Origin of the sequence: Dactylosporangium sp. NPDC049742, from assembly GCF_040674675.1 — a bacterium.
In the GTDB taxonomy this organism is placed as follows: domain Bacteria; phylum Actinomycetota; class Actinomycetes; order Mycobacteriales; family Micromonosporaceae; genus Dactylosporangium; species Dactylosporangium maewongense.
Window position 1 is genome coordinate 1 of the sequence record NZ_JBFANF010000023.1, and the last position, 110,961, is coordinate 110,961.

Genomic DNA, 110,961 nt, shown 5'->3' on the forward strand with positions numbered 1-110,961 from the left:
CGCGGGGGGGTGGGCTTGCGCTCCGTCGGCTCCCGCCGCCCCCCTGTTGCCGTCCCCGACCTGTTTCGTCGTGCCCTGCGCCCCCCCACCCCCCCCCCCCCCGCTACTCGATCGTGAAGGCGGCGTCGTGACGCACAAGGTCAGGGGGCGTGGACGGAAGTCTGACGGGCGTCGTACATTGGAGGCATGCCGTACCGCTGGTGGCCGGCGACGCTGGCGGCGCTGGTCGGGATCACCGACGTCGAGGTGCTGCAGGCGCTGAACGCCGACCGGCGGCGGCCGCTGCCGGGCTTCGCGTTGGGGATTCCGGCGCTCAGCATCTGGGCGCGGACCGAGGCGGACCGGGCGCTGATCGTCGTGGTGAAGCAGGAAGGCCAGTTCAGCTGGGGGATTCTCGGAGCGCGGGACATGACCCCTGACGAGCTCGCCGAGTTCGAGAAGTGGGAGGCGAGCGCAGCATGAACACCGATCCGCTCAGCGAGCAGCAGATGGACGCCATGGTGGCGGCGGTCGCGGCAGGGGAGTTCACGTTCGACCGGGGGGCGCCGACGCCGGCGCTGCCACCGAAGCCGGACGCGGAGGTCATGGCCGTCTACTCGATGCGCCTGCCGTCGGACGTGGCGCAGCGCCTGGCCGCGGTGGCGAAGAGCAAGGGCGTGAAGCCGTCGACGTTGATGCGGCAGTACGTCGAATGGTGCCTGGCCACCGAGGTCAACGACCGGCCGATCTCGCTCACCGACGCACTGCGCGCCCTGACCCAGCTGCGCCCGGCCGCGTAAAGCGCCTGACCCAGCTGCGCCGGCCGCGTAAAGCGCCTGACCCAGCTGCGCCGGCCGCGTAAAGCGCCTGACCCAGCTGCGCCGGCCGCGTAAAGCGCCTGACCCAGCTGCGGCCGGCCGCGTAAACCCGCGGAACTCCGGCAGCCGCGGAGACCCCGCCGGCGGTACACCCGCCGGCAGCACACCCGGCAGCGATGGAGCCGGCCGCGGTACACCAGGCGGCGATGCACCCTGCGGCAGGAAACCCAGGCAGAGGGCCCGCGCCGGGAAACCCGGCAGCAGGCGAGCCGGCCGCCTGAAGACTGCAGAGACAGGCGGCCGGGACGCGGCGACGTCAGGTGCGGATCAGGGCCAGGAGCAGCACGATGCCCGCGCGCCCCAGGTAGATCGTGGACTTCATCGGCGAGGCGCTCGGGGTGCCCGCCATCCGGGGGCGCATCGCCACCGGGATCTGGGTGATCCGGTAGCCGGAGCGGGCGACCCGGACCAGGACCTCGATCGTGTCGCCCAGGTACTCCGCCGGGTACCAGTGGGCGAAGAACTCGATCAGCTTGCGGTTGCAGGCCCGGTGCCCCGACGTGGTATCGCTGAGCTTCGTGCGGGCCAGCCGGGACAGCACCGCCGAGAGCATCCGCATCGCCCACTTGCGCGGGCCGGTGACGCTGTAGCCGCCCTCGCCCGCGAACCGGGCGCCGATGACCAGGTCGTGCTCGTCGAGCGCGTCGACGAGCTTCGGGATGTACCGCGGGTCGTGCTGCCCGTCGGCGTCGACCTGGATGGCGACGTCGTAGCCGTGGTCGCGGGCATACCGGTAGCCGGTGCGCATCGCCCCGCCGACGCCCAGGTTGAACGGCAGCCGGGCCACGATCGCGCCGGCCGAGGCGGCCCGCACGGCGGTGTCGTCGGAGGAGCCGTCGTCGACGACGATGATGTCGACGCCGGGCAGCTCGCCGCGGACCTCGGCGACGACGTCGGCGATGGAGCCGGCCTCGTTCCAGGCCGGGACGATGATCAGGACCTTCTTACCGTTGATCATCAGAGGCCCCAGCGGGAAGGTCCGAGGACGGGGACAGGGGGGCCGGCACGGCGGACGAGTCGCGCGGGCGGCCGAGCTCGCTGCGCAGCAGGGCCAGGTCCTCGGCCAGGGTCCGGGTCTCCTCCTCCAGGCGGCTCACCTCCCAGCTGAGGTGCACCGTGACCATGAGCAGGAACACGATGCCGAGGAAGAGCACGAGGCTCACCCCGGACTTGATGCCGAGCGCCTCGGCCACGTTGTTGATGATCGGCGGGAAGAACGCCATCGGCAGGATCACGATGCTGACGGCCAGCCAGAGGATCGCGTACTTCTCCTGCAGCTGGCGCCGCCGCAGCAGCTCGACCATGAAGGCGAGGACCGCCAGGGCGGTCACGCCCGTGACGATGATGAGCTTCACGCCGCACCCCCACTGCCGGCGGCGCCCACGCCCGCCGCGAACGCGGGCTCGCGCAGCGCCTCGGCCAGCATGGTATGCCAGTCCCGCATCGGCGCCATCCCCGCGACGGCCCACCGGTCGTGGCCGAGGACGCTGTACGAGGGCCGCGCGGCCGGCGTCACGTAGGCCGCGCTGGTCGTCCGGCGGACCCGCGCGGGGTCGAGCCCGCACAGCTCGAACACCGCCTGCGCCAGCCCGTGCCACGTGGTCTGGCCCGACGCCGTGCCGTGGTAGATCCCGGCGGGGGCGGCGGAGTCGGCGAGCTCGACGAGCCGGACCGCCAGGTCCCGCGACCAGGTCGGCTGGCCGACCTGGTCGTCGACCACATCCAGGAAGTCGCGGGTGGCGGCGAGGCGCAGCATCGTCTTGACGAAGTTGCGGCCCTGCGCGCCGTAGAGCCAGGCGGTGCGGACCACGTACCCGGAGTCGGGCAGCGTGGTCAGCACGCTGGTCTCGCCGAAGAGCTTGCTGTGCCCGTAGGCGTTCAGCGGCTCGGTCGGCGCGTCCTCGGCGTACGGCGCCGTCCCGGCACCGTTGAACACGTAGTCGGTCGAGACGTGCACGAGCCGCGCACCGTAGGCGCGGCACGCCTGGGCGAGCACCGTCACGCCCGTGCCGTTGACGGCGAGCGCGGACTCGTAGGCGCTCTCCGCGCCGTCCACGTCGGTCCACGCCGCCGCGTTGAAGACCACGTCGTGGCCGTCGACCAGGGCGTGGACCGCGTGCGGGTCGGTGATGTCCAGGTCGGCGCGCTTCAACGCGGTCACCGCCCGGCCGTCCAGCGCCGCCAGGAGGTCCTGGCCGAGCATCCCGCCGGCGCCGGTGACCAGGTAACGGGTCACAGCGCCGCGCGCGTCTTCAGGGGCTCCCACCAGGAGCGGTTCTCCTTGTACCAGGCCACCGTCGCCGCGATGCCGTCCTCGAACGTGACGGCCGGCGTGTAGCCCAGCTCGTTGCTGATCTTCTCGTGGCTCAGCGAGTAGCGCCGGTCGTGGCCCTTGCGGTCCTCGACGGGACGCACCGCGGACCAGTCGCGGCCGGTCGCCTCGAGGAGCACCTCGGTCAGCTCCTTGTTGGTCAGTTCGCGGCCGCCGCCGATGTTGTACACCTCGCCGGCGCGGCCCTTCTCCAGCGCGAGCTGGATGCCGGCGCAGTGGTCGGAGACGTGCAGCCAGTCGCGGATGTTGCCGCCGTCACCGTACAGCGGGACCTGCCGGCCGTCGATGAGGTTGGTGACGAAAAGAGGGATGACCTTTTCGGGGAACTGGTAGTGGCCGTAGTTGTTGGAGCAGCGGGTGACCACGACCTCCATGCCATGGGTGCGGTGGTAGGCGAGCACCAGCAGGTCCGAGCCCGCCTTCGAGGCCGAGTACGGCGAGTTCGGCTGCAGCGGCCACTCCTCCGTCCACGAGCCCTCGTCGATCGACCCGTACACCTCGTCGGTCGAGACGTGCAGGAAGCGGCCGACACCCGCGCGGCGCGCCGCGTCGAGCAGGACCTGGGTGCCGATGACGTTGGTGGTCACGAACGGCCCGGCGCCGAGGATCGACCGGTCGACGTGCGACTCCGCGGCGAAGTGCACGACGGCGTCGTGGCCGGGCATGAGCTGCTCCACCAGGTCGGCGTCGCAGATGTCACCCTCGACAAAGTCGAACGAACCGGCCACGGATGCCAGATTGTCCCGATTGCCGGAATAGGTGAGCTTGTCGAGCACGGTCACGGCCGCGCCGGCATAGGCCGGGTAACCGCCTCCGAGGAGGGTGCGGACGTAGTGGGAGCCGATGAACCCGGCACCGCCGGTGACGAGGATTCTCACGGGATCGGGAGTCTAGTGCACCCACCTGGACGCTGAGTCGACCGAGGGTGTCGACTACCCGTAAGGTGGCCGGGTGCGTGGCATTATCCTCGCCGGTGGCACCGGCTCCCGCCTCTGGCCGCTGACAAAAGCGGTGTCGAAGCAGCTCATGCCAGTCTTCGACAAACCGATGATCTACTACCCGTTGACCACGTTGGTGATGGCCGGGGTCCGCGAGATCCTCGTCATCACCACCCCCGAAGACCAGGATCAGTTCCAGCGACTGCTCGGCGACGGCACCCAGTGGGGCCTCGAGATCAGTTACGCGGCGCAACCGCGCCCCGAGGGGCTCGCCCAGGCGTTCATCATCGGCGCCGACTTCATCGGCGACGACACCGTCGCGCTGGTGCTCGGCGACAACATCTTCCACGGCGCGCTGCTGGGCCAGCGCCTCGCCGACAACGCCGAGCTCAAGGGCGGGCGGGTGTTCGCCTACCCGGTGGCCAACCCGCAGGACTACGGCGTCGTGGAGTTCGACGCCGACGGCAAGGTGCTGTCGATCGAGGAGAAGCCAGCACGCCCGAAGTCGCGGTACGCGGTGCCTGGTCTGTACTTTTACGACAACCGGGTGGTGCAGATCGCCCGGGAGCTCAAGCCCAGTGACCGTGGCGAGCTGGAGATCACCGCGGTCAACGCCGCGTACCTCGAACGCGACGAATTGCACGTGGCAATCCTGGATCGCGGCACGGCGTGGCTGGATACGGGTACGTTCAACACGATGGTCCAGGCCGCCGAGTTCGTCCGGGTGATCGAGGAGCGGCAGGGCCTGAAAATCGGCTGCGTCGAAGAGGTCGTCTGGCGAGCGGGCTTCATCGACGACGCACAGCTGCGGGCATTGGCGGAGCCGTTGCGCAAGAGTGGCTACGGCGATTACCTGATCCATTTGCTGGATTGGGAAGCCTGACCGCCGCCCGCACAATGAGCCGACCGAGCCAGCCAACGACACTGCGACGGGTGGGGCCGCACACGTGAAGTTCCGTCAGCTTTCGATCGCCGGTGCCTGGGAGATCACCCCGGTGCTGCACGGCGATCCCCGCGGGTTGTTCCTGGAGTTCTACCGGTTCGAGCAGCTCAGTGCCGAGGTCGGCCACCCGTTGCGGCTGGCGCAGGGCAACGTGTCGGTCTCCGGGCGGGGGGTCGTGCGCGGTATCCACTTCGCCGACGTGCCGCCCGGGCAGGCCAAGTACGTCACCTGCACCAGGGGCGCCGTGCTGGACGTCGTCGTCGACATCCGGGTCGGATCCCCGACATTCGGCCGGTGGGAGGGCGTGCAGCTCGACGACGTCGACCGCCGCGCCCTCTACCTGAGCGAGGGTCTGGGGCACGGGTTCTGCGCGCTCACCGACGACGCGACGATCACCTACCTGTGCTCGGAGACCTACAACCCGACGGGGGAGCACGGCATCCACCCGCTCGACCCGGATCTCGGCATCGTCTGGCCCGTCGACGAGCCGCAGCTGTCCGCCAGGGACGCCGTGGCGCCGTCGTTCGCCGAGATGCGGGCCGAAGGACGGCTGCCGGACTTCGTCACCTGCGAGGCGTATACACAAAGTCTGCGGGTGCAATAGGGTCACAACGGCGTTCAGGCGGCTAGTGTTCCTACATGGACCGGCGAATTTTCGGCCTTGAGACCGAATACGGGGTCACGTGCACCTATCGGGGACAGCGCCGCCTGTCGCCTGACGAGGTCGCCCGCTATCTGTTCCGGCGTGTCGTGTCGTGGGGCCGTTCCAGCAACGTGTTCCTGCGCAACGGCGCGCGCCTCTACCTGGATGTCGGCTCCCACCCGGAATACGCGACGCCCGAGTGCGACTCGGTGCCCGACCTGGTCACCCACGACCGGGCCGGCGAGCGGATCCTCGAAGGCCTGCTGGTCGACGCCGAGCGCCGGCTGCACGACGAGGGGATCGCGGGCGAGATCTACCTGTTCAAGAACAACACCGACTCCGCCGGCAACTCGTATGGCTGCCACGAGAACTACCTGGTCAGCCGGCACGGCGAGTTCGGACGTCTCGCCGACATCCTGATCCCGTTCCTGGTCACCCGCCAGCTCATCTGCGGCGCCGGCAAGGTGCTGCAGACCCCGCGCGGCGCCGTGTACTGCCTGTCGCAGCGCGCCGAGCACATCTGGGAGGGCGTCTCCTCGGCGACCACCCGGTCCCGCCCGATCATCAACACCCGCGACGAGCCGCACGCCGACGCCGAGCGCTACCGGCGGCTGCACGTCATCGTCGGCGACTCGAACATGAACGAGGTCACCACGCTGCTCAAGGTCGGCACCGCCGACATCGTGCTGCGGATGATCGAGGCCGGCGTCGCCATGCGCGACCTCTCGCTGGAGAACCCGATCCGCGCCATCCGGGAGGTGTCCCACGACATCACCGGCCGCCGCCGGGTCCGCCTCGCCAGCGGCAAGGAGGTCAGCGCGCTGGAGATCCAGCAGGAGTACTTCGACAAGGCCACCGAGTTCCTCGACCGGCGCGGCGCCGACGCGCCGACCAAGCGGGTCATGGAGCTGTGGGGGCGGGTGCTCAACGCGGTCGAGACCGGCAACCTCAAGGGTGTCGAGCGCGAGATCGACTGGGTGACCAAGCTCGGCCTGATCGAGCGCTACCAGACCAAGCACGACCTGCCGCTGTCGCACCCGCGGGTCGCGCAGATGGACCTGGCGTACCACGACCTGCGTCGCGGACGGGGCCTCTACGGCCTGCTCGAGCGCCGCGGGAAGGTCGACCGCGTCTCCAGCGACCTGGACATCTTCGAGGCGAAGGAGACCCCGCCGCAGACCACGCGGGCCCGCCTGCGGGGTGAGTTCATCCGGCACGCGCAGGAGCGCCGCCGCGACTTCACCGTCGACTGGGTCCACCTGAAGCTCAACGACCAGGCGCAGCGCACCGTGCTGTGCAAGGACCCGTTCCGGGCCTACGACGAGCGCGTCGACCGACTGATCGCCAGTATGTGAACGTTGGGTTAGGCTGGCCGGCGCTATGGATGACAACCCCGCCGGTCAGCCCGCCCCTTCGGAGGACCCGAAGCCGAAGGCGAGCGACAACCCGGACAAGCCGCGGTCCAACCGTCACGGTCGCCGGCTGCAGCGCATCCGCGAGGAGATCGAGCGCAACCGGACCGACGGCCCGGCCATCCCGACCTGGGTCCTGGCGCTCATCCTGGTGCTCATCATCGCCGTCATGACCGCCCTGGTGGTGTATTCGTGAAGCGGCTGCTCGCGGCCGGGGCGATCTGCCTTCTGCTGGCCGGCTGCACGGACGACGGCGAGCGCCGCACGCCGCTGCCCGCCGTCCCGACCTCCGGCGGCGAGGCGTCCGCGCTGCCCCTGCCGTCGCCGTCGCTGCCGCCCGTGGTCGTCTCCGACGGCTGCCAGGGCCTGATCACCCCCGCCCAGGTGCAGAAGTCGACCGGGCTGTCCGTGCAGGCGAGCACCGGTGACGGCGCCGCCGCGGTCGCGCAGTACGGCCAGGCCGTGCAGAGCCTCGGCCTCAACGCCCAGGCCCGGATGTGCCCCTTCGGCAACGGCGGCGGCGACCAGGTCACGATCGTCGCGCTCACGTTCCCGGACGCGGCCCAGTCGCAGAAGCTCTGGACGACGATCAAGTCCCTCGAGGCCGTGGGCGGCGTCGGCGAGGCGGCGCTCAGCGACAAGTCCAAGACGCTGCTCGCCCGCCGCGGCAAGGCGATCGTCGCCGTCTACCTGGTGGTCGCCGCGGCCCCGGAGGGCAACCACCTGAGCCAGCTGCAGTCAGTCGCCAACGCCGCCCTCGCCAAGGCCTGACGGCAGGCTCTGGGCCGCCGCCCGTCCGGCCGCCGCCGCGGCGAGGAAGTAGGCGCGGTCCTCCTCGTACCGGCGACCCATCGTCGACAGCCGCACCGGCAGCGCCAGCAGGGCGGGCTCCAGGTCCTCGGCCACGGGCGTGACGATGCGGTGCGGCGGGCACAGCGGCCGCAGCTGCTCGTGTACGACCAGCGCGAGGTCGGCCTCCAGGTCCGCCGGCACGACGAGGTCGGCCGGCGCGAGCGCGACCCGCCCGAACGCGGTCAGGCTGTGGTGCGACACCCCGCGGTGCCGGGGCCGGGGGTCCGCGCCGGAGATGCGGGGCGCGGCGACCGGACGGCCGCCCAGCGCCGCGACCGCGTTGACGGCCTCGCCCGCGGCGACCCCGGAGAAGCCCCACGACGTGCCGGTGCCCAGGTTGCCGGGGCCCTGCGCGACGATGGCCAGGTCGGCGCCGAGCCCGTGGCGGGCGGCGAGCAGGCCGCTGTGCACGTTGGTCGACTCCAGGTCGCCGCCGAACGCCTGGCCGGTGGTGACCGTGCCGGCGAGCAGCGGGCGCAGGGCGTCGACGGTGCGGGAGAACCAGGCGGGCAGCGCGCCGCCGTCGGTCATCACGTACGCGACCTTCGCCTCGGGCCGGTCGGCGTGGACGCCGGCGAGGATGGCGGGGAGCGCGGAGTGCAGGTCCGCGACCACCACCGGCATTCCGGAGATGTCGGAACTGTTGACCAGTGCGCCGCGCAGCGGTGAGGCCTCCTCGTCGGCGGCCAGGACGACCGCCTGCAGCGGCGTGTAGCGCGCCTTGACCACGTGGCCGGGGGCGTCCACGTCGTCCGGCAGCCGGTCCGGGATCGCGACGATCAGGGCGTACCCGCCGGTGCCGAGGCCCAGGGCGAGCGCGTTGACGTTCAGCAGCACCCGGTCGCCGACCCGCGGCGTGCCCACCAGGGCCGGGTAGGCCAGCGCCCGGACCCGCTCCGGGTCGTCCGTCCGGCGCGCATCGAGGGCCACCTCCACCTCGACGCTGCCGTGCCACGATGTACGGGGCGCGACGACCGTCCCCCAGCGCCAGCGGATCATCGGCACAACCTACCGTGTCTGCGCGCCGTGACCGCGTCGTGACGTAACGAACCGTCACCGCGTGGGCGACGCCGCACGGGCGTTCGGGCTGGTAGGTTCGCTGGCGTGTCGCGGACCCGAACCGAGCGCCTGGTCAATCTGGTGATCTGCCTGCTCTCGACACGCCGCTTCCTGACCGCCGGTCAGATCGCCTCCATCGTGCCCGGTTACGAGCACGACCCGGAGGACGAGCGCGACCACGAGGCGTTCCAGCGCAAGTTCGAGCGGGACAAGGCCGAGCTGCGCGAGCTCGGCGTGCCCCTGGAGATCGGCACGCCCTCCGTGTGGGACAACGAGCCCGGCTACCGCATCGCCCGGCGCGAGTATGCGCTGCCCGACATCCCCCTGGCGCCCGACGAGGCGGCGGCCGTCGGCATCGCCGCGCGGCTGTGGCAGCAGACCGGCCTCGCCGCCGCCGCGTCGTCCGGCCTGGCGAAGCTGCGCGCCGGCGGCATCGACGTCGACCCGCACGCCACCCTCGGCGTCGAGGCGGTCGTCACCGTCGACCCGGCCTTCGAGCCGCTCACCGCAGCCGTTCGCGACCGGCAGGCGGTCACGTTCGACTACCACGTGCCCGAGCGCGACACCGCCCGCGCCCGCAAGCTGCAGCCGTGGGGCGTCGTTTGCTGGCGCGGCCGGTGGTATGTCGTCGGCCACGACCTGGAGCGCGGGGCGGAGCGGTGCTTCCGGCTGTCCCGGATCGTCTCCGGCGTCCGGAGGGTGGGCCGGCGCGGCGCGTACGAGCCGCCGAAGGTCGACCTGATCGCCTACGTCGCGAAGACGAGCGGCCCCGTCGAGCGCACCAGCCAGGCGACGGTCCTGGTGCGGCCCGGCCGCGCCGCGGGCGTGCGCCGCTGGGCGGAGGCGTGTGTGCCCTCGCCGGAGGGCGACCGGCTCACGCTGCGCTACGCCGACATCGACTTCTTCGCCGGCTGGCTGGTCGGGTATGGCGCCGACGTGGTCGTGCTCGACCCGCCGCCCCTGCGCGACGAGGTCGTGAAGCGCCTCAAGGAGATCGTCGCGGGCGCACCTTCCGAGGCCCGCGCGGAGGTTGCGGTATGACCACGTCCGTCGACCGGCTCGGCCGGCTGCTCAACCTGGTGCCCTACCTGCAGGCCCGGCCGGGGATCACCCTCGCCGAGGCGGCCGCCGACCACGACATCACCGAGCGCCAGCTGCGCGAGGACCTCGAGCTGCTGTGGCTGTGCGGCCTGCCGGGCTACGGTCCCGGTGACCTGATCGACATGGCGTTCATCGGCGACGGCGTCACCGTCATGTACGACGCCGGCATCGACCGCCCGCTGCGCCTGACGCCGGACGAGGCCCTCGCGCTCATCGTCGCGCTCCGCATGCTCGCCGAGACCCCCGGCGTCGGCGAGCGCGACGGCGTCCACCGGGCCCTGGCGAAGATCGAGCACGCGGCCGGCGACCTCGCCGACGCGGCCGTGGCGGTCCGGCTCCCCGGCAACGCCGACCGCCTCGAGGAGCTGCGCGGCGCCGTCGACCGCCGGCACGCGCTGCGGATCACGTACTACACCGCGACCCGCGACGAGACGACCGAGCGCGTCGTCGACCCGATGCGGGTCCTCGTCGTCGGCCGCTGGGCCTACCTGGAGGCGTGGTGCCGCCGCGCCCAGGCGGTGCGGCTCTTCCGGGTCGACCGGATCGACGCCTCCACCGAGCTGGACGAGCCCGCCCGCGTGCCGGTGCAGGCGCGGCCGACCGACACGCGCGCCGGCACCCTGTTCCGGCCCACGTCCGACCTGCCGCTCATCACGCTGCGGGTGGGCCGGGGCGCGCGGTGGATCACCGAGCAGTACCCGTGCGAGGAGGTCGTGCGGGGTCCGGGGGAGCACTGGACGGTCTCGCTGCGCGCCTCCGACCTGGACTGGGCCCGGCGGATGGTGCTCGGGCTGGGCGCCGAGGTGTCGGTCGTGTCGCCGCCGGAGCTGGTCGCGTCGGTGGCCGCCACCGCGCGCGCCGCGCTCGCGGCCTACGACGCGCCCATCCCGGCGCTGCCGTAGCTGGTGGTTTAAGGTCGGTGGGTGCTCTGGTGGATCTCGGGTGGCATCGTCCTGGTCGCGCTGATCGTCCTCATCGCCGTGGTGATGTCGACGGCGGGTCGCTTGCGTCAGTTCGGTAACACCGCGCAGTCCCTGCAGCGCAGGCTCCTCGACGGCGAGAAGCGACTCCAGCCCCACCTGGCCCGCCTGCAGCAGACCGCCGAGGCGATGCAGCCCCGCCTGGCCGCCATGCAGGAGCAGGCGTTGATCATCCAGGCGCGCCGCGGCGAGCTCGAAGACGCTGACCAGCGCCCCGCCGCTCGCTAACAGTTAAGAAACCTTGCGGATCAACTGGGCAAATAGCACCTTTGTCCGGACGGATGGTTGACGATCGGGCAGTTCAGCGTCAACACTCGTCAGGACTTCAGCGGCCGGACCCCTTCCCGCAACCCGGCCTCTGCCCGTCACCCGAAGTGACCAGTACGATGGGTCGGGCAGCATAAAGACAGTGAGGTGGCTTCACATGGGTGCACTCAAGCCGTGGCACATCATCGTGCTGGTGGTGGTGCTGATCCTTCTGTTCGGCGCCAAGCGTCTGCCTGACGCGGCACGGTCGCTGGGTCGTTCGCTCCGGATCATCAAGGCCGAGACCAAGGGTCTCGCCGAGGACAACGTCGACGCCAAGGCCGAGGCCCAGTCGGGTCGCGCGCCACTGCAGGGCACGATCGACGACAACCGGCCGTCGCCCGCGCCGACCGTCGACCCCGTCAACCGCGTCCCCGAGCGCTGAGGCACTCGAGCGTCGTGAGCATCCTCGCCAGGCGGCGCCAGGACCGGGCACCGTCGCAGTTCGAACGCGCCGCAGACGGCTCCATGACCCTCATGGAGCACCTGCGGGAGCTGCGCAACCGCCTGTTCAAAGCCTGTCTCGGCCTGGTCTTCGGGTTCGGCATCGGCTACTGGCTCTCCAAGCCCGCGATCACGCTGGTCAAGCAGCCCGTCTGTGACGTCATGGAACCGCGCTTCGGCGACTGCAAATTCGTCCAGCTCGGCGTCGCTGACGTCTTCCTGCTGCAGCTCAAGGTCGGGCTCTGGCTCGGCCTGCTGATCACCTCCCCCTGGTGGATGTATCAGCTGTGGGCGTTCATCGCGCCGGGCCTGCACCGGCACGAGCGCAAGTACGCTTACATCTTCATCTCGATCGCGGCGCCGCTGTTCGCGCTCGGCGCGTACCTCGCCTGGTTCGCACTCGGCCACGGTCTCGAGTACCTGCTGCCGGACAAGGACTTCATCGAGACCTCGCTGGACATCACCCGCTACGTCGACTTCATCACCACCGGCATGCTGGTGTTCGGCGTAGCGTTCGAGTTCCCGCTGATCGCGATGATGCTCAACTTCGCCGGCGTGCTCAGCGGGCGGAAGCTGCTCAGCTGGTGGCGGGCGGTCGTCTTCATCTTCTTCGCCTTCGCCGCGGTGGCCACGCCGACCCCCGACCCGTTCACCATGTCGGGCCTGGCCCTGGCCATGTCGCTGCTCTACTTCGGCGCCGTCGCAGTCGCCCTGATCAACGACAAGCGCAAGGGCCGCAACCAGTCCATCTACGCCGACGTCGACGACGACGAGATCTCCTCGATCGACGACCTCGCGCCGGAGCCGGTCGCCGCGGCCACCTCAGTCGGCGGCTACGACCCGATCGAGGCACCCACCCCGGTGGACGGCCCGACGCCGGTCGAGCGCCCGAGGTCCCTCGACAGCCGGTACGACGACATCACCTGACCCACCCGCTCAGCCACGACGCCCGCCGCGCATCAGCCGGCGGGCGTCGTGCTGTCGGTGCCCCGCCGGGCGGCGCAGCCCGGCGTGTTCCCGGTGGGCGGGGAAGGCCCTAGCATCCGTGCGATGGACATCGCGTTGCTCGCCAATCCGACCGCCGGTAAAGGGCGGCGGGCCGGACTGTTGCCTGAGGTCGTGGCGCGGCTCAAGGCCGGTGGGCACGCGGTCGACGTGGTCACCGCGACCAGCCGGGACGGCATGGTGGAGCAGGGCAAGGCGGCCGTCCTGAGCGGGCGGGCCGTGGTCGCCATGGGCGGGGACGGCACGGTGCACCTCGGGCTGCAGGCGGTGGCCGCGACGGGGGCGCCGTTCGGGATCGTGCCCGCCGGGACCGGCAACGACTTCGCCGTCCGGCTCGGGCTGCCGGGGGACACGCTGCGGGCGGCCGAGGCGATCGCGGCAAGCACGACCACGAGAAGCGTGGACCTCGCGCGGGTCGAGGGGGCCGACGGGACCACGGCGTGGTTCGGGGCGGTCATGGCGGCCGGGTTCGACGCGTTCGTCAACGAGCGGGCCAACCGCATGCGCTGGCCGCGTGGTCCCCAGCGGTACAACCTGGCGATCGTCGAGGAGTTGCTGGCGTTGCGCAGCAGGTCGTACACCATGCGCATCGACGACGAGGAGAGCGTCTTCGACTCGGTGCTGGTCGCGATCGGCAACACCGAGAGTTACGGCGGCGGCTTCCGGATCGTGCCCGGAGCCGACCCCGCCGACGGGCTGCTGGACGTGGTCGTTGCCGAGCCGCTCGGCAGGGCGACGCTGATGCGCCTGCGGCCCAAGGTGTTCAAGGGGACGCACGTGCACGACCCGCGGGTCAGGACGTTCCGGGCGCGCAGGATCGAGCTGGCCGCCGAGGGGGTCACGGCGTACGCCGACGGGGAGCGGATCTGCCCGCTCCCCGTCACGGTCGAGTGCGTGCCCGGTGCCTTGCGGCTGATCGGCTAGGCGGCGTTGTGGATGCGGACGGTGACGCCGTTCGCGGACGGGGTGGTGGAGACGTCCGACTCGGTCACGCCGTCGGGCAGCGAGAAGCTGCGGCTGAACGAGCTGGAGCTGGACGAGCTCGACGAGAACGTCGCGCCGCCCTCCTCGCGGTGCGACGAGGTGCTCGTGCCGCCGCCGCCCTTGATGGTGAGGCGGCCGCCGGAGACCTGGACGTCGACGTTGCTCGGGTCGACGCCGTCGACGGTGATGACGAGGTCGTCGCCCTCGGTCGTGGTGGAGACGGAGGCGGAGTGGGCGCGCGCGGCGGCGTGGTCGACCTCGGACTCGATGCGGGCAAGAGCTTCTGACGGGTTCCAACGGCCTAACGGCATGATGATCCTCCGGAAGGAAGGTAGTCGACGTATCCCTTGCACTGTCGCCGCCTGGCCGGGGGCCGACAAGCGCACAGGCGGTGTTGCGACAATGGTGCCCAACGGCCGCAAGGTTTAAAGCAGGCGCAGCACCGCGCCCAGGCCGTGAACTTTGCCCGGGTCACTCTCCGGGATGACGAGGACGCTGCAGCCCGCCGCGGCGGCGCCGGCGTCGGCGGGCGAGTCGCCCACCATCAGGGTCCGCTCCGGGTCGGCGCGCAGCGCCGCGCAGGCCTTCCAGAAGATGGCGGGATCCGGTTTGCAGCGGCCCACCTCGTACGAGAGGACGAACTCGTCGACCAGGTCGGCGAAGCCCAGCTGGCCGGCCAGGTCGCGCAGGTCGAAGCCGATGTTGGAGACGACCGCGACCGGCACGCCACGCGCCCGCAGCGCCTGGAGGGTCGGGACGGTGTCGGCGTACAGCTGCCAGCCGTCGGCGATGAGCAGCCGGTCGTACAGGGCCTGGGCGAGGTCGGCGTCGACGGTCGCGGCCAGCCCTTCGTATGCGGCCCGGTGCGCGGCGACGGACAGGTCCCGGTCGGCCCACACCTCGGCGAGGTGCGCCGGCACGCGGTGCGGCTTCGGTCCGCCGGCCCGCCCGGCCGTCATCAGCCGGTCGGCGAGGACCGTGGCCTTCCCGCGGTCCAGGGTGGTGCCGAGGCTCGAAGCCGCCGCCGTCACCCACCTGACGGGGTCCTCCACCTGCGCGATCGTCCCGTGGAAGTCCAGGAGCACGGCCTCGACGGGCCGCCATGTACTTGGTGGTTCAGCGCTTTCCGGCACGCCAGCACGATACCCATGAGCGGATCCGGGCATCTTTCGCCTAGCCTTGGGGTCATGAACACCCCCGCCGAGCGGTACGAAGCGGCGCAAAGGCGGGCTCAGCGTCCTGCCCTGAGCGAGTTCGTCGACGAGCTGGACTTCACCCTCGACGACTTCCAGGCCGAGGCCTGTGACGCGCTGGAGCGCGGCACGGGCGTGCTGGTGTGCGCGCCGACCGGTGCCGGCAAGACCGTCGTCGGGGAGTTCGCCGTCCACCTGGCGCTGCGGCAGGGGCGCAAGTGCTTCTACACGACGCCGATCAAGGCGCTGTCGAACCAGAAGTACAACGACCTCGTCCAGCGGTACGGTGCCGAGCGCGTCGGCCTGCTCACCGGCGACAACGCGATCAACGGTGACGCTCCGGTCGTCGTGATGACCACCGAGGTCCTGCGCAACATGCTGTACGCGGGCTCGGCGACCCTCGAGGGCCTCTCCTACGTCGTCATGGACGAGGTGCACTACCTCGCCGACCGGTTCCGCGGCGCCGTGTGGGAAGAGGTGATCATCCACCTGCCCGAATCGGTGACGCTCGTCTCGCTGTCGGCGACCGTGTCCAACGCGGAGGAGTTCGCCGACTGGCTCGTCACCGTGCGGGGCGAGACCACGGTCGTGGTGAGCGAGCACCGGCCCGTGCCGCTGTGGCAGCACATGCTCATCGAGCGGCGGATGTTCGACCTCTTCCACGACGCCGAGGCGGCGCAGAAGCACGACGTGCATCCGGAGCTGCTGCGGTACCACCGGGAGATGCTCCGGCGCGTCGAGATGGCCGGCCCGCGGGGCGGGCGGCGCAAGGGCCCCTACCGGCCCGAGATCGTCGAGCGCCTGGACCGTGAGGGCCTGCTGCCGGCGATCCTGTTCATCTTCAGCCGCGCCGGCTGCGACGCCGCCGTCCAGCAGTGCCTCGCCGCCGGGCTGCGGCTCACCGCGCCCGACGAGCGGGTCGAGATCCGGACCATCGTCGAGTCGCGCACCAAGCACATCCCGAGCGAGGACCTGCAGGTGCTCGGGTACTGGGAGTGGCTCGACGGCCTCGAGCGGGGCCTCGCCGCGCACCACGCCGGGATGCTGCCCGCGTTCAAGGAGGTCGTCGAGGAGCTGTTCGTCCGCGGCCTCGTCAAGGCCGTCTTCGCCACGGAGACCCTGGCGCTGGGCATCAACATGCCCGCCCGGTGCGTGGTCCTGGAGCGGCTGGTCAAGTACAACGGCGAGGCGCACGTCGACCTGACGCCAGGGGAGTACACGCAGCTGACCGGACGCGCCGGGCGCCGCGGGATCGATGTGGAGGGCCACGCCGTCGTCGTGTGGGCGCCGGAGCTCGACCCGCGGCACGTCGCGGGGCTCGCGTCCACCCGGACGTTTCCGCTGAAGTCCAGCTTCCGGCCGTCGTACAACATGGCCGTGAACCTCGTCGGCAGCGTCGGCATCACCGCCGCCCGCGAGCTGCTCGAGAGCTCGTTCGCCCAGTTCCAGGCGGACCGCTCGGTGGTCGGGCTGGCCCGGCAGGTGCAGCGCAACGTCGACTCGATCGCCACGTACGGCGCGGAGACCGCCTGCCACCTCGGTGACTTCGACGAGTACTTCGGCTACCGGGTCGCGATCGCCGACCGGGAGCGGGCGATCGCCCGCCAGGGCGCCCAGCAGCGCCGCGCCGCCGCGCTGGAGTCCCTGGAGCGGCTGCGCCCCGGCGACGTCGTCCGGGTGCCCACCGGCCGCCGCGCGGGCCTCGCGATCATCATCGACCCGGGCGTCGGCGGGCGCGGCTTCGGCGAGCCCCGGCCGCTCGTGCTCACCGAGGACCGCTGGGCCGGCCGGATCTCCGGCGCCGACTTCACCGCGGCCGTCGAGTCCCTCGGCCGGGTCAGGGTCCCGAAGCAGTTCAACTACCGCTCGGCCCAGGACCGCCGGGACCTCGCCGCACAGCTGCGCCGCCTGTCGCTGGAGCCGGCTCCCCGCGGGCGGCGGTCGCGCAACCCGTCCGCCGTCGACGACCACGAGCTCGACCAGCTGCGCGCCTCGATGCGCCGGCACCCGTGCCACCAGTGCCCGGAGCGGGAGGAGCACGCCCGCTGGGCCGAGCGGCGCTGGCGCCTGGAGCGCGACACCGAGGCGCTGCGCGGCAAGGTCGCCAACCGCACCGGCTCCCTCGCCCGCACGTTCGACCGCGTCTGTGGCCTGCTCACCGACCGCGGCTACCTCTCCGCCGCCGGCACCGTCACCGACGCCGGCCGGATGCTGGCCCGGATCTGGTCCGAGACCGACCTGCTCGTCGCCGAGTGTCTGCGCACCGGCGTCTGGGACCGGCTCGGCGCCGCCGACCTCGCCGCCGCCGTCAGCGTCCTGGTGTACGAGGCCCGCCGCGAGTCCGACGACCGCGCCTCCATCCCGCGCGGCGACGTCTCCGAGGCCATCGACGCCACCCTGAAGCTGTGGTCCGAGCTGCGCGAGGACGAGGACTCGCGGAGTCTTCAGCTCACCCGGGAGCTGGATCTCGGCTTCGTCTGGCCGGTGTACCGGTGGGCCCGCGGCGAGAGCCTCACGAAGGTGCTCGGCAGCGTGCACGGCCTGGAGGGCGACATGCCTGCGGGCGACTTCGTGCGCTGGTCCCGCCAGGTGCTCGACCTGCTCGGCCAGCTCGCCGACGCGCCGGGCGCCTCGGACGCCGTGCGGCGCACCGCCAGGCAGGCGATGGCCGCCATGACGCGAGGAGTTCTCGCGTACAGCGTCATCGCGTAGTCACCCACCGAGTTTTCATCGGAGCGGATTAGAAAAAATCGTTCGGATCCGCAATGATGCTTTTCGCCGGGGGGCCAGTCCCGGCGCGGAAGGAAGCATCGTGGGAGAGCTGCATCATTTCACGTACGGGCTGATCACCCCGATCTTCGCGTACGCGATGTCGTTCCTTGGTTCCCTCCTCGGCCTGGTGAGCACCGCCAGAGCCCGGGCGGCCACCGACACCCGCCGCCGGGCGTGGCTGCTGGTGCTCGCGGCCTGGGCCATCGGCGGCACCGGCATCTGGGTCATGCACTTCATGGCGATGATCGGCTTCAGCGTCAGCGGCTCCCCGCTGCGCTACGACGTGCCGATCACCGTCGCGAGCTTCTTCATCGCCGTCATCACCGTCGGCCTCGGGCTCTTCATCGTCGGCCTCGGCAAGCCCTCCATCTGGAAGGTGCTCATCGGCGGCCCGATCACCGGCGTGTCCGTCGCCTTCATGCACTACACCGGCATGGCCGCGATGCGGATCAACGGCTCGTTCGACTACAAGAGCAACCTGTACCTGGCGTCCTACGCGATCGCGGTCGTCGCCGCCACCGTCGCCCTCTGGTTCACGATCGTGGTCCGCGGCATCCCCGCGACGATCGCCGCGGCGGCCGTCATGGGCGTCGCCGTCTGCGGCATGCACTACACCGGCATGGCGGCCATGCACGTCAACCTCACCACCGACAACCTGACCACGGTCCCCGGCGTCGACGTCAACTGGTTCCTCGCCCCGATCGTCCTCTTCGTCCTGGTCGTGGTCATCGCCCTCGCCAGCGCCGTCATGGCCGTCCCCTCGGAGCGCGAGCAGGCCGAGGCCGCCGCCGTCCGCGACAAGATCGCCGCCGGCGACGCCCTCCGCACCGCCACGGCCGGCCCCGTCTTCGGCGGCGGCTCCGCCGCAGGCCCGACGAACCCCGGCACCGGCCAGGCCTTCTCCGCCCGCGCCGCCAACGGCATCGCCGACGCCCGCCGCCAACGCGGCCGCTGACCGCTCCGCTCCCTTCCACGCTTCTTTCCGCTGCCGCTCGACGGGCCGTTCCTCACCCCGCCCGAGCGGCAGCGTCGTTTCCGTCCTTCCAGCGAGGTGGCGCGACCGCCGCCCGGTCCGTGGTCGCGGTGATGGTTCCCGGCCGCTGTCGCCTGTTTGGTGATCGAAGTCGTGTGGTGGTCGTCTGGGCGGCCAGGGCTGTCCTTCGATCATGGTGGCGGTCGGCTGTCATGGTTGCGGTGGCGTTCTCCGGCCGCCGTCCTCGCATGGTCCAGCGCCGTCGAGGGCGTCATTCGGTGCTTCTAAACCGGCGTTGGCTCTCACAACCCACCCACATCACACCGGCCGCCGGCGCCGCGCTCACCGCTGTGGTTCACAGCCAGTGCTGCCCCACTCTGAACGCCGAACTCGAGGGGGCGGTCTTGGTCGCCTGCGGGCGGTCGTGGCCGTGGTCGCCGTGATCGAAGTCGTGTGGTGGTCGTCTGGGCGGCCAGGGCTGTCCTTCGATCACGGTGAGGTCCGTGTGTGCGGTGTGGTGGTTGCTGTCCGCGTGGGGGCTCGCCGATCCATCTGGGTCACAGGTCAGGCCAGCACGGGGGGTGGGGTTCTTCCCGTCCGGCTGGGGATCGGACGCCAGGTGGCGTGGTTGCGGTCCGTGCAACGCGGCTGGCCGTGGATTTGGCCTCTGCCGTCGCGGTTTCGCTGTGGGGTGGTCGGAGTTGTGGTTGGTGTGATCGAAGTCGCGTGGTGGCTGTCAGCGTGGCCAGGGTTGTCCTTCGATCAGGGTGGCGGGTGGCTCTTGTAGCGACCGTTCGCGGCGTGGCTGCGGAGATGTTCGTCCGACGCGTGGTTCAGCGCTGGCGAGGGTGACGTGTGTGCCTGGGGTGGCTTGAAGGGTTCCGGGTGAGGGGTGGGAGGGGACGGGGAGAAAAGTTGGGGAGACGGTGGGTCGGGGATGAGCGGCTGGCGGATACTTGGCGGGTGACCGAGGCGCGGCCCCGACCCAGGCGCACTGTTGGCGACTCGCTCGAGGAGTTCGAGCGGGACCTGATCTCCAACCTGTACTACCAGCGTGGGACCACGATCGAGTCGGCGAGCGGGCCTGATGGGTACCACACGCTGGCCGTGACCGTGCGGGACAGGCTGGTGGACAGGTATGCGAGGACGGCGGCGGCGCACTACGCGGCCAATCCGCGGTTCGTGTACTACCTGTCGGCGGAGTACCTGCTGGGGCGGCAGCTCAGGCAGAACCTGCTGTACACGGACACGGAGCGGTGGGTCAGGCCGATCGCCGAGGACCTCGGGGTGTCGCCGGACGCGCTCGAGGTGTACGACGTCGAGCCCGGACTCGGCAACGGCGGGCTGGGGCGGCTGGCGGCGTGCCTGATGGACTCCATGGCGACGCTGGACATCCCGGCGGTGGGGTACGGGATCCGGTACGAGTTCGGCATCTTCAAGCAGACGTTCCGCGACGGCAAGCAGGTCGAGCGGCCCGACGACTGGACGTTCTACGGCAACCCGTGGGAGTTCTCCGCGCCCGACGACCGGCAGCTGGTCGGGTTCTACGGCTCGACCGTGGCCGACCCGAAGGACCCGGCCAACCTGCGGCGGAAGTGGACGCCGGGGGAGACGGTCAGGGGCGAGCCGAGCCACATGCTCGTGCCCGGGTACGGGACGCAGACCGTCAACATCATCCGGCTGTGGCAGGCCAGGGCCAGCCGCGAGTCGTTCGACCTGGCGAGGTTCGGGTCCGGGCAGTACGTGGAGGCCGTCGACGACATCGTGCGGGCCGAGAACATCAGCAAGGTGCTGTACCCCGACGACAGCACGGAGCCCGGGCGGGAGCTGCGGCTCAAGCAGCAGTACTTCCTGGTGGCGTGCTCGCTGAGGGACATCATCCGGCGGTACCGGCTGCGCAACAGCGGATGGGAGGGGTTCGCCGACAAGGTCGTGATCCAGCTCAACGACACGCATCCGGTGATGGCGGTGACCGAGCTGATGCGGCTGCTGGTCGACGAGCACGGGCTCAGCTGGGACGAGGCGTGGGGGATCACCCGCCGGACGTTCAACTACACGTGCCACACGCTGCTGCCGGAGGCGCTCGAGACGTGGCCGGTCCCGCTGCTGGAGCGACTCCTGCCGCGGCACATGGAGATCGTCTACGCGATCAACCACTTCTTCCTGGAGGAGGTGCGGCAGGCGTACCCGGGGGACGAGGACGTCGTGCGCCGCATGTCCATCATCCAGGAGGGCGACGAGCGGCGGGTGCGGATGGCGCACCTCGCGGTCGTCGGCAGCACCGCCGTCAACGGGGTCGCCGAGCTGCACACGAAGCTGCTGGCCGGCACGACGCTGCACGACTTCGCGCAGCTGTGGCCGGAGCGGTTCCACAACGTGACGAACGGGGTCACGCCGCGGCGGTTCCTGCGCATGGCCAACCCGGCGTTGTCGGAGCTGATCACCGAGATGCTCGGCGACGAGGGGTGGCTGACGGACCTGGAGCGGCTGCACGGGCTCGGCCCGCATGCCGACGACCCCGCGTTCCGCGCCGCGTGGCGGGACGTGAAGCGGCACAACAAGGCCGGGCTCGCCGCCGCGGTCGAGCGGTCCACGGGCGTCCTCATCGACCCCGACGCGCTGTGCGACGTGATGATCAAGCGGTTCCACGAGTACAAGCGGCAGCAGCTGAAGCTCCTGCACGTGATCACGATGATGAACCGGATCCGGGCCGACCCGCAGGCGACGTACGTGCCGCGCACGGTGCTCTTCGGCGGGAAGGCGGCGCCGGGGTACCACGCGATGAAGCTGCTCATCGAGCTGGTCAACGCGGTCGCCGAGGTGGTGAACACCGACCCGGTCGTCAGCCGGCACCTGCGGGTGGTGTTCCCGGCGGACTACAACGTGACGAAGGCGCAGTTCATCATCCCGGCCGCCGACCTGTCCGAGCAGATCTCCCTGGCCGGCAAGGAGGCGTCCGGCACCGGCAACATGAAGCTCGCCCTGAACGGCGCGCTCACCATCGGCACCCTCGACGGCGCGAACATCGAGATCCGGGACCGGGTCGGCGCGGACAACTTCTTCCTGTTCGGCATGGACACCCCGGCGGCGACGGCGCTGCGCCGGTCCGGGTACTCGCCGCGGTCGTTCTACGAGGCGGACTTCGAGCTGCGGCTCGCCGTCGACACGATCGCCTCCGGCACGTTCGCCAAGGGCGACCGCGACGTGTTCGCGCCGGTCGTCGACGCGATGCTGGGGCGCGACGAGTACATGGCGCTCGCCGACTACCGGTCCTATGTGGACTGTCAGGACACGGTCGCGGAGGCGTGGACGGATCCGGACCGCTGGACGCGGATGTCGATCCTCAACACGGCCCGGTGCGGCTTCTTCTCCTCCGACCGGACCGTCCGGGAGTACTGCGAGCAGATCTGGAAGGTGGACCCGGTCCGCGTCGCGGAGTCCTGAGCGGCAGTTAGCTCGCCAGGGCGTCGACGATGCGCTTGGTGGCGCCGGCGAGGCCCCAGCGCTCGGCGAGGGCGAGCAGCGCGTCCGGGTCGGCGGGGGCGGACGGCAGCTTGGTCTCGACGTCGCCGAGCGGGATGGTGCGGGCGACCGCCACCACGTCCCGGGCGGCGGTGAGGTACTCGCGGCCGGCGACGATCTTCGTGCGCAGCCCCGGGGCGAAGCCGGACGCCGGGTCGTCGAGCGCGGCGAGGATGCCGTCGAGGTCACCGTACCGGTCGACGAGGCGCGCGGCCGTCTTCTCGCCGACGCCCGCGACGCCCGGCAGGCCGTCGGACGGGTCGCCGCGCAGGGCGGCGAAGTCGGCGTAGCCGGCGGCGGGCACCCCGTACTTGGCGTGCAGGGCGGCGTTGTCGAGGACCTCGAGCTTCGCGACGCCGCGGCCGCAGTACAGGACGGTCACCTCGCGGGTGTCGTCGATGAGCTGGAAGAGGTCGCGGTCGCCGGTGGCCACCTCGATCGGGCCGGGCTCGCGGGTGGCGAGGGTGCCGATGACGTCGTCGGCCTCGTAGTCGTGGGCGCCGACGGCGGTGATGCCGAGCGCCGCCAGGAACTCCAGGATGATCGGCACCTGCACCGACAGGGCGTCGGGGACCTCCTCGCCGCCGGCGGGGGTGAGCCGGTGCGCCTTGTAGGACGGCAGCAGCGCCACCCGCCACGCCGGCCGCCAACTCTCGTCGAGGGCGCAGACGAGCCGGTCCGGCTGCCGGCCGCGGACCAGGGTCGAGAGCATGTCCAGGAAGCCGCGGACGGCGTTGACCGGGGTGCCGTCGGGGGCGACGGCCGCCTTCTCGGGCACGCCGAAGAACGCGCGGAAGTAGAGGCTGGCGGAGTCGACGAGCAGCAGAGGTCGGGCCACGGGGCCAGCCTAGCGAAGCACGTGCACCCGGGTGGTGGTGCCGGTCTGGCTGGTGTGTCGCTGGACCAGGTCGACCAGGAAGTGGACCATGACGAGGCCGCGCCCGCCGCGGCCGCCGGTGGGGCGCAGCCGGCCGGCCATCACGTCGGTGAGGTGGCCGAAGTCGCGGACCTCGCAGACCACCCGCTCCTCGTCGCGCCAGGTGCGCAGGGTGCCGGAGCCGCCGGCGTGCATGATGCTGTTGGTGGCGAGCTCGTTGACCGCGCTCTGCAGGTCGCCGATGCGGTCCGGCGGCAGCTCCGCGTCCAGGCCGACCTCGGCGACGGCGCGGCGGACCTTGACCAGCCCGCCGACCTCGAAGCGCAGCGTCGTGGCGCCGAACGGGGGCTCCGACAGCGGCACGTTGTAGACCTCGGTGATGCCGTAGGGGTCGTACGCGTCGCTGGCGGACCTGCCGCCGTCCTCGATCATCGTCGGGTGCGTCGCGTAGGCGTCCTTGACCATGTGCGGGTCGAGGCGGCTGGTGTCGTAGGGGCAGAGGATCGACGCCTCGCGGCCCTGGAACGCCACGTTGATCATCGCCTCGTGCTGGACGCAGGCCGGGTACTCGTCCTCGGAGCGGCCGGGCCAGACCGGCTCGCCGATCACGCGGACCCGCTTGCCCGGGTGCTCGTCCATGAACTTCGACAGCACCCACGGGATGATCCGGCCCGGGTTGCGGCCCGCCTCCCGCATGTCGGTGAACGCGACGACCTCGGCGAACGCGCCGAGCCGCTCACGGATCAGCTGGATGTTGGCCGGCGGTGCGGCGACGGCGACCGGCTCGCCGAGGGAGACGCCCTCGTAGATGAAGTTCATCGTGCCGTCGAGGTACGTGGCGGCATCGCGGTACAGCAACGCATCATGGACGAACGGCTCGTTACGCCGGTCGCCAGCGATGGCGGCGTTGCGTGCGCTCATGCGATGCGCTGCTCGTCTCGATCGGGAAACAGTGCGATCTCAGACTTACTCAGGCTCCGATTGCAGACTACGCCATGGGTCCCCGGCCGACACCTATCCGTAGGTGTCGACTCCGGGTGGTCGCCCGAAAACCAAACGAACGTTAAGCTTGCACACGTGTCTCAGAAGGAACAGCGACTCCGTGCCGCGCAGGCCGCCGCCACCGCGGCCGGCCTCGACGCGCTCCTCATCCCACCAAGCGCTGACCTGCAGTATCTCACAGGTTACGACGCGCACGCGCTGGAGCGGCTCACCCTGCTCGTGCTGCCCGCCGACGGCGAGCCGACCCTGATCGTGCCCCGCCTGGAGCGCCCGGCCGCCGAGGCAGCCGACCCTCACGGTGTACGGATCGTCGACCACGTGGACGGTTCGGACCCATACGAACTGGTGAGCGCCGCCATCGGCAAGGCCGACGCGGTGGGGCTCGGCAACCGGATGTGGGCCGAGCAGGTCCTCGCCCTGCGCGCCGCGCTGCCGTCGGCCGAGCAGCGCCTTGCCGGCGCCGTCCTGGCCGCCCTGCGGGTGCGCAAGTCGCCCGGCGAGGTCGAGGCGCTGCGCCGGGCCGGGCAGGCGATCGACGCCGTCCACACCCAGATGGGGCAGTGGCTGCGGGCCGGCCGCACCGAGAACGAGGTCGCCGCCGACATCGCCGCCGCGATCCGCGCCGCCGGGCACGCGACCGTCGAGTTCACGATCGTCGCCGCCGGACCCAACGGCGCCAGCCCGCACCACGGCACCTCCGACCGGGTGATCGCCGCGGGTGAGCCCGTCGTCGTCGACATCGGCGGCCGCATGCCCGACGGCTACTGCTCCGACTCGACCCGCACGTACTGCATCGGCGAGCCGCCCGCCGAGTTCGCCGAGTACTACCAGGTGCTGTTCGAGGCGCAGCGCGCCGCGGTCGCCGCCGTGCGGCCCGGGGTCACCGCCGAGTCCGTGGACGCCGTCGCCCGCGACATCATCGCCGCCGCCGGCTACGGTGCGGCGTTTCTGCACCGCACCGGCCACGGCATCGGCCTGGACGGGCACGAGGAGCCCTACATCGTGGCCGGCAACGACACCCCGCTCGAAGAGGGCATGGCGTTCTCGATCGAGCCCGGGATCTACCTCTCCGGCCACCACGGCGCCCGCATCGAGGACATCGTCGTGTGTACGAGCAGCGGCGTCGACCGGCTCAACACGATCCCGACCGAGCTGGTGATCCTGTGAGCGGCCAGCGGAGCGGCTCGGGCCGCGAACCAGCAGCGCAGGTCGGGTCGCGGCGGCGCCGGAGCGAAGCGGAGGTGACGCTGTGACCGTCCGGGTGGAGCGTTTCCTGCCGACCGAGGAGGCCGAGGATCTGATCGGCCTCGTGCGGGAGATCGCCGACGGGGAGCTGGCGCCGCGCGTCGACGACTTCGAGGCCCGCGGCCAGTTCCCCCGCGAGCTGTTCCGCCTGCTCGGCCGGGCCGGGCTGCTCGGGCTGCCGTTCGACGCCGAGCACGGTGGCGGCGGCCAGCCCTACGAGGTGTACCTGCAGGTCCTCGAGGAGATCGCGGCCCGCTGGCTGGCGGTCGCCGAGGGCGTCTCCGTGCACAGCCTCGCCTGCTACCCGACCGCCGCGTACGGCACCGAGACGCAGCGCAAACGGCACCTGCCCGACATGCTCGGCGGTGAGCTGCTCGGCGCCTACTGCCTGTCGGAGCCGCAGAGCGGATCCGACGCGGCGTCGCTCACCACCAGGGCCGAGCCCGACGGCGACGGGTACACGATCAACGGCACGAAGGCCTGGATCACCCACGGCGGCAAGGCCGACTTCTACGACGTCTTCTGCCGCACCCCCGAGGGCATCTCCTGCCTGCTGCTCGACGCCGGCACCCCCGGGCTGCTGCCGCAGGCACCCGAGCGGACCATGGGCCTGCGCTCCTCCACGGTCGCGCAGATCGTGCTCGACGGCGCGCACGTGCCCGCCGACCGGCTCCTCGGCGAGGCCGGCGGCGGGTTCAAGATCGCGCTGAGCGCCCTGGACGGCGGCCGGCTCGGCATCGCCGCCTGCGCCGTCGGCCTCGCCCAGGCCGCCCTCGACTACGCGGTCACCTACGCCAAGGACCGCGCGCAGTTCGGCCGCCCGATCATGGAGTTCCAGGGCGTCGGGTTCATGCTCGCCGACATGGCCACCCAGATCTCCGCGGCGCGGGCGCTGTACCTGTCGGCGGCGAGACTGCGCGACGCCGGCCGCCCGCACAGCGCGGAGGCCGCGATGGCGAAGCTGTTCTGCACGGACACTGCGATGCGCGTCACCACCGACGCCGTCCAGGTGCTCGGCGGGGCCGGCTACGTGCAGGACCACCCCGTCGAGCGGTACATGCGGGAGGCCAAGGTGCTGCAGATATTCGAGGGGACCAACCAGATCCAACGCCTCGTCATCGCCCGGTCGCTCTGAGAATCGTGCCTGCGCGCCGGGGCGGGCACCAGTTAGGGTTCGTGCCGTGGAAGAGACCGATCGCGCGATCGTGGCGGCCCTGGCCGTCGACGGCCGCCTGTCCTACACCGACCTCGCCGAGAAGGTGGGGCTGTCGGTGTCGGCGGTGCACCAGCGGGTGCGCCGCCTGGAGCAGCGCGGCGTCATCAAGGGCTACACGGCACGGCTCGACCACGACGCGATCGGGCTGCCGCTGACGGCGTTCGTCGCGATCCGCCCCATCGACCCGTCGCAGCCCGACGACGCCCCCGACCGGCTGGCGAAGCTGCCGGAGATCGAGTCGTGCTACTCCGTCGCCGGCGAGGACTTCTACATGCTGCTCGTCCGGGTCGAGAGCCCGCTCGCGCTGGAGCGCCTGCTGCAGGAGATCCGCACCGCCGCCAACGTCATCACCCGCACGACGGTCGTGCTGTCCACGCCGTACGAGAACCGGTCGCCGAAGATCTAGCGGCCGGTGCGGGCCCGGCTGATCGCGTCCCCGACCCCGCCGGTGTCGGACAGGTCGGGCAGGACCACGTGCGCGCCCGCCGCCGTCAGTTCCTCGACCGTGTAGCGGCCCGTCGCCACCGCCACCACGCCCGCGCCCGTGGCGAGGGCCGCCTCGACGTCCAGGGGCGTGTCGCCGACGAGGACCGTCCGCAGGCCGTCGAAGGAGCACTCGTACCGGTCCCGCGCCGCCGCCCTGGCGATGCCGACGAGGTTGGCCCTGACGGTGTGGCTCCAGCCGTACGCGCCCGCGTCCAGATCCAGGTGCTCCACCAGGCCGAACGGGCCGAGCTTCACCTCCGCGATCCGCCGCAGGTTGCCGGTCAGCACCGACTGCACCCCGCTCGCCGACATGACGGCGGCCAGGGCGCCCGGCAGCGCCCGGCCCCGCACCGGCAGGAGATGCGCCAGCTCGTCGAACGCCGTCTCCGCCGCGACCCGCAGCCCCTCCAGGTGCTCCTCGGACGTCGGCGCGCCGTTGAGCCGCAGCACGTCGTGCGCGATCGCCCGGTCGGTGCGTCCCGCCATCGGCGGCTGCGCGGTCACCGGACGCCCGTACCGGCGAAAAAACGCCAGATCGTAGGCCTCACGACCGAGTCCATCGACGTCGACGAGTGTATGGTCAACATCCCAGAGCACCAGAACCTCGTCCACGAGACGCACTGTAGCGAAGCGAGGCAGAATGAGGCGGATGGGCGACATCGTCGTGGTGCGGCACGGACAGACCGAGTGGAGCGCCGCCGGGCGCCACACCTCGAGGACCGATCTCGACCTCACCCCGGCGGGTGAGCGGCAGGGCCGGGCACTCAGCCGGGCGTTCATGACGGCGGGCTTCGTCGCCGTCGTCAGCAGCCCCCGCCGCCGCGCGCTGCGCACGGCGGAGCTCGCCGGCCTCACGGTCACCGAGGTCGACGCCGACGTCGCCGAGTGGGACTACGGCACGTACGAGGGGCTGACCACCGCCGAGATCCGGGCCGAGCGGCCGGACTGGGACCTGTGGACCGGCGGCTGCCCCGGCGGCGAGACCCCGGAGCAGGTCACGATCCGGATCGACCGGTTCCTGGCGCGGGTCCGCCCGATGCTCGTCGTCGGTGACGTCGCCGTCGTCAGCCACGGCCACGCCTCGCGCGCCCTGGCGTCGCGGTGGATCGGCGAGTCCGTCGCGTTCGGCGCGCGCCTCAGCCTCGACACCGCGACCGTTTCGACCCTCGGCCACGAGCACGACGTGCCGTCGATCCGCACCTGGAACGCGACCATTTGAAAGACCGCCGATAAATAGGGTTGTCGCCGTCGGCGGCGCGCCCTATCGTATTCATCAACACCGGATGAAACACGAAGAGACAGGAGATGGGCCATGAAGCGGCTCCCCAGTGACGCGACGCGACGGCAGCTGCCGCGCGGTTGCGGGGAAGCCGTGTTCGGAGGCAATCTCCGCGGTTATCTCTGTGAGCGACTTCAGCAGCACCAGGGCAGGTGGAGCGGCTAGCATCCCGCTGGCACAGCACCCCGCCGCCCTTCCCGCACCCGGGACCGGGCGGTTTTTCTTTTGCCCGCTCGCCGGCCGATGAATGCCGTTCTTTGACAACTCGACAGTGGATGACGCACGTCTATATGAATGTGCGAAATAGCGCCCGTGAGGCTGAGGAAGGTAGACCACTGGACTCTCAATCCGGAAGACCGGGTTCAACCCCCGGACGGGCGACGCAGCTCTGGTGAACTCGGCGGACACGCCGCTCTTCCACAGCGGAGAAACGGGGTCGGTGCCCGTGAGCTGTTCTGGGTGCCCGGGGATGGGAACGCGAGGGGGACGCTCGCCTCCCGGGGCACCAGCACGTGCGGTTGTAGCTCAGTGGTCAGAGCGTCGCCTTGCCATGGCGAAGGTCCCGGGTTCAAGTCCCGGTTGCCGCTCCGTTGTTCCCCGGCCGGCGGGCCATCACCCCGCCGGCCCCTTGCAGGCTGGTGTAACCCGGCAACACATCCGGCTCTGAACCGGACATTGGGGGTTCGAATCCTCCGCCTGCAGCGCACGCCCCGGGGTTGTCCGGGGCGCCACGCCCTCGTGGTCCAAAGGTAGAGGCACGGCGTTGAGGTCGTCGTAGGTGCGCGTTCGAATCGCGCCGAGGGCACTTGGAAAGTCAGGTCTTCGTAGCTCAGGGGAGTAGAGCGCCAGGTTGCGGACCTGGGGGTCGCTGGTTCGAATCCAGCCGAGGACACGCAGTACAGCGCGCCGCTAGCTCAATGGGTAGAGCGGCTGGCTCTTAACCAGCAAGTTCGGGGTTCGAGTCCCTGGCGGCGCACTGCGGGGTGGAGGAGCTCGGTCGTCCTCGCCGGTCTCATAAGCCGGAGCATCGTGGGTTCGAATCCCACCCCCGCATCTCATGTACGAGGCACGGCACGGCGCGGTGGACGAATTGGGAGAGTCGCCCGGCTTTCACCCGGGACACTGTGCGGGTTCGAGGCCCGTCCGCGCTACGTCAGTCCGGTCCGGCGTCGCCCAATCGGCAGGGCAAACGGCTGTTAACCGTTCAGGTCCCGGTTCGAGTCCGGGCGCCGGAGCAAGACCAGATCATGCGGGTGCGCCGACGTTGGAGAGTCGGGCTTGGCTGTAACCCAGGTGCCACCGTGCTCAGGGGGTTCGAATCCCTCCACCCGCACGCAGTACACACGCCTTCGTAGCTCAGTGGAGCAGAGCGCCAGGTTCCGAACCTGAAGGTCGCTGGTTCGAGTCCAGCCGAGGGCACGCAGATCACGACCGTATGCCCGAGTCAGGTCAGGGGGCCGCCTGCAAAGCGGTGTACGCCGGTTCGAATCCGGCTTCGGTCTCGAGGGGCGTCATCCACTGTGCGAGTGCGAAGATCGTTGCGCCGCGCATGTCGAAACCGCCGGGGTGGCTCCGTTCCCATGGTGACCGCCGCCGGACGGCGCGGCGCGACGTGAGGAGCCCGGGATGGCGAAGTACCTGCTGATCGTGGACTACAACGGCGGCGACGTGGACACGCCGATGGACGAGTGGACGCCGCAGGACATCGCGGCGCACATGGACTACTACGGGGCGCTGCGGCAGGAGCTGCTCGACAGCGGTGAGCTCGTCGACCAGCAGGCGCTGACCGGGCCGGAGCACGCGAAGGTGGTCACGTCCGACGGGGTCGCCGCGCCGGTCGTCACCGACGGGCCGTTCGCCGAGTCGAAGGAGCTGCTCGCCGGGTATCAGCTGGTCGACGTCGACTCGGAGGCCCGGGCGATCGAGATCGCCGCGAAGATCTCCTGCGTGCCGGGGCCGGGCGGGGTGCCGCAGCGGCAGCCGATCACGGTCCGCAGGGTGATGGACGCGGCCGACTTCGAGCTGCTGACGTCCGAGGTCTGAGCCGGTGAAGGACTCCGTCGAGGACCTGCTGCGCGAGCTGGCGCCGCAGGTCCTCGGCGCGCTCGCCCGCCGGTTCGGCGACTTCTGCGCCGCGGAGGACGCCACCCAGGAGGCGCTGCTCGCCGCCGCCACGCACTGGGAGGAGATCCCCGACAACCCCCGGGGCTGGCTGATCCGGACCGGTTCGCGGAAGCTGCTCGACCAGCTGCGCGCCGACCAGGCCAGACGGCGGCGGGAGGCGCTCGCCGTCGAGCCGCCGCCGGTGGTGTACGAGCGGGACGACACCCTGACCGTGCTGTTCCTGTGCTGCCATCCGGCGCTCACCGAGGCGTCGGCGATCGCGCTGACGCTGCGGGCCGTCGGCGGGCTGACCACGGGTGAGATCGCCCGGGCGTTCCTGGTGCCGGAGGCGACCATGGGCCAGCGGATCAGCCGCGCGAAGCAGAAGGTCGCCTCCCTCGACGCGCCGTTCCGGATGCCGGAGCGGCCGGAGTGGGCGTCCCGGCTCCGGTCGGTGCTGCACGTGCTCTATCTGATCTTCAACGAGGGGTACGCCGGCGGGGGCGGCGACCTCGTCCGCGTCGACCTGTCCGCCGAGGCGATCCGGCTCGCCCGGATGCTGCGCGCGCTGCTGCCCGACGACGGTGAGGTCGCGGGGCTGCTGGCGCTGATGCTGCTCACCGACGCCCGGCGGCCCGCCCGCGTCGACGCCGCCGGTGACCTGGTGCCGCTCGCCGAGCAGGACCGGCGGCGGTGGCTGCGGCCGCTGATCGTGGAGGGCACCGCCGTGCTCGACGCGGCGTTCAGCGCGGGCGCGGTCGGACCGTTTCAGCTGCAGGCCGCGATCGCCGCCCTGCACGACCGGGCGGCGAGCACGCAGGACACCGACTGGCCGCAGATCCTCGCCCTGTACGGGCTGCTGGAGCGCATGACCGCGAACCCGGTCGTCGCGCTGAACCGGGCGGTCGCGGCCGCGATGGTGGACGGCCCGGCGGAGGGGCTGCGGCTGCTGGCGGCCCTGGACGGGCGCCTGCCGGGCAGCCACCGGCTCGACGCGGTCCGCGGCCACCTGCACGAGCTGGCCGGCGACGCCGCGGCGGCGGCCGGGCACTACCGGGCGGCGGCGTCGGCCACGGCGAGCCTCCCGGAGCGGCGGTACCTGACGATGCGCGCCGCGCGGCTCAACGCCGGCGAAAATGTCGTACCCGGGTCGTAGCGTGTGCGCATGGCAGACGCGAACCAGACGGTGGCGGGCGACGGTGATGTCGGCGAGTTCCTCGAGGGTGTGGCCGACGAGCGGCGGCGCGGGGAGGCGCGAGGGCTCGTCGCGCTGATGGCCGAGGTCACCGGCGAGCCGGCGGTCCTGTGGGGCAAGGCGATCGTCGGCTTCGGGTCACGGCACTACCGCTACGAGTCGGGGCGGGAGGGCGACATCGCGGCGGTGAGCTTCTCGCCGCGCAAGGCGCAGACGGTGCTGTATCTGACCGGCGGGGTGGACGCGTATCAGGACCTGCTGGACCGGCTCGGGCCGCACACGACCGGCAAGGGCTGCCTCTATATCAAGCGTGTCGATGCCGTCGACGACGCCGTCTTACGCGAGATCGTGGGTCGTTCGTTCCACATGACCTTGTGACTAGGGGTTCACGAGACATTCATACCCTGATATACGTCGATGCGTGACGTCACCCGTCACGGATGGACCCACTCAGGGAGGGCCAGTGAGAAGAAGCTTCGCGGCGCTGATCGGCGCCGTGCTTGTCGTGCCCGCGACGGCCACAGCCGCGTTCGCGGGACCCGTCGGCTCCGGCGGACCGGCCGTCGAGGTGTCCGGCGGCTCGGCCGGCTCGGCCACCGTCGACCGGGCGCTGCGGCTGCACGGTGCAGACGCGAAGGTCGCGTCCGGTGACGCGTTCAAGGTCTACCGCACCGAGGTGGATGCCGGCGGCGCCGCCCACGTGCGCTACACCCGCACGTATCACGGGCTGCGCGTCTACGGCGGCGACGTCGTCGTGCACACCGACGCCAAGGGCGCCTACGCGGGCACCTCCAACAGCCTCGACGCGCCGCTGCGGCTCTCCGTCACCCCGTCCGTCGCGGCGGTCGCCGCGCAGCGCACCGCCAAGACCGCGTTCGCCGGCAGCGTGACCGCCACCCGCGCGCCGCAGCTCATGGTCGACGCCTCCAGCGGCACCGGGCGACTCGCGTGGGAGAGCGTCGTGGAGGGCTGGGCGCCGGACGGGCAGACCCCGTCCGTGCTGCACGTCGTCACCGACGCGACCAGCAACGAGGTCCTCGGCACGTGGGACGAGATCGAGACCGTCGCCGGGACCGGCAGGACCATCTACTCCGGCAACGTCAGCATCGACACCACGCTGAGCGGCAGCACGTACCGGATGAGCGACCCCTCGCACGGCAACAACACCGCCTGCGACATGAACAACACCACCTCCGGCACGTGCACCGTCTTCACCGACGCCGACAACACGTGGGGCACCAACGCCAACAGCAACCGGCAGTCCGCCGGCGCGGACGCCTACTTCGGCGCCGCGAAGACGTTCGACTACTTCAAGAACGTGCACGGCCGCAACGGCATCTTCGGTAACGGCGCCGGCGTGCCGTCGCGGGTGCACTACGGCAACGCGTATGTCAACGCGTTCTGGAACGGCTCGCAGATGACCTACGGCGACGGCTCCGGCAACGCGCGGCCGCTGGTCTCCCTCGACGTCGCCGGCCACGAGATGAGCCACGGCGTCACCGCCAACATCGTCTCCGGCGGCCTCACCTACTCCGGCGAGTCCGGCGGTCTCAACGAGGCCACCAGCGACATCTTCGGCTCGATGGTCGAGTTCTACGCCAACACCGCCAGCGACCCGGGCGACTACCAGATCGGCGAGAAGATCAACATCCGGGGCAACGGGACGCCGCTGCGGTACATGTACAACCCGTCGCTGGACGGCTCGTCGCACAGCTGCTGGTCCACCAGCACCAAGAACGTCGACGTGCACTACTCGTCGGGCCCGGCGAACCACTTCTTCTTCAACCTCGCCAACGGCACCGGCAGCACCGCCTACGGCACCTCCCCGGTCTGCGGCTCCGCCCCCGCCGTCACCGGCATCGGCCGGTCGAAGGCCGAGCTGATCTGGTTCCGCGCCGTGAACCTGTACTTCACGTCCAACACCTCCTACGTCAACACCGCCAACCCGGGCAACACGGCCCGCGCCTACTCGCTGCGCGCGGCCGCCGACCTGTACGGCAACTGCTCCACCGAGTACAAGGCGGTCAAGGCCGCCTGGACCGCGGTCAACGTCGCCGGCAACGACGCCGCCTGCCCGTAGCAGGCGCCGTTTCGGGGTCCGACTCCGTAGCAGGCAAGGTCCGGTCATGCGGATGGCCGGGCCTTGCCCTGTCTCGGGGCTCACGCCTGTCGATGACTCCCGTGCGCCGGCGGTCTACCGCCGTTCCCGGTTCGTGCCGCCGGCGCCGGTCCGGGTGGGGGGCATGACGGTGGATCGCTTGCGAGGCGCCGCCGGAGCCGGTTGGCGACGCTCTGCGATCTGCCTGTAAAAGGGTGAGACCGGGGCCGGTCGGGTGCGTCCGGTCACACGAAGCGACCGCCTAATCGTCTGTGTGGCAGAATATCTGCATGACCGACTATGGGCACGAGCTGCGCTTCGGGACGTTCCTGCCGGCCGAGGCGGAGACCGCCACGGAGACGCTCCGGCTCGCCCGGCTGACGGAGGAGCTCGGCCTCGACCTGACCAGTGTGCAGGACCATCCGTACCAGGCGCGGTTCCTGGACGCGTGGACGCTGCTGTCCGTCGTCGCGGCGCAGACCAGCACGCTCACCGTCTTCCCCAACGTCGCCAACCTGCCGCTGCGCCCGCCGGCCGTCCTCGCCCGGTCCGCCGCCAGCCTCGACGTCCTCACCGGCGGCCGGGTCGAGCTCGGCCTCGGCGCCGGCGCCTTCTGGGACGCGATCGCCGGCATGGGCGGTGAGGTGCTGACCCCCGGCGCGTCGCTCGAAGCCCTCGAAGAGGCCGTCGGCGTCATCCGGGCGCTGTGGAGCACTGAGCGCAGCGCCCGCGTCGACGGCACCCACTACCGGCTGCGCGGTGCCCACCCCGGCCCGCCGGCCGCCCACCCGATCGGCATCTGGATCGGCGGCGTCAAGCCACGCATGCTGCGCCTCGTCGGCCGGCTCGCCGACGGGTGGCTGCCGAGCGCCCCGTACGTGCCGCCGCCGCAGCTGGCCGAGGCGAACCGGCGCATCGACGACGCCGCCACCGCCGCCGGCCGCTCCCCGGGCGACATCCGCCGCCTGTACAACGTGGCCCCCGGTCAGGCGCCCCTCGCCGGGCACCCGAGGACGTGGGCGTCACAGCTGGCCGACCTGGCGCTGGGGGAGGGGATGAGCACCTTCGTCCTGATGGTGCAGGCGGGCGGGGACGGTGTGCTCCGGACGTTCGCCGAGGACGTGGTGCCGGAGACCCGCCGCCTCGTCGCCGCGGCCCGCGGCGCCACCGAAGCGCCCGCACCGGCCGCCGCGCCGGAGGTGGTGTCCGTGGCGGCAGGCGACGTGCCGGGGGCGGTCGCGTTGTGGGACGAGTCGCAGCGGCCGGCCGGGCCCGTGCCCGGGACGCCGCTCACCGCCGCGCAGCGGGCGTCCGGGCAGCACCTGGTCGACGTGCACGACCACCTCCGCCAGGAGCTGGAGCAGCTGCGGGACCTGGTCGAGCAGGTCGCCGCGGGCGGCATGGACGTCGGCCGGGCCCGGTCGATGATCAACACGATGACGATGCGGCAGAACGCCTGGACCCTCGGCACGTACTGCGAGAGCTACTGCCGGGTCGTCACCACCCACCACACCATCGAGGACGTGAACCTCTTCCCGCGCCTGCGCGCCGCCGACCCGCGCCTCGTCCCGGTCGTCGACCGGCTGGAGGCCGAGCACCACGTGATCGCCGACGTGCTCGAACGGGTCGACGCCGCCCTCGTCGCCATGGTGTCGCGGCCCGACGGCATCGCCGACGTCCGCAAGGCCGTCGACCTGCTCGGCGACACGCTGCTGTCGCACCTCGCCTACGAGGAGCGCGAGCTGGTCGACCCGATCGGCCGCCTCGGCCTCTTCTGACGCCTCTTCCGACGCATCTTCTGACACCGCCCGCGGGAGGCCGGCCCGCGGGACGTCAGAGGTCGACCCAGGCGTCCAGGCCGCTCGGCGAGACGCAGTGGACGCGGCCGCCCGGGTGCAGGGCGGGGTCGGCGGCGTACCGGTCGGCGAGTTCCCGCTCCGCCTCCACGGCGCCCGCGTCGGCGGCGACCAGCCGCTCGGCGACCCAGTCGGCGAGGTCCTCGTCGACCTCGCCCCACTCGTCCCACAGCAGCAGCTCGTCGCGCTGGCGGTGGGCGAGCTCGTGGCGGACCTGGTCGAGCAGGAAGCGGTGGCCGCGGTACGGGCCGACCGGATCCGCGCCGAAGTTGTCGGCGTCGATCTCCTCGCGGCGGTGCGCGGCCCACGCCTCGGCCGCGGTGATGAACTCCCGCACGTCGAACGTGTCGACGTCGGTCGTGGCGGGGTCGAGCTGGGCGTCGACGCGGACCCAGCGTTCGCCGTTCCAGTACTCGGCGACCACGTGGTCGTAGTGGAACGCGTCGCCGAAGTAGCCGGCGAAACCGATCCGGCTGCGGGCGGCTACTCCGCGGTGGCGCAGCGCGGCGACGGTGAGCAGGGTGAAGTCGCGGGCGCAGCCGACGACGCGGGTCTTCGGCTCGCGGGGCGCGCCGAGCGGGCGGGTGTGCCGGGACCGGTCCGCGGCGAGCATCCGCGACACCCACCGCGAGTCGACCTCGGCAAGTCGTTCGCCTCTGAACGACAGCCCCTGCGCGAAGTAGTGCACGACGACGTTGCGCACGACGCTGACCAGGCCGGGAATGTCCGTCGGCAGATGGTTGAGCAGCGCGGCGTACGGACCCGGGTCACTGAAGGCGGACTGCGACCGGTACCGATCGACCATGCGCCTCAATGTACCGTCACCCGATGCGCATCGACGTTCGCGGGTTGACCTTCGAGGTGGACGCAAAGGGTCCCGCGGACGGCCCGCCGGTCCTGCTGCTGCACGGGTTTCCACAGGACAGCCGCGAGTGGGACGGCATCACCGGCGGGCTGCACGACGCCGGCCTGCGCACCTTCGCCCTCGACCAGCGCGGCTACTCCCCGGGCGCCCGGCCGGACGGCAAGCGGGCCTACCGGATGGCCGAGTGCGTCGCCGACGTCGTCGCCGTGCTCGACGCGCTCGGGCTGCCCGACGCGCACGTCGTCGGGCACGACTGGGGCGCGGTGGTCGCGTGGCAGGTCGCGGCCCGGCACCCGGACCGGGTCCGGACGCTGACCGCCGTGTCCGTGCCGCACCCCGTGGCGTACGCGACCTCGGTCAAGCGCGACGTCGCGCAGACGCTCAAGTCGGCGTACATGCTGTTCTTCCGCACGCCGTGGCTGCCGGAGCGGCTGCTGTCGGCCCGCGGCGGCGCGCTGCTGCGCAGGATCGCCGGCGGTCACCCCACCACGGAGCCGGACAACCTGACGGGAGCGCTCAACTGGTACCGGGCGATCTCCGGCCACGACCTCAAGGGACTGGGCCCGGTCACGGTGCCGACGACGTTCGTCTGGAGCGACCGCGACGTGGCGATCTCCGGCCACGCCGCCCGCCGGTGCGCGGGCTTCGTGACCGGAGACTTCCGTTTCGTGACCCTGCGTGGCGTCAGCCACTGGATCCCCGACGAGGCACCCGGGCCGCTGCTGGAGGCCGTGCTGGAGCGGGTCAGCCGCCGTCCACCGCCGTGAAGGGCTGCAGCGGCTGCTTCGCCGCGATCGCCGGCACCGTGACCCGCTCGACCACGTCGAACATGGCCCGGCCGAGCACCGCGTGCGCCTCGACGGCGGGGTGCGTCGCGCCGTAGTTGTCGAGGTCGCCGAGGCCCTCGGCGAACAACCCGTAGACGAGGGCGGGCGCGCCGTCGGCGCCGAACATGATCCCGGCCTCGTGCCGGGACGCGCCGAGGGTGTTGAAGTCCTGGCCGTACTTGGACGCGACCCGGCTGCGCTCCGCCGAGGACATGTTGCGCCGGATCCCGTCGTGGTAGCCGTTGATCCAGCGCAGGATGCCGAGCAGGAAGTCGCAGGAGGCGGGCTTCAGCAGCGTCTTCGTCGCCAGGCGCCACAGCAGGTCGTGGATCTCGCGGGGTGTGGTGTCGCCGAGGAAGAACCGGTTCGGGTTCGCGACCGGCTCGACCCTGGTGTGGGTGAAGCCCTTCGCGGCGAGGATCTCGTTGATCTCCAGGGCCGGCACGACCCGGCCGCACATGCGCACCGCGGTGTTGTCGGAGACGAGCAGCATCGCGGTGAGGAAGTTGGCGACCGTGATGTCGTCGCCCCACACCGTGTGCAGGAAGTAGATGCCGGTGCCGCCGAGGATGATGTCGGCCTGCAGGTCGAGCTTCTGGTCCAGCCGCAGCTCCCCCCGGTCGATCTTGTCCATGACGGCGGTGGCGACGGCGAGCTTCTGCACGCTGTAACCCTTGGTGACGTGGTCGGCGTCGTCCTGGACGACCGGCTGCGGCACCCCCGCCGCGTCGACCAGCGCGATGTGGGCGTGCCAGGTGCCGCCGGCCTTGGCCTTCTGCCGCTCGTACACGCGGCGGATGCGCTCGGAGGGAGACCCTGTCGCCATGGTCGCCGCCTCCGCCGAAGCGGGTGAGCCGACGAGCGGGACGGCCGCGGCCCCGGCGCCGAGTGCCATGGCGGCGCGGCGGGTGAGCTTGTTCGTCATGGTCCGGACGCTAACCACACGCCATGACCGATTCAACATGACAAATCCCATCTGCTGCGCTTTCAACCTTTGACCGCCCTGCGGCGTCGTCCTTGTAGCGTTTCATCATGGACATAGCGGCGTCCCTCACCGGGGCACTTGAGGCCGTCACGTTCGCCGACCGGGGCGCCGACGAGGTCACCGGCCTGCTCGTCGAGGCGGTCGTGGCGTGGGCCGAGGGGCAGGGCTGGCGGACGTATCGCCGCGCCGCGAGCGTGTTGCCGTTGCCGCCACCGTACGAGCGGCAGCGCTCCGTCCTGGATGTCGCCTGCGCCCGGCCCGGCGGCCCGCCCGTGGTGGTCGAGGTCGACCACGGCGACCGGCAGCGCACCGTCGACAAGCTCGCCGCCGAGGCCGCCGCCGGGCGGGTCGCGGTCTGGGTGCGGTGGGGCACCGGCCGGCTCGCCGTCCCGGAGGGGGTGCTCCTGGTGGCGCTGCCGGTGACCGCGCGGGCCGGCCTGCACGGGCGCGGCAGGCTGTTCTCCCGGGTGCCGGACCTGCCGGCCCCGGCGCACACCGCGGGCGGCGGGTCGTACACGGCGGAGGAGCTCGGCGCGGGCGGCGGTTCGGACATGGTGGAGTCGTCCACGGTGGAGTCGTCCACGGTGGAGGAGCGCGGCGCGGGCGGCGGGTCATCCACTGTGGAGGAGCGCGGCGAGGGTGGCGGGTCGTACACGGCGAAGGAGGCCGGACAGGACCCGCCGGCACCGGAGCGCGGTGCGGGCGGTGGGTCACCCGCCGAGGAGGAACCGGACAGCGATGTGGCGCTGGTGCTGCGCGCCTACGCCGCGTTCGCGCGGGGCGACATCGACGGCGCGGTGCGGGACCTGGCGCCGGACGTGGACTGGGTCGAGCCGGACGAGTTCCCCGGCGGCGGGCACCACCGCGGGCCGGCGGCGGTCGCGGCGTACCTGCGCGACTCCTACGACGGCTGGGGCGAGCTGCACTCCGAGCCGGTCGCGCACCGCCGCGGCGACCAGATCGTGATCGTGCACCGGGTGTGGGGCACCCTCCGCGACGGCACGCCGGCGTCGGCGACGGTCGCGGACGTGTTCACCGTCGAGGACGGCAAGGTCGTGCTGATGATGGCCTACGCGGACCCGGCGGACGCGTTCCGGTAGGCGGCCCGCTGCGGGCACGGGGCGTGGGCGACGCGGCCCTTGCCGCCGGTCTTCGCCGCGTACATGGCGACGTCGGCGTCGTGCATCAGCTCGTCGATCGGGACCTCGCCGTCCCACAGCGACACGCCGACGCTGGCCCGCGGGGTGAGCGTCGCGCCGTTGTGCTCGGTCGGGGCCTGCAGCGCGGCGAGCAGGCGGCCGGCGACGGCGTCCACGTCCTCGCGGGCGTCCATGCCGTCGAGCAGGACCGCGAACTCGTCGCCGCCGAGCCGGGCCACGGTGTCGCAGGCGCGGACCCCGGCGAGCAGCCGCTCGGCGACGACGGTGAGCAGGTGGTCCCCGGCGGCGTGCCCGTGCACGTCGTTGACCTGCTTGAAGCCGTCGAGGTCGACGAGCAGCATCGCGACGGGCAGGCCGCTGCGGGCGTTGCCGCGGGCCGCGCCGAGCCGCTCGCGCAGCAGGGCCCGGTTGGCCAGGCCGGTCAGCCCGTCGTGGGAGGCCCGGTGGTGCACCTCCTCGAACACGCCGCGCAGCACGCCGAGCGTCTCGTTGAGCGAGCGCCCCATCTGGCCGACCTCGTCGGCGCGGTCCAGCTCGACCCGGCGGCTGAGATCGCCGCGGGCGACCCTGGCGAGGACGTCGACGACCTCCCGCAGCGGTCTGGAGATGGTGCGGGCGGCGAGCACCGACAGCAGCACGGCGGCGAGCGCGCCGATGGCGAGGAGCAGGCCCATCAGCTGGGCGGTGCGCACGCTGTTGGCCCTGGTCCTGCGGGCGCCGTCGTCGACGGCGTCGACGAGCTGGTCGAGGAAGCTGCTGGCCCGGTCCTTGACGGCGCGGGCGATCGCCTCGGAGCGCACCAGCACGACGGAGGCGGCCTTGCGCTGGTCGCCGTCGCGGGCCGCGTCGAGCGCCGCGTCGCGGGCGGTGCGCCACATCGTGATGGTCGCGGCGAAGGAGCGCAGGCTCTCGTGTTCAGCGGCGGACAGCCCGATGACGGTCAGCGCCCGCACGTCGGTGTCGATGGCCTTGTCGGTCTCGGCGATGGTCTCCGCGTAGCTGTCCCGGTAGAAGCCGGGCTCCGACAGGATGTACGACAGCACGGACTCCTGCTGGGAGCCGACGGCGGAGCGGACCGCGGTCATCCGCGCCAGGGCGACGACGTTGACCTTGTACTCGTGGTCCTGCTCGGCGACGAGCCGGCGCAGGTTGAGCAGGCCGACGACGCCGGACGCGGTGAAGATCGCGGTGACGACGAGCGACACACTCATGATCTTCGTGGCGATCCGGCGGTCAGCTGTCCAGCGCCGCATCCGGTCGTACACGCCGCTGACATCGGCGCGGAGTGGCGGAAGCTAAGCGGGCCAGGTGGCGTCGACCCGGTGCAACGCGGTTGCCGTGGGGGTGCCCTTCACCCACGCGGTCATCTCGGTCCAGAACGAGCCGGCGCCGACGGTCGCCGGCATCAGGTCGGAGCCGTCGAAGCGGAACGTGACGGCGGGGTCGGCGAGCAGGTCCGCGGACAGCTTCGCCACCGGCGAGGTGAGCAGCGACCGGTCGAGGCCCTTGTTGGCGCTGACGATGTCGCCGCTGACGGCCCGGCGGCCGGCGAACTCGGGGGTCGCCAGGTAGGCGGCGAGCGCCTGGACCTCCGGGCGGTCGGTGAACGCGCCGGCGAACACCCCGGCGCCGAGGACGGGGCGGCCGGCGCCCGATCCCGCCGCGGGGTCGACCGGCGGCAGGTAGAACGCGAAGATGTCGCCGTCCTCGGTGATCTTCGCGGTCGAGGGCCACCAGGTGCTGTAGAACGACGCCTGCCGGTGCATGGCGCATTTCTGCTGCAGGATCGGCAGGCCGCCCTCCTGGAACGCGGTGGTGGCGACGCTGTCGACGCCGCCGTAGCCGCCGTTGACGTAGGCGGGGTTGCGCAGGATCCCGCCGACGCGGTCGAGCGCGGCGACGACGACGGGGTCGTCGAACGGGATCCGGTGCTCGACCCACCGGTCGTAGACGTCGGGTCCGGCGGTGCGCAGCAGCGTGTCCTCGAGCCAGTCGGTGACCGGCCAGCCGGTCGCGGCGCCGGACTCGATGCCTGCGCACCACGGCTTCACGCCGTCGGCGGCGATGCGGTCGCTGAGCGCGAGCATCTCGGCCCACGTCTTCGGCACCGTGTAGCCCTTCGCGGCGAAGTACTTCGGCGAGTACCAGACGAAGGACTTCACGTTGGCGTCGACGGGGGCGCCGTACAGGACGCCGTCGACGCTGCCGTAGCGCTTCCAGTCCGCGGAGAACCACCGGTCGACGTTGGCGACGACCTCGGCGCCGGCGGGCTTGAGGGCGCCGGCACGGACCATGCTCGTCAGCAGGCCCGGCTGCGGGAAGAGGGCCAGGTCGGGCGCGTCGCCGGCCTTGACCCGGGTGGGCAGCGCGGTCTCGAAGTCCGCGGAGCCCGAGTAGTTGATGGAGATGCCGGTGCACGCCTGGAACGCCTCCCAGGCCTTGGCGAGCTTGTCGGCCTCCACGTCCCGGATCGACGAGGAGACGCTGACGGTGGTGCCGTGGTGGCCCTGGTAGTCCGCGTAGGGCGCGCAGCTGGCGGAGGTGGCCGGTCCGTCGGCGCCGCCACCGCCGCAGGCGGCCGCCGCGAGCACGACCGCCGTCGCGACACCCCTCCGCAGCGTCCGAAAAATCCCCATGAATGCAGCATATGCGGTTGATTCGGTCAGGTGGGTGCGGTCGCCGTACGGGGTCGGCCGGTCGGTTCCGAAGTGGTCGGCCGTTCGGTACGGACAAATGCGGCCATTCCAGGGTGCAGGCGGGCAATCGCGGCTGTGAATGATTTCACGCCCGCCAACGTCGGGCGGATGCGGCGGTTAGCGTCGCCGACGGCCCTCATGACGGCCGGTAACCACTTCGTCCGTTTCGCCCGGTACTTCGGGGTCCGTCCGGCTTCTGCAGCGGCAGGCATCCCCGAGACACGCACGAGAGCACCGGGCCGACCGTGGAGTCATCCTGAACGCACGCCAGCCCCTGCACCGCATCGCAGCCGGCACCGCTGCCCTCGCCCTCACCGCCGTCTGGCTCGGCCCCTCGGCCGCCGCGGCCCAACCGGCACCACCGAACGAACTGAGCGTCGACTCGGCCGGCACCCTCGCCGACCAGGAGCTCGCGTTGGCCGCCTACGAGCGGGCCGACAAGACCTACCGGACGCTGCGGCTGCAGACCCGCACCGCTCCCGGCGCCAACGACGCCGACACCCGCCCCGCAACCCCGGCGCAGCCCTCGGTCATCGTCACCAAGCCGGCGCCGAAGAAGGCGCCACCGAAGAAGACGACCGGCTCAGGATCGGGCGGGTCCACCGTGCAGCCGCCGTCCGGCGCCGCCGGGACCGTGGTGTCCTTCGCCCTCGCCCAGGTCGGCAAGCGCTACGTGTACGCCACCTCCGGGCCGAACACGTACGACTGCAGCGGCCTGGTGTCGGCCGCCTACGCCCGGGTCGGGATCAAGCTGCCGCACCAGAGCGAGCAGATCGCCGCCCGCGGGCGGCGCGTGCCGTCCGGGCAGTGGATGCCGGGCGACGTCATCCACACCTCCGGGCACGTCGCCATCTACATCGGCGGCGGCAAGGTCGTCGAGGCCGCCAACCCCAGCTCCGGGGTGCGCGTCGCGCCGGTGCGGGGCGGCACCGCGTACCGCTTCCTCTGACGTCTCCGGCCTCGCCGGTGCCGATGTACCGGCGAGGCCCGAAACGCTCAACAACCGTCCTGCACCGCCGATGCACCCGATGTGACCGCTTCTGGACGGCCGGCCCTGCTCGCGCCGGCACTCTGGCTCGCGGACCGGGTCCGCACCAGCACCCGCCTCGCGGTGCTCTGCGTGGTCCTGCTGATCCCCGGCCTGGGCGCCACCTGGGCGTACACCGGATCCATCAACCACCAGATCGACCTCACCGGCGCCGCGGTCGACGGCACCGAGGTGGTCCATCCGGCGCTGGACGCGATGGCCGACCTCGCCGCCGGCCGGACCCCGGACCTGGGCCGGCTGCGCACCGAGGTCGCCGGCCACCCGCGCCTGGGCCTGTCGGACGAGATGAACGCCGTCACCGCCGCACAGGGGAAGCTGGCGGCGGCCGAGGCCGTCGCCGCGCTCATCACCGAGGCCGGCAACACGTCCAACCTCACCCGCGACCCGGACCTCGACACGTCCTACGTCGCCGGCATCCTGGTCGGGCTGCTGCCCGAGGCGATCCGGGCGGCCACCGGCGCGGCGGCCCAGGACACCTCCGCACCCCGCAACGACCGCGTCGCGGCCCAGGCCGTCCTGGCCGGCACCCTCAAGGGCACCGCCGGCGAGATCCGCGAGGCGGTCCAGACCGCGACCCGCAACACCGGCGACGCGTCGCTCGCGCAGCGGCTCACCACGCTCGGCGGCGCCGCGGACGCCGTCGAGGCGCTCGGCGCCACCCTCACCGCCGCACTCACCGAGCCGGGCCCGACCGCGTTCGGCGGCGCCGCGGCCGTCGCCGCCGCCGTCGAACCGGCCATCGCCGCCCTGAACCGGCTGCTCGGCACCCGGCTCGACCACCTGCGCCAGGACCGGCTGATCAACCTCACCGCCACCACCGCCGGCCTCGTCATCGCGCTGTGGCTGGCCGCGGCCGTCTGGTGGCGCACCCGCCACGACGTGAACCTCGCCTGCGCCGGCGTCGTCGCCACCGCCGACGGCGACCTCGCCGAGCGGGAGCTGCCCGACGGGCGCGACGAGCTCGGCGACCTCGGCCGGGCCCTGCGCAAGGCCCGCGGCCGCCTCGCCGAGCAGGACGCGGAGCTGCGCCAGGCCCAGCGGGTCCGGGAGGATCAGCTGCACGCGTCGTTCGAGCAGCAGCGGGAGGCGCAGCGGCAGCTCCGCGAACGCGCCCAGGGCGTCGTCGACGAATCCGTCGGCGAGATCTCCCGCGAGCTGCGCGACGTCCGCGCCCAGGTCGACGCCGTCCGCGACGCCGCCCGCACCATCGACGAGCGGGTCACCGAGGCCGACCACGCCACCGCGTCCGTCGTCGAGCGGGCCCGCCGCGCCGAACAGGTCGTCGCCGCGCTCGGCGAGAGCCTCCGCCAGGTCGACGGCACCACCCAGCTCATCGCCGGCATCGCGGCCCAGACCCGGCTGCTCGCCCTCAACGCCACCATCGAGGCCGCCCGCGCCGGGGAGGCGGGCCGCGGCTTCACCGTCGTCGCCAACGAGGTGAAGGACCTCGCCGGCACGACGGCCCAGTCCACCGAACAGATCGCCGCCACCCTCACCACGCTGGAGCGCAGCGCCGCCGACATGACGAACACGATCGCCGCGATGGTCGCCGGCGTCGGCGGCATCGGCGACGCGACCGGCGTCCTGCGGCACGTCGCCGTCGACCAGCACAGCGTCGTCGAGGTCCTGGACCGCCAGGTCAACGGCACCATGGGGCGCATCGAGCAGATGTCGGCGCTCGCGGAGAAGCTGGAACGCCGCCACGCCGAACGCATCGCCGCCACCGGCCCCGTCCGCCTCGGCCTCGCCGGCGGGCGCGAGGTCGTCCCCGCCCAGCTGCAGGACCTCAGCCACGGCGGCCTGCGCTGCCAGGCCGACGGCACCATCGACCTGCGCAGCGGCGGCACCCTCGACGTCGAGCTCGTCCTCGACGGCACACCCACCCGCCTGCACTGCCAGGTCGTGCACTGCATCGCCAGTGGCCCGCACACCGAGCTCGGCCTGCAGTTCCTCGCCCCGCCCACGGACACCGTCGAACGGATCCGCCGGCACATGAACGCGACCAGCTGAATTCGGGGTACACCACGACATGTCGAAATTCCTGCGCGTCACAGCCATCCTGTCCGTGGTGTTGGCGTCTGTACTGATGTCCGCGCCGGCGTCGGCCTCACCCGTTTCGCCCGCCGTGCTGGATCTCCCCGAAGGGTTCCAGCCCGAGGGAATCGCGACCGGTCCCGGGCCCTTCGCGTACCTCGGCTCCCGCGCGGACGGCCGCATCTACCGCGCCAACCTCATCACCGGCAAGGGCACCGTCGTCAGCCCCGCCGTCGGCACCCCGTCGCTGGGCATGAAGACCGACCAGCGCGGCCGCCTCTTCGTCGCCGGCGGCAACGCCGGCAACGCCCGCGTCATCGACCTGCGCACCGGCGCCGTCCTGCGCTCCTACCAGTTCGCGACCGCGCCCACGTTCGTCAACGACGTCGTGCTCACCCCGCGGGCCGCGTACTTCACCGACTCCAACAAGGCCGTCGTCTACCGGCTGCCGCTCGGGCGCGACGGCTCCCTGCCCGCCACCTTCGAGACGCTGCCGCTCACCGGCGACTTCGTCCTCGACCCCAACGGGCTCAACCTCAACGGCATCACGCAGACCCCGGACGGGCGCGCCCTGATCGCCGTGCAGTCCAGCACCGGCTACCTGTTCCGCATCGACCCGGCGTCCGGCGTCACCGCCCGCATCGGCGACCTGGCCCTCGTCAACGGCGACGGCCTGCTCACGATCGGCCGTACCCTGTACGTCGTGCAGAACCGCCTCAACCTGCTCACCTCGGTGAAGCTGTCGAAGGACGGCCGCACCGGCACCGTCATCGCGTCGGTGACCGACGCCCGCTTCGACGTGCCGACGACGGTCGCGAGGTTCGGCAACCGGCTCTACCTGCCGAACGCCCGCTTCACCACGCCGCCGACGCCGACCACCCCGTACACGGTCGTCGCCGTTCGCCTCTGACTGTCGTCGCCGTTCGCCTCTGACTGTCGTCGCCGTGCGCCTCTGACTTTGATGTGTGCTGCCGCCACCGGACACCCGGTGGCGGCGGCGCGTCAGTCGTCCTGCTGCTCCTTCTTCTTCTGCTTCTCGTCCTTCTCGCGCTGCGTGGCGAGCTCGAGCGCGAGGACCGCGGCGAGGATCAGGACGTGGTTCTCCGAGTCGGCGATGCGCACCGCGTAGCTGTCGCGGATGCTCAGCCAGCGCTTCGACACCGAGGCGACCTCGCGGCCGTCGCGCTCCACCGTGTACTCGTGGTCGAACAGGTCACCGCTCATCGTCAGGTCGCCGTCGCCCGGCACGTCGATGGTGAACTTCTCGCGGAACGGCGTGAACAGCTTCTTGCGGACCTCCGCGGCGTCCTCGCCGGCGATCCTGATCTGGTACGTGGGCCGCAGCGCGATCAGCTGCCGGTGGACCGACGCGACCTCGGCACCGTGGAGGTCCTCGATGACCAGCTTGTCGCGCAGGCTCAGCACCTTGCCGTCGACGTGCAGGACCTTGCGGCCCGAGTCGTCGGTGATGTCGAAGTCGTCACCGATGTCGAAGAACCGTTCCTTGATGACATACATGATCCCGATTCTCCTCCGGTCGGGCGGTCTTTGCCCGGCGGGCGCTGCGGTCCCTTGCCTGGCGGGTTCCTCTGGGTCAGGCGGTCTCTGCCCGGCGGGCGAGCGTCACGGTCGTGCGCAGGTCGAGGGTCGTGCCGCCGCCGAGGCCGTCCAGCGTCCGCGCCAGCGCGGCGAGGAGTGTCTCCTGCTCCTGCGGCGTCCTGGCCCGGAACGGGCCGAACGTGCGGACCAGCCGCAGGTACGCCTCCGTGGTCATCGGCAGCTCGCGGCCCATCCGCACCAGCTCCACGTCGGTGAACAGGCCCGCCGACGCGATGTCGTCCCGCGCCCAGGTGTCGGGCCGCGGCCGTACGCCGTCGTCGCGCACCGACCGGAACGCGGCGTCGATCGCGGCCTCGTGCGCCGGGTCGGCGTACGCGTACCGGTGCCCGAACACGGCAAGGGTCCCGCCGGGCGTGATCGCGTCGAACGCCCGCCGGGCGCGCGTTTCGGGGTCGAGCCAGTGCCACGCCATCGCGCAGCCGAGCAGCGACACCCCGCCCGGCGGCGGCACCCACCGCTCGAACGGCGCCACCACCGTCACCGCGGGATACCGGGCCTGGAGGACCGCCGCCATCCTCGCGTCCGGCTCGACGCACGTGACCGGCGCGCCCAGCCCGAGCAGCACCGCCGTGCCGTGCCCGGTGCCGGCGCCGATCTCCGCGACCGTCTCCAGTGGACGTTCCACATATTCCACATAGGACGCTATCGCCGCGCTGACCTCCGGCGGGTAGCCCGGCCGGGCGTCGTCGTACACCGCCGCGACCTCACCGAACCGGTTCCCCGTCCCTTGCATGCCTCAGATTCTGTCAGACCCCGGTGGTAGGACTGGGGCATGCGAGGACAGGTCTCTCAGGGCGGGCACCCAGTGCTCGCCGTAACGGTGGTGGAGGTCGGGCAGCTGCCAGTCGTCGCCGGTCACCGTGCCGCGGCACAGGGCCGAGCCGCAGCCGCACGGCATGGTGAAGCCGGGGGCGGCGGTGCTCGTCGCGTAGTCGTTGGTGAGCTCCTCGCCGGCGTCGATGTCGCGCCGGGCGGCGAGCGTGTAGGCGTCGACCCACCACAGGTTCGGGTCGCAGCTGTGGTTGCCCTTGCCGTTCGGCCTGCCGGGCGGCACCACGAGGTGCAGGGTCGCGCTCACCGTGATCGTGTCGATGTATGGGCTGCCGGGCCGCCGGGCCGCTTCGGCGAGCAGGTCGCTGAGCTCGGCCCAGGTCACCAGTCGCCCGCCGAGCCGCGACACCGCGGTGCCCGCGGGGATCCCGGCCCGGGCGAAGAGCCCGTCGCCGGCGATCCCCGACACGCCCACCTCGATGTCGGGGTGCAGCCAGCAGTCGGGTTCGGGAGCGTCCACCATGCCGCGATCCTGCCCCATCGAGACGGGGTGCCGCGGTGCGCTACCTGACGCGACGGTTCGCGGCCGCCGCCGCCGACCGCTGGGTGAACTTCGGCGTGGCCGGCGACGAGTACCTCGACCTTGTCCGGTCCCGCCGCACGGGGCCGTCGGCCTTCTGACGCGTCACACCCCGTCCCGCCTGCGCCAGGCCGCGGCGTGTGTGGATGTGCCGGCGTCGACGAGGTTTGCGGCGCTCGCCCTGGGGTGCGGTGCGGCCGGTCGGTGCAGCATGGGTGCGGTGTTCTCCTGTGGACGTTTCTCTGGACGTGGTGGTGTTCGTCCGCCCCGGGCGGGCGGGGTGGTGGCGGGACGGCCCGAGGGTCACGGCGCCGGGGTGGTGGTGATGTTGTGCCACAGGTGGAGGTGGCCGTTGCCGTCGGCGGCGGCGAGGGTGGTGCCGTCGGGGTGGAAGGCGAGGGCGTTGACGAGGCGGGTGCCGGTGTCCAGGAAGCGGGGATCGGGGACGCCGGGCGCGGGGCGCAGCTTGATGATGCCGCTCGCGCAGCCGATGGCGAGCACGTCGCGGCCCCAGGCGAGGGACAGGACCCGGCGGCGGCCGCCCGGGTTGCGGGAGCCGGTCAGGGTGCCGGTGGCGACGTCCCACAGGCGGACCACGCCGCCGAGGCCGCCGGCGGCGAGCGTGGTGCCGTCGGGGGAGTAGGCGAGCGCCATGACCTGGGCGCGGTGCCCGCGCAGGGTGGCGCGGCGGGTGCGGGACGGCACGTCCCACAGCAGCACGGAGCCGTCGAAGCCGGCGCTGGCGAGGGTGCGCCCGTCGGGGGAGAACAGGACCTTCTCGACGTGGCCCGAGTGCCCGGTCAGCACCGCGAGGGGTTCGCCGGTGGCGGCGTCCCACAGGCGCACGGTCAGGTCGATGCTGCCGGTGGCGACGAGCCGGCCGTCCGGTGAGACCGCGGCGGACTTCAGCGGCGCCGTGTGGCCGGACATGGTGGTCAGCTCCTCGCCGGTGGCCGCGTCCCAGCGCTGGGCGAGGCCGTCGGCGCTGGCGGTGACGAGGCTCCGGCCGTCGGGGGTGAACGCGACCGCCATGACCCAGCCGCCCGGCGCCGGCCGGTGGGCGCCGGTGTCCTCGCCGGTCCGTGCGTCCGCGATCCGCACCGTACAGTCGGCGCCGCCGGTGGCGACCAGCGTGCCGTCGGGCGAGAAGGCCACGGCGGCCAGCCCGTCCTGGCGCGGGTCCACGGTCACGTCCGGCCGGCGGCCCATGCCGCGGTAGGAGTCCTTGACGAGCTTCGGGTAGCCGACGAACCCGAGCAGGAACACGGCCACCCGGCCGGCGGTGGAGTCCAGCTGCGTCATCCACCACACGGCGCCGACCGGCAGGATCACCCCGAATATCACCCCACACATACACAGGGATGCTGATAGTTACCAAGGTGATCGTCAATGGCCGGGAAGAGGTGTCGGACACATCCCGGACAGCAGGTGCCGGACAGTGGCGCGGGTGCAGGAGAATGGCCCGGGCGTGATCACAGGTAGATCACGTTCGTTGGGTGCCGCCAACCGCGCGGCGGGGGGAATGCGTCGGAGGTTGTGTGAGCCCAACTCTCGGCGGGGTGACGGGGCCCGCCCGGCGGGCGACCCTGCCCACGATCCCGCGTCAACGTGTCCAGCCCGGCGGTGTTCGTACACCGGCGGCGACGACAAGCCGGAAGACCCGGCTCGTCACGGTCGGGGCGGTCGTCGCCGGCCTGGCGGTGCTGCTCCTCGGCTACCTGCGCATGGCGCGGGCCACCCCCACCAACAGTGACGCCGCCGCAAACGCGTTGCAGGCCTGGGACATGCTGCACGGTGACGTGCTGCTGCGCGGCTGGACGCTCAGTGACGTGTCGTTCTACAGCACGGAGCTGCTGCAGTACGCGCTGATCGAGCTCTTCTTCGGTCTCGACCAGCGCGTCGTGCACGTGGCGTCGGCGACCACCTACCTGCTGCTGATCGTGTTCGCGTCGCTCGCCGCCAAGGGCGACGCGACCGGGCGCGCGGCGTGGGCGAGGGTCGCGGTGGTCGTCGCGACCCTGCTCGTGCCCCAGCCGCACGGCGGGTGGGCGGTCGTGCTGTACGCGCCCGACCACACCGGCACGGCCGTGCCGCTGCTGCTCGCGTGGCTGCTCGTGGACCGCAGGTCGGCGACGCCGCTGCGCCGGTGGTGGCCCGTCGGGCTGCTGGTCGTGCTCGCGCTCGCGCAGGTCGCCGACCCGCTGGCCATGTTCATCGGCGCGGTGCCGCTCGCGCTGGTGAGCGCGGCACGGCTGATCCGCGGGCGGACCTGGCGTGGCACCGACGCGCACCTGCTCGCCGCCGCCGCCGGGTCGGTCGTGCTCGCGCACGCGCTGCTCGCCCTGGTCTGGTGGGCCGGCGGCTTCTCGGTGCACTCGCCGGTGGCACGCTTCAGCCCCGCCGCTGAGCTGGGCGACCACGTGGTGACGGCGGTGAACGCGACCGCACACAACTACGGCGCGTACCTGCCGACGCTGGACGGCCCGCTCGCGCTCGCCGCCGGGCTCGTCAACCTGGCGCTGCTGCTGCTCGCCGTGGCCGCGTCCGGCGCGACGGTGATCCGGTTCTTCCGCACTTCCCCGGACGGCACCTCCGCGGACGGCACTTCCTCGGACGGCGCTTCCCTGGCGGGCGGTGACCGGATCGCGCAGGTCCTGACGGCCGCGATCCTGGTCAACCTGGCCGCGTTCATCGCCTCCACCCAGGCCGGCGACATCGGCAGCGCCCGGCAGATCGTCGCCGTGCTGCCCTTCGGCGCGGTCCTCTCCGCCAGGGTGTGGGGCGAGCGGCTCCTCACCGCCGGCCCCGCCGTACGGCGGATCGGGGCCGTCGCCGGCGTGATCCTCGTCGTCGCGTTCGCAACCCAGTCAGCCGGCGCGAAGCCGCAGCCGCCGGAGGCGCACGAGGTCGCGGAGTACCTCGTCGCGCACGACCTCCGGTACGGGCTCGGCAGCTACTGGGGCTCCAACGTCATCACCCTCGCCAGCAACGGCCGGACGCAGGTCGCGCCGGTGATCGGCCCCGACATCCGCTCGTACCGCTGGGAGTCCGACGCCGACTGGTACGACGCCACCAAGCACGACGCGCGCTTCCTCGTCGTCGACCTGAAGCACGCCCGGTACGGCACGGTCGACGCCGCGGTCGCGCAGTTCGGCGTACCCGTCGAGCGGCACGACTTCGGCCGATGGGCGCTTCTCATCTACGACCACAACCTGCTCGCCGGTCTGCCGGCGCAGTGCGGCGGCCTGGCCGCCGCCACCCACACGCACTGCCCACCCCTGGCCCCGAAGATCCCCGGTGCCGGCCTGCTGGACTGATGGCCGATCCCATGGATTGCTGATCCATGGCCGGACTGATGGCTGACTTCATGGACTGCTGATCCCGTGGCCGGGCTTGCTGTGTTGACGGCCGGTCCCGTGGCCGGCCAGCTGTGCTGACGGCCGGTCCCGGCGTGCCGGCGTGCCGGCGTGCCGGACTTGATGACCGGTCCCGGCGCGCCGGCGTGCCGGACGTGATGACCGGTCCCGGCGCGCCGGCCTGCTGGACGTGATGGCCGATCCCGTGGGCGGCCTGCTGGGCTGATGGCGGATGGCGGGCTGCCCACGTGCCCGAGCTCAGTGGTCGCGTAGCACCATGCGCAACTCCTGGACTGATGGCGGATGCTGGTCTGCTGCCGGTGCGCCGGTGCGCCGGTCCGATGGCGGATGTCGTGGGTGGTCTGATGGCGGATCTCGTCAGATCGCTCGTGAGATCAGATCGCAGCGAGATCAGATCGCCCGGGAGATCGGACTTGGTGCTCGGTTCCGGTGGTGCGCCGACTAGTCCGAAAACTGAGGGTGAGTGGGCGTGCGGCAGCTCCCGGCGGAGCCGGGACCTGTCTGTGGCGTCTTCAGGCGGCTTGGGTGCTGGGTCGTTCGGCGGTGACGGTGTAGCCGAGTGCTTCGAGTTGGCGGATGTGGTTGCGCGCTTGTCGTTCGGGGTTGATCCGGCTGTCGTGGTAGCCGGCGCCGAGATCGTGGAACGTGGTCTCGGCGCCGGACAACACGTGCCAGATGACGATGAGGGTGGACCGGCCGACGGCGACGACGGCGCGTTTCGCTCCGCGTCTACGGGCGATTCGCCGGTAGCGTTCGCCGAGGAACGTCTGGGTCCGGGCGGCGCTGACCGCGGTCTGGCCGAGGGCCCGGGCCAGGTAGGGGTTGCCGTGTCCGGTGGCGCCGCTGCCCTTCTTCCGGCCGGCGGACTCCTGCACCTTGGGTGAGAACTTGGCCCAGGACGCCAGATGTGCCGGGGTCGGGAAGCGGCTCATGTCGGTCCCGATCTCCGCGATGATCGCCCGGGCGGCGACAGCGCCGACACCAGGGATCTGCTCAAGCCGGGTCGCCGCTTCGGCGAAAGGGGCGATACGGACCTCGATCTCGGCGTCGACGTCGGCGATGTCCGCGGCGATCGCGTCGATCCGGGCCAGCATCTTGGCCAGCAGGAATGCGTGATGCTCGCTGAACCGGCCGACGAATGCCTCTTCCAGGACGCCGATCTTGCGGCGGAGCGACGCCTTGGCCAGTTGCGCCAGCCGGGCGGGGTCGCGTTCCCCGGCGAGCAACGCGGCCAGCATCGCCCGGCCCGAGACACCGAAGATGTCCGACACCACCACCGACACCTTGATCTGCGCGTCCTCCAGAAGCTTCTCGACCCGGTTGCGTTCCGCGCCCTGCGCGGCAACGAGATCGACCCGATACCGGGTGAGGTCCCGCAGCATCCGAACTTCGGGTGGTGGCACGAAACTCGGCCGCAGCATCTGCCGTTCCGCGACCTTGCACAACCACACCGCGTCCAACCGGTCCGTCTTCGGCCGGCCCGGCAGATGCTTCACATCCCGGGCGTTGACCAGCCACGTCTCGAACCCGGCCGCTTCAAGCAGATAAAACACCGGCTTCCAGTAGTCGCTGGTCGCCTCCATCACCACCCGGGTCACCCCAAGCTCCCGCAACCGGTCCGCCATCCGCAGCAACGAGCGAGTCATGGTCGAGTAGCTGTCGACCTCCTGCAGCCGCCGTCCCGGCCGGGCCGGGTCCGGCAACCTGACACAACACACAAGCGTGGCCTTACCGATGTCCAACGCAGCGACCCGCTCGATGAGCTCCTCACGCTCCTGCATCTCCTCCAACACGTGGCCCTCCCAGCCCGCGCAGCGCCAACAGGTGCCGCCCGCGGTGGCCACTGAGGGACAGCGAATCTAGTCCTCGCGCTCGAAGCAACAGTGAAGGGCCCATCAGCGTGGTCACCAGCACCCGACTAACCCACGGCCTGGAACGAACCAAGGAGGCACGGCGTCAGCGGGCGACCCCACCACGGCACCACCGACCACCCACACACCGCAAGACACCGACACAGTTTTCAGCCCGGAACGGGCCGCCAACCGGCGATAGGGACTAACCACACCTTAGCATCACCGAAAAAATTTCCTGTCGGTAATGCACCGACCGTAACTCCCCGCCGTCAGTGCGTCAAGCCGCCGTCGGTGGTGGAAGTGGCTCGTCGGGTGTCGAAAGTTTCGGGGGTATTTCGGTACTGCTTCCTGGGGTGTACGGTCCCCATCACTGTGTTGCCGTTCGAAAGGTTGCGGCATGGTGACGAAACGGCCGACGATGGCGGAGATCGCGCGGGAGGCGAACGTGGCGATCTCCACCGTGTCCAAGGTTCTCAACGGGCACACCGACGTCTCGAACGCGACCCGCAAGCACATCGAGCAGCTTCTCGCCGACCGTGGCTACCAGCGGCCGCACGCGTCGCGTCGGCCCGGGCGGCGCAGTGACCTGGTCGACCTGGTCATCAACGAGCTCGACAGCGTCTGGGGGCTGTCGATCCTGACCGGGGTCGAGGAGGTCGTGGAGGCCGCGGGACTCGGGCTGGTGGTCTCCGCGGTACACAACCGGGAAAGCCTGACCAGACGGTGGCTGGAGTCGCTGCTGGCTCGCGGGTCGCAGGGCGCGATCCTCGTGCTGTCCGAGCTCAGCGAGCACCAGCGGGCCGAGCTGGCGCGCCGGAGCATGCCGTTCGTCGTCGTGGACGGGGTCAGCCAGCCGCCGCCGGACGTGGCCTCGATCGGCGCGACCAACTTCGCCGGTGGGTACGCCGCGACCGAGCACCTCGTCGGGCTCGGGCACCGGCGGATCGCCGCGATCGGCGGGCCGGAGCAGCTGCAGTGCACCCGCGCCCGCATCGCCGGCTACCGTGCCGCGCTCGAGTCGGCCGGGATCGCCGCGGACCGGCACCTGGTGCGGTACGGAAACTTTCACCACGACGGCGGCCTGCGGGCGATGGCCGGCTTCCTGGCGCTGCCGGACCCGCCGACCGCCGTGTTCGCCGGCAGCGACCAGCAGGCCACCGGCGTCTACGAGGCGCTGCGGCAGGCCGGGCTCGGCGTGCCGCACGACGTGAGCGTGGTCGGCTTCGACGACCTCAACTTCGCCGAGTGGACCGCGCCGCCGCTGACCACGGTCCGTCAGCCGCTGCACGAGATGGGCGTCGCCGCGGCCCGGACCCTGCTGCGCATCATCGCCGGTGAGCGCCTCGAGTCGACCCGGATCGAGCTGGCCACCCGGCTCGTGGTCCGGGAGAGCACGGCGGCGCCGGCGATGGTGCCGCTGTAAGGACCGTCACGCTCGGTATGCGGGACAAGGGGCTGACGGGGTGCCGCGGGCGGCGGACGATGGCGGGTATGGGCAAGGTCTACGAACGTATCGACGGCAGGCTGCGGACCTTCATCGAGGCGCAGCACATCTTCTTCACCGCGACCGCGCCGCTGGCCGGCGACGGCACCGTCAACCTGTCCCCGAAGGGGCTCACCGGGTCGTTCGCCGTCATCGACGAGCTGACCGTCGCCTACCTCGACTTCGCCGGCAGCAACGCCGAGACCGTCGCCCACCTGCGGGAGAACGGGCGGATCACGCTCATGTGGTGCGCCTTCGACGGCCCGCCCAACATCGTGCGCGTGCACGGGCGCGGTGAGCCGGTGTTCCGCGACGACCCGCGCTGGCCCGGGCTCGTGGCGCACTTCCCCGGCATCGACACGACCCAGCACGGCCTGCGCGCGATCATCGTCGTGCACGCCGAGCTGATCCGCGACACGTGCGGCTACGCGGTGCCGTTCATGACGTACGACGCCGACCGCGACCTGCACGGCAAGCGCTTCGCGCGGGAGGACGACGCCTCGCTCGGCGCGTACTTCGAGAGCAAGGAGCACGTGGGGGTCAGTCTCGACGGGCTGCCGGGCCTGCCGCTGCCTCTGCCGCCGACCCCCGTTTGAGGTAAAGGACGGAACCTGTCCGCAATGGTGGGCAGGATGGACCCTGACAAGCGAAACAAGCGAAATAAGGGGTCCAGTCATGCCGGGTAACGTGCCTCCGGTCGCCGACGAGCGTTCAGGTCTGCTCGCGTTCCTCGCCCAGCAGCGCCAGGGTGTGCGCAACGCCGCCTTCGGGCTCACCGACGAGCAGGCCCGGCTCGCGCCGGTCGCGAGCACGCTGAGCGTCGGCGGGCTCGTCAAGCACCTGGCCCAGATGGAGCGCAGCTGGGTCGCGACGATGCTGCAGCGGCCCTCGGCCGCCGTCGACTACGAGGACGGGTTCGTGCTGCGCGCCGACGAGACCCTCGCCGACGTCCTGGCCGACTACGTGAAGGCCGGCGAGGAGACGGACGCGGCGGTCGCCGGGATCGCCGACATGGGGCAGCCGGTGCCGGTGCCGAAGGGCGTGCCGTGGTTCCCGGACGACGTGGACGCCTGGTCGGTCCGCTGGGTGCTGCTGCACCTCATCGAGGAGACCGCCCGCCACGCCGGCCACGCCGACATCGTCCGCGAGGCCGTCGACGGCGCCACCTGCTGGCCGCTGATGGCCGCCGCGGAAGGCTGGCCGGCGACGCCCTGGGTGCAGCCCTGGCAACCCGCCACCGGGACCGCACAGCCCGTCTAGCCTGGGGTTCATGGCCGTCCTCCGACGCGCCCCGGCGGTGGCCGGGGCAGTGGTCGCCGCCGTCGCCGCGAGCGGGGCCGCGATGCTGGCCGGGTCGGGTCACGGCGCGCCGGCCGGCCCGTCGCTCGCCGCCCAGGTCGCGCCGGCCCCACCGCCGCCAGGACCATCCGCCCCCGGAACCGGCCCACCGGACGGGTCGTTGCAGGGTCAGGTGTACGGGTCACCGCTGGACGGGTCGCTGGGCGGTTCGGTGTCGCCGTCCGGGCTGGCGACAGGGCCGTTCGCCGGCGCCGTGACCGCGCCCGCGCCGCCGTCGCCGTTCGCGTCCGGTGCCGCCTGGGGCGCCGTGAACTGCGCCGAGGTCCGCATCCGCTTCGCCGGCGGCCCGCCGACCGACGCCGGCGGCCCGCTCGTCCCGTTCGGCGCGACCACCGTGACCCGCTGCGAGACGCCGCTGGCCAGCACGGCCCCCGCGGTCACCGGCCTGACCCCGCCGAAGGTCCTCACCACCGGCGTCGACCGCCTCACCGCGATCCTCAACGCGCTCCCCGCCGTCCCCGCCGACCAGGCCTGCCTGCCGATCACCCTGCCGGTCCAGATCAGCCTGGTCTTCACGTTCCGCGAGCAGCAGCCGCTCGCGGTCGTCGTCGACCCCACCTGCTCGGCGCTGATCGCGGGGGACCGGGCCAGGTCGTACACGGCGATGAACCCGCTACCGGTCTTCGACGCCCTCTTCAGCGCCCAGCCCGGATTCACGCCCTCCGCACGGCGATGACCGCACCGTCCGGGCCGAGGACGACCCGGCCGCCCAGCGGGGCGTCCAGGACGAGCGTGTACCGGGTGTAGCGGAGCACGTCGTCGGAGGCGCAGTCGTCGCGCGGCGGCCCGGTGCCCGCGGCGCGCAGCCCGACGGCGACCGCCGCCGGGGAGGCCACCGCCTCGGCGGTGAAGGTGACCGCGGGGCTGCCCGGGCAGCCCCCGGCGGCGGGTGTGAGCAGCGCGACGGTCAGCGTACGGTCGTCGCCGGCGATCACGGCGGTCGTGCCGGCGTCCGGGTTCCCGCCGGGCCGCCACAGCGCCGCCGGGTCGACGGCGGGCCACGCGATCGCGCCGACCACGCCCGGCCCGGAGAACTGCCACGCGGGCAGGGCCAGCGGCCCCCGGTCGGTGGGGAACGTCGCCGGCGCGTACCGGACCTGGTCCAGCACGAGCACGGGTTCGGCCGAGCCGGCGAGGGGGCGGGCCAGCGCCGCGACGGCCGCGGCGGCGCCGATGACGCCGAGCTCGGCCGACCCGTCCGGCAGCGCGACGGTCGCGGTCGCCGGCCCGGCGGGCAGCGCGGCGGTCACACTGAACCGCTTCGCCGCGAAGGCCTGCTTGGCGGCGCCGTCGGTGAACCCCGCACCGGCCGACGCAGGGTCGCCGAGCAGCACGACCGGCCGCGGACGCCGCCCGGCCGGGAAGTCCGACCAGCGGGCGAGCGCGGACCGGTCGGGACCGTCCGTGCGGACGACGAACGGCGGTGGGCCGCCCCGCCGGAAGTCCGGCCCCGCACAACCGGCGAGCAGCACACTGACCGCCGCCACCACGGCGATCGCTGCGCTCCGCGCCGTCATCTCGCCCGGAGGCCCGCGGCGGGCCTCACGGGCTGAGTGCGGGTCAGCCGAGCTTGAGCCACAGAGCGCCGAGGGGCGGGATGCGGAGCTCGGCGGAGGCGGGCAGGCCGTTCCACGGCTTGGCGGTGGCCTCGACGGCGCCGAGGTTGCCGACGCCCGAGCCGCCGTAGATGTCGGCGTCGGTGTTGAGGATCTCGGCCCAGCGGCCGGCGAAGGGCAGGCCGACGCGGTACCCCTCGTGCGGGTGGGCGGCGAAGTTGACGACGACGGCGACCGCCGAGCCGTCGGCGGCCCAGCGCAGGTAGGAGAAGACGTTGCCGCCGGAGTCCTCGTTGTTGATCCAGCGGAAGCCGTCGGGCGTGACGTCCTGGCTCCACAGGGCCGGGGTGCGCTGGTAGACGGCGTTGAGGTCGCGGACGAGGCGCTGCAGGCCGGCGCGCTGCGGGTCCTGCAGCAGGCCCCAGTCCAGGCCGCGCTCCTCGCTCCACTCCTGCTCGTCGCCGAGCTCGCAGCCCATGAAGAGCAGCTGCTTGCCGGGGAAGGACCACATGTAGGCGAGCAGCGCCCGGGCGTTGGCGAGCTTCTTCCACAGGTCGCCGGGCATCTTGCCGATGAGGGAGCCCTTGCCGTGCACGACCTCGTCGTGGCTGATCGGCAGCATGTAGTTCTCGCTCCACGCGTACACCGTGGCGAACGTCATCTGGTTGTGGTGGTACTGCCGGTAGACCGGGTCCTTGGCGACGTAGGTCAGGGTGTCGTGCATCCAGCCCATGTTCCACTTGAAGCCGAAGCCGAGGCCGCCGGAGTCGGTGGGGCGGGTGACGCCGAGCCACGCCGTGGACTCCTCGGCGATCATCATGATGCCGGGGTGGTGCTTGTAGACGGTCGCGTTCGCCTCCTGCAGGAAGGAGATCGCGTCGAGGTTCTCCCGGCCGCCGTACTGGTTCGGCGCCCACTGGCCGTGCTCGCGGGAGTAGTCGAGGTAGAGCATGGAGGCGACGGCGTCCACGCGCAGCGCGTCGGCGTGGAACTCCTCGCACCAGTAGAGGGCGTTGGCGACGAGGAAGTTGCGGACCTCGGCGCGGCCGAAGTCGAAGATGAGCGTGCCCCAGTCGGGGTGTTCGCCGCGCCGCCAGTCGCCGTGCTCATACAGCGGCGTGCCGTCGAAGCGGGCGAGGGCCCAGGCGTCCTTCGGGAAGTGCGCCGGCACCCAGTCGAGGATGACGCCGATGTTGGCCTGGTGCAGGCGGTCCACGAGGTGGCGGAACTCGTCGGGGTGGCCGAAGCGGGCGGTCGGCGCGTAGTAGCCGGTGACCTGGTAGCCCCACGACCCGCCGAACGGGTGCTCCATCACCGGCAGGAACTCGACGTGGGTGAAGCCGAGGTCGGTGACGTACTCGGTGAGCTGGTCGGCGAGCTCCGTGTAGGACAGGCCGGGGCGCCACGAGCCGAGGTGCACCTCGTAGACGCTGATGGGCGCCTCGTGGTTGCGGCGGTCGGCGCGCTGGGCGAGCCAGTCGGCGTCCTTCCAGTCGTACGTCGAGCGGTAGACCACGGACGCGGTCGCCGGCGGCACCTCGGTGTGCTGCGCGAGCGGGTCGGACTTCTCGACCCAGCCCTCGTAGGGGGTCAGCAGCCGGAACTTGTACCGGTTGCCGGCCTGCGCGCCCGGCACGAACAGCTCCCAGACGCCGCTGCCGCCCAGCGACCGCATCGGCCAGCCGTCGTGCGGGCCCCAGCCGGTGAAGTCGCCGACGACCCGGACGCCGCGGGCGTTGGGCGCCCACACCGCGAACGCGACGCCGCCGGGGCGGGTCTGCGCGCCGAGGACCGTCCACAGCCGCTCGTGCCGGCCCTCCTGGATGAGGTGCAGGTCGAGCTCGCCGACGGTCGGCAGGTGCCGGTACGGGTCGTCGGTCAGCACCCCGTCGGCGTCGATGCGGTAGTCGGTGACGACGCCGGGCAGCTCGATCTCGAAGACGCCCTCGTCGTGCACCTGCCGCATCGGGTGGCGCTCGTCGTCGACGACGACCGACACGGTGCCGGCGCCGCGGCGCATGGCCCGGACGACGGTCGTCTCGGCCCCGGAGACGGCACCAGCGCCACCGACGGGGTGGGCGCCGAGGACGCCGTGCGGGTCGTGCGAGCGGCCGGCGATGAGGTCGTCGAGATTCATAAGCTCCGTCACCTGGGTTCCGTCAGAGAGCCGTTGACCAGCCGCTCGATGGACTGCAGGGGGATCCGCAGCCAGGTCGGCCGGTGCCGCGACTCGTAGGCGGTCTCGTAGACCGCCTTGTCCAGCTCGTAGGCGCACAGCAACGCCTGATCCTCGCGGGGGTCGTAGCCGGCAGCCGCAGCGTAGCCGTCGCAGAATGCGGCGCGGTTACGGTCCACCCACTGCTTCGCCCGCTCGGCGAGGGCCGCGTCACCCTCCTCGCCGACGAGCAGCTGGTAGGCGGCGTACTCGTAGGAGCGCAGCATCCCGGCCACGTCCCGCAGCGGCGAGTCGGGCCGGCGGCGGACCTCCACCGGTACCCCCGGCTCACCCTCGAAGTCGATCAGCAGCCACGACTCGGGGGTCCGCAGCACCTGACCCAGGTGCAGGTCGCCGTGGACGCGCTGCACGGTGATCGGGTCGTCGCCGGCGTTGCGGAACATCGCCTGCACGCCCGGCACGAACTCGGCGAGCTGCGGCACCGCCTGGACCGCGGCGTCGAGCCGGGCCAGCATCGCCTCCGCCGGCGCCGGGGCGGTCTGCGTGCCGAGCTCCACGGCCAGGGTGCGGTGCACGTGCGCGACCGCCTCCCCGAGCCGCCACGACTCGGCGGCGAAGTCGCCGCCGACCTCGTCGGGGTTGAGGTCGTGCTCCGCGAACAGGTCGCGGGCGCTGGTCGCGGCCATCGCCCAGCCCTCCGCGGAGTTCTGCGCGTACTCGGTGACCATCGCGAGGGTGACCGGCGTGCCGTCGTCGTCGGTGCTCTCCACCGCGCCGAGCAGCCGCGCCACGTTGGGACAGCCGGCGCGGGCGAGGACCCGGTTGAGCTCCAGGTCCGGGTTGATGCCGGGGGTCACCCGGCGGAACACCTTGAGGATCGCGGCGCTGTCGTACACGACGCTGGTGTTGCTCTGCTCGGCGTCCACGACCCGGGCCGGCGCCTGCACGGGCAGCGCCACGCCGGGCTCCGGCACGAACCGGACCCCTTCGACGGTGGCGCCGGTGTCGATCAGGCCGAGCAGGCGCTGCGCGGACTGCTCGTCGTAGAGCGCGTCGAAGCCGGCGCGGTCGTGCTCGGCGGCGCCGATCAGCGCCGCCGCGTGCAGCTCGGGCACGACGTTGAGGTCCCAGCCGACGAACACCTGGTAGCGCTCGGTGCCGCCGTCCTCGTAGTGCGCGTCGAGCAGCACGTGGTCGAGCTGGTCGGGCAGCGCCGTGACGGCCGCCGGGCGGACATCGGTCAGGGTGCGGTTGCGGCCCGCGTACCACCGCTGGTGCGGCAGCCATTCGGTGAACGGCAGCGTCGTCATGAGATGGGTCTCTCCTCAGCTCTGCTCGGCCGGCGCGACGAGCTGGAACCAGTAGAAGCCGTGGCCCGGCAACGTCAGCAGGTACGGCAGTTGGCCGATGTTCGGGAACTGGACGTGTCCGGTGAGCTCGATCGGGGTGTACCCGGCCCACTGTTGCAGGTTGAGCTCGATCGGCTGGGGGAAGCGCGACAGGTTGTTGACGCACAGGACCACGTCCTCCTCGTGCACGCGCACGAACGCGAGGATCGAGGGGTTGGACCCGCCGAGCTCCCGGAACACGCCGACCGCGAAGGCCTCGTGCCGCCGGCGGACCTGCAGCATGGTGCGGGTCCAGTTCAGCACCGACGTCGAGCTCTCCTTCTGGGCCTCGACGTTGATCGACTGGTAGCCGTACACGTGGTCCTGGATCGCCGGCAGGTACAGCCGGCCCGGGTTCGCCTGGGAGAAGCCGGCGTTGCGGTCCGGGGTCCACTGCATCGGGGTGCGCACGCCGTCGCGGTCGCCGAGCCAGATGTTGTCGCCCATGCCGATCTCGTCGCCGTAGTACAGCACCGGCGACCCGGGCAGCGACAGCAGCAGCGCGGTGAACAGCTCGATCTGGTTGCGGTCGTTCTCCAGCAGCGGCGCGAGGCGCCGCCGGATCCCGACGTTGGCGCGCATCCGCGGGTCCTTGGCGTACTCCGCGTACATGTAGTCGCGCTCCTCGTCGGTGACCATCTCGAGGGTCAGCTCGTCGTGGTTGCGCAGGAAGATGCCCCACTGGCAGTTCGCCGGGATCGGCGGGGTGTGCGCGAGGATCTCCGAGATGGGGAAGCGCGACTCGCGCCGGACCGCCATGAAGATGCGCGGCATCAGCGGGAAGTGGAACGCCATGTGGCACTCGTCGCCGTCGCCGAAGTACTGCACGACGTCGGCCGGCCACTGGTTGGCCTCGGCGAGCAGGACCCGGCCGGGGAACTCGTCGTCGATGACCTTGCGGCAGCGGCGGAGGAACTCGTGCGTCGCCGGCAGGTTCTCGCAGTTGGTGCCCTCGTCCTCGAACAGGTAGGGCACCGCGTCGAGGCGGAAGCCGTCGATGCCCAGCCCGAGCCAGAACCGCAGCACGTCGAGCATCTCCCGCTGGACCTCGGGGTTCTCGTAGTTGAGGTCCGGCTGGTGGTGGAAGAACCGGTGCCAGTAGAACTGCCGCCGCACCGGGTCGAACGTCCAGTTGGACTCCTCGGTGTCCACGAAGATGATCCGCGCGTCGGAGTAGGCGGTGTTGTCGTCGCTCCAGACGTAGTAGTCGCCGTAGGGCCCGGTCGGGTCGCGCCGCGACTCCTGGAACCACAGGTGCGAGTCCGAGGTGTGGTTCATGACCAGGTCGGTGATGACCCGGATGCCGCGCTTGTGGGCCGCGTCGAGCAGCTCGACGAAGTCCTCGACCGTGCCGAAGTCCGGCAGCACCTTGTAGAAGTCGCGGATGTCGTAGCCGCCGTCGCGCAGCGGCGAGTCGTAGAACGGCGGGAGCCAGAGACAGTCGACACCGAGCCATTGCAGATAGTCGAGCTGGCCGATCAGTCCCTGAAGGTCCCCGGACCCGTCGGCGTTCGAGTCGGCGAACGCGCGGACGAGCACCTCGTAGAACACCGCGCGCTGATACCAGGTCTCGTCCGCCGGCAGGATTCTCGCGTTGCCGAAGTCACTGGCTGAGGGGTGTTCGACCGTGCCGTCCGCGACGACGTGGGTGCCCTCGACCGGATCCGTCATGCTGCCACCTACCTTGTGCTGTCACCGGTGACGATGCACCGTGAACACGTGTGCCGGCTCGTACAGGGGGTCGAGTCGGACCGCGTTGTGTTGTCCCCAGTCGAAGGTCGCACCGGTGAGCTCGTCGCGCACCGTGAACCGCTCGTGCCAGTCGAGACCGAGCGCGGGCATGTCCAGGGTGGTGTTACCCCACTGGACGTTGTGCGAATCCAGCGAAACCACGATGAGCACGGCGTTTTCGCTGTCAGGGTCCCGTTTCGAGAAGCAGAGCAATTGTTCATTGTCAATGCTGTGGAAGACGGTGTTGCGCAGCCAGTGCAGCGCGGGATTGTCCCGGCGCACGAGGTTGAGCCGGCGCAGGTACGGCGCCAGGGACTCACCGACGGCCTCGGCGGCCGCCCAGTCCCTGGGGCGCAGCTGGAACTTCTCGTTGTCCAGGTACTCCTCGGAGCCCGGACGGTGCAGGTGCTCGTAGAGCTCGTAGCCCGAGTACATCCCCCACGAGGGGCTCAGCATGCTGGCCAGGACCGCCCGGATCTTGAACATCGGCGGGCCGCCGTGCTGCAGGTGCTCGGGCAGGATGTCCGGCGTGTTGGGCCAGAAGTTGGGCCGCATGTAGTCGGCGGCGGCGATCAGCTCCTGTACGTATTCACGCAGCTCCCACGCCTGCACGCGCCAGGTGAAGTACGTGTAGGACTGGGTGAACCCGATCTTGCCCAGGCCGTGCATCATCGCGGGCCGCGTGAACGCCTCCGCCAGGAACAGCACGTCGGGGTCGACCGACTTGACCTCGTTGATGATCCAGTGCCAGAACCCGACGGGCTTGGTGTGCGGGTTGTCGACCCGGAAGATCTTGATGCCCTGCTCGACCCAGTGCAGCACGATGCGCAGGATCTCGTCGCGGATGCCCTGCGGGTCGTTGTCGAAGTTCAGCGGGTAGATGTCCTGGTACTTCTTCGGCGGGTTCTCCGCGTAGGCGATCGAACCGTCGGCGCGGGTGGTGAACCACTCGGGGTGCTCGGTGACCCACGGGTGGTCCGGCGCGCACTGCAGCGCCAGGTCCATCGCGATCTCGACGCCGGCGTCGCCGGCCGCGGCGATGAACGCCCGGAAGTCGTGCAGGGTGCCCAGCTCCGGGTGGATCGCGTCGTGCCCGCCCTCCTCGGCGCCGATCGCCCACGGCGAGCCGACGTCCTGCGGCCCGGCGACCAGGGTGTTGTTCGGCCCCTTACGGTTGACCCGGCCGATCGGGTGGATCGGCGGCAGGTACACCACGTCGAACCCGAGCTCGGCGACCTCGGCCAGGCGCGGGGTCGCGGACGCGAACGTGCCGTGCTTGATCGGCTTGCCGTGCTCGTCGACGAGCGCGCCCTGGGAGCGGGGGAAGAACTCGTACCACGCGGAGAACAGCGCCCGCTTCCGGTCGCACCACAGGGGCAGCTCCTTGGAGCGGGTCACCTGCTGGCGCAGCGGATGGCGCCACAGCACGTCGGTGAGGCCCAGCGCCGGGGACACCCTGGCGAACAGCGGGATCGTCGTGTCGGCGAGGGCCTGCGCGGCGCCGGTGACCCGGGAGCGCTCCGCCACCGGGACGCCGGTCGCGGCCTGGTTGAGCAGCGCCGCGCCCTCGGCCAGGTCGTTGCCGAGGTCCTGCAGGCCCTGCCCGGCACCGATCTTCTTCGTGACGGCGTCGTGCCAGGTGAGGTACGGGTCGGAGAACGCCTCGACCGCGAACGTCCAGGCGCCGACCGCGTCGGGGCGCACCGTGCCGAGCCACGTGTCGGTGCCGGCCGGGCCCGGACCCATGCGGGTGAACGGGCCCTCCTTGCCGTCGGGGCCGATGAGGACCACGTTGCAGCCCATCATCGAGTGGCCCTCACGGTAGGAGACGGCCGTCACCGGGACGAGCTCGCCGACGACGGCCTTCGCCGGGAACCGGCCGCCCTCGACCTGTGGCGTGATCTGCTCGATGGGGAACCGGTCCGCGGTCACGACACTCGGACCGGTGGCGGCCTGCCACGTGCCCGCGGGCGCGTCTGGCACCACCACGGGATCCTCGGAGGCGAGGGCGGTCTCGGTGTCGGTCCGGGCGATGGCAGGTGCTTCGGGTGTCGGGGTACCCATGATCCTCACCGTATCGAATCCGCGCGGGGTTGGCAGCGTTAGCGTCGTCTTCCTACGGCATGATGCGTTGACCCTTGCCGATGACCACGATCCCGCCCTCGGAGACCGTGTAGCGGGTCCGGTCCTTCTCCAGGTCGACACCGATCTCGGTGCCCTCCGGCACGATGACGTTCTTGTCGATGATGGCGTTGCGGATCACGGAGTGCCGGCCGATGTCGACGCCCTCCATGAGCACCGAGCCCTCCACGTGCGCCCACGAGTGGACCTTCACGTTGGGCGACACCACCGAGTTCTCCACCAGGGCGCCGGAGATCACCGCGCCGGGGGAGATCATCGAGCCGACCGCCCGGCCGACCCGCTCACCCCAGCCGTGCACGAACTTCGCCGGCGGCCACGGGCTGTTGCCGGTGTAGATCGGCCACTCGAAGTTGTACAGGTTGAACACCGGCTGCACGGCGATGAGGTCCATGTTGGCCTCGTAGAACGAGTCCAGGGTCCCGACGTCGCGCCAGTAGCCGCGGTCGCGGTCCGAGCTGCCCGGCACGACGTTGTTGCTGAAGTCGTAGACGGCCGCCTCATGCTTGTCGACGAAGTACGGGATGATGTTGCCGCCCATGTCGTGCTTGCTGGACGGGTCCTGCGCGTCGCGGGTGACGGCCTCGATCAGCGCCCCGGTGGTGAAGATGTAGTTGCCCATCGACGCGAAGATCTCGTCCGGCGCGTCCGGCAGGCCGCGGGCGTCGCGGGGCTTCTCCCGGAAGGCGGAGATCTGCCGCCCGTCGTCGGCGACCTCGATCACGCCGAACTGGTCGGCGGTGGACAGCGGCTGCCGGATCCCGGCGACCGTCACCGACGCGCCCGACTCGATGTGCTGGCGCATCATCTGCTCCGGGTCCATCCGGTAGATGTGGTCCGCGCCGAACACGATCACGTAGTCGGGACGCTCGTCGTTGATGAGGTTCAGGCTCTGGTAGATCGCGTCCGCGGACCCGGCGAACCAGCGCGGCCCGAGCCGCTGCTGCGCCGGCACCGGCGTCACGTAGTTGCCGAGCAGCGTCGACATGCGCCAGGTCTTCGTCACGTGGCGGTCCAGCGAGTGCGACTTGTACTGGGTCAGCACGACCATCTTCAGATAGCCGCCGTTGGCCAGGTTCGACAGGACGAAGTCGATCAACCGGTAGATGCCGCCGAACGGCACCGCCGGCTTCGCCCGATCAGCGGTCAAGGGCATCAATCGCTTGCCCTCGCCGCCGGCGAGGACGATCGCGAGGACTTTTTTGGCGGCCATGGTCGTGACGCTAAACGTGTCCGGCGTGTTGCGCCAGACGAACCCAATTAGTCTTTCCAACGTGCGCGTAGACCTACTGACTCGAGAGTACCCCCCGGACGTTTACGGTGGTGCCGGCGTTCATCTGGAGTACCTGGCGCGGGAACTGCGCCGGCTGCCGCTGGACGTGCGGGTGCACTGCTTCGGCGCGCCCCGCTCGGAAGCGGGCGTGGTCGGCTACCCGGACCCGCCCGGGCTGCAGGGGGCGAACGCCGCCCTGCGGACCATGGGGGTGGACCTGGAGATGGCCGCCGGCGCGGCGGGCACCGACCTGGTGCACAGCCACACCTGGTACGCCAACTTCGCCGGGCACACCGCCAAGCTGCTGCACGGCGTCCCGCACGTCATCACCAGCCACAGCCTCGAGCCGCTGCGCCCGTGGAAGGCCGACCAGCTCGGCGGCGGCTACGCGCTCTCATCCTGGTGTGAGCGCACCGCGGTCGAGGCCGCCGACGCCGTGATCGCCGTGTCCGCCGGGATGAAGGCCGACGTGCTCCGGGCCTACCCGAGGGTCGATCCCGACCGGGTCCACGTCATCTACAACGGCATCGACACCGAGCAGTACTCGCCGGACCCCGGCCTGGACGTCGTCACCCGGCTCGGCATCGACCCGCAGCGGCCCAGCGTCGTGTACGTCGGCCGCATCACCCGGCAGAAGGGCCTGCCCTACCTGCTGCGGGCGGCCCGGCGGCTCCCCGCCGACGTGCAGCTGGTGCTGCTCGCCGGCGCCCCCGACACCCCGGAGATCGCGGCGGAGGTGACCGCGCTCGCCGACGAGCTGCGCGCCACCCGCTCCGGCGTCGTCTGGGTGCAGGAGATGCTGCCGAAGCGGGAGGTCATCCAGGTCCTCACCCACGCCACCCTCTTCGTCTGCCCGTCGATCTACGAGCCGATGGGTATCGTCAACCTCGAGGCGATGGCCTGCCAGACCGCGGTCGTCGCGACCGCCACCGGCGGCATCCCCGAGGTCGTCGCGGACCGCGAGACCGGGCTGCTCGTGCCGATCGAGCAGGTCACCGACGGATCCGGCACGCCGCTGGACGAGGACCGCTTCGTCGCGGACCTCGCCGACGCGATGAACGAGCTGCTGGAGGAGCCGGCCCGGGCCGCGGAGCTCGGCCGTGCCGGGCGGCAGCGCGCCCTGGACCACTTCTCCTGGTCGGCGATCGCCCAGCAGACCCTGGACGTCTACCGGTCCGTGTCGTAGCCCGCCACGTGGTGCTGGACCGCCCACGCGAGGCGGTCCAGCCAGCTCTCCGGGTCGTGGACGGGCCAGCTGGTCCAGTCGACGGCCATCGCGCGGACCGCGGCCGGGTCGAGGGCGGGCAGCAGGCGGCGCAGCCGGGGCGAGAGCGTGACGCCGTCGAGCTCGCCGAGCAGGACGGCGTCGTAGACGTCCTTGCCGTGGGCGGCGCCCTCCCGGGTCAGGTCCTCGGCGAGCCACTGCAGCTTCCACAGCAGCGACAGCGCCCGGCTCGCCGTCCACACCGCCGTCGGCGGCCGGCCCGCGCCGCAGGGCACGACGGTCAGCACGGGCGGCTCCGGCAGCGTCTCGTCGTAGGCGAAGTCCAGCTGGACGGTGCCTTCCTCGGCGCCGGACCGCCACGGGACGTGGACGCGGGCACCGGCCGAGCCGCCGTAGTCGAGGCGGTAGCCGGCGTAGTCCCAGTCCGGGTCGGGTCTGGCGTTCGCGATGTCCAGGACCGCGCCGCCCGGCGTCCGCGGGTGCCGCTCGAGCGCCTCCATCACCTTCAGGTGTGGCTGGTCGTCGGGGTCGATCTCCTCCGCGTGCATCCAGCGCATCCCGTCCGGCGGCAGCAGCGCCCGCACCCCGCCGGTGCCCTCGTCCAGGAACGCCGACGGCTGCGCCCGGCCGGCGCCCTGCGTCGCCTCGGGCCAGTACTGCACCGGGTCGATCCGGTCCACCCACGGGTGCGGGTGGCGGCTGTCCAGGCCCGTGACCAGCACAGGGCGGACGACCCAGTCGAGGTCGCCGGGCGGGCGGGCCCGGGCGCCGACCCAGGCCGGCATCGTCATGCTGCCCCGCAGGACCAGCGACTCGCCGGCGGGGTCGGCGGCGACGACGGCGAGGACGTGGTCGAGCACGTCCCGGTGCGCGGTCACTGGATCCATCCGGCGTCCAGCCCCGGGTTGTCGTCGACCAGCACGTACTCCTCCTCGACCTCGACCGGCACGAACGGCAGCTCGGCCAGCAGCGCGTCGAGGCGCCGCCGGGCCCCGGCGCGGTCCACGTCGTGGCAGCGCTGGGTCACGAACCGCTCGTGCCGGCCGTCGTCGCGGGTCCGGCGGGCGTTGCGGGACAGGTGGGCGCCGTGCCGCACGGCCACCGACCGGGCCGCGTCGACGTCCGCGGCGGCCAGGACCAGCTTCACGTGGTGCTCGAAGTAGCCCGCCGGCACCCCCGGGTGCCAGGGCGGGGCCTCGATCTTGACCCGGCGCACCGTGAACCCGTCCCCGCGCAGCCGCTCCACCAGGGCGCCGGCCGCCGCGCGCTGCCCCGCCAGGTCGCCGCGGCCGCGGCCGGTCAGCATCGGCTGGTCGGCGTGGCCGCCCCGGTCGAGCCGGATCCTCGTGTACTTGAGGCCGGCCGCCGACGCCCACGCCTCGAGGCGCGGGTCGAAGTCGACGGTCACGTGCGTCTCGTAGTCACCCACCCACGTGGTCCCGGATGAGCTGGGCGATCGGCTCGGCCTGCTCCACGTTGGCCAGGTGGGCCGCGCCCGGCAGCACCACCAGGCGGCTGCCGGCGATCCCGGCGTGGATGCGCTCGCCGTGCTCCGGCGGCGTCGCCGGGTCGTCGGCGCCGGCGATGACCAGCGTCGGCGCGGTGATCCGCGGCAGGTCGTCGCGCAGGTCCATGGCGCCGATCGCCTCGCAGCAGCCGGCGTACCCCTCCGCCGGGCACGCCGCGATCATCGCCCGGTAGGGCGCGACCTTCGCCGGCAGCGCCGCCCGGAACCTGGGCGTGAACCAGCGGCCGAGGACCGCGTCGGCGATGCTGCCCATGCCCACGTTCCGGACCTGCTCCGCGCGCACCGCCCAGCCGTCCGCCGGCGGCAGGTGCGCGGCCGTGCAGATCAGCACCAGCCGCTCGATCCGCTCGGGCGCGTTGGCGGCGAGCCACATGCCGACCATCCCGCCCAGCGACAGCCCGCAGTAGGACGCCCTGGCGATGCCGAGCCGGTCGAGCAGGGCCAGGACGTCACGGCCCAGGTCCTCGATCCGGTAGGGCCCCGGCGGCGCGGGGGAGGCGCCGTGCCCGCGGTGGTCGAAGCGCACCACCCGCAGGTCCGCGAGGGCGGGCAGCTGGGGGCGCCACATGTCGAGGTTGCTGCCGAGCGAGCCGCCGAGCAACAGGACCGGCGCGCCGGGGGGTCCACTGGTGCGCTGGAACAGCGTCGTTGCCGTCACCGCGTCGTTGTACCACGCCACCCACCCGGCGGCCCCGCGCCGAGGTCCTAGCGTGTGAACAATGCCGCTGCGAACACGGCCACGATCCACGTCCACAGCACGGTGAAGCCGGCGTACCCGGCCCGGTGCAGCCGCGACCCGCGCCAGGTCCCGGGCGGGAACGCGACGAACTGCGCCGCCCACCGCAGCCCCCAGAACACGCACTCGGCGCCGAGGACGGCCGCCGGGACCCGCCCGGGCCGCAGGAGGTCGGCGGCGAGCAGCAGCGGGGCGAGACCGAGCAGCACGCACATCACCCCGATGAAGAAGGTGTGGGTGTACAGCACGTGCCGGGTCAGCGGGTGCAGCGCCGCGAACTGCGGTCGCCACGCCAGGACGCGGGGCAGCGCCACGTGCGCGACGCCGAGGGCGACGAGGACCGCCCCGACCAGCCGCAGCTGCACCTCGACGGCCGTCACCGCCGTCGCGTCGGCGGCGGCCATCGCCGTCATGTCGATGGCGGTCACCGCCGTCATGTCGATGGCGGTCACCGCCGGAACACCAGGGCGCGCACCAGGGGCGTCATCGTCGTCTCGCCCGCGAGGGTGAGCCGGGCGCCGCGGGCCAGCCCGAGCCACTCCCGGCGGGGGTAGAAGTGCCAGGCGCCCGGCCCGTACGCGGCGACGGTCGCCGCGCCGCGGCAGTGCTCGACGAGCACCAGGTGCCCGCCGGGGCGCAGGGCGCGGGCGGCCTCGGCGAACAGCGCCGCCCGCTGCGCCGGGACCCGCAGCTCGTGCGCCGCGAACGCGAGGAACACGGCGTCCTGCCCGCCGTCGGCCACCGGCAGCGCGGTCACCCCGGCCGGGACCGCGCCCACCGGCGGCGGGTGCAGCCGCCTGGCCCGCCGGACCGAGCCCTCGGTCATGATCACCGGGTGCGGGCGTGCCGCCCCGCGTCGAGGCGAGGTCGGCGGTGACGGTGAGGTCGGCGCCGCCGTCCCGGCTGTCGACCGTGGCGGTGAGCAGGTCGCCGTCGACGGTGAGGCCGACCGTGCCGACTTGGTAGTGGTACCGGGTGAGCAGGTTCCCGGCGCGGGCGAGGGCGGGCCGGCCCGTGTCGCTGCGCAGGATGTACAGGCCGCGCATGGTCCTCCCGGCCGGCGTCGGGAACCTGGTGAAGATCCGGTAGCCGGTGAGCACGGCGTCGATGCCGAGCGCCGCGGGCAACGGCGCGGGCCGCAGGCCCTGGGTGGACACGACGCCGATCGCGACGAAGCCGTGGCTGCCGTGCGGGCCCTCGTACGTGTCGAGGGTCAGGCCGGTCGGCAGCAGCGGCGCCAGGACGGGGGCCGGCAGCGCGTACGTGAGGACGAGGGAGTGCCCGAAGCGGGTGCGCATCGGCAGGGGGTGCCGTCGCAGGGCCTGCAGCATGGTCATGCTGCGGCGGTGAGGGGGTGGAGGCGGACGACGGCGCCCCAGAGCAGGGACCGGTCGGGCAGCGGGTCGCCGGGCAGCGGGGGCGCGTCGCGGAACGTCCGCAGCACGACCGGGCCGCCGGGCCGGACCCCGTGCCGCAGCGCCGCGGCGAGCTCGGCGGCGAACGCGGGCGGCGGGCCGTCGAGGACGTTGGAGAGGGTGGCGGCGTCGTACCAGCCTTGCGGCACCGCCCGGAGGTGCTCGACGACGTCGGCGTGCACCCACTCGATGTCGCCCTCGATGTCGCCGGCGGCCGGTTCGGGTGGTGCGGCGGGGCATTCGCGGCCCAGGAGGAGGCGCCAGGCCCACGGGTTGGTGGCGTTCGGGTGGCCGGTCAGGCCCTGCTCGAGGCGGCGGCGCAGGACCCGGTCCATCCGGGGTGGCAGGGCGCGCCACAGGTCCCGCCGGACGAGTCCCGCGGAGGCGAACGCGAGGCGCATCAGCGCTCGGAGCGCGGGCCGGTCCAGTCGCTCCCGCCAGTGCGCGCGCTGCGCCTCGAGGTCGGCCAGGCCCAGGAACTCCGTCATCGCGGCGGGGCGCCAGCCGGGGACGACGAGGCCCGCGGCGCGGCGGGCGACGGCCTGGAGGCGCTCGGCGGTGCCGGTGACCGTGGGGCCGCCGGCGAGCCTGGCCCGCGCGTAGGCCAGCTGGGTGGCGCTGATGTCGACCGCCGTGACCCGGTGCCCGGCCCGGGCGAGGGCGGCCGCGGTGTCGCCGGCGGAGGCGATGGCGAGGATCCGTCCGGCCGGTGGGAACACGCTCAGCTCGGCGGTGGGGTCCTCGTACATGCGGCCGAACATCACCTGGGGGCGCCTGCCGACGGTGAGCCGGCCCCGCTGCCACGGGTTACGCATCTGTGGTCTTCGGTGTGGCGAGGAGCCAGGCGAGGGCGAGGAGGGCGGCGTTGGAGGTCAGCATCCGGCCCGCGTCGGCGATGTGGTCCCCGGCGAAGAGCAGGCCGCCGGCGTTGAACGCGACCAGCAGCACCGTCTGCGTCGCGGCGGCGGCCCTGGGCCACCGTCCGGTGAGGACCCAGGCCGCGAGGGCGACCTCCACGAGGCCGATCCCGGTCAGGGCGGCGGGCCCGAGCAGCGGCGCCGCCGCGACGATCTTCTCCTGGTCGGGATCGCCGTGCAGGAGCTTGCACCACAGGCCCTCGTACAGCCACACCGCCGCCACCGCGGCCCGCGCGGCGTGCTTCGCCTTCACCGGGCGGCCTTGCGGAGCTTCGCCTGCAGGGCGCGGCGGGCGACGGGGCCGAGGCCGTCGACGACCTCGACGAGGACGCCCAGGCGCTCCAGCGCGGCGACGGCGGCGCCCGCCCCGTCCGGGTCGACGCCGGTGAAGAGCTCCAGGCCGATGAACGTCGACGCGACCACCCTGGCCAGCCCCGGCACGTCGACGAGGTCGGCGACGGGGGAGGCGGCGGTGACCCGGTGCAGCACCGGCTCGATCTCGGCGATCCACAGCTTCAGGCAGGTGGCGACGGCCGGTGCGAGGCGCTCGTCGGTCTGGGCGCCGGCGAGCAGCTGCGCGAGGATCGCGACGTTGCCCTCGGCCCGCTCGACCTGCTGCAGCTGCCGGCCGACGTCGAGGAGCTCGCCGATGCTCGACACGGCCGCGAACCGCTCCCGGTAGAGCGCGACCCGGCTCTCGGTCGCCTGCCGGCAGGCGACCGAGAGCAGCTGGTCGACGGTCCCGAAGTGGTAGAAGACGAGCGCCTGGTTGACGCCGGCCGCCGCGGCGATCGTCCGCGCCGACGCGCCCGCGAGGCCGTCGCTGCCGAGGACCTTGATCGCCCCGTCGACCAGGCGCTCCTTCGTGTCCGCCACCACGCACCCCAATCAGTTGAGCACTCGCTCAATCCGTCGGGGTCATTTAAGCATTCGCTCAAGCTCCCGGGAAGTGACGAACGTGAGACCGTCCTCACCGTGGTCGATCGTGACCGTGTCGCCGGGGCGCAGTGCGCCGAGCAGGATCCGCTCCGACAGGGGGTCCTCGACCACCCGCTGCACGGTGCGCCGCAGCGGCCGGGCGCCGAGCACCGGGTCGTGGCCGCGCGCCGCCAGGTGCGCGCGGGCCCGCGGCGTCACCGCCAGCCCGATGTCCCGCAGGGCGAGCCGCGCCGCCACGTCCAGCACGAGCAGGTCGACGATGCCTTCGATCTCCGCCGGACCCAGCGGGTGGAAGACGACGGTCTCGTCGATGCGGTTCAGGAACTCCGGCCGGAAGTGCTTGCGCAGCTCGTCGCCGACCCTGTCGTACATGGGGAGCGGCCCGTCGTGGAAGCCGGCCGGCCGGGTCAGGTCGCGGGTGCCCAGGTTGGTCGTGAGGATGAGCACCGTGTGCTTGAAGTCGACGACGCGACCCTGGCCGTCGGTGAGCCGGCCGTCCTCCAGGATCTGCAGCAGCGTGTGGAACACGTCCGGGTGCGCCTTCTCCACCTCGTCGAACAGCACGACCGAGAACGGCCGCCGCCGGACCTGCTCGGTGAGCTGCCCGCCGTCGTCGTAGCCGACGTAGCCGGGCGGCGCGCCGACCAGCCGCGCCACCGTCGCCCGGTCGTGGAACTCCGACATGTCCAGCTGGATCAGCGCGTCCCGGGCGCCGAACAGGAACCCGGCGAGGGCCTTGGCCAGCGACGACTTCCCGACGCCGGACGGGCCGGCGAAGATGAACGACCCGGCGGGCCGGCGCGGGTCCTGCAGGCCGGCCCTGGTCCGGCGGATCGCCCGCGACACGGCGGCGACCGCCGCCTCCTGGCCGATGAGCTCCTCGTGCAGCGTCTGCTCCATCCGCAGCAGCCTGGCGCTCTCCTGCTCGGTGAGCCGCTGCACCGGGATGCCGGTCCACGCCGCCACCACGGCCGCGATCTCGTCCGCGTCGACCTGCCGCACTTCCGGCGCTCCGGTCTTGTTCGCGGCCCGGGCCTCGGTCTTGTTCGCGGCCCCGGCCCCGGTCTTGTTGGCGGCCCCGGCCTCGTCGATCAGGTCGATCGCCTTGTCCGGCAGGCGGCGGTCGGTGATGTACCGGTCGGCGAGCAGCGCCGCCGCCCGCAGCGCCGCGTCGGTGTACGTGACGCCGTGGTGCTCCGCGTACCGGTCGCGCAGGCCGCGCAGGATCAGCACGGTGTCCTCGGCGGTCGGCTCCGGCACCGCCACCGGGTGGAACCGCCGGTCCAGCGCGCCGTCCTTGGCGATGAACCTGCGGTACTCCTCGTCGGTGGTCGCCCCGATCGTCCGCAGCTCCCCGCGCGCCAGCAACGGCTTGAGCAGCGACGCGGCGTCGATGGCCCCCTCGGCCGCGCCCGCGCCGACCAGGTTGTGGATCTCGTCGATGAACAGGATGATGTCGCCCCTGGTGCGGACCTCCCTGGTGACCTTCTTCAGCCGTTCCTCGAAGTCGCCGCGGTACCGGGAGCCGGCGACCAGCGCCCCCAGGTCGAGCGTGTACAGCTGCCGGTCCTTGAGCGAGGCCGGCACGTCACCCGCGACGATCCGCTGGGCCAGCCCCTCGACGACGGCGGTCTTGCCGACGCCGGGCGGCCCCGTCAGCACCGGGCTGTTCTTCCGGCGCCGCGACAGGACCCGGATGACCCGCTCCACCTCGGCGTCCCGCCCGATGACCGGGTCGAGCTGCCCGTCGCGGGCGGCGGCGGTCAGGTTGACGCCGAACTGGTCGAGCACCGTCGCCGGCGGCGCGCTCTCCGGCGCCTTCGTCGTGGACGGGTGCCCGGCCAGCAGCTGGATGACCTGCGCCCGCAGCCGGTTGAGGTCGGCCCCCAGCCGGACGAGCACCTGGGCCGCGACGCCCTCACCCTCCCGGACCAGACCCAGCAGCAGGTGCTCGGGCCCGATGAAGTTGTGCCCGAGCTGGAGCGCCTCCCGCAGCGCCAGCTCCAGGACCTTCTTCGCCCGCGGCGTGAACGGCACGTGCCCGCCCGGCGCCTGCCCACCCAGGCCGATCAGCTCCTCGACCTGCCGCCGCACGTCGTCGAGCGACACCCCGAGCGCCTCGACGCTCCGCGCCGCGACGCCGTCGCCCTCCTGGATGAGCCCGAGCAGCAGATGCTCGGTCCCGATGGCATGGTGATTGAGAACCCGGGCTTCCTCCTGCGCCAGCACCACGGCACGTTTGGCCCGGTCGGTGAACCGCTCGAACATCGACGATCACGCCCTTCGCCTTCACGGCGTTCGGCGGGCCCACGCAGCCGCATCCCTTCGGATGCGCTGAGTCAGGGCCTCTTGACCGCCGACGGAGGCGTGGGCTCCGTCGATCCGCGGCACGGGCAGGCGCGCTGCCACCTCTACGATAACCGACCGCCGGCACCCCGTCGCCCCACCAAACCCCGTGCGGCGCCCCGACACCGACGCCCCGCGCACCCCTCAACCCCACCCGCCAACACCCGGACGGCGCCGGTCCGGCTTCACCGGTGGACGGAGTGGAGTCGCGTCGGTCAGCGCCGTTTCGACGCCAGTGTTCGAACTGCGGCAATGACAGCCCCGAGCACTGCGACGATGCCAAGCGTGGTCAGGAGTCTCGCCACGCCGGATCCTCCAGAGTCGCTGGCCGCAAGGAGGATCAGGTAGGTCACGCCGCCTACCACAGCGAGCAGCAGAGCGATGTTGAAGATGTCGCGACCGCTGAGCTTGTCCATTGGATGCGTCCCTCTCGGCGTGATGGGTGGGTGGCTTATGTTGTGCCGCCTGAATTGTCAGGGAGCGCGAGCCAGCGGCCCCCGATCACCTCGCGCAGGTGACCCTCGCTGGCAAGGTGGGTGCAGGCCGCGACGATGTCCTCCTCGCTGTAGCCGCGTTCGGCGGCTTCGTCGAGGAACCAGCGGATTCGCCAGGCGTCGAATGCTTCGACCGTGCGCCCGAGCAAGGGTCGGTGACCAGATCGACGTCGACCTCGCTGCCGTCGGAGCCGGTGATCCGGCGCCGTCGACGGTGTACTCGACTCCGCTGCGGGTGCGGCCTTCGCGGGACAGCTCCCGGCGTGAACGGACCGCTGCCAGAAGGTCCGCGATGTCTGCCGGTGTCTGGGTGTCGGGTCGGGTGGGCCTCCTGTGCTGGGGTGGTCAGACCTGGAGGGCGGTGGCGGTGGATTCCTGGCCTGGCAGGACGATCAGGTCTTCGGGGCGCATCGCGTGGGTGGCGGGGTCGCCGTCGAGACGGATCTCGTAGCCGCGTGGTGGTCCTGCGGCGGCCCAGCGTGCTCCGATGATCGTGCCCGATGCCGGTCGGCCCGGGGTTGGCGCGCCTGCTGCCGGCGGACCCTGGGCGGCGCCACGTGCTTCCGGGCGACCTTGGTTGGCCGTGCCTGCTGACTGTTGGACCTGATTGACCTCACCTGATTGTGGCCGGGCCTGGGTGGTCGGGCCTGGTGCCGGTGGGGCGGGGGTGGTCGTGGCCGGGGCGGGGCCTGCGGTCGCTGGGTGGGTGAGGCGGATTCTGGTGCCGGGGGCGTGGCCGTCGTCGGCGATGACGAGGAGGGCGTCGAGGATCTGGGCGGCGCCGGTCCAGGGGGCGCGGAGGACATACGGCTCGCCGTCCGGGCCCTCGACCGGCATCGTGAACATGCGGCACACCAGTGACAGCCGGTCGGCGTCGTGGCGGATGGCGGGGCTGGGGTTGGCCTGGCCTGACCGGAGGGCGTCCTCTACCCGGGCCCACAGGCTCGCGACCCCGCCGTCGAGGACGAGGCGGGCGGCGCGGTCCACCTCGGCGCACTCCATGTCGACGGCGGTCTCCTCGCCGAGCTCGGCGGTCCAGGCCAGGTCCAGCGCGGCGGGCACGAGGCCCGGGGCCTCCCGCACCACCACCAGGTAGAGCATGGCGAGCAGGTCCTCGAGGCCGTCGCCGGCGTAGCAGGGGCCCGCGTGGCTCTCGCCGGGTGGGAACCGCTCAACCAGGTGCGCCGCCCGTCCACCCGCGAGGCGTGCCGCCCGCCGCGCGTCGTGGAGCTTCGCGGCGGCAGGGCGCAGCTCGCGGGCGATGACGGTCCACCTGCCGGGCAAGCCGACCGGATAGACCGTCCTGCCGAGGCTGGCCAGGGTCTCGCCCGGGCCGACGCCGAACCCCGCGAGCTGGCGCGCGGCCACCGAATATGCGACACCCGTCTGGGCCGCATGCGCCCTGATCGCCCGACGCCGCTTCCGATCCCGCCGCGCCCGCCCGGTCCCGTCCTGCTGCTGCCGGTCCTGCTGTCCGCCGCTCCGCTGTTGCCCGCCGTCCCGCTGTCCGCCGCTCCGCTGTTGCCCGCCGTCCCGTTGCCCGCCGCTCCGCTGCCCGCCGCTGGGATGGCCGCCGTCCTGCAGGCGGTGGGGGGCGTCGTGGCGGTCGGGGCCGGGAGTGGTGGCGTCCTGGGCGGAGTCAGGGGCTGGCTGGTGCTGGTCCTCTTCGTCTGGCATGGCGACCTCCGGCGTCGACCCACGCTCGCACCGATCGGACGGCGGGACCTCCGCCGGGCAGCCTGCACCACCGCGCTGAGTCTGAGACTCTTGGCCTCGGGTCACGGCAGGCGTGGGCAACCGTGTCGGGCTCAGGCAGGCGCTCTACCCACCACGACCATACCGCCGCACCGCCCCCCGAGCGCACCCCAACCTGTTCGCCGACAGCGGACTACCGGGCGTCGAATCCGGCCGGTGTGGTCAGAGGGTGACGAGGGAGCGGACCGCCAGGGCGGAGCCGACGAGCAGGACCAGGGCCGCGGTGCCGGTGGGGGCGAGCCTGGTCAGGCGGTCGTTGATCCGCAGGCGGGCGGGCCAGCGGTCGCGGATCTTGATGAGCAGCAGGCCGGCGGCGGTGAGGGTGGCGGCCATGCCGAAGCCGTACGCGAGCACGAGCAGCACACCGAACCACGTCCTGCCGAGGGCGACGGCGCCGAGGAGCACGACGAGGGCGGAAGGGCTCGGCACCAGGCCGCCGGCGATGCCCATGCCGACCAGCGCCAACCGGTGCGGATGACCGTGGTCGTGCGCATGGTCGTGGGTGTGCGAGCCCGATCCGTGGGAGTGGGAATCAGCGCCGTGGGAGTGGGAGTGGCCGGCAAGCCCGTGGGAATGGGTGACGGGCCCGTGGCTGTGGGAGTGGGCGGCAGGGCCGTGGGAGTGGGAGTGGGCGGCAGAGCCGTGGGAGTGGCCGTGGGAGGAGGCGCGGCGGGACAGGAGCATGGTCAGGCCGATCGTGGCGACCAGCACGCCGCTCGTCACGCCGAGCCAGCCCAGCACCGTCTCGCCGGCCAGCCCCGCCGCGGTGGTCAGGAGCAGGCCCAGCAGCAGCACGCCGCCGGTGTGGGTCAGGGTGACCGTGGCGCCGACGGTGAGCGCGTCCCGCGGGCGCCCCGCGCGGCCCGCGAGGTACGCGGCCATCACCGTCTTCCCGTGCCCCGGCAGCGCGGCGTGCGCGGCGCCGAGGGCCAGCGCGAGCAGCACCGCCAGCACGCCGACCCACGGCGTCAGCGCACGCGAGGCCACCCAGCCGCGCAGCTTCAGCTCCGCGGTCCCGGCCCAGCCGGGCAGGACCGGCGACGACAACGGTCCAGGGGGAGCCTGAGCGGCCGGGCCCGTGCTGCCGCCGGGTTCGAGTCGCAGTGTCGCCCGGTGTACCGCCGGCGGAGAGCTGAGCAGGTCGGCAGGGTACGACCGCAGCCCCGCGGAAGCCGACACCGTCGGCAGCGGCGAGTCGACGATGTGCACCCCGGCCGCGACGGCGGTCAGCTCGCGCCACCCGACGCGGTCGGCGGCGAAGTCGTTGACGACGTCCACAGTGGACGGGCCGGAGACCGCGAAGGCCCCCGAGAACGTGCATTCCAGGCGGCTGGTACGCAGCCCGGCCGCACCGTCGGAGTAGGTGAAGGAGGACCGGTCGACCGTCCAGCCGACCGGGCGTCCGTCGACGGTGACCCGGAAGAGCGGCGCCACCGTCGTACACGAGGGGACTGACTGCAACGTGGGGAGCTCGGCGAGGTCGGCCACGTAGTCGACCGTGACGCGGTCGGGGTGGAAGGTCAGCGCGCCCAGCTGGTTGACGGAGAAGTTGCCCAGCGGGTGCGCCTGCGCGGTGCCGGGCCACAGCAGCGGCCCGCCCACGGCCAGGCACAGCAGGACCAGTGCGCGACGAAGCACCATCAGGACTCCAGGGTGGCGAGGGTCCGCACCGCGATCGGCGCGTCGACGGGGGAGAAGTGCGGGTTGAGCGCGAGCGCCAGCCGCAGCTGCACCCGTGCGGTCTCCCGGTCGCCGGCGGCGGAGGCGACCATGCCGTAGTGGTAGGCGAGGGTCGCGTCGACCTGGCCGAGCGCGTTGGCCCGGCGGGCGAACGGCAGCGCGGCGGCCGGGTCGCCGGCGGCCATGAGCGTCCACGCGACCATGTCGGCGACCTCGCCGAACTGGCGGCGGTCCCACTCGGCGACCGCGAGCCTCGCGGCGGTCACGGCGTCGCCGGTGGCGAGGGCGAGCGACGCCGCGCCGAGGTCGTCGGTGCCGCCGTTGGCGGTGAAGAGCGAGTGCGCGGCCCGGGCGAGGGCGAGCGACGGCCCGGGGTCGCGCCCGGCGGCCCGCAGCATGCGCGCCTGGTCGAGCAGCGCGTCGACGGTCGGCGTGCGGGCGACCACCTTGGCGAGGTCGTCCAGGGCCGCGGTCAGGTCGCCGCCGGCCGCGTCGAGCTTGGCCTTCAGCTGCCAAAGGCCGACGGTACCGGCGTCGGCGGCGAGGCCGAGGGACACGTGCCGGGCGGCGGTGGCCAGGTCGCCCGCCGCCCACGCCAGGCCGGCGAGGTGCTGGTGGCAGAACGCCACGTCGGCCGGCTCCGTGGCGGCGGCGAGGGCGAGCCGCATGAGCGCGACCGCCTCGGTCCGCTTGCCGTGTTGTTCGAGGTCGTACGACCCGCGGGTGTACGAGCCGAGCCCCGGCCGCAGGTCGAGCATCCGCTGGACGGCGGCGGTCGCGGCGTCGGGGTGCCCGAGCTGGGTCTCGGCGTCGGCGAGGACGCCGTAGGCGGTGTCGGACCACGCGTTGACGGCGAGCGCCCGGTTGGCGAGCTCGCGCGCGCCGGCGAAGTCGTGGCGGGCGTTGGCGAGCGCGCCGAGCCCGGTGAGCGCGGCCGCGTTGCCGTCGGGGCGCACCTCGAGGGACTTGCGCAGCGCGCCCTCGGCCTTCGGGTAGTAGGCGGGGTCGGCGCTGACCCGGGCCTGCTCCAGGTACGCCTCGCCGAGCGCGGCCCACGCGGTCCAGTCGCCCGGCACCTCGCGCAGCCGCTCCTGGTGCGCCGCGATCGCCGCGGCGAGCCGGCCTGTCGACTGTGGACGGTCGGGCTCGACGAAGGCCGGGGACGGGCGCCGGCCGATCAGCGCGCCGAGGCCCAGCAGCAGCGTCGCAGCCAGTACGACACCCAACACCATGCGAAGCCGCATGACTGCTCCTCCCGGGAGATGGTGGGGGCGCGCCACAAAACGCGTACGACGGCGCGCCCCCGGGAACGGGTCAGGGCTGGACGGACCCGCGGCGCCGCCGCCACCAGCCGACGAAGAGCAGGGTGCCGAGGCCGGCCGCGATCGCCGACGTGCTGACCGCGACGGCCGTCATGCCGGTGCCCGACTCGAACGCCGACGGCGTGGTGGCCGGCTGCGCCGCGACGGACGCGGACGCCGACGCGGCGGCGGACGGGCGCACCGAGGACGGCGCCGAGGTGTTCGGCAGCGCCACGTACGGGAACTGCGCACCGAACGCGTTGTCGTTCGCGTCCACCTTGTCGCCGGTGGCCAGGGCGTCGACGAGCTTGCCGGTCAGCGCCGCGCCCTCGACCGCCTGCACCGCGATGTCGACGACGTCGTCGGTGAGCCGCCGGCCGTTCGGGAAGCCCTGCAGGTCGCCGGCGAGCACGCCGAGCCGGTTGGGCTGCGCGGCGACCGGCACGCCGAGGTTGAGCCGGAGCATCTCCGCCGGCCGGAAGTTGGCCGCGACGACGTCGGCGTTGTTGAGCTGCGAGTTGAGGTCGGCCTTGATCGGCCCGCCGGCCTTGGTCGTGATGCCGGTCAGGAAGATCTCGACGAGGTCGTTGCGGGGTGCCGCGGGGGCCGGCACCTTGTAGATGCCCTCGATGAGCTTCGGCAGCTCGGGGTCGGTGACCCGGGCGACGACGGCGGGGATGCCGGCGTCCTGGTCGGGGCTGATCGAGTTGAACGCGTCCTTCAGCGACGCCGGCACGACGACCTCGTTGACCAGCGGGTTGCCCAGCCGGGACACCTGCACCTTCTCGCCGGTGACCGGGCCGGACTGCCCGGTGACGCGGGTCTTGGCCCGCTCGGTGGTCGTCCAGATCCCGATGACCGGGTTGCGCTTCGCGTCGCCCTTGAGCGCCACGTCGGAGAACGGCACCTGCAGCGCGATCGTGTTGACGTTGTAGCCGGCGAGGGTGTCCTGGCCGACCTCGCTCAGGTCGCCGCCGTACAGCAGGTCGAACACCCGCAGATCCAGGAAGAACGGGTCGTCGGCCTGGCCGGCGTAGACGTTCCAGCCGCCGGGGAGCCGCTTGTCGGCCTCGCCGCGCAGCTTCGCGTAGTCGGGCATCGTGGCCTTGCCGACCCGGGACGGCGCGACCGGCGCGCCGGTGACCCGCGTCTTGAAGGGCTCACCGTGGAACGAGGACTCCAGCGTGTACGTCTGGCGGAAGAGCAGGTTCTCGTCGTCGATCGAGGTGACGGGGCCGTTGGCGTACAGGAACGTGTCGCCGCCGCGGCGGTCGATGTTCTGGAACGTCCAGCGGAACACCGCGTCGGCCTTCGCGTCGCCGTCGCTGTCGACGTTGATGTTGTAGACGGCGTCGGTGGCGAAGGGGAAGAAGTTCGGGCCGCCGTCCGGTGCCGAGAACGGCTGCCAGTTGGCGATGAAGGTGACGTACCCGGCCCGTTCGGGGCTGACGAACGCGTACAGGTCGGTGTTGTCGACGGCAGGGTCGGCGGCGACGAGCGGCGCCTCCCGGTGGCTCGAGGCCGACGACGTGCCGGGCCCGAGGCCGGCGAACGCCACACCGGCCGCCACGAGCGCGGCCGCGGTGGCGCGCCACCGGCGGCCTGCCCGGGTTGGAGTGGTCATCTGCGTGGTCCCCTCGCGTCTGGAGCGGTCCTGTGACCGCCGCACGAGAGGACTTCGCCTTCACCCGGGTCGATGGATGGGTCGGTGTCGGCTTGCCGTCAGCGACCCATCCGCGCCCCCGTCAGCTCCGAATCGGCCGCCCGCCCCGCCCTGGCGTCAGCGAGCCGGCCGCACGCCCACGGCGCCGTAGCCGTGGGAGACCTGCTCCTCGCCGTCGTCGGGGCGCCAGTCGCCGAGCCACACCAGCCCCGGGTCGAGCAGGTCGTAGCCGTCGAACAGGGCCGCGATCTCCGCCCTGGTACGGGGGACGATCGGCGCGCTGGACCGCCGGTACACCTGCTGGCCGGCGGCGGCGGGCGCGGCGGGGACCCCGTCCAGGGTGAGGTGGGAGACGACGAGGTGGCTGCCGGGGACCGTGGCGTCGCGCAGCCAGGCGATGATGCCGCCCGGGTCGGCCTCGCCGGGCACGAAGTGCAGGATCGACACCATCAGGATCGCGACCGGCTCGCCGAAGTCGAGGTGCCCGGCGACGTCGGGGTCGGTGAGCAGCGCCTCCGGGTCCCGCAGGTCCCGGCACGCCACCGACACGCGGTCCAGACCGTCCACTAGGGACCGCGCCTGGGCGACGGCCACGGGGTCGTTGTCGACGTAGACGACCTTGCCGTCGGTCATCTCGTGCACGTTGCCCTGTGTCGGCAGCCCCGTGCCGATGTCGAGGAACTGCCGCACGCCGGCCTGGTGCAGGTGCCGCACCGCCCGCTGCAGGAACCGCCGGTTGGTCCTGGCCGCCGCGGGCGTGTCCGGGAAGATCGCGAGGATCTGCTCCGCGGCCTCGCGGTCGGCGGCGAAGTTGTGATACCCGCCGAGGTAGTAGTCGTACATGCGGGCCACGTTGGGAACGCTGGCGTCGACGCCGCCGAGACCGGTCATCCACCCACCCTAATGGGGTAGGTTCTGCGACCGTGCTGGACGGACTCGACGACATCGACTGGGCCTCGCTGGAGCACGCGTACGGCCCGGCCGCCGACGTGCCCGGTCACCTGCGGGCGCTGCGCTCCGCCTCCGCCGATGACCGGCGCGGGGCCCTTTCGGGCCTGTACGGCGGGATCTGCCACCAGGGGACCAGGTACGAGGCGAGCGCCCCGGCGGTCCCGTTCCTGCTGGAGCTGCTGGCGGACCCGGCGACCCCGGACCGGGCCGCGGGCGTGGCGCTGGTCGCGTCGCTCGCCGTCGGGCACCACGGGGCGTGGCTGCCGGGCGGGTTCCCGGTCGCCGAGCTGCGGGCCGCGGCCGTGGGCGGCGCCGAGCTGCTGCGGGCCGCGCCGCCGCCGGCCGAGGACGACGAGGACGAGGACTTCGAGGGGGAGAGCCGCCTGGACTACTGGGAGGGTCTCGGCGACGCCCAGCGGTCGGCCCTGGCGGCGCACGTGGAGCTGGCCGCGTACGACGCCGTGCGCGCCGGCCTGCCCGTGCTGCGTGACCTGCTCATCGGCGACGACGCGCACGGTGACGCCGCGTTGCGGGCGGCCGCGGCGTTCACCCTCGGCTGGTTCCCCGAGGACGACGCCGCGAGCGTCGCGGTGCTCACCGCGGCGGTCGCCGACCCGTCCCGGTCCGTCGCCGCCACCGCGATCGTGTCGCTCGGGCTGCTCGGCACCGTCGTGCCGGCGGCGCTGCACGACACCAGGGCGGAGATCCGCTGGGCGGCGGCGGTCGCCCTCGCCCGCGTCCGGGGCGCCGGGGCCGGCGACGAGGCCACGCGGGAGCTGCTGCGCTGGGCCGGCGGCGCGAGCACCGCCCGGGCCGGCATCCCGTTCCTCGGCGGTGACCTGGCCGGCTGCGCGGCGCTGTCGCTGCCCGCGCTCGCCGCCGGTGACGCCGCCCTGGACGCGCTGCTGGCCCGGCTCGGGACGGTCACCGGCGCGGAGACCCTGCCGGTGCTCGCCACCGCGCTGCGGCTCGTCTTCCCTGACGGTCCCGGGTCCGGCGCGGCCGGCCCTCGGCAGCGACTGGTGCGGGCGCTGGCGGAGGCGCCCGCCGCGTGGCAGATGGGCGGGCGGAGGTCCGGCGACGTGTCGGGGCTGCTGCGGTCGTTTGGCCTGCCAGGTGACCCTGCGGCGATGAACGCCCTGGTGGGGGGCTGACACGCCGGTCGGAGGGGTGCGACTGTTGTCATGCGGCAATCTGTTGTACGGTGGGTGAGTCGTCACCTCCGGCGGCCTGCCACACGTTGCGCAAGCAGCGTGCACGGCGGGTCACCGACCGGGCCCGTCCAGACAGCGGCGGTCCACCCGGTGCCGTGACGGTTCTCGGTCTCACCGCCGGCGCTCAAGACACGGGCGCTGTGAGCGATCTTCTGACCGGTCTCGAGCCTCGTGCGCCCTAAAGCTGGGGATGCCCCGCTCGGCGTTGCCTTAAACGACGTCCTACAGGACGGGCCGGTCATTGCACCGAAAGGCTGACCCTGCCGTGAGCATTGACCTGCACACCGACGCCATTCGCACCGCCGACCTCCACGACGTCGTCTCCGTCCCGGCCGCCGACACGGCCACGGGCACCGGTTCGCACCGGACCAGGGAGACCGACGCCCAGGCCAAGGCGTTGCTGTCGTTGCTCGGCGACCTGCCCGCCGGCACCGACCGCGACCGCGTCCGGGCCCGCCTCATCGAGCTGTACATCCCCCTCGCCGAGTACCTCGCCCGGCGCTTCCGCAACCGCGGCGAGCAGTTCGACGACCTCGCCCAGGTCGCCAACCTCGGGCTGATCAAGTCGGTCGACGGGTTCGACCCGGAGCGCGGCGCCGCGTTCACCAGCTACGCCATCCCGATGATCGTCGGCGAGCTCAAGCGCCACTTCCGGGACAAGGGCTGGGACGTCCGCGTGCCCCGCCGCCTGCAGGAGCTGCGCCTGGAGATCTCGAAGGTCTCCGGCGACCTCGCCCAGGACCTGGGCCGCTCCCCGACGGTCGCGGACCTCGCGGCGAAGCTCGGGGCGAGCGAGGAGGACGTCATCGAGGGCCTGGACTGCGGGCAGGCGTACCGTGCGCTGTCGCTGGACGCGCCCGTCGGCGAGGCCGGCGACGGCGGCGTCACGGGCCTCGGCGACCTGCTCGGCGGCGACGACCCCGACATGGCCAACGTGGAGAACCGCGAGGCGCTGCGCCCGCTGCTGGCGAAGCTCCCGGCCCGCGAGCAGAAGATCATCGCGATGCGGTTCCACGGCAACCTGACGCAGTCGCAGATCGCCGCGGAGCTCGGCATCTCGCAGATGCACGTGTCCCGCCTCCTGGCCGGCGCGCTGCGCACCCTGCGCGCGTCGCTGACCCAGGACTGACCACGCTCGCCGGCGAAGCCAGTTCTGACCACGGTCTTCGGCGAAGCCAGGACTGACCAAGGTAGCCGGTGAAGGCGGCGGGCCGAGGCCCGCCGCCTTCTAGCGTCCCGTGAACCGGGCGGCCGGCAGGCCGGTCGCGTCCGGGTCGAGCAGCAGCAGGTGCCCCGACCGGGGCGCCGCGGCGCCGCGCCCGCGGCGGGCGCTCGTCACCGCCATGAGCTTCAGCTCCGGGCCGACGAACGCGCACCGCGTCGGGCGGGGCACCGGCAGCTCCACCACCCGGTCGATCCGGCCGTCGGGGGAGTAACGGACGATCCGCCCGCCGTCCCACTTGCAGTTCCACACGAAGCCGTCCGCGTCGACCGTCACCCCGTCCGGGAACCACGCCTCGTCCTCGTCGGAGGCGAAGAGCCGCCCGCCCCCCACGGTGCCCGTCACGGGGTCGAACTCGTAGGCGGTGATCCGGCTGCGGGCGGAGTCGACGTGGTACAGGGTGCGCCCGTCGGGGCTCCACGCCGGGCCGTTGGAGACGACGACGCCGCCGAACGCCTTCGTGACGCTCAGGTCCTCGCGCAGGCAGTAGAACGCGCCGCCCGCCGTCGCCTCCGTCTCGTCCATCGTGCCGAACCAGAAGCGGCCCCCGGGATCGACGGCGCCGTCGTTGCAGCGGTTGCCCGGTACATCGGACTCCACCTCGGCGACGACCTCGACGGTGCCGTCGTCGGCGACGAAGGCCAGGGCGTGCCGCAGCGCCGCGACCAGGCCGCCGCCGGACCGCAGCCCGACGCTGCCGACCGTGGCCGGCAGGCGGATGCTCGACACCCCGCGGGTGGCCCAGTCGAGGGTGAACAGCAGCGCCCGGTCGATGTCGACCCAGTGCAGCCGGCCCGCGACGTCGTCCCACAGCGTGCTCTCGCCCAGCTCGCAGGGGATGTCGCAGAGTGTGTCAGCCGGGGTCTCAGTCATCGGCGCGCTCCCTGCCGTAGGTGAAGAGGATGGCGAGGATCACCAGACCATAGATGACGTTCCGACCGTACTCCGGGACCCGCTCCGCCTGTAGCAGCGTCACGATGGCGACCAGGGTGACCGATCCGGCGACGACACCGGCGTAGTGGCCGCGCCCGCCGAGGATCGAGACGCCGCCGACGACGACCGCCGCGATCGACTCGAACAGGTACGGGTCGCCGAGCCCGAGCGACGGCTGCCCGCCGTAGGCGACGAGCGTGACCCCCGCCAGGGCCGCGAACACGCCGCTGAGCACGTACAGCGCGACCGTGACCGGCCGGACGCCGACCCCGGCGAGGAAGGCGGCGCGCGGGTTGTTGCCGACCGCGTAGACCCGGCGGCCGAACGTGGTGAAGGTCAGCAGCACCGTCACGAACAGCGCCACCCCGGCCCACAGCAGCAGCTGCGAGGGCACGCCCCACACCCGCCCGACCACGAGCCGGCGCAGCGGCTCCGGGGCGTACGACGCGCACGAGGCGCAGGTGAGCCCCTTCGACAGGCCGAGGGACAGCCCCTGCAGGACGCCGTTCATGCCGAGGGTCATGACGACCGCGGGCACGCCGAGCCACGCGACGCCGAGCCCGTTGCACAGCCCGACGGCGGCGCCGGTGCCGAGCGCGAGGAGGACCGCGAGCGGCAGCCGGCCGGACTGGCCGAGGCTGCTCGTGGTGAGGACGATCGCGGCGCCGTTGAGCACCCACGGCATCGACAGGTCGATCCCGCCGACGAGGACGACGAGCATCTGCCCGGCGCCGACGAACCCGATGAAGCTGGCGAGGACCAGCATCGTGCGCAGGCTCGGCCACGACCCGAACCCGGGGTGGATGACCGCCCCGGCGACCAGGATCGTGGCGGCGGCCGCGAACGCGTACCAGATCCGCCGCTGCGGGGCGGCCTTGCGCAGCACGGCTTCCAGGTTCATGACCGCCTCCAGCGGGGAAGGCCGCCGAACCGCCGCGAGCGGAGCGGGCCGCCGGACCGCCGCCAGCGCAGCAGGCTGCCGAGCAGCACCGCGACGACCAGGAACAGGCCCTGGAACAGCGACTGGTACAGCGGATCGATGCCGGCGAAGAACAGCACGTCGATGACGAGGGTCAGCGCGAACGCCCCGGCGACCGCGCCCAGGGCGGAGCCGCGCCCGCCGGCGAACGCGATCCCGCCCACGACGACCGCGGCGATCGACGTGAGGATGAACGGGTCGCCGGCGTTCGGGTCGCCCGACGTCGTCGTCGACACGTAGAACACCGCGGCGAGGCCGCTGCACAGCCCCGACAGGCTGTACACCCCCACCTTCACCCGGACCGTCGGCACGCCGGAGGCGCGGGCGGCGGCCTCGTCGCTGCCGACGGCGTAGACCCGCATGCCGAAGCGGGTGCGGCGCAGCACCAGCCACCCGGCGACCGCGGCGCCGAGCCAGATCAGCCCGGTCGGCAGGTCCGGGTCGGTGAGCACCGAGCGGACCGCCGGGGAGATCTCGCCGCCCGGCACCGGCAGCACCTTGAGCGCGAGTCCGCTGTAGACGGACAGGGTGGCGAGGGTGGTGAGGATCGGCGCGATGCGCCCCTTGGCGACGACGACCCCGTTGACGGCGCCGCAGGCGGCCCCGGCGGCGACCGCCGCGAGCATCCAGCCGGCGGTGACGGCCGCGCTGCCGGTCGACCCGGCCGCGACGATCGCGACGCCGAGGCCGACCATCCCGCCGACGGACAGGTCGATGCCGCCGGTCAGCACGACCAGGCTCTGCCCGATCGCCACGAAGACGAGGGGCAGCGACGTGTTGAGCAGCGACAGGTAGTCGAACGGTGTCGGCAGGTGCCCGAGGCTCGTGGTGTAGACGGCGAGGTAGGCGGCGGCGGTGGCCGCGAGCACCGCGTAGCCGAGCGTCGCGGCCCGCAGCTCAGACATGCTGATGCTCCTTCATGGCGGCCGCGACGATGCGTTCGGCGTCGCCGACCGGCCCGTCGAGGGTGGCGGCGACCCGCCCCTCCCGCATCACCAGGACCCGGTGGCACAGGTGCGCGATCTCCTCGGTCTCGCTGCTGTACAGCAGGACCGCCCGCCCCTGCGCGGCGAGACCGGCGACGAGGACGTAGAAGTCGTGCTTGGTCGCGGCGTCCACGCCCCGCGTCACGTCGAACAGCAGCAGCACCTCGGCCCCGCTGAGCAGCCAGCGGCCCATGAGGACCTTCTGCTGGTTGCCGCCGGAGAGGGTGCCGACGGGGTGCGCCGCCGAGGCGGCCCGCACCGCCAGCCGGTCGACGACGCCCTGCACCGCCGCGCGCTCGGCGGCCCGCCGCACGAACCCGGCCACGGACCGCCGCTCGAGGGTGGCGAGGGCCAGGTTGTCCCGCACCGACATGGGCAGCAGCAGGCCCTCCGCCTTGCGGTCCTCCGGCACGTACGCGATGCCGATGCCGGCCCGGATCGCGTCCTTGGGCCGCCTGATCGTGGTCCGGACGCCGCCGACGGTGACCTGCTGCCGCCCGATGCCGAAGAGCCGCAGGAACAGCTCGCGCTGCCCCTGCCCGGCCAGGCCGCCGATGCCGAGGATCTCGCCGCGCCGCACCGCGATGTCGACCTCGCCGACCCGCGCCTCGAGCGCGACGGTGTCCTGCGGCGGGGCCAGCGGCGGGTACGTGGCCTCCAGGGTGCGCCCGCTCATCAGCGTCACCGCCTCGGACTCGGCCAGCCGCGACCGGGTGGTGACGTGGGTGCCGTTGCGGAACACGGTGACCCGGTCGGCGAGGGCCTCGATCTCGCGCCACCGGTGGGAGGTGAAGACCACGCAGCAGCCCTCCTCCCGCAGCCGCCGCATGTGCGCCGCCAGCCACGCCACCTGCTGCTCCTGCAGCGCCGCGGTCGGCTCGTCGAGGATGAGCACCTCGGGGCGGGTCGCGAGGACCCGCACCAGCTCCACCACCTGCCGGTGCGCCACCGACAGCTCGCGGGTCACGGCCGCGGGGTCGAGGTCGTGGATGCCGTGGTCGCTCAGGATCCGCCTCGCCACGGGTACCAGGCGGCGCCGCGCGACCAGCCCGAACCGTCCGCGGGGCGGGTCGTGCAGCAGGAGGTTCTCCGCGACGGTGAGGTCCGGCAGCAGCGAGAGCTCCTGGAAGGCGGTCGCGAGCCGCCCGGTGACGCGCACGGTCCCCTTGTCGGGCCGCACCAGGCCGCAGAGCACCTTGATCATCGTGCTCTTGCCGGCGCCGTTCTCGCCGGCCAGGGCGTGGATCTCGCCGGGGCGCGCCGAGAAGGACGCGTCCCGCAGGGCCCGTACCCCGCCGAAGGAGCGGTCGACCCCTTCGGCGTGCACGGCGGTCTGGTCCGTCATCCGAGCTTCACCGCGAGCGTCTTGCCCGGGCAGGGCGTGCCGTCGGTCGCGGCCTCCTGGCACAGGACCACGGTCGCGTTCGGCCCCGAGTCGGTGAAGTCGGCGAAGAAGCTGTCCGGCAGGTCCGGGAACACGGTCTCGCCGACCTTCACCGTCTCCGACGTCACCATCGGGAACGGGATCGTCACGCTGGTCTTCGGGTGCTCGCCCTTGATCACGGCGCGGGCCAGCTCGAGCGAGATCACCGACAGGAACGGCGGCTGCCCGATGGACATGCCGTTGACCTTCGGCGTCGAGATCCCGGCCAGGTACTTGCGGAAGCCGTTCTCCGCCTCGCCGCCGGTCACCGGCACGGGCCGGTTCGCCTCGATGAACGCCTTGATCACGCCGTCGGTGCCGCCGGACACCCACACGCCGTCGACCTTCGGCAGGCTCGGCAGCTGCGCCGCGGTCTGCCGCTGGGCCGTCGCGGAGTCCCACATCCCGCTGTACGTGGCGACGACCTTGATGCCCGGGTTGGCGTCGAAGACCTTCTTGGCGCCGGCGTTGCGGTCGTTGTCGGCGCCGGTGCCGGCCACGCCGGTGACCATGACGACGTTGCCCTGGCCCTTGAGCTGGTCCACGACGAACTGGGCGAGCTGCTCGCCGAACTTGACCTGGTCGGTGTTGACCGTCAGGCCGCACTTGGCGTCGACGGTGTTGTCGAACGACACGACGACGATGCCGCGGTCGCAGGCCTGCTGGACGACCCCGTTGAGGCCGCTGGTCGACGCGGCGTTGATGACGATGCCGTCCACGCCCTGGGCGATCAGGTTCGAGATCTGGCGGGTCTGCGTGGCGACGTCGTTGCCGGCGTTGAACACGCTGCAGTCGACCTGGTCCTTGTACGGCGGCATCGCGCAGGCCGCCTTGAACACGTTCTCCATCTCGACGCGCCAGCCGTTGCCGATGAACGAGTTCGACAGCGCGATCTTGATTTTCCCCTTGCTCTCCTTGGGGCTGTTCTCGCCGGTACTGCATGCGGCGGCGACCGGAAACAGCAGTGTGAGCGCTAAAAGGGCCGTAACGGAACGCGGTAGAATCATGGTTGCTCCACCTTCGACGATCGGCTCTGGACGGCAATCCGCGGCCGGTTGTTGTTTGCTGCATTGGCGTGCGGCGAGGGCGGCCAGAGCTGTTTCGCTCTGGCCGTTTCTTCTGTTCCGGTGCTTGGCGCGCCGGCCGGCCGACGGGTTGGGAAGGCCGGCCGGCTGGTCAGCGGACGGGTAGCGGGAACCTGTTGGCGTCGCGGAGCACGGCGGCGGCCGCACCCACGACGACGACCACGTCGATCCCGATCTCACCGGCGACGACGTCGGGGACGGCCTCCCCGGCGTGGATCGCGCGGCGCATCATCGACTGGCGCAGCGGCTCGATGAGGATGTCACCGGCCGGCGCGAGGCTGCCCCCGAGGACGATCAGCTCGGGGTCGAGCAGGTTGTACATGTTGGCCATCGCGACCCCGATGTGCCGGCCCGCGTCGGCGAGGACGCGGCGGCACCCGGCGTCGCCCTGGTGCGCGAGGCTGATCACCTCGCCGATCGACGGCCGCCGGCCGTGGCTCTGCCACAGCTGGTCGGTGATGGCGTCCGGGTTGGCCAGGGTGTTCAGGCACCCCCGGCCGCCGCACGCGCACACCAGGCCGTCCTCGTTGATGGTGGTGTGGCCGATCTCCCCGGCCGTGCCGTTGGCGCCGACGTAGAGGCGTCCGTCCATGACGAACCCCGCGCCGATGCCGGTGGCGGTGTAGATGTACGCGTAGTCCCGCAGCCCCCGCGCGGCGCCCCAGGTCATCTCGGCCAGGGCGGCGAGGTTGGCGTCGTTGCCCGCGTGCACCGGCAGCCCGAGCACGTGCTCGGCGAGCAGCCGCGGGTCGAGGCCCACCCACGGCTTGAGCGTGCACGCGCGGCCGGTCAGCCCGGTGCGCCGCTGGATCGGCCCCGGCATGGCGATGCCGACACCGATCACCTCGTCGCGCCGGAACCCGGTCTGCTCCAGCAGCTCGTCGATCAGCCGGTCGACCAGCAGCAGGGTGTCCTGCGGCGAGGTCTGCTCGTCGACCTGGACCGTCTTGTGCCGCAGCATCGCCTGTGCCACGTCACAGATCGCGATCCGCACGATCCCGTTGCCGATCTCGACGCCCACCGCGACGCCGAGGCCGCCCTTGAGCCCGATCAGGGTCGGCGGCCGGCCCGCCTTGCTCCTGCTGCCGTTGCCGTTGCCGTTCGGATGGGGGCCGTTGGCGCCGCCGACCTCGACCACCGCGCCGGCCTCGATGAGCTCCCCGACGACGCTGGCGACCGTCGAGCGGGACAGCCCGATCTCGGCGAGGGCGGCCCGGCTCATCGCACCGTGCTGCCGCAGCGCGTGGATCACACGGCTGCGGTTCGCGCTGCGTTGTGCGGATCCCGAGTCGAGCGGCGACATGACTTGAGTATTCGCATTCACCATGGTCCAGTCAATAGAGCAGACGGTAGAGCGCTTCCCCGACCTTCATTCTGCCTGATTCAGGCAGAATTGATTTTCCTGGAGTGGCGATGGAAATGCACCCCGCAATGACGGCGATGAATCACTGGATCACCGGCGCCGCGACCGGGGACTGGTCCCGGCTCATCGGCATGCTCGATCCCGCTGTGACGTTCCACGTCCCGGTCGAGGGTTTCGCCGGTGTACGGCACGGCGCCGAGGACGCCGTCCGCTTCTTCGACTGGCTGGCCGCCTCGGTCCGCGCGGATCTGGTCGTCCAGGCGGTCCTGACGGGGGAGTCCGGCGTCGCCTTCGAGGTCCGCGTGGCCGGCACCATGCGCGGCGAACCCTTCACCCAGCGCCTGTGCCTGATCTTCGAACTGCACGACGGGCGCGTGACGGGCTTCCGCGAATACCTCGCCTGGCCCGGCGGTCTGCGATGAACGCGCCCCGGCTCACTCACACGGGTGCCGCGCCCGCCCGGTCCGCACCGGGCGCCCGTCTCGCCCGTTAGCCTCGGACGAAGGGGGTGGGCGAAATGGGTAAATCGCCGGAATTGAAATGGGTCCTGCGGCCGGACCGGAACGGCGTGCACCACGCCGAGCTGGCCCCGCACGACGGCAAGGAGATCTACGCGTTCGGCGACACCGACGCCAACGGCCGGGTCGAGATCACGCTGGTGGACGGCACCCGGGTCCGGGCCCGCCGCGGCGAGCTGATTCCCTGCTGACCCTTCGGACCGGGACGCCGACCGGCAGGACCTTCCGGCCTGCCGGTCGGGCCTGCCGGTCGGGCCTGCCGGTCGGGCCCGGCCGCCGTACTACGCTCGCCCGTCATGGGAGACATCACGCCGATCGCGGACCGCGAAGGGCAGGTCGGCGGCATCGAGTCGATGGTGGTCGACGGCCGCCGGTGGTACTTCGGGTTCGACTACAGCATGGACACCGCGGTCTCGCCGCTGGTCGAGGACCCGGCGCGGATGGCGGAGTTCGCGAGCCGGCACATGCTGCAGCGGGACGGGGCGCACGACGTCGACTACTGGCGGGACCTGGTCGACCTGTCCGTCGGGGAGTCCGGCATCGTGGGCGAGGACGAGGACCGCACCTACGACAGCGGGACGCTCGCGGCGCAGCGGCTGACGCCCAGCACGCAGCTGATGTACCTGCTGGGCGCGGCGACCGCGTGGGACGACGGCTTCTTCGAGGACGATGCCGTCCAGGCGGCGCTGGCCACGATCGGCGTACCGGAGCGCGACCGGGAGGAATGGGACTGCCTCGACCGGTGCGTGGCGGCGACCCGCTCCGACGACACCGAGGTGCGCGCCGCCGCCGCCGTCGGCCTCATGACCCGCTACCAGCGCTTCATCTGGGACAACCTGCCGGCGAACTGGCCCGGCGTCTTCGCCGCCCTCCGCCCGGCCTGACGCCGCGCTCCGGCCGGTCCGAGTGCGCGCGCTCCGGCCGGGTCAGCTCGTGGACGACGGGGTGCCGATCGGGATCGGGGGGGCGGACGACCAGCGCCTCCGGGTCGATGCCGGTGATCGCGGCGCCCACGGCGGTCAGGGCGCGGAGCCGGCGGTCGCGGCGGTCCACCGACAGGGCGGTCGTGAACGCCAGGCGCAGCGGGTGATCCCGCGCCGGTGCCGGGACGGCCGCCGCCAGGTGGGCGAGGGCGATCGCGCGCCGGTACGGCTCGGCGACCGCCCCGGCGAAGGTGAGCGCCGCCGCGAGGTGGGCGTCCTGCGCGGCCGTTGGGAGATGGCCGATGTACGAGGCGACGGCGGCCACCCGTTCCGCCGGGCCGACGATGGTGTGGGTGGACGCGATCACCCGGTCGCGCCCGTCCGCGTCGAGCCGGGGGAACAGGTCGCCCAGGAGCGGGGTGCGCCAGTCGGGGTCTGGGATCGCGAGGGCGTGCTCCAGGGCCCGGGCCGCCTGGGCGGCGGTCAGCCGGGGCAGCACGGCGGTGGTCAGCCAGGCGCGGTGGTGGCTCTCGTACGGCAGCGGGGCCGTCCCGACGACGGTGTCGACCTGGGCGTCGGTGAGGTCGCCCGCCAGCGCGGCGAGGGCGGCGACCGAGCGGTGGTCCAGCGCGCCACGGGTGCGGACCGTCCGGGCGACGAGGTCCCGCGCCGCCCGGCTCCGCTGCGCGGGCGACAGGTGCGGCCGGAGCGCCAGCAGCTCCTCGCCGCCGGCGATGAAGTCGAACCGCGGGTCGGACACCAGGTCGAGGGCCCGGTCGAGCTGCGCGGTGCCGAGGTGCGGCGCGCAGCAGCACAGCAGGCCGGCGTCAGGCGAGCCGCCGCGGGCGACCAGGTCGTCCGCCTCGGCGGGCACCTTGACGGCGCGCCGCACGGCGGCGGAGACGGCGTCGTCGCGCTGCTCGCCGGGCAGCCGGTCGGCGAGCAGGCCGAGGGCCGCCAGCCGCGCCTCGGCGCCCTTGGTCGTCGCGACGACCTCGGCCACCTCGGCGACCTGCGCGCGGTCCAGGTGCGGCGCCACGACGCGGACCAGCTCCACCCGGGTCCGGCGGTCGGCCCGGGGGAGCGCCGCCAGCAGCGCGGTCATGTGCTCCCGCCGCAGCGCCGGCAGGAACGGCTGCACCGCCCGGACCCAGTCCAGGTCCGGGCGCTGTGCGGCGAAGACGCGGATGAGCTCGTCGACGGTCACGGAACACTCCGGATCAGCGGTGGAAGACCTGGCGGTAGGTGGTGGGGGTGACGCTGGTCTGGCGGGCGAAGTGGGCGCGCAGGTTGGCGGGGGTGCCGAGGCCCGTCCGGTGGGCGATGCGCTCGATCGAGTCGTCGGTGGTCTCCAGGAGCTCCTGCGCGAGTCGTACCCGCTGACGCAGCAGCCACTGCAGCGGGCTGGTGCCGACCGACTCGCGGAAGCGGCGGGCGAACGTGCGGGGGCTCAGGCGGGCCTCGCGGGCCAGATCGGCGACGGTCAGCGGCTGGTCGAGGCGGGCCCTGGCCCAGTCGAGGGCGACGCCGAGCCCGTCCGGGGTGCGGGGGCGCTGCGGCGGGTGGGCGAACTGCGACTGCCCGCCGTCGCGGTGCGGCGGGACGACCATGCGCCGGGCGACCTCGTTGGCGACCGCGGCGCCGTGGTCGAGGCGGACCAGGTGCAGGCAGAGGTCGATCGCGGCGCCGGTGCCGGCCGAGGTGAAGATCGTGCCGTCGCTCGTGTACAGCACGTCGGGGTCGAACGTGACGGCCGGGTGGCGCTGGGCGAAGTCGAAGGCGTTCATCCAGTGGGTCGTGGCGCGGCGGCCGTCGAGGAGGCCGGCGGCGGCGAGCACATACGCGCCGGTGCAGATCGCGACGATCCGCCGGCCGCGCCGGTGCGCCTCCCGCACCACCTCGACCAGCGCCGGCGGGGGCTCCACCTGCCTGGCCCGGGCGAACGCCGGGATGATCAGCGTGTCCACGTCGGCCAGCGTGCCGAGGTCGTAGGGTGCGGTCACGGACAGCCCGGAGCGGGCCGGGACGACGCCCGGCGCGGCGGCGGCGAAGCGCAGCTCATACCAGGGGTCCGCCAGGTCGGACCGGTCGATGCCGAACACCTCGCACGGCACGGCCAGCTCGAAGACCGGCATGTCCTCGGTGACGGCGACGCCGACGAGATGACGCATGGCTGGAATCTTACCCAACATGGCATTCCTGCCACTCGCCCTTGATCCGCGGGCGATGTCGAATAGCAGGCATGTTGAACGTGCCCCAAGGGGCGGCCCTGTCCATCGGCGCGGTCCTCGGCACCGGGGTCATCGCGCTGCCCGCCCTCGCCGCGCAGACCGCCGGACCGGCGTCGCTCGTCGCGTGGGCCGCCCTGATCGCCCTGTCGGTGCCCCTCGCGGCGACGTTCGCGGCGCTCGGCGCCAGGTTCCCCGACTCGGGCGGCGTCGCCACGTACGCGGGCAAGGCGTTCGGCGACCGCGCCGCGGCGGTCGTCGGCTGGTGCTTCTACCTCGCCGTGCCGGTCGGCGCGCCGGCCGCGGCGCTGTTCGCCGGGGCGTACGTGGCCGCGGCGCTCGGCGGCGGCACCCGCACGGAGCTGCTGACGGCCGCCGCGCTCATGCTCGTGGTGACGGCCGGCAACCTCGGGGGCGTGCGGGTGTCCGGCCGGCTGCAGCTCGGGCTGGCGCTGCTGCTCGTCACGCTGCTGCTGACGGCGACCGTGACCGCGCTGCCGCACGCCGACCCCGGCAACCTGCGGCCGTTCGCCCCGCACGGCTGGTGGGCGGTCGGGTCGGCGGCGGCCCTGCTGGTCTGGGGGTTCGCCGGGTGGGAGGCGGTCACGTCCCTCGCCGCCGACTTCCGGCACCCCGCCCGCGACCTGCCCCGGGCCACGGCGATCGCCCTGGTCGTCGTCGGCGTGCTGTACTTCGGCATCGCCGCCGCCAGCATCCTGGTGCTGGGCCCCGCGCCCGGCGACGCACCCCTCGCCGAGCTGCTCGCCCGCGGCGTCGGCGGGCAGGTCAAGGTGCTCACCGCCGGCGCCGCGGTGCTGCTGACGCTCGGCACGATGAACGCCTACTACGCCGGCGCGGCCAAGCTCGGCGCCGCGCTCGGCCGCGACCGGGCACTGCCAGCGTGGTTCGGGCGGGGCAGCGGCGCCGGCGAGGTGCCCCGGCGCAGCCTCGCCGTCGTCGCGGCGCTGGGCGGCGCGTCGCTGCTGCTCGTGACCGTGACCGGCACCGGCACCCGCCCGCTGGTCCTGCTCACCAGCGGCGCGTTCGTCCTCGTGTACGTGCTGGGCACCGCCGCCGCGCTGCGCCTCCTGCCGCGCCGCACACCCGTGTGGTGGTGCGCGGCGGTCGCCTGCGCCGCGTCGTTCGGGCTGCTCGCACTCAGCGGCTGGTACGTCCTGGGCACCCTCGCCGTGGCCGGCTGCGCACTCGCGTACAAATTTTTCGCCCGGCCTGTCGATTCGGGCCGGGTGCCGATTGACGTAGGAGTGTAAGAGGACGCATTCCCTTGAAGGAGCAGCCACGATGGCCCAGTACCTGATCCTCATCTACGAGAACGAGGCGGACTACGAGAGCGCCGACAAGTCCGTGTACCAGGAGGTCATGGACGCCCACAACCGCTTCTCGGAACAGGTCGGCGAGCGGCTGGTCGGCGGCAACGCCCTCCAGGCGGTCGCGACGGCCACCTCGATCCGCGGCGACGTCGTCACCGACGGCCCGTTCGTCGAGACCAAGGAGGTCCTCGGCGGCTACTACGTGATCGAGGCGAAGGACCTCGACGAGGCGCTGGAGATCGCCAAGCTGTGCCCGGCCCGCTTCGGCGGCGTCGAGGTCCGCCCGGTGATGGTCTTCGAGTAGGCCGCGCCGTTCGTGGAGTCCGCCGCTGTCAGGCAGGCGGTCGCCGACGCGCACCGTCGCGAGTGGGCCAGGGTGCTCGCCGCGACGGTGCGCGTCGCGCGCGACCTCGACCTCGCCGAGGAGTGCGTCCAGGACGCGTACGTCGCCGCCATGGACGCCTGGCTGCGCCAGGGCGTGCCGGCCAACCCCGCCGCCTGGCTGACCGTCGCCGCGCAGCGCCGCGCCCTCAACGCCCACAGGCGCGCCGCGACGCTGCGCTCGAAGCTGCCGCTCCTGGTGGTCCCCGACGCCGGGGACGACCCCCCGGAGGAGATCCCCGACGACCGCCTGCGCCTGGTGTTCACGTGCTGCCACCCGGCGCTGGCCCGGGAGGCCCAGCTCGCCCTCACGCTCCGCCTCGTCTGCGGGCTGACCACCGAGGAGATCGCCCACGCCTTCCTCGTCAGCGAGCCGACCATGGCGGCCCGGGTGACCCGCGCCAAGAAGAAGATCGCCGCGGCGGCCATTCCGTACCGCGTGCCGCCCCTCGAACAGCTCCCCGACCGGCTCGACGCCGTCCTGACCGTCGTGCACCTGGTCTTCACCACCGGCCACGCCGCCCCGACCGGCCCCGGGCTGGTCCGCGCCGACCTCGTCGACCGCGCCCTCGACCTGGCCCGCACCCTGTGCACCCTCATGCCCGACGAGCGCGAGGCCCGCGGCCTGCTCGCCCTCATGCTCCTGCACGACGCCCGCCGCGCCACCCGGACCGCGCCCGACGGCCGCCTGCTGCTGCTGGAGGAGCAGGACCGCACCCGCTGGGACCGCGCCCAGATCACCGCCGGCCTCGACCTCGTCCGCGCCGCGCTGCGCGGCGGCCGCCCGGGCCGCTTCGCCCTGCAGGCCGCCATCGCCGCCGTCCACACCGAGGCCCCCACCTACGCCGCCACCGACTGGCGGCAGCTGCGCGGCCTGTACGACCTGCTCCTGCGCGCCTGGCCGTCGCCGGTCGTCGCCCTGAACCGGGCGGTCGTCGTCGCCATGTCCGACGGCCCCTCAGCCGCCCTGGCCCTGGTCGACGAGCTGGCCGCGGACCCCCGCCTGGCGTCGTACCACTACCTGCCGGCGACCCGCGCCGACCTGCTGCGCCGCCTGCACCGCCATCCGGACGCCGCGGCCGCCTACCGGACCGCCATCGCCCTGTGCGACAACGAGGTCGAACGCGCCTTCCTCGAGTCCCGGCTCGCCTCCCTCCCCGACTTCCTCGAGTGACGCCGGGTCTTGTCAGTTCGCGGCGGCGGGCTCGGCGGGCCGCGTGAAGAAGCGGACGATGTCGTCGGCCGCGGTGGGGGACAGCATCATCGCCTGGACCCGCGCGGACATCTCGGCGATCGGGTGGATCCGGGTGAACATCGCCTCCTCGTACGCCCGGATCGCCGCGTCGGGGTCGGCGGGGTGGGCGGCGAGCGCGGCGGCGAGCTCGGCCCCGTCGAGCATGGCCTGGTTGGCGCCCTCACCGACCGGCGGTATGAGGTGCGCGGCGTCGCCGATGAGGGTGACGCCCGGCCGGTGGGCCCAGCGGGTGCCGGTGGGCATCGCCTCGATCCTGCGCGGCGCCGGCGGGCCGTCGCCGGCCTCGATGAGCGCGGTGAGGGCGGGGTCCCAGCCGTCGAACAGCTCCAGCAGGGCGGTCTTGCCGCGGTAGGTGTCCAGGCGATCGTCCGCTTGCAGTTCGTCCGCGGGCAGGGTGATCCCGACCCGGATGCTGCCGTCGCCGAGGCGCTGCGCCGCCAGGATCCGGCTGACACCGATGCACCAGAGGTTTCCGGGGCCGACCAGCTCGGCGAGGTCGGGGTGGCGCCGGTCGGCGTCGCGGATGCCCAGCTCGACCAGGACGGCCACGCAGGACAGGGGCGCGCCGGTCAGCAGCGCCCGGACGGCCGAGCGCGCGCCGTCCGCGCCGACGAGGACGTCGCAGCCGGCGCCGTGGCCGCCCTCGAACGCCAGCCCGAACCCTCCGCCGGGCCGGGGCGTCGCCGCGACGAGCCGGTGCCGCCACGCCACCGCGTCGCCGGGGAGCGAGTCGAGCAGCAGGTCGCGCAGCGCGGCGCGGTCGATCTCGGGGCGTCCGTCGAACGAGCCGGGTCGTGGCGTGTGGTGCACGAGCACGCGTCCGGCCGGGTCGAGGATGCGATGCTCCTCGCCCTCCGGCCGTGCGGTGGACCGGAACCGGCCGGCGAGGCCCGCCTCGGCCAGGGCCCGCTGCCCGGACTCCGGGTGCAGGTCGAGCGACCCGCCCTGGGACCGCGCGGACCGGCCCGCCTCGCGCTCGTACACCACCGCGTCGATGCCGTGCCGGTGCAGGATCCGGGCCAGCGTCAGCCCGCCGAGGCCACCACCGGCGATCGCGATTCGCATCGTCGTCTCCCTTACCGTACGCTGTACCTTATGGATACGCCGTACGGTAGCGCACCGTTGCCCGTCTGGGAACGGCCCGAGCCCCAGCCGCGGGCGGCGCCGGTGCCGCTGACCCGCGCGAAGATCGCCGCCGCGGCGATCCGGCTCGCCGACGAGCACGGCCTCGAAGGGCTGTCCGTGCGCAAGATCGCCAAGGAGCTCGGCGTCGGCCCGATGCGGCTGTACGACTACGTGACCAACCGATCCGAGCTGCTCGACCTGATGGTCGACGCCGTCTACGCCCGGATCGCCGAGGCCGGCCAGGACTCCGCTCAGGAGTCGGGGTGGCGGGCCACGGTGCTGGCCATCGTCCACCGGACCCGCGCCGCCGCCCTCGACCACGAGTGGTTCGCCGACCTGCTCGGCGCGCGGCCACACCTGGGCCCCCACGCGCTCGCCGTGGGTGAGTCGACCGCGGCGGCGCTCAGCCAGGCCCCCGGCGTGCACGGCATCGACGACCTCCAGCGGGCCTTGGGCGCCCTCAACGCCTTCATCGTCGGCGCGCTCCGCCGCGAGATCACCGAGCGCCGCACCGCCCGCACCACCGGCACCGACATGTCCGCCTGGCAGGCCGCCCTCGGCCCCTACCTCACCCGCATGCTCGAAACCGGCCGCTACCCGACCGTCGCCCGCCTCGTCCACGACGGCGCCCACCTCGACGCCGGCGAGACCTTCCACCACACCCTGACCACCATCCTCGACGGCGTCACCGGCCACCCCCGCACCTGACCAGGCGTGGCCCCCGGTCGGGCCGTGCTAGAGCAGGGCGGTGAGCGGGGTGTCCGGGCCGGCGGTGTCGAGGGCGAAGTTGAGTTCCTCGCGGACGTCCTCGATGGTGTCGTCGTGGCCCAGGACCTCGGGGACGTCGTTGCTGAGGGAGAGCTGTTCGAGCATGTCGTAGGCCTCGCCCAGGGTTGAGGCGCCCATCTCGAGGGCCCACTGCAAGGTGTTGCGGGCGGCGGCCGAAGGAGTGAAGTCCTCGTCCCATGAGGTGGTCACCGGCCCATCTAACCACCGGCAGGCAGACGGGCCGGCGCCTCCCCACAGAGGCACCGGCCCGTTTCTGAGGTCGCTGGGTCCGTGGCGTTACTCAGCGACCGCGTTCTCCGGCCCGCGGGGGGCCTTGATGAGGGAGGCGAGGGCACCCACGACCGACATGGCGATGGCCAGCCAGAAGACGACGACCAGGCCGTCGTGGAAGGGGCCGGAGACCAGGTGGGGGAAGAACTCGCGGCCGGTGAGGGTGGTGGCGTTCGCGGCCGGGAGCTGGCCCAGCAGCTGCGGGCCGAGCAGGGCGGCGATCGGGTTGTAGCCCAGGAAGGCGGCGAAGAGGGTGCCGACGGGCGGGAGGTTGGCGATGGTGTGCGCGGCGGAGGCCGGCACGCCCTGGGCGGTGAGGCCGGTGTCGAGGGTCGAGGGGAGCGAGCTGGAGAGGCCGGCGACCATCAGGGAGAAGAAGACGCCGATGGAGAGGACCATGCCGGCGTTCTGGAAGGTGGCCCGCATGCCTGACGCGGCGCCGCGGAGGTGGGCGGGGACGCTGGACATGACGAGGCTGGTGTTGGGGGCGGCGAAGAGGCCGCCGCCGAGGCCGTTGAGGAAGACGAGGAAGGCGAAGGCCCAGTAGCTGAAGTCGGTCGGCAGGATGAGCAGGCCGCCGAACGAGAGGGCCATGACGAGCAGGCCGCAGGCGGCGAAGAGGCGCGGGCCGTACTTGTCGGAGAGGTGGCCGGCGATGGGGCCGGCGGCGAGGAAGCCGACGGTGAGCGGCAGCAGGTAGATGCCGGCCCAGAGTGGGGTCTCCTCGTAGCGGTAGCCGTGCAGGGGCAGCCAGATGCCCTGCAGCCAGATGATCAGCATGAACTGCAGGCCGCCGCGGGCGATGGAGGCGAGCAGGCCGGCGATGTTGCCGGAGGCGAACGCCCGGTTGCGGAACAGGCCCAGGGGGAACATCGGCGAGTCGACGCGGGTCTCGATCCAGGCGAAGAGGCCGAGCACGGCGACGCCGCCGATGAGGCCGGCGAGCACCCACGGGTTGGTCCAGCCCTGGCTGTGGCCGCCGTAGGGCTGGATGCCGTACGTGATGCCGGCGAGCAGGGCGGTGAGGCCGACGGCGAAGGTGAGGTTGCCCCACCAGTCGATGCGGCCGGGCCGGCGCACGCCGGTGTCGTGCAGCGAGCGGTACGCCCAGATGGTGCCGATCACGCCGATGGGCACGTTGACCCAGAAGATGGCGCGCCAGTTCCACTCGGCGAGGAGGCCGCCGAGGACCAGGCCGATGAAGGAGCCGGCGATGCCGGCGACGATGTTGACGCCGAGGGCCATGCCGCGCTGGGCGGCCGGGAAGGCGTCGGTGAGGATCGCGGCGGAGTTGGCCATGAGCATCGAGCCGCCGACGGCCTGCAGGACGCGCCAGCCGATCAGCCACAGGGCGCCGCCGCCACCGTCGAACGGGTCGAGGGACAGCGCGATCGAGGTGATCGTGAACAGCGCGAAGCCGGCGTTGTAGATGCGGACGCGGCCGTACATGTCGCCGAGGCGGCCGAGGGTCACCACGAGGACGGCGCTGACGAGCATGTAGCCCATGAGCATCCACAGCAGGTAGCTGACGTTGCCGGGGCTGAGCGGGTCGAGGTGGATGCCGTTGAAGATGGCGGGCAGCGAGATGAGCACGATCGAGGAGTTGATCGTGGCGATCAGCATGCCGAGGGTGGTGTTGGACAGCGCGACCCACTTGTAGTGCGGGTGATCGGTCCCGCCGACCAGGGCGCCGCGGAGGCCGGGAAGCGTCGAGGTCACGGTGCGAGCCTTTCCAGCGCCGGCAGCGCGGCCGCGAGCAGCGCCTGGTCGTCTGCGGACAGCGAGGACAGCAGGTCTTGCAGGTGCGCGGCGCGCACCTTCCGGCGGCGGGCGAGCAGGTCGCGGCCGGCCTGGGTGACCCGCACGAGCACGACCCGGCCGTCGGTGGGGTCGGTCGTGCGCTCGGCGAGGCCGTCACGCTCGAGGCGCTGGGCGAGCTGCGTCATCGCGGGCTGCGTGACGCCCTCCGCGGCGGCGAGCTCGGTGAGCCGGCGCGGCCCCTCCCGCTCCAGCCGGCGCAGCGTGGACGCGGCGGTCAGGCTGATGTCGTTGGGCGGGTTTCCCTGCCGGAGCAGGCTGAACAGCCGCTCGACGGCCGTCGTCAGCCGCGCGGAGTCAACGAGGACCATGCCTCAATTTGTATCACGCACTTATAAAAGCACGTTATGTATCAGGTCACAGGAAACGAGGAGGGTCAGGCGGGTCCGCTGCCGTACGGGCGCGTGAGGATCTCCAGGTTGTGTCCGCTGGGGTCGTCGAAGTACACGCCCCGGCCGCCGTCGCGGTGGTTGATCTCCTGCGGCTGGTCGTGGTGCGGATCGGCGTAGTAGGTCACCCCAGCCTGCTGGATGCGGCCGAAGATGGCGTCGAACTCGGGCTCCGACACCAGGAACGCGTAGTGCTGCGCGGTGACCGGCCGGTCGCCGGCGTCGGCGAAGTCCAGGGTGACGCCGTTGCTGACCTCGACCGGGACGAACGGGCCGAACCGCTGACCCACCGGCACCCCCAGCATCGTCGCCAGGAAACCGGCCGATGTCTCCTTGTCGCGGGCCGCGACAATCGTGTGGTTGAGCTGGACGGACATTGCGACGCCTCCCGATTCCGGCGTGGTGTCTTCCGACTGCTACCCCAAGTGTTCCCCCGCGAAGCCTTCAGGGCCGACCCGGCGAGTGGGCCGGCCCTGAAGGCCCTGGAACCGTTCTACTTCACCGTGACGATGACCCGCTGGTAGTGCTTGAGCGCGGGGGTGCCGTTGTCGGTGACCTCGAGGACGAGGTGGATGGTGTCACCCGGCTTGGCGTCGGCGGGGACGGTGAACGACGTGGTCGCCGTGTCCGCACCGGCGAGCGCGATCGTGCCGGCGTAGGTGTCGGCGTCGGTGTACTCCCACCAGCGGTAGGTCAGGCTGTCGCCGTCCGGGTCCGAGCCGCGGCCGTGCAGGGTCAGCGTCTTGCCGGCCTTCGCCTGCAGGTCCAGGCCTTCGCGGACGGAGGCCACCGGGTTGTGGTTCGCGTCGCCGTACTTCGCGGCGACGCCCCAGTCGGCCCGCGCCGCGAAGTCGTTCTGCAGGTCGGCGACCCACCGGGTCTGCGGGTACGCCCGGTCGTTCGCGCCGGTGTTCGGGTTGACGTCGGTGGTGTCGATCCAGCCGGTGGCGTTCGTGGCGAACCGGCCGCCCCAGCCGCCGTACGTCGGGTTCTCCGACGAGCGCAGCCCGTTGAAGTCGAGCAGGTACATGAACGACGGGGAGTCGCCCTCGGAGATGAAGTCGTGCACGCCGTAGCTGAGGTTCTGCTCCGGCCGCCAGCGGTTGTTCTGGTCGTCGCCGGGGGTCGGCTTGCCGTCGCGGTAGGTGCGGTACTGCTCCAGCAGCGCGCCGTGCCCGGTCAGGAAGTTCTGCTCCATGTACGGCGCCCTGAGCGCGTACTGGTTGGCGGCCGGCACCTGGCGCGTCCAGAGGTAGGCGAAGCTCCAGAACTGGCTCTGGTTGTCGACGATCTTCATGTCGGGCCAGTTGGGCTTGATGTAGCCGTTGAGGGTCGAGTCCTGGTTCAGGATGTTGTAGATCACGACCTTCTGGCTGATCCGGCGCTGGATCTCCGGCCACCGGCGGTCGTTCTGGTACTGCTCCTGGATGGACTTCAGCGCCCGTGCGGTGGTGTTCAGGCCGCCCCACGACTGGATGTACAGCGGGCCGGGCCGGTCGTCGAGGATCACCTTCCGGATCAGCTCGGAGCCCTCGGTGACCTTGTCCATCTCGCTGACGTTGTCGATGTTTCCGATCTTGTACAGCGAGCGGAGCTTCGCGGGGCTCGGGTAGCCGTCCGCGTGCTTGCGCAGGTTCGGGTAGATCTGCTCGTACAGGTCGATGTAGTGGTTGAGCCACTCGGTGCCGGTCCAGCGGAACGGCTGCACGCCCGCACCGTCGCCGGCGTAGTGGTACTGCGAGCTCGAGTAGACGATGCCCTGGATGTCGAACTCGTTCGCGTAGTACAGGAAGCGGATGAACGAGTCCATGTCGTCCACCTCGCCGTCCTGCGAGACGATGATGCGCGGCTTGGTGACCGCCGAGCCTTGGGACTGCCGGCCCTGGGAGTCGCCGTCCTCGTCGGCGGCCAGGGCGGCGGTCGCGGCCGTGAGCGGCAGGGTCACTGCCAGGGCCGCGGCGACCAGGCACCTGCGGAGCGTTCGCGCTCGCATTGGCACGTTCCTTCCGGAGTCGGGCAGCCGCCATCGGCCCCCGTCGTGCTGGGGGCTGCCAGTAGGGAAGCGATCTCGTCTGAATAAATATTCAGACTCGCATTTATATCGAACAGCACCGTAACTGCGCCGTAACTTGAGAGTCAAGACCTCGGGCCCGCTCACGGCCGGGCGCCTCAGCGGCAGCTGTCCGGCACCACCCAGAACACCGTGCGGACCGCCGCGACCAGCGCCACCGACACCGGCATGGCCGGCGGGCAGACGTACACGTACCGCGTCTTCTCGTACCTGTCGGGCTGGACGTCCGCAGCGGCGACCGGCACGGTCGCGGTGGGCTGCGCCACGAACCTGCTGACCGACCCCGGCTTCGAGACCGGCTCCGACGCCGACGACGTCAGCCTCGCCTGACCCGCGGGCTCAGGTCGGCGGCCCGCGTGCCGACGATCGAGGGCATGACCGCTCCGCACGCCCGGCCCGCCTCCGCCACCGCGCGGTGGCCGCGACGGACGGACTGGCCGGCGCTGGTCCAGCCGGTCGCCGCGGGCGTGCTCGGCTTCGTGTTCAGCCTGCTCGCCGTGACCCTGGTGCCGCTGGCGCTGGGCTGGTCCTCGTCGGTGGTGCTCAGCGGGTCCATGCAGCCCGCGGTCGCGCCGGGCGACGTCGTCATCTGCGCACCGGTCGAGCCCGGCCGGCTCACCCCCGGTCGCGTCGTGCGCTTCCGGGATCCGGCCCGGGACGGTCGTGGACCGCCGCCCGGAGCAGCGATCCACGACCGTTCGGCCGGACTAGATGCACTTCTTGTTGTCGACGACGGTGAGACCGTCGACCAGGTTGCCGTAGCCCTCGTCGGTCGAGGCGCTCTCGACGGCCGTCAGCGTCACCCGGGTCATCGTCTGGTTGGAGCCCGTCTGGTACCAGCCGGACAGCCGCCGCCACGAGACGTCGGTCGCGGTGTTCATGTACGCGAAGGTCGAGCCGACCCCGTTGACGTTGCCGTTGTCGTTCTTCGGCGTGCGGCCGAAGTGGATCTGGGTGGCGTCGACGTCCTTGCCGTCGGAGGTGTCCCGGGCCCGGATCCAGAAGGACCAGTAGATCTTCGAGTTGGGCTTGGTCTTGATGTCCTGGTAGATCGAGTTGCCGGAGCCGGTCGCGTTGAGCTCGGCGAACTGGCTGCCGAAGCGGGCCGGCACGCCGTCCATGCCGCTCTTCCAGATCTCGATCTGGCCCTCCGGGTCGTCGGTGCGCCAGCCCGGCACGTCGTCCTCGTCGAACAGCATCCAGTCGGCGCCCTTGACCTTCGGCATCTCGAAGCCGCCGTCGGTCGTCAGCTCCTTGCAGGCCGCCGACGGCGCCTTCTTCGACGCGGTGGTGGCGTTGCCGAAGCCGCCGGGACCGCCGGCACCCGCGGCGGACGCCGGCGGCGCGCCGACGAGCGTCGCGAGCAGTGCGGCGGCGCCGACCGCGGGCAGCAGCTTGGTGTGCTTGAGCATGGTGATTCCCCCTGTCCGCCACGGCCGCGTTGCCGTGGCAACCTCCGCCGCAGAGCCAAACACGCTGACCTGGGCAAAGGCGGACAGTTAAGGGAAATTCCGTATTTCGGGCATACTTGTCGAGCCGTTATGTGGTCGCCGGTCGCTTGCGCTTGCGCAGGTAGAGCCGGGCGAGGGGCTCCGCCGCACGGGCCGCGAGCGGCCCCAGGATCGCCAGGATGAGCACGTACGCGGCGGCGAGCGGCCCGAGCTTCGCGTTGGTGCCGGCCGCGACCGCGAGCCCCGCGATGACGATGTTGAACTCGCCGTGCGGCAGCAGCGCGGCGCCGGCCCGGACCCGGCCGGTGATCGCCACCCCGGCCCGCCGGGCCGCGATCCACCCGGTCGCCATCTTCGACACGATCCCGGCGAGCGCGAGCAGCGCCGCGACGCCGAGCACCGGCGGCAGCGCCCGCGGGTCGGTCTGCAGGCCGAAGAAGACGAAGAACACGGCCGCGAACAGGTCCCGCAGCGGCGTCAGCAGCTCCCGTGCGGTGTGCGCCAGCGGCCCGGACAGCGCGATGCCGACGAGGAACGCCCCGACGGCCGCGGACACCTGCAGCAGCTCGGCCACGCCGGCGACGAGCACGGTCAGGCCGAGCACCTTGAGCAGCAGCACCTCGTCGCTGTCGGAGGCGACGAACCGCTCCACGATGTGCCCGAAGCGCAGCGCGACGAGGAGGATGGCGCTGATCGTGGCGGCGGCGATCGCGAGGGTCGCGGCGCCGCCGAGCAGGCCGACGCCGGCCAGCAGGGCGGTCAGGATCGGCAGGTACAGCGCCATCATCAGGTCCTCGAAGACCAGCAGCGACAGCACGACCGGGGTCTCGCGGTTGCCGAGCCAGCCGAGGTCGGCCAGGATCTTCGCGGTGATGCCGGAGGACGTCACGTACGTGATGCCGCCCATCGCGACCGCGGCGACCGGACCCCAGCCGAGGATGAGCGCGGCCGCGACGCCCGGCGCGGCGTTGAGCACGAGGTCGACGATGCCGGCGGGCGCGGAGGAGCGCAGGGTGCCGACGAGCTCGGGGGCGGTGTACTCCAGGCCGAGCGTGAACAGCAGCAGGATGACGCCGATCTCCGCGCCGGCGGAGATGAACTCGGTGCTGGTGGTCAGCGGCAGCACGCCGCCGGCGCCGAACGCGAGACCGGCCAGCAGGTACAGCGGGATAGGCGAGATCGAGAACCGCAGGGACAGGGCGCCGAGCAGGCCCAGTGCGAGGATGACCGCACCGAGCTCGATGAGGATCGTGTCGTGGTGCACCGGCGGCCCCTATCCGTCGGTGAGGAGCGTCGCGACGCCCTCGGTGCCGGCGGCGGTGCCCACCACGACGATCGTGTCGCCGGCGACCAGGCCGAAGTCGGGTCGCGGGCTCGCGTGCACGGTCCCGCCGCGCAGCACGGCGACGATCGAGGCGCCGGTGCGGGTGCGGGCCTGCGTGTCGCCGAGGGTGCGGCCGTCGTACGGCGAGCCCGGCGCCAGCACCAGCTGCTCGGTGACGAGGCCGGTCACCTGCCGCTGCAGCTCGGCGAGGTGCTCCACGATCCGCGCGGTGCCGAGGTATTCGGCGACCGTGTTGGACTCCTCCGCGGACATGGCCACGGAGACCACGCTGGTATCGGGGTCTTCCTTGTCGTAGATGACGAGGTCACGCCGCCCGCTGCGGTGGGAGACGATGCCGATCCGGCGGCCACGGGCGGTGGTCACCACGTGGCTCGTGCCGATGCCGGGGAGGTCGGTGCGCTCGACGTTCATACCCCATGGTACCGGAATTGGATCTATGTCATGGTCAGCGGCGCAACGCCTCGCCGAGCTCCTCGGTGGTGCGGACCAGGTTGGCGGCGATCTCGACGGCGTGGTCGTCGGTGAGCCGGGCGAGCGGCACGCTCACGCTGATCGCGTCGGTGGTGCCGGGCACGGCCGCCGCGACGCAGCCGACCCCCGGCTGGAACTGGCCGCGTTCGTACGCCCATCCGCGGGCCCTGGTCTCGGCCAGCTCCTCGAACAGCGCCGCCCGGTCGGCGACGGACTCGCTGGTGTGGGCCTCGAACCCCCCGAGATCCAGCAGCGCGACGACCCGCTCCCGGGGCAGCTCCGCGAGGACCGCCTTGCCGCTGGCGGAGGCGTAGGCGGGCATCCGCCGGCCGACGGCGGAGCCGGCCGTGTCCTGCGCCGGCTCCCGGCTCGCGATGCAGACGATGCCGGGCGGGTCGAGACGCACCAGGCGCACCGCCTCGTCGAGCCGGTCCCGCAGCTGCGTCAGCAGCGGCGCCGCGAGCCGGACGGTGCGGTCGGCCAGCAGATAGGCGCTGCCCGGTCGCAGCGCCACGACGCCGATGGCGTAGCTGTCGTCGGGCTCGGCGACAACCCAGCCGCGGTCCACGAGGCTGCGCAGCCGGCCCCGGAGCACGCCCTCCGGCAGCCCGAGCTGGCGCAGCAGCGACTCGAAGGTCACCCGGTCGGTGGCGGCGGACAGACGCTCGAGCACGTCGAGCGTCGGGCTTTCGTCAGTGACGCGCATCAGAACCACGTTTCCCCGCGCAGCGAGACTTAAACATTCCGGCCTGAACTGTTCTTCACGAGTGGGAATGGAAGGGTCTCACGGATCGTCCGGCCGGTCAGCATCATGACGAGCCGGTCGACGCCGAGGCCCAGCCCGCCGCTCGGCGGCATCGCGAACTCGAACGCGTCCAGGAAGTCCTCGTCCAGCGACATCGCCTCCGGGTCGCCGGCCGCCGCCCGCAACGACTGGGCCGTGAGCCGGGCGCGCAGCTCGACGGGGTCGACGAGCTCGGTGTACGCCGTGCCGAGCTCCATCCCGAACGCGACCAGGTCCCAGCGCTCGGCGAGGCGCGGGTCGTCGCGGTGCTGGCGGGTCAGCGGCGACACGTCGACGGGGAAGTCGGTGTAGAACGTCGGCCGGACCGTGGCGCCCTCGACCAGGTGCTCGTAGAGCTCGAGGACGAGCTGGCCGTGGGTCCACCCCTCCTGCCACCCGACGCCGTGCCGGTCCGCGACCGCCCGCAGGTCGTCGACGGAGGCGGCCGGCGTGACCGTCGCGTCCGCCGCCCGGGAGACCGCCTCGTACACCGGCACCACCGGCCACTCGTCCCGCAGGTCGACGACCTCGTCGCCACGGGTGAGCACGAACCCGGGGCCCGCTTCGGCGGCGGCGAGGATCAGCGAGCGGGCCAGGTCGCGCATCGTGGTGTAGTCGCCGTACGCCTCGTAGGCCTCCAGCATCGTGAACTCGGGGTTGTGGGTGGCGTCGACGCCCTCGTTGCGGAAGTTGCGGCCGATCTCGAAGACCCGCTCGACCCCGCCGACGGCGAGGCGCTTGAGGTACAGCTCGGGCGCGATCCGCAGGAAGAGCGCCATGTCGTAGGCGTTGGAGTGGGTCACGAACGGCCGGGCGTTGGCGCCGCCGTGCACCCGTTGCAGCACCGGCGTCTCCACCTCGACGAAGTCGCGGCCATGCAGGACGGCGCGCAGCGCGAAACCGACCGCGGAGCGCAGCCGCACCATGTCGCGGGGCGTCGAGTTGACGATCAGGTCGACGTGCCGCTGCCGGACCAGCGCCTCCGGGTCCGCGAGCCCGCGGTGCTTGTCCGGCAGGGGGCGCAGGCACTTGGCCGTCAGGCACCAACGGTCCGCCAGGACCG

General features: G+C 72.4%; 108 protein-coding genes, 12 tRNA genes and 1 pseudogene (1 of these 121 only partly in view). 59 read left to right on the forward strand and 62 right to left on the reverse strand.

From position 1 onward, the window contains the following. Positions 1–186: 186 nt before the first annotated feature. Together AB0J72_RS26350 and AB0J72_RS26355 are read left to right on the forward strand one after the other, a co-directional pair. Entirely contained in the window at positions 187–462 is a 276-nt protein-coding gene (locus AB0J72_RS26350; RefSeq protein ID WP_363403055.1) for a hypothetical protein, read from the forward strand. After that, the gene (locus AB0J72_RS26355; protein ID WP_363403057.1) at positions 459–779 is read left to right on the forward strand and encodes a hypothetical protein; all 321 of its coding nucleotides are present in this window, start codon (positions 459–461) and stop codon (positions 777–779) included. Before AB0J72_RS26350 ends, AB0J72_RS26355 begins: the two co-directional genes overlap by 4 nt. Positions 780–1,113: 334 nt before the next feature. On the opposite strand, the gene AB0J72_RS26360 is transcribed toward AB0J72_RS26355, so the two are convergent. Genes AB0J72_RS26360 through rfbB form a run of 4 tightly spaced genes read right to left on the reverse strand, consistent with a single transcriptional unit; the run spans position 1,114 to position 4,067 of the window. Next, entirely contained in the window at positions 1,114–1,815 is a 702-nt protein-coding gene (locus AB0J72_RS26360) for a glycosyltransferase family 2 protein (RefSeq protein WP_344502177.1), read from the reverse strand. After that, positions 1,802–2,212 carry a DUF2304 domain-containing protein gene (locus AB0J72_RS26365; protein ID WP_363403059.1) on the reverse strand — a complete coding sequence of 137 codons (411 nt, stop codon included), beginning with the start codon at positions 2,210–2,212 and terminating at the stop codon, positions 1,802–1,804. The genes AB0J72_RS26360 and AB0J72_RS26365 overlap by 14 nt, the downstream gene beginning before the upstream one ends. After that, complete coding sequence (gene rfbD, locus AB0J72_RS26370) at positions 2,209–3,093, reverse strand: dTDP-4-dehydrorhamnose reductase (RefSeq protein WP_363403061.1); 885 nt, start codon at positions 3,091–3,093, stop codon at positions 2,209–2,211. Before rfbD ends, AB0J72_RS26365 begins: the two co-directional genes overlap by 4 nt. Then, on the reverse strand, positions 3,090–4,067 hold the full coding sequence (gene rfbB, locus AB0J72_RS26375; protein WP_363403063.1) for a dTDP-glucose 4,6-dehydratase: 978 nt from the start codon (positions 4,065–4,067) through the stop codon (positions 3,090–3,092). The genes rfbD and rfbB overlap by 4 nt, the downstream gene beginning before the upstream one ends. A gap of 73 nt (positions 4,068–4,140) precedes the next feature. Between rfbB and rfbA the strand changes: the two genes are divergently transcribed. The 5 genes from rfbA to AB0J72_RS26400 all read left to right on the forward strand — a co-directional run bounded on the left by rfbA (position 4,141) and on the right by AB0J72_RS26400 (position 7,896). Then, positions 4,141–5,010 carry a glucose-1-phosphate thymidylyltransferase RfbA gene (gene rfbA, locus AB0J72_RS26380; RefSeq protein ID WP_344502181.1) on the forward strand — a complete coding sequence of 290 codons (870 nt, stop codon included), beginning with the start codon at positions 4,141–4,143 and terminating at the stop codon, positions 5,008–5,010. Between the two features lie 64 nt (positions 5,011–5,074). Next, positions 5,075–5,674: a dTDP-4-dehydrorhamnose 3,5-epimerase family protein gene (locus AB0J72_RS26385; RefSeq protein WP_363403065.1), complete on the forward strand. Its 600-nt coding sequence runs from the start codon at positions 5,075–5,077 to the stop codon at positions 5,672–5,674. A 35-nt stretch (positions 5,675–5,709) separates the two neighbouring features. Further along, positions 5,710–7,068 carry a Pup--protein ligase gene (gene pafA, locus AB0J72_RS26390; protein WP_360572691.1) on the forward strand — a complete coding sequence of 453 codons (1,359 nt, stop codon included), beginning with the start codon at positions 5,710–5,712 and terminating at the stop codon, positions 7,066–7,068. Positions 7,069–7,093: 25 nt separating this feature from the next. After that, on the forward strand, positions 7,094–7,321 hold the full coding sequence (locus AB0J72_RS26395) for a hypothetical protein (protein WP_363403067.1): 228 nt from the start codon (positions 7,094–7,096) through the stop codon (positions 7,319–7,321). Next, on the forward strand, positions 7,318–7,896 hold the full coding sequence (locus tag AB0J72_RS26400; RefSeq protein ID WP_363403069.1) for a hypothetical protein: 579 nt from the start codon (positions 7,318–7,320) through the stop codon (positions 7,894–7,896). Before AB0J72_RS26395 ends, AB0J72_RS26400 begins: the two co-directional genes overlap by 4 nt. Here the strand turns inward: AB0J72_RS26400 and AB0J72_RS26405 are convergent. Then, a complete protein-coding gene (locus AB0J72_RS26405; RefSeq protein WP_363403070.1) occupies positions 7,864–8,976 on the reverse strand; it encodes a DUF3866 family protein in 1,113 nt (370 codons plus the stop codon). The genes AB0J72_RS26400 and AB0J72_RS26405 overlap by 33 nt on opposite strands. Positions 8,977–9,081: 105 nt before the next feature. Between AB0J72_RS26405 and AB0J72_RS26410 the strand changes: the two genes are divergently transcribed. The 6 genes from AB0J72_RS26410 to AB0J72_RS26435 all read left to right on the forward strand — a co-directional run bounded on the left by AB0J72_RS26410 (position 9,082) and on the right by AB0J72_RS26435 (position 13,796). Further along, positions 9,082–10,077, forward strand: coding sequence for a WYL domain-containing protein (locus AB0J72_RS26410; protein WP_363403072.1), 996 nt, complete (start codon positions 9,082–9,084; stop codon positions 10,075–10,077). Continuing rightward, positions 10,074–11,039, forward strand: coding sequence for a WYL domain-containing protein (locus AB0J72_RS26415; protein ID WP_363403074.1), 966 nt, complete (start codon positions 10,074–10,076; stop codon positions 11,037–11,039). The genes AB0J72_RS26410 and AB0J72_RS26415 overlap by 4 nt, the downstream gene beginning before the upstream one ends. A 21-nt stretch (positions 11,040–11,060) precedes the next feature. Further along, positions 11,061–11,345: a hypothetical protein gene (locus tag AB0J72_RS26420; RefSeq protein ID WP_363403076.1), complete on the forward strand. Its 285-nt coding sequence runs from the start codon at positions 11,061–11,063 to the stop codon at positions 11,343–11,345. A gap of 196 nt (positions 11,346–11,541) precedes the next feature. Continuing rightward, positions 11,542–11,808, forward strand: coding sequence for a Sec-independent protein translocase subunit TatA (tatA, locus tag AB0J72_RS26425; protein WP_344502190.1), 267 nt, complete (start codon positions 11,542–11,544; stop codon positions 11,806–11,808). A gap of 83 nt (positions 11,809–11,891) precedes the next feature. Continuing rightward, positions 11,892–12,794, forward strand: coding sequence for a twin-arginine translocase subunit TatC (gene tatC / locus AB0J72_RS26430; protein WP_363403318.1), 903 nt, complete (start codon positions 11,892–11,894; stop codon positions 12,792–12,794). 123 nt (positions 12,795–12,917) lie between these two features. Next, positions 12,918–13,796: a diacylglycerol kinase gene (locus AB0J72_RS26435; protein ID WP_363403078.1), complete on the forward strand. Its 879-nt coding sequence runs from the start codon at positions 12,918–12,920 to the stop codon at positions 13,794–13,796. Here the strand turns inward: AB0J72_RS26435 and AB0J72_RS26440 are convergent. Both AB0J72_RS26440 and AB0J72_RS26445 read right to left on the reverse strand, forming a co-directional pair. Then, positions 13,793–14,167 (reverse strand): Hsp20/alpha crystallin family protein, encoded by a 375-nt coding sequence (locus AB0J72_RS26440; protein WP_363403080.1) that lies wholly within the window; start codon positions 14,165–14,167, stop codon positions 13,793–13,795. The two genes, AB0J72_RS26435 and AB0J72_RS26440, sit on opposite strands and share 4 nt — an antisense overlap. A 114-nt stretch (positions 14,168–14,281) precedes the next feature. Then, on the reverse strand, positions 14,282–15,022 hold the full coding sequence (locus AB0J72_RS26445) for an HAD-IA family hydrolase (RefSeq protein WP_363403082.1): 741 nt from the start codon (positions 15,020–15,022) through the stop codon (positions 14,282–14,284). A 21-nt stretch (positions 15,023–15,043) separates the two neighbouring features. On the opposite strand from AB0J72_RS26445, the gene AB0J72_RS26450 reads away from it, so the two are divergent. From AB0J72_RS26450 to AB0J72_RS26460, 3 genes are all read left to right on the forward strand, one after another. Then, positions 15,044–17,761, forward strand: coding sequence for a DEAD/DEAH box helicase (locus AB0J72_RS26450; RefSeq protein ID WP_363403084.1), 2,718 nt, complete (start codon positions 15,044–15,046; stop codon positions 17,759–17,761). A 100-nt stretch (positions 17,762–17,861) separates the two neighbouring features. Beyond that, positions 17,862–18,776 carry an MHYT domain-containing protein gene (locus AB0J72_RS26455; protein ID WP_363403086.1) on the forward strand — a complete coding sequence of 305 codons (915 nt, stop codon included), beginning with the start codon at positions 17,862–17,864 and terminating at the stop codon, positions 18,774–18,776. Between the two features lie 981 nt (positions 18,777–19,757). Next, positions 19,758–22,238 (forward strand): glycogen/starch/alpha-glucan phosphorylase, encoded by a 2,481-nt coding sequence (locus AB0J72_RS26460; RefSeq protein ID WP_363403088.1) that lies wholly within the window; start codon positions 19,758–19,760, stop codon positions 22,236–22,238. Positions 22,239–22,245: 7 nt separating this feature from the next. Here AB0J72_RS26460 and AB0J72_RS26465 read toward each other — a convergent pair whose 3' ends face one another. Together AB0J72_RS26465 and AB0J72_RS26470 are read right to left on the reverse strand one after the other, a co-directional pair. Further along, entirely contained in the window at positions 22,246–23,154 is a 909-nt protein-coding gene (locus AB0J72_RS26465; RefSeq protein WP_363403090.1) for a 5'-3' exonuclease, read from the reverse strand. Positions 23,155–23,163: 9 nt separating this feature from the next. Continuing rightward, the gene (locus AB0J72_RS26470; protein ID WP_363403092.1) at positions 23,164–24,114 is read right to left on the reverse strand and encodes a sensor histidine kinase; all 951 of its coding nucleotides are present in this window, start codon (positions 24,112–24,114) and stop codon (positions 23,164–23,166) included. Between the two features lie 156 nt (positions 24,115–24,270). Here AB0J72_RS26470 and AB0J72_RS26475 point away from each other — a divergent pair, with 156 nt between their 5' ends. The 3 genes from AB0J72_RS26475 to AB0J72_RS26485 all read left to right on the forward strand — a co-directional run bounded on the left by AB0J72_RS26475 (position 24,271) and on the right by AB0J72_RS26485 (position 27,062). Next, entirely contained in the window at positions 24,271–25,362 is a 1,092-nt protein-coding gene (locus tag AB0J72_RS26475) for a Xaa-Pro peptidase family protein (RefSeq protein ID WP_363403094.1), read from the forward strand. A gap of 82 nt (positions 25,363–25,444) precedes the next feature. Next, a complete protein-coding gene (locus AB0J72_RS26480; RefSeq protein ID WP_363403096.1) occupies positions 25,445–26,575 on the forward strand; it encodes an acyl-CoA dehydrogenase family protein in 1,131 nt (376 codons plus the stop codon). Between the two features lie 46 nt (positions 26,576–26,621). After that, positions 26,622–27,062: an Lrp/AsnC family transcriptional regulator gene (locus tag AB0J72_RS26485; protein WP_363403098.1), complete on the forward strand. Its 441-nt coding sequence runs from the start codon at positions 26,622–26,624 to the stop codon at positions 27,060–27,062. On the opposite strand, the gene AB0J72_RS26490 is transcribed toward AB0J72_RS26485, so the two are convergent. After that, positions 27,059–27,802: a haloacid dehalogenase-like hydrolase gene (locus AB0J72_RS26490; RefSeq protein WP_363403100.1), complete on the reverse strand. Its 744-nt coding sequence runs from the start codon at positions 27,800–27,802 to the stop codon at positions 27,059–27,061. The genes AB0J72_RS26485 and AB0J72_RS26490 overlap by 4 nt on opposite strands. Between AB0J72_RS26490 and AB0J72_RS26495 the strand changes: the two genes are divergently transcribed. From AB0J72_RS26495 to AB0J72_RS26580, 18 genes are all read left to right on the forward strand, one after another. After that, positions 27,792–28,361: a histidine phosphatase family protein gene (locus AB0J72_RS26495; protein ID WP_363403102.1), complete on the forward strand. Its 570-nt coding sequence runs from the start codon at positions 27,792–27,794 to the stop codon at positions 28,359–28,361. The genes AB0J72_RS26490 and AB0J72_RS26495 overlap by 11 nt on opposite strands. Before the next feature lie 367 nt (positions 28,362–28,728). Continuing rightward, positions 28,729–28,802 (forward strand) — tRNA-Glu (locus tag AB0J72_RS26500). Between the two features lie 133 nt (positions 28,803–28,935). Next, positions 28,936–29,008, forward strand: a tRNA-Gly gene (locus AB0J72_RS26505). Between the two features lie 42 nt (positions 29,009–29,050). After that, positions 29,051–29,123 (forward strand) — tRNA-Gln (locus AB0J72_RS26510). A gap of 30 nt (positions 29,124–29,153) precedes the next feature. Beyond that, positions 29,154–29,226, forward strand: a tRNA-Leu gene (locus AB0J72_RS26515). Positions 29,227–29,239: 13 nt separating this feature from the next. After that, positions 29,240–29,313: transfer RNA gene (locus AB0J72_RS26520), tRNA-Arg, on the forward strand. An 11-nt stretch (positions 29,314–29,324) separates the two neighbouring features. Further along, a tRNA-Lys gene (locus AB0J72_RS26525) sits at positions 29,325–29,397 on the forward strand. Between the two features lies 1 nt (position 29,398). Continuing rightward, positions 29,399–29,475: transfer RNA gene (locus AB0J72_RS26530), tRNA-Met, on the forward strand. 21 nt (positions 29,476–29,496) lie between these two features. Continuing rightward, positions 29,497–29,572 (forward strand) — tRNA-Glu (locus AB0J72_RS26535). A gap of 11 nt (positions 29,573–29,583) precedes the next feature. After that, positions 29,584–29,656 (forward strand) — tRNA-Asn (locus AB0J72_RS26540). Positions 29,657–29,670: 14 nt separating this feature from the next. Further along, positions 29,671–29,754: transfer RNA gene (locus AB0J72_RS26545), tRNA-Tyr, on the forward strand. A gap of 12 nt (positions 29,755–29,766) precedes the next feature. After that, a tRNA-Arg gene (locus tag AB0J72_RS26550) sits at positions 29,767–29,840 on the forward strand. A gap of 10 nt (positions 29,841–29,850) precedes the next feature. Beyond that, positions 29,851–29,923, forward strand: a tRNA-Cys gene (locus AB0J72_RS26555). 124 nt (positions 29,924–30,047) lie between these two features. After that, positions 30,048–30,464: a YciI family protein gene (locus AB0J72_RS26560; RefSeq protein WP_344502206.1), complete on the forward strand. Its 417-nt coding sequence runs from the start codon at positions 30,048–30,050 to the stop codon at positions 30,462–30,464. Between the two features lie 4 nt (positions 30,465–30,468). After that, positions 30,469–31,680 carry a DUF6596 domain-containing protein gene (locus AB0J72_RS26565; protein WP_363403105.1) on the forward strand — a complete coding sequence of 404 codons (1,212 nt, stop codon included), beginning with the start codon at positions 30,469–30,471 and terminating at the stop codon, positions 31,678–31,680. 9 nt (positions 31,681–31,689) lie between these two features. Next, complete coding sequence (locus AB0J72_RS26570) at positions 31,690–32,097, forward strand: DUF1801 domain-containing protein (protein WP_363403107.1); 408 nt, start codon at positions 31,690–31,692, stop codon at positions 32,095–32,097. Positions 32,098–32,182: 85 nt separating this feature from the next. Further along, entirely contained in the window at positions 32,183–33,799 is a 1,617-nt protein-coding gene (locus tag AB0J72_RS26575) for a M4 family metallopeptidase (protein WP_363403109.1), read from the forward strand. A 308-nt stretch (positions 33,800–34,107) separates the two neighbouring features. Then, positions 34,108–35,595 carry an LLM class flavin-dependent oxidoreductase gene (locus tag AB0J72_RS26580; protein WP_363403111.1) on the forward strand — a complete coding sequence of 496 codons (1,488 nt, stop codon included), beginning with the start codon at positions 34,108–34,110 and terminating at the stop codon, positions 35,593–35,595. 55 nt (positions 35,596–35,650) lie between these two features. Here AB0J72_RS26580 and AB0J72_RS26585 read toward each other — a convergent pair whose 3' ends face one another. Next, on the reverse strand, positions 35,651–36,478 hold the full coding sequence (locus AB0J72_RS26585; protein ID WP_363403113.1) for a transglutaminase domain-containing protein: 828 nt from the start codon (positions 36,476–36,478) through the stop codon (positions 35,651–35,653). A gap of 23 nt (positions 36,479–36,501) precedes the next feature. Between AB0J72_RS26585 and AB0J72_RS26590 the strand changes: the two genes are divergently transcribed. Then, positions 36,502–37,305 carry an alpha/beta fold hydrolase gene (locus tag AB0J72_RS26590; RefSeq protein WP_363403115.1) on the forward strand — a complete coding sequence of 268 codons (804 nt, stop codon included), beginning with the start codon at positions 36,502–36,504 and terminating at the stop codon, positions 37,303–37,305. Here the strand turns inward: AB0J72_RS26590 and AB0J72_RS26595 are convergent. Beyond that, a complete protein-coding gene (locus tag AB0J72_RS26595) occupies positions 37,283–38,290 on the reverse strand; it encodes a serine hydrolase (protein ID WP_363403117.1) in 1,008 nt (335 codons plus the stop codon). The two genes, AB0J72_RS26590 and AB0J72_RS26595, sit on opposite strands and share 23 nt — an antisense overlap. A 107-nt stretch (positions 38,291–38,397) precedes the next feature. On the opposite strand from AB0J72_RS26595, the gene AB0J72_RS26600 reads away from it, so the two are divergent. Continuing rightward, positions 38,398–39,450, forward strand: coding sequence for a nuclear transport factor 2 family protein (locus AB0J72_RS26600; protein ID WP_363403119.1), 1,053 nt, complete (start codon positions 38,398–38,400; stop codon positions 39,448–39,450). On the opposite strand, the gene AB0J72_RS26605 is transcribed toward AB0J72_RS26600, so the two are convergent. Beyond that, on the reverse strand, positions 39,420–40,763 hold the full coding sequence (locus AB0J72_RS26605) for a diguanylate cyclase (RefSeq protein WP_363403320.1): 1,344 nt from the start codon (positions 40,761–40,763) through the stop codon (positions 39,420–39,422). The two genes, AB0J72_RS26600 and AB0J72_RS26605, sit on opposite strands and share 31 nt — an antisense overlap. A gap of 42 nt (positions 40,764–40,805) precedes the next feature. Further along, positions 40,806–42,146 (reverse strand): extracellular solute-binding protein, encoded by a 1,341-nt coding sequence (locus tag AB0J72_RS26610; protein ID WP_363403121.1) that lies wholly within the window; start codon positions 42,144–42,146, stop codon positions 40,806–40,808. Between the two features lie 475 nt (positions 42,147–42,621). Here AB0J72_RS26610 and AB0J72_RS26615 point away from each other — a divergent pair, with 475 nt between their 5' ends. The 3 genes from AB0J72_RS26615 (at position 42,622) to AB0J72_RS26625 (ending at position 46,198) form a co-directional block, all read left to right on the forward strand. Continuing rightward, positions 42,622–43,155: a C40 family peptidase gene (locus tag AB0J72_RS26615; protein ID WP_363403123.1), complete on the forward strand. Its 534-nt coding sequence runs from the start codon at positions 42,622–42,624 to the stop codon at positions 43,153–43,155. A gap of 81 nt (positions 43,156–43,236) precedes the next feature. Continuing rightward, a complete protein-coding gene (locus tag AB0J72_RS26620; RefSeq protein ID WP_363403125.1) occupies positions 43,237–45,264 on the forward strand; it encodes a methyl-accepting chemotaxis protein in 2,028 nt (675 codons plus the stop codon). 58 nt (positions 45,265–45,322) lie between these two features. Next, the gene (locus tag AB0J72_RS26625) at positions 45,323–46,198 is read left to right on the forward strand and encodes a superoxide dismutase (protein WP_363403127.1); all 876 of its coding nucleotides are present in this window, start codon (positions 45,323–45,325) and stop codon (positions 46,196–46,198) included. A 92-nt stretch (positions 46,199–46,290) separates the two neighbouring features. On the opposite strand, the gene AB0J72_RS26630 is transcribed toward AB0J72_RS26625, so the two are convergent. The 3 genes from AB0J72_RS26630 to AB0J72_RS26640 form a co-directional block, all read right to left on the reverse strand. Next, positions 46,291–46,806: an LURP-one-related family protein gene (locus AB0J72_RS26630; RefSeq protein WP_363403129.1), complete on the reverse strand. Its 516-nt coding sequence runs from the start codon at positions 46,804–46,806 to the stop codon at positions 46,291–46,293. A gap of 76 nt (positions 46,807–46,882) precedes the next feature. Then, positions 46,883–47,641, reverse strand: coding sequence for a methyltransferase domain-containing protein (locus AB0J72_RS26635; RefSeq protein WP_363403131.1), 759 nt, complete (start codon positions 47,639–47,641; stop codon positions 46,883–46,885). Between the two features lie 3 nt (positions 47,642–47,644). Continuing rightward, positions 47,645–48,202 carry an SET domain-containing protein-lysine N-methyltransferase gene (locus AB0J72_RS26640; RefSeq protein ID WP_363403133.1) on the reverse strand — a complete coding sequence of 186 codons (558 nt, stop codon included), beginning with the start codon at positions 48,200–48,202 and terminating at the stop codon, positions 47,645–47,647. A 35-nt stretch (positions 48,203–48,237) separates the two neighbouring features. On the opposite strand from AB0J72_RS26640, the gene AB0J72_RS26645 reads away from it, so the two are divergent. Next, positions 48,238–48,360, forward strand: a complete 123-nt coding sequence (locus AB0J72_RS26645; RefSeq protein WP_363403135.1) for a hypothetical protein — start codon at positions 48,238–48,240, stop codon at positions 48,358–48,360. 202 nt (positions 48,361–48,562) lie between these two features. Here AB0J72_RS26645 and AB0J72_RS26650 read toward each other — a convergent pair whose 3' ends face one another. Further along, positions 48,563–49,612, reverse strand: a complete 1,050-nt coding sequence (locus AB0J72_RS26650; RefSeq protein WP_363403137.1) for a WD40 repeat domain-containing protein — start codon at positions 49,610–49,612, stop codon at positions 48,563–48,565. Between the two features lie 185 nt (positions 49,613–49,797). Here AB0J72_RS26650 and AB0J72_RS26655 point away from each other — a divergent pair, with 185 nt between their 5' ends. Beyond that, positions 49,798–51,576: a hypothetical protein gene (locus tag AB0J72_RS26655; protein ID WP_363403139.1), complete on the forward strand. Its 1,779-nt coding sequence runs from the start codon at positions 49,798–49,800 to the stop codon at positions 51,574–51,576. Positions 51,577–52,148: 572 nt separating this feature from the next. Here the strand turns inward: AB0J72_RS26655 and AB0J72_RS26660 are convergent. Further along, positions 52,149–53,429 (reverse strand): IS110 family transposase, encoded by a 1,281-nt coding sequence (locus tag AB0J72_RS26660; protein ID WP_363403140.1) that lies wholly within the window; start codon positions 53,427–53,429, stop codon positions 52,149–52,151. Between the two features lie 457 nt (positions 53,430–53,886). Here AB0J72_RS26660 and AB0J72_RS26665 point away from each other — a divergent pair, with 457 nt between their 5' ends. From AB0J72_RS26665 to AB0J72_RS26680, 4 genes are all read left to right on the forward strand, one after another. Then, the gene (locus tag AB0J72_RS26665; RefSeq protein WP_360570454.1) at positions 53,887–54,912 is read left to right on the forward strand and encodes a LacI family DNA-binding transcriptional regulator; all 1,026 of its coding nucleotides are present in this window, start codon (positions 53,887–53,889) and stop codon (positions 54,910–54,912) included. Between the two features lie 68 nt (positions 54,913–54,980). Further along, complete coding sequence (locus AB0J72_RS26670) at positions 54,981–55,568, forward strand: pyridoxamine 5'-phosphate oxidase family protein (protein WP_363403143.1); 588 nt, start codon at positions 54,981–54,983, stop codon at positions 55,566–55,568. 79 nt (positions 55,569–55,647) lie between these two features. After that, positions 55,648–56,232: a DinB family protein gene (locus AB0J72_RS26675; RefSeq protein WP_363403144.1), complete on the forward strand. Its 585-nt coding sequence runs from the start codon at positions 55,648–55,650 to the stop codon at positions 56,230–56,232. 10 nt (positions 56,233–56,242) lie between these two features. Beyond that, positions 56,243–57,007: a hypothetical protein gene (locus AB0J72_RS26680; RefSeq protein WP_363403146.1), complete on the forward strand. Its 765-nt coding sequence runs from the start codon at positions 56,243–56,245 to the stop codon at positions 57,005–57,007. On the opposite strand, the gene AB0J72_RS26685 is transcribed toward AB0J72_RS26680, so the two are convergent. The 6 genes from AB0J72_RS26685 to glgC form a co-directional block, all read right to left on the reverse strand. Further along, a complete protein-coding gene (locus AB0J72_RS26685; protein ID WP_363403148.1) occupies positions 56,985–57,818 on the reverse strand; it encodes a hypothetical protein in 834 nt (277 codons plus the stop codon). The two genes, AB0J72_RS26680 and AB0J72_RS26685, sit on opposite strands and share 23 nt — an antisense overlap. 73 nt (positions 57,819–57,891) lie before the next feature. After that, on the reverse strand, positions 57,892–60,024 hold the full coding sequence (gene glgB / locus AB0J72_RS26690) for a 1,4-alpha-glucan branching protein GlgB (RefSeq protein WP_363403322.1): 2,133 nt from the start codon (positions 60,022–60,024) through the stop codon (positions 57,892–57,894). An 8-nt stretch (positions 60,025–60,032) separates the two neighbouring features. Continuing rightward, complete coding sequence (locus AB0J72_RS26695) at positions 60,033–61,373, reverse strand: maltokinase (RefSeq protein ID WP_363403150.1); 1,341 nt, start codon at positions 61,371–61,373, stop codon at positions 60,033–60,035. A 15-nt stretch (positions 61,374–61,388) separates the two neighbouring features. Then, complete coding sequence (gene treS, locus AB0J72_RS26700; RefSeq protein ID WP_360570464.1) at positions 61,389–63,122, reverse strand: maltose alpha-D-glucosyltransferase; 1,734 nt, start codon at positions 63,120–63,122, stop codon at positions 61,389–61,391. A gap of 21 nt (positions 63,123–63,143) precedes the next feature. Then, positions 63,144–65,246 carry an alpha-1,4-glucan--maltose-1-phosphate maltosyltransferase gene (locus AB0J72_RS26705; RefSeq protein WP_363403152.1) on the reverse strand — a complete coding sequence of 701 codons (2,103 nt, stop codon included), beginning with the start codon at positions 65,244–65,246 and terminating at the stop codon, positions 63,144–63,146. A gap of 52 nt (positions 65,247–65,298) precedes the next feature. Then, positions 65,299–66,534 (reverse strand): glucose-1-phosphate adenylyltransferase, encoded by a 1,236-nt coding sequence (glgC, locus tag AB0J72_RS26710; RefSeq protein ID WP_363403154.1) that lies wholly within the window; start codon positions 66,532–66,534, stop codon positions 65,299–65,301. A gap of 61 nt (positions 66,535–66,595) precedes the next feature. On the opposite strand from glgC, the gene glgA reads away from it, so the two are divergent. Next, complete coding sequence (gene glgA, locus AB0J72_RS26715) at positions 66,596–67,780, forward strand: glycogen synthase (RefSeq protein WP_363403156.1); 1,185 nt, start codon at positions 66,596–66,598, stop codon at positions 67,778–67,780. On the opposite strand, the gene AB0J72_RS26720 is transcribed toward glgA, so the two are convergent. The 17 genes and pseudogenes from AB0J72_RS26720 to AB0J72_RS26800 all read right to left on the reverse strand — a co-directional run bounded on the left by AB0J72_RS26720 (position 67,762) and on the right by AB0J72_RS26800 (position 83,484). Beyond that, positions 67,762–68,706, reverse strand: coding sequence for a nucleotidyl transferase AbiEii/AbiGii toxin family protein (locus AB0J72_RS26720; protein WP_363403158.1), 945 nt, complete (start codon positions 68,704–68,706; stop codon positions 67,762–67,764). The genes glgA and AB0J72_RS26720 overlap by 19 nt on opposite strands. Next, a complete protein-coding gene (locus AB0J72_RS26725) occupies positions 68,694–69,248 on the reverse strand; it encodes a hypothetical protein (protein ID WP_363403160.1) in 555 nt (184 codons plus the stop codon). Before AB0J72_RS26725 ends, AB0J72_RS26720 begins: the two co-directional genes overlap by 13 nt. Further along, positions 69,241–70,005 carry a 3-oxoadipate enol-lactonase gene (gene pcaD, locus AB0J72_RS26730; protein WP_363403162.1) on the reverse strand — a complete coding sequence of 255 codons (765 nt, stop codon included), beginning with the start codon at positions 70,003–70,005 and terminating at the stop codon, positions 69,241–69,243. Before pcaD ends, AB0J72_RS26725 begins: the two co-directional genes overlap by 8 nt. A gap of 47 nt (positions 70,006–70,052) precedes the next feature. Continuing rightward, entirely contained in the window at positions 70,053–70,535 is a 483-nt protein-coding gene (locus AB0J72_RS26735; RefSeq protein WP_363403331.1) for a hypothetical protein, read from the reverse strand. Beyond that, on the reverse strand, positions 70,532–70,909 hold the full coding sequence (locus AB0J72_RS26740; protein ID WP_363403324.1) for a methyltransferase domain-containing protein: 378 nt from the start codon (positions 70,907–70,909) through the stop codon (positions 70,532–70,534). Before AB0J72_RS26740 ends, AB0J72_RS26735 begins: the two co-directional genes overlap by 4 nt. A gap of 52 nt (positions 70,910–70,961) precedes the next feature. Then, positions 70,962–71,420 (reverse strand): annotated as a pseudogene (locus AB0J72_RS26745) (DUF2071 domain-containing protein); the annotation flags it as partial. After that, complete coding sequence (locus AB0J72_RS26750) at positions 71,417–72,313, reverse strand: methyltransferase domain-containing protein (protein ID WP_363403164.1); 897 nt, start codon at positions 72,311–72,313, stop codon at positions 71,417–71,419. The gene AB0J72_RS26750 and the pseudogene AB0J72_RS26745, both read right to left, overlap by 4 nt. Beyond that, complete coding sequence (locus AB0J72_RS26755) at positions 72,306–72,668, reverse strand: DoxX-like family protein (RefSeq protein WP_363403166.1); 363 nt, start codon at positions 72,666–72,668, stop codon at positions 72,306–72,308. Before AB0J72_RS26755 ends, AB0J72_RS26750 begins: the two co-directional genes overlap by 8 nt. Beyond that, complete coding sequence (locus tag AB0J72_RS26760) at positions 72,665–73,291, reverse strand: TetR family transcriptional regulator (RefSeq protein WP_363403168.1); 627 nt, start codon at positions 73,289–73,291, stop codon at positions 72,665–72,667. The genes AB0J72_RS26755 and AB0J72_RS26760 overlap by 4 nt, the downstream gene beginning before the upstream one ends. Positions 73,292–73,333: 42 nt before the next feature. Then, positions 73,334–75,622: an ATP-dependent Clp protease ATP-binding subunit gene (locus tag AB0J72_RS26765; RefSeq protein ID WP_363403170.1), complete on the reverse strand. Its 2,289-nt coding sequence runs from the start codon at positions 75,620–75,622 to the stop codon at positions 73,334–73,336. A gap of 293 nt (positions 75,623–75,915) precedes the next feature. Continuing rightward, a complete protein-coding gene (locus AB0J72_RS26770; RefSeq protein ID WP_363403172.1) occupies positions 75,916–76,116 on the reverse strand; it encodes a hypothetical protein in 201 nt (66 codons plus the stop codon). A 35-nt stretch (positions 76,117–76,151) separates the two neighbouring features. Further along, positions 76,152–76,343, reverse strand: a complete 192-nt coding sequence (locus AB0J72_RS26775; protein ID WP_363403174.1) for a hypothetical protein — start codon at positions 76,341–76,343, stop codon at positions 76,152–76,154. 196 nt (positions 76,344–76,539) lie between these two features. Then, complete coding sequence (locus AB0J72_RS26780; protein ID WP_363403176.1) at positions 76,540–77,562, reverse strand: hypothetical protein; 1,023 nt, start codon at positions 77,560–77,562, stop codon at positions 76,540–76,542. Positions 77,563–78,111: 549 nt separating this feature from the next. After that, entirely contained in the window at positions 78,112–79,590 is a 1,479-nt protein-coding gene (locus AB0J72_RS26785) for a hypothetical protein (protein ID WP_363403178.1), read from the reverse strand. Beyond that, positions 79,590–80,873, reverse strand: coding sequence for a hypothetical protein (locus tag AB0J72_RS26790; RefSeq protein ID WP_363403180.1), 1,284 nt, complete (start codon positions 80,871–80,873; stop codon positions 79,590–79,592). The genes AB0J72_RS26785 and AB0J72_RS26790 overlap by 1 nt, the downstream gene beginning before the upstream one ends. Positions 80,874–80,943: 70 nt before the next feature. After that, on the reverse strand, positions 80,944–82,554 hold the full coding sequence (locus AB0J72_RS26795; RefSeq protein ID WP_363403182.1) for a DUF4331 domain-containing protein: 1,611 nt from the start codon (positions 82,552–82,554) through the stop codon (positions 80,944–80,946). Positions 82,555–82,710: 156 nt separating this feature from the next. Then, entirely contained in the window at positions 82,711–83,484 is a 774-nt protein-coding gene (locus tag AB0J72_RS26800; protein WP_363403184.1) for an SAM-dependent methyltransferase, read from the reverse strand. A gap of 32 nt (positions 83,485–83,516) precedes the next feature. On the opposite strand from AB0J72_RS26800, the gene AB0J72_RS26805 reads away from it, so the two are divergent. After that, positions 83,517–84,698, forward strand: coding sequence for a hypothetical protein (locus AB0J72_RS26805; protein WP_363403185.1), 1,182 nt, complete (start codon positions 83,517–83,519; stop codon positions 84,696–84,698). 325 nt (positions 84,699–85,023) lie between these two features. Beyond that, positions 85,024–85,887, forward strand: coding sequence for a SigB/SigF/SigG family RNA polymerase sigma factor (locus AB0J72_RS26810; protein ID WP_363403187.1), 864 nt, complete (start codon positions 85,024–85,026; stop codon positions 85,885–85,887). Positions 85,888–85,986: 99 nt separating this feature from the next. On the opposite strand, the gene AB0J72_RS26815 is transcribed toward AB0J72_RS26810, so the two are convergent. The 6 genes from AB0J72_RS26815 to AB0J72_RS26840 form a co-directional block, all read right to left on the reverse strand. Continuing rightward, on the reverse strand, positions 85,987–86,853 hold the full coding sequence (locus AB0J72_RS26815) for an SMP-30/gluconolactonase/LRE family protein (protein ID WP_363403189.1): 867 nt from the start codon (positions 86,851–86,853) through the stop codon (positions 85,987–85,989). Further along, positions 86,846–87,814, reverse strand: coding sequence for an ABC transporter permease (locus AB0J72_RS26820; protein WP_363403191.1), 969 nt, complete (start codon positions 87,812–87,814; stop codon positions 86,846–86,848). Before AB0J72_RS26820 ends, AB0J72_RS26815 begins: the two co-directional genes overlap by 8 nt. After that, a complete protein-coding gene (locus tag AB0J72_RS26825) occupies positions 87,811–88,797 on the reverse strand; it encodes an ABC transporter permease (protein ID WP_363403193.1) in 987 nt (328 codons plus the stop codon). Before AB0J72_RS26825 ends, AB0J72_RS26820 begins: the two co-directional genes overlap by 4 nt. Continuing rightward, entirely contained in the window at positions 88,790–90,223 is a 1,434-nt protein-coding gene (locus AB0J72_RS26830) for a sugar ABC transporter ATP-binding protein (RefSeq protein WP_363403195.1), read from the reverse strand. Before AB0J72_RS26830 ends, AB0J72_RS26825 begins: the two co-directional genes overlap by 8 nt. Continuing rightward, entirely contained in the window at positions 90,220–91,308 is a 1,089-nt protein-coding gene (locus AB0J72_RS26835) for a sugar ABC transporter substrate-binding protein (protein ID WP_363403196.1), read from the reverse strand. Before AB0J72_RS26835 ends, AB0J72_RS26830 begins: the two co-directional genes overlap by 4 nt. A 169-nt stretch (positions 91,309–91,477) precedes the next feature. Then, entirely contained in the window at positions 91,478–92,689 is a 1,212-nt protein-coding gene (locus AB0J72_RS26840) for an ROK family transcriptional regulator (protein WP_344502262.1), read from the reverse strand. Between the two features lie 137 nt (positions 92,690–92,826). Between AB0J72_RS26840 and AB0J72_RS26845 the strand changes: the two genes are divergently transcribed. From AB0J72_RS26845 to AB0J72_RS26855, 3 genes are all read left to right on the forward strand, one after another. Next, positions 92,827–93,171 (forward strand): nuclear transport factor 2 family protein, encoded by a 345-nt coding sequence (locus AB0J72_RS26845; protein ID WP_363403198.1) that lies wholly within the window; start codon positions 92,827–92,829, stop codon positions 93,169–93,171. Positions 93,172–93,266: 95 nt separating this feature from the next. After that, a complete protein-coding gene (locus tag AB0J72_RS26850) occupies positions 93,267–93,458 on the forward strand; it encodes a hypothetical protein (RefSeq protein WP_344502264.1) in 192 nt (63 codons plus the stop codon). A gap of 105 nt (positions 93,459–93,563) precedes the next feature. Continuing rightward, positions 93,564–94,151, forward strand: coding sequence for a hypothetical protein (locus AB0J72_RS26855; protein WP_363403199.1), 588 nt, complete (start codon positions 93,564–93,566; stop codon positions 94,149–94,151). On the opposite strand, the gene AB0J72_RS26860 is transcribed toward AB0J72_RS26855, so the two are convergent. Both AB0J72_RS26860 and AB0J72_RS26865 read right to left on the reverse strand, forming a co-directional pair. Next, positions 94,090–95,397 (reverse strand): hypothetical protein, encoded by a 1,308-nt coding sequence (locus AB0J72_RS26860; protein WP_363403201.1) that lies wholly within the window; start codon positions 95,395–95,397, stop codon positions 94,090–94,092. The two genes, AB0J72_RS26855 and AB0J72_RS26860, sit on opposite strands and share 62 nt — an antisense overlap. 13 nt (positions 95,398–95,410) lie before the next feature. Further along, positions 95,411–96,361 (reverse strand): helix-turn-helix domain-containing protein, encoded by a 951-nt coding sequence (locus AB0J72_RS26865; RefSeq protein WP_363403203.1) that lies wholly within the window; start codon positions 96,359–96,361, stop codon positions 95,411–95,413. Between the two features lie 71 nt (positions 96,362–96,432). Here AB0J72_RS26865 and AB0J72_RS26870 point away from each other — a divergent pair, with 71 nt between their 5' ends. The 3 genes from AB0J72_RS26870 to AB0J72_RS26880 all read left to right on the forward strand — a co-directional run bounded on the left by AB0J72_RS26870 (position 96,433) and on the right by AB0J72_RS26880 (position 99,304). After that, complete coding sequence (locus AB0J72_RS26870; protein ID WP_363403205.1) at positions 96,433–97,689, forward strand: amino acid permease; 1,257 nt, start codon at positions 96,433–96,435, stop codon at positions 97,687–97,689. Positions 97,690–97,720: 31 nt separating this feature from the next. Then, positions 97,721–98,053 (forward strand): YciI family protein, encoded by a 333-nt coding sequence (locus AB0J72_RS26875; RefSeq protein WP_354901373.1) that lies wholly within the window; start codon positions 97,721–97,723, stop codon positions 98,051–98,053. Between the two features lie 72 nt (positions 98,054–98,125). Then, positions 98,126–99,304, forward strand: a complete 1,179-nt coding sequence (locus AB0J72_RS26880; RefSeq protein ID WP_363403326.1) for a DUF6596 domain-containing protein — start codon at positions 98,126–98,128, stop codon at positions 99,302–99,304. 12 nt (positions 99,305–99,316) lie between these two features. Here AB0J72_RS26880 and AB0J72_RS26885 read toward each other — a convergent pair whose 3' ends face one another. Then, positions 99,317–100,450: an FAD-dependent monooxygenase gene (locus AB0J72_RS26885; RefSeq protein ID WP_363403207.1), complete on the reverse strand. Its 1,134-nt coding sequence runs from the start codon at positions 100,448–100,450 to the stop codon at positions 99,317–99,319. A 30-nt stretch (positions 100,451–100,480) separates the two neighbouring features. Here AB0J72_RS26885 and AB0J72_RS26890 point away from each other — a divergent pair, with 30 nt between their 5' ends. Beyond that, positions 100,481–101,218 (forward strand): TetR/AcrR family transcriptional regulator C-terminal domain-containing protein, encoded by a 738-nt coding sequence (locus AB0J72_RS26890; RefSeq protein WP_363403209.1) that lies wholly within the window; start codon positions 100,481–100,483, stop codon positions 101,216–101,218. Positions 101,219–101,245: 27 nt separating this feature from the next. Here AB0J72_RS26890 and AB0J72_RS26895 read toward each other — a convergent pair whose 3' ends face one another. The 5 genes from AB0J72_RS26895 to AB0J72_RS26915 form a co-directional block, all read right to left on the reverse strand. Next, on the reverse strand, positions 101,246–101,488 hold the full coding sequence (locus AB0J72_RS26895; RefSeq protein WP_363403211.1) for a hypothetical protein: 243 nt from the start codon (positions 101,486–101,488) through the stop codon (positions 101,246–101,248). A gap of 87 nt (positions 101,489–101,575) precedes the next feature. Beyond that, positions 101,576–103,288 (reverse strand): MFS transporter, encoded by a 1,713-nt coding sequence (locus tag AB0J72_RS26900; RefSeq protein WP_363403213.1) that lies wholly within the window; start codon positions 103,286–103,288, stop codon positions 101,576–101,578. Further along, the gene (locus AB0J72_RS26905; RefSeq protein WP_363403215.1) at positions 103,285–103,698 is read right to left on the reverse strand and encodes a MarR family transcriptional regulator; all 414 of its coding nucleotides are present in this window, start codon (positions 103,696–103,698) and stop codon (positions 103,285–103,287) included. Before AB0J72_RS26905 ends, AB0J72_RS26900 begins: the two co-directional genes overlap by 4 nt. A 65-nt stretch (positions 103,699–103,763) precedes the next feature. Beyond that, positions 103,764–104,153 carry a VOC family protein gene (locus AB0J72_RS26910; protein ID WP_363403217.1) on the reverse strand — a complete coding sequence of 130 codons (390 nt, stop codon included), beginning with the start codon at positions 104,151–104,153 and terminating at the stop codon, positions 103,764–103,766. Between the two features lie 116 nt (positions 104,154–104,269). After that, positions 104,270–105,769, reverse strand: a complete 1,500-nt coding sequence (locus AB0J72_RS26915) for a nucleoside hydrolase-like domain-containing protein (protein WP_363403218.1) — start codon at positions 105,767–105,769, stop codon at positions 104,270–104,272. Between the two features lie 210 nt (positions 105,770–105,979). Here AB0J72_RS26915 and AB0J72_RS26920 point away from each other — a divergent pair, with 210 nt between their 5' ends. Beyond that, positions 105,980–106,177: a hypothetical protein gene (locus tag AB0J72_RS26920; protein WP_363403220.1), complete on the forward strand. Its 198-nt coding sequence runs from the start codon at positions 105,980–105,982 to the stop codon at positions 106,175–106,177. On the opposite strand, the gene AB0J72_RS26925 is transcribed toward AB0J72_RS26920, so the two are convergent. The 6 genes from AB0J72_RS26925 to lysX all read right to left on the reverse strand — a co-directional run. Continuing rightward, a complete protein-coding gene (locus AB0J72_RS26925; RefSeq protein ID WP_363403222.1) occupies positions 106,164–106,436 on the reverse strand; it encodes a hypothetical protein in 273 nt (90 codons plus the stop codon). The two genes, AB0J72_RS26920 and AB0J72_RS26925, sit on opposite strands and share 14 nt — an antisense overlap. Positions 106,437–106,554: 118 nt before the next feature. Then, positions 106,555–107,259, reverse strand: a complete 705-nt coding sequence (locus tag AB0J72_RS26930; protein ID WP_363403224.1) for a hypothetical protein — start codon at positions 107,257–107,259, stop codon at positions 106,555–106,557. 127 nt (positions 107,260–107,386) lie between these two features. Beyond that, positions 107,387–108,562, reverse strand: a complete 1,176-nt coding sequence (locus AB0J72_RS26935; RefSeq protein ID WP_363403226.1) for a cation:proton antiporter — start codon at positions 108,560–108,562, stop codon at positions 107,387–107,389. A 9-nt stretch (positions 108,563–108,571) separates the two neighbouring features. Then, on the reverse strand, positions 108,572–109,054 hold the full coding sequence (locus AB0J72_RS26940) for a cation:proton antiporter regulatory subunit (RefSeq protein ID WP_363403228.1): 483 nt from the start codon (positions 109,052–109,054) through the stop codon (positions 108,572–108,574). 34 nt (positions 109,055–109,088) lie between these two features. After that, complete coding sequence (locus tag AB0J72_RS26945) at positions 109,089–109,820, reverse strand: IclR family transcriptional regulator (RefSeq protein ID WP_363403230.1); 732 nt, start codon at positions 109,818–109,820, stop codon at positions 109,089–109,091. A gap of 29 nt (positions 109,821–109,849) precedes the next feature. Further along, positions 109,850–110,961 carry the 3' end of a bifunctional lysylphosphatidylglycerol synthetase/lysine--tRNA ligase LysX gene (lysX, locus tag AB0J72_RS26950; protein WP_363403232.1) on the reverse strand. The gene runs 2,143 nt beyond the window's last position, so 1,112 of the gene's 3,255 nt are visible here — the last part of the coding sequence; its start codon lies off the right edge, out of view; it ends in the stop codon at positions 109,850–109,852.

Excerpts from the sequence above, each read along its gene's own strand:
- AB0J72_RS26350 (WP_363403055.1), top strand. The coding sequence starts at position 187 with ATGCCGTACCGCTGGTGGCCGGCGACGCTGGCGGCGCTGGTCGGGATC.
- AB0J72_RS26355 (WP_363403057.1), top strand. The coding sequence starts at position 459 with ATGAACACCGATCCGCTCAGCGAGCAGCAGATGGACGCCATGGTGGCG.
- AB0J72_RS26360 (WP_344502177.1), bottom strand. The coding sequence starts at position 1,815 with ATGATCAACGGTAAGAAGGTCCTGATCATCGTCCCGGCCTGGAACGAG.
- pafA (WP_360572691.1), top strand. The coding sequence starts at position 5,710 with ATGGACCGGCGAATTTTCGGCCTTGAGACCGAATACGGGGTCACGTGC.
- AB0J72_RS26395 (WP_363403067.1), top strand. The coding sequence starts at position 7,094 with ATGGATGACAACCCCGCCGGTCAGCCCGCCCCTTCGGAGGACCCGAAG.
- AB0J72_RS26405 (WP_363403070.1), bottom strand. The coding sequence starts at position 8,976 with ATGATCCGCTGGCGCTGGGGGACGGTCGTCGCGCCCCGTACATCGTGG.
- AB0J72_RS26415 (WP_363403074.1), top strand. The coding sequence starts at position 10,074 with ATGACCACGTCCGTCGACCGGCTCGGCCGGCTGCTCAACCTGGTGCCC.
- tatA (WP_344502190.1), top strand. The coding sequence starts at position 11,542 with ATGGGTGCACTCAAGCCGTGGCACATCATCGTGCTGGTGGTGGTGCTG.
- tatC (WP_363403318.1), top strand. The coding sequence starts at position 11,892 with ATGACCCTCATGGAGCACCTGCGGGAGCTGCGCAACCGCCTGTTCAAA.
- AB0J72_RS26435 (WP_363403078.1), top strand. The coding sequence starts at position 12,918 with ATGGACATCGCGTTGCTCGCCAATCCGACCGCCGGTAAAGGGCGGCGG.
- AB0J72_RS26440 (WP_363403080.1), bottom strand. The coding sequence starts at position 14,167 with ATGCCGTTAGGCCGTTGGAACCCGTCAGAAGCTCTTGCCCGCATCGAG.
- AB0J72_RS26445 (WP_363403082.1), bottom strand. The coding sequence starts at position 15,022 with ATGCCCGGATCCGCTCATGGGTATCGTGCTGGCGTGCCGGAAAGCGCT.
- AB0J72_RS26450 (WP_363403084.1), top strand. The coding sequence starts at position 15,044 with ATGAACACCCCCGCCGAGCGGTACGAAGCGGCGCAAAGGCGGGCTCAG.
- AB0J72_RS26470 (WP_363403092.1), bottom strand. The coding sequence starts at position 24,114 with ATGAGCGCACGCAACGCCGCCATCGCTGGCGACCGGCGTAACGAGCCG.
- AB0J72_RS26495 (WP_363403102.1), top strand. The coding sequence starts at position 27,792 with ATGGGCGACATCGTCGTGGTGCGGCACGGACAGACCGAGTGGAGCGCC.
- AB0J72_RS26490 (WP_363403100.1), bottom strand. The coding sequence starts at position 27,802 with ATGTCGCCCATCCGCCTCATTCTGCCTCGCTTCGCTACAGTGCGTCTC.
- AB0J72_RS26560 (WP_344502206.1), top strand. The coding sequence starts at position 30,048 with ATGGCGAAGTACCTGCTGATCGTGGACTACAACGGCGGCGACGTGGAC.
- AB0J72_RS26570 (WP_363403107.1), top strand. The coding sequence starts at position 31,690 with ATGGCAGACGCGAACCAGACGGTGGCGGGCGACGGTGATGTCGGCGAG.
- AB0J72_RS26580 (WP_363403111.1), top strand. The coding sequence starts at position 34,108 with ATGACCGACTATGGGCACGAGCTGCGCTTCGGGACGTTCCTGCCGGCC.
- AB0J72_RS26585 (WP_363403113.1), bottom strand. The coding sequence starts at position 36,478 with ATGGTCGATCGGTACCGGTCGCAGTCCGCCTTCAGTGACCCGGGTCCG.
- AB0J72_RS26590 (WP_363403115.1), top strand. The coding sequence starts at position 36,502 with ATGCGCATCGACGTTCGCGGGTTGACCTTCGAGGTGGACGCAAAGGGT.
- AB0J72_RS26595 (WP_363403117.1), bottom strand. The coding sequence starts at position 38,290 with ATGACGAACAAGCTCACCCGCCGCGCCGCCATGGCACTCGGCGCCGGG.
- AB0J72_RS26600 (WP_363403119.1), top strand. The coding sequence starts at position 38,398 with ATGGACATAGCGGCGTCCCTCACCGGGGCACTTGAGGCCGTCACGTTC.
- AB0J72_RS26605 (WP_363403320.1), bottom strand. The coding sequence starts at position 40,763 with ATGCGGCGCTGGACAGCTGACCGCCGGATCGCCACGAAGATCATGAGT.
- AB0J72_RS26610 (WP_363403121.1), bottom strand. The coding sequence starts at position 42,146 with ATGGGGATTTTTCGGACGCTGCGGAGGGGTGTCGCGACGGCGGTCGTG.
- AB0J72_RS26630 (WP_363403129.1), bottom strand. The coding sequence starts at position 46,806 with ATGTATGTCATCAAGGAACGGTTCTTCGACATCGGTGACGACTTCGAC.
- AB0J72_RS26635 (WP_363403131.1), bottom strand. The coding sequence starts at position 47,641 with ATGCAAGGGACGGGGAACCGGTTCGGTGAGGTCGCGGCGGTGTACGAC.
- AB0J72_RS26640 (WP_363403133.1), bottom strand. The coding sequence starts at position 48,202 with ATGGTGGACGCTCCCGAACCCGACTGCTGGCTGCACCCCGACATCGAG.
- AB0J72_RS26650 (WP_363403137.1), bottom strand. The coding sequence starts at position 49,612 with ATGTGTGGGGTGATATTCGGGGTGATCCTGCCGGTCGGCGCCGTGTGG.
- AB0J72_RS26665 (WP_360570454.1), top strand. The coding sequence starts at position 53,887 with ATGGTGACGAAACGGCCGACGATGGCGGAGATCGCGCGGGAGGCGAAC.
- AB0J72_RS26670 (WP_363403143.1), top strand. The coding sequence starts at position 54,981 with ATGGGCAAGGTCTACGAACGTATCGACGGCAGGCTGCGGACCTTCATC.
- AB0J72_RS26675 (WP_363403144.1), top strand. The coding sequence starts at position 55,648 with ATGCCGGGTAACGTGCCTCCGGTCGCCGACGAGCGTTCAGGTCTGCTC.
- AB0J72_RS26680 (WP_363403146.1), top strand. The coding sequence starts at position 56,243 with ATGGCCGTCCTCCGACGCGCCCCGGCGGTGGCCGGGGCAGTGGTCGCC.
- glgB (WP_363403322.1), bottom strand. The coding sequence starts at position 60,024 with ATGAATCTCGACGACCTCATCGCCGGCCGCTCGCACGACCCGCACGGC.
- AB0J72_RS26695 (WP_363403150.1), bottom strand. The coding sequence starts at position 61,373 with ATGACGACGCTGCCGTTCACCGAATGGCTGCCGCACCAGCGGTGGTAC.
- treS (WP_360570464.1), bottom strand. The coding sequence starts at position 63,122 with ATGACGGATCCGGTCGAGGGCACCCACGTCGTCGCGGACGGCACGGTC.
- AB0J72_RS26705 (WP_363403152.1), bottom strand. The coding sequence starts at position 65,246 with ATGGGTACCCCGACACCCGAAGCACCTGCCATCGCCCGGACCGACACC.
- glgC (WP_363403154.1), bottom strand. The coding sequence starts at position 66,534 with ATGGCCGCCAAAAAAGTCCTCGCGATCGTCCTCGCCGGCGGCGAGGGC.
- AB0J72_RS26720 (WP_363403158.1), bottom strand. The coding sequence starts at position 68,706 with ATGGATCCAGTGACCGCGCACCGGGACGTGCTCGACCACGTCCTCGCC.
- AB0J72_RS26740 (WP_363403324.1), bottom strand. The coding sequence starts at position 70,909 with ATGACCGAGGGCTCGGTCCGGCGGGCCAGGCGGCTGCACCCGCCGCCG.
- AB0J72_RS26750 (WP_363403164.1), bottom strand. The coding sequence starts at position 72,313 with ATGCGTAACCCGTGGCAGCGGGGCCGGCTCACCGTCGGCAGGCGCCCC.
- AB0J72_RS26765 (WP_363403170.1), bottom strand. The coding sequence starts at position 75,622 with ATGTTCGAGCGGTTCACCGACCGGGCCAAACGTGCCGTGGTGCTGGCG.
- AB0J72_RS26770 (WP_363403172.1), bottom strand. The coding sequence starts at position 76,116 with ATGGACAAGCTCAGCGGTCGCGACATCTTCAACATCGCTCTGCTGCTC.
- AB0J72_RS26785 (WP_363403178.1), bottom strand. The coding sequence starts at position 79,590 with ATGGTGCTTCGTCGCGCACTGGTCCTGCTGTGCCTGGCCGTGGGCGGG.
- AB0J72_RS26790 (WP_363403180.1), bottom strand. The coding sequence starts at position 80,873 with ATGCGGCTTCGCATGGTGTTGGGTGTCGTACTGGCTGCGACGCTGCTG.
- AB0J72_RS26795 (WP_363403182.1), bottom strand. The coding sequence starts at position 82,554 with ATGACCACTCCAACCCGGGCAGGCCGCCGGTGGCGCGCCACCGCGGCC.
- AB0J72_RS26800 (WP_363403184.1), bottom strand. The coding sequence starts at position 83,484 with ATGACCGGTCTCGGCGGCGTCGACGCCAGCGTTCCCAACGTGGCCCGC.
- AB0J72_RS26815 (WP_363403189.1), bottom strand. The coding sequence starts at position 86,853 with ATGACTGAGACCCCGGCTGACACACTCTGCGACATCCCCTGCGAGCTG.
- AB0J72_RS26820 (WP_363403191.1), bottom strand. The coding sequence starts at position 87,814 with ATGAACCTGGAAGCCGTGCTGCGCAAGGCCGCCCCGCAGCGGCGGATC.
- AB0J72_RS26825 (WP_363403193.1), bottom strand. The coding sequence starts at position 88,797 with ATGTCTGAGCTGCGGGCCGCGACGCTCGGCTACGCGGTGCTCGCGGCC.
- AB0J72_RS26830 (WP_363403195.1), bottom strand. The coding sequence starts at position 90,223 with ATGACGGACCAGACCGCCGTGCACGCCGAAGGGGTCGACCGCTCCTTC.
- AB0J72_RS26835 (WP_363403196.1), bottom strand. The coding sequence starts at position 91,308 with ATGATTCTACCGCGTTCCGTTACGGCCCTTTTAGCGCTCACACTGCTG.
- AB0J72_RS26840 (WP_344502262.1), bottom strand. The coding sequence starts at position 92,689 with ATGTCGCCGCTCGACTCGGGATCCGCACAACGCAGCGCGAACCGCAGC.
- AB0J72_RS26845 (WP_363403198.1), top strand. The coding sequence starts at position 92,827 with ATGAATCACTGGATCACCGGCGCCGCGACCGGGGACTGGTCCCGGCTC.
- AB0J72_RS26850 (WP_344502264.1), top strand. The coding sequence starts at position 93,267 with ATGGGTAAATCGCCGGAATTGAAATGGGTCCTGCGGCCGGACCGGAAC.
- AB0J72_RS26855 (WP_363403199.1), top strand. The coding sequence starts at position 93,564 with ATGGGAGACATCACGCCGATCGCGGACCGCGAAGGGCAGGTCGGCGGC.
- AB0J72_RS26865 (WP_363403203.1), bottom strand. The coding sequence starts at position 96,361 with ATGCGTCATCTCGTCGGCGTCGCCGTCACCGAGGACATGCCGGTCTTC.
- AB0J72_RS26870 (WP_363403205.1), top strand. The coding sequence starts at position 96,433 with ATGTTGAACGTGCCCCAAGGGGCGGCCCTGTCCATCGGCGCGGTCCTC.
- AB0J72_RS26875 (WP_354901373.1), top strand. The coding sequence starts at position 97,721 with ATGGCCCAGTACCTGATCCTCATCTACGAGAACGAGGCGGACTACGAG.
- AB0J72_RS26885 (WP_363403207.1), bottom strand. The coding sequence starts at position 100,450 with ATGCGAATCGCGATCGCCGGTGGTGGCCTCGGCGGGCTGACGCTGGCC.
- AB0J72_RS26890 (WP_363403209.1), top strand. The coding sequence starts at position 100,481 with ATGGATACGCCGTACGGTAGCGCACCGTTGCCCGTCTGGGAACGGCCC.
- AB0J72_RS26905 (WP_363403215.1), bottom strand. The coding sequence starts at position 103,698 with ATGGTCCTCGTTGACTCCGCGCGGCTGACGACGGCCGTCGAGCGGCTG.
- AB0J72_RS26910 (WP_363403217.1), bottom strand. The coding sequence starts at position 104,153 with ATGTCCGTCCAGCTCAACCACACGATTGTCGCGGCCCGCGACAAGGAG.
- AB0J72_RS26915 (WP_363403218.1), bottom strand. The coding sequence starts at position 105,769 with ATGCGAGCGCGAACGCTCCGCAGGTGCCTGGTCGCCGCGGCCCTGGCA.
- AB0J72_RS26925 (WP_363403222.1), bottom strand. The coding sequence starts at position 106,436 with ATGACGACGTCGCCCGGCGCGACCGCGGGCTGCATGGACCCGCTGAGC.
- AB0J72_RS26930 (WP_363403224.1), bottom strand. The coding sequence starts at position 107,259 with ATGCTCAAGCACACCAAGCTGCTGCCCGCGGTCGGCGCCGCCGCACTG.
- AB0J72_RS26940 (WP_363403228.1), bottom strand. The coding sequence starts at position 109,054 with ATGAACGTCGAGCGCACCGACCTCCCCGGCATCGGCACGAGCCACGTG.
- AB0J72_RS26945 (WP_363403230.1), bottom strand. The coding sequence starts at position 109,820 with ATGCGCGTCACTGACGAAAGCCCGACGCTCGACGTGCTCGAGCGTCTG.